The organism is Kitasatospora sp. NPDC091276 (assembly GCF_040684355.1).
Taxonomy (GTDB): Bacteria; Actinomycetota; Actinomycetes; order Streptomycetales; family Streptomycetaceae; genus Kitasatospora.
Genome location: NZ_JBFBFU010000001.1, coordinates 169,395 through 282,233, shown reverse-complemented (window position 1 = coordinate 282,233; position 112,839 = coordinate 169,395). Strand labels below are relative to the sequence as shown.

101 protein-coding genes, 1 pseudogene and 1 riboswitch (2 of these 103 running past the window's edge) are annotated in these 112,839 nt (G+C 73.5%); of the genes and pseudogenes, 45 read left to right on the top strand and 57 right to left on the bottom strand.

The genetic code is table 11. The features are described from left to right. From alc to AB0O19_RS01210, 5 genes are all read right to left on the bottom strand, one after another. Positions 1–86: the beginning of an allantoicase gene (gene alc, locus AB0O19_RS01230; protein ID WP_363616759.1), read on the bottom strand. 1,174 nt of this gene lie to the left of the window's left edge; only the first 86 of its 1,260 coding nucleotides appear in the window; its start codon is at positions 84–86; the stop codon falls past the left edge of the window. A 9-nt stretch (positions 87–95) separates the two neighbouring features. Beyond that, positions 96–1,493 carry an allantoinase AllB gene (gene allB / locus AB0O19_RS01225; protein ID WP_363616757.1) on the bottom strand — a complete coding sequence of 466 codons (1,398 nt, stop codon included), beginning with the start codon at positions 1,491–1,493 and terminating at the stop codon, positions 96–98. A 197-nt stretch (positions 1,494–1,690) separates the two neighbouring features. Beyond that, complete coding sequence (locus AB0O19_RS01220) at positions 1,691–2,833, bottom strand: glycerate kinase (RefSeq protein ID WP_363616755.1); 1,143 nt, start codon at positions 2,831–2,833, stop codon at positions 1,691–1,693. A 424-nt stretch (positions 2,834–3,257) separates the two neighbouring features. After that, positions 3,258–4,145 carry a 2-hydroxy-3-oxopropionate reductase gene (locus AB0O19_RS01215; protein WP_363616753.1) on the bottom strand — a complete coding sequence of 296 codons (888 nt, stop codon included), beginning with the start codon at positions 4,143–4,145 and terminating at the stop codon, positions 3,258–3,260. 131 nt (positions 4,146–4,276) lie between these two features. Further along, entirely contained in the window at positions 4,277–5,122 is an 846-nt protein-coding gene (locus AB0O19_RS01210) for a TIM barrel protein (RefSeq protein WP_363579252.1), read from the bottom strand. 224 nt (positions 5,123–5,346) lie between these two features. Between AB0O19_RS01210 and AB0O19_RS01205 the strand changes: the two genes are divergently transcribed. From AB0O19_RS01205 to AB0O19_RS01175, 7 genes are all read left to right on the top strand, one after another. Beyond that, complete coding sequence (locus tag AB0O19_RS01205; protein WP_079136014.1) at positions 5,347–5,592, top strand: thiamine-binding protein; 246 nt, start codon at positions 5,347–5,349, stop codon at positions 5,590–5,592. Then, positions 5,589–5,969, top strand: a complete 381-nt coding sequence (locus AB0O19_RS01200; RefSeq protein WP_363579254.1) for a helix-turn-helix domain-containing protein — start codon at positions 5,589–5,591, stop codon at positions 5,967–5,969. Before AB0O19_RS01205 ends, AB0O19_RS01200 begins: the two co-directional genes overlap by 4 nt. A gap of 250 nt (positions 5,970–6,219) precedes the next feature. Beyond that, complete coding sequence (uraD, locus tag AB0O19_RS01195) at positions 6,220–6,723, top strand: 2-oxo-4-hydroxy-4-carboxy-5-ureidoimidazoline decarboxylase (RefSeq protein WP_363616751.1); 504 nt, start codon at positions 6,220–6,222, stop codon at positions 6,721–6,723. 104 nt (positions 6,724–6,827) lie between these two features. Continuing rightward, on the top strand, positions 6,828–7,163 hold the full coding sequence (uraH, locus tag AB0O19_RS01190; RefSeq protein WP_363579258.1) for a hydroxyisourate hydrolase: 336 nt from the start codon (positions 6,828–6,830) through the stop codon (positions 7,161–7,163). 32 nt (positions 7,164–7,195) lie between these two features. Then, on the top strand, positions 7,196–8,116 hold the full coding sequence (pucL, locus tag AB0O19_RS01185; protein ID WP_350875324.1) for a factor-independent urate hydroxylase: 921 nt from the start codon (positions 7,196–7,198) through the stop codon (positions 8,114–8,116). A 274-nt stretch (positions 8,117–8,390) separates the two neighbouring features. After that, complete coding sequence (locus AB0O19_RS01180; RefSeq protein ID WP_363579260.1) at positions 8,391–9,854, top strand: nucleobase:cation symporter-2 family protein; 1,464 nt, start codon at positions 8,391–8,393, stop codon at positions 9,852–9,854. A 68-nt stretch (positions 9,855–9,922) separates the two neighbouring features. Continuing rightward, positions 9,923–11,308, top strand: coding sequence for an 8-oxoguanine deaminase (locus AB0O19_RS01175; protein ID WP_363616749.1), 1,386 nt, complete (start codon positions 9,923–9,925; stop codon positions 11,306–11,308). A gap of 301 nt (positions 11,309–11,609) precedes the next feature. On the opposite strand, the gene AB0O19_RS01170 is transcribed toward AB0O19_RS01175, so the two are convergent. Both AB0O19_RS01170 and aceB read right to left on the bottom strand, forming a co-directional pair. Beyond that, positions 11,610–11,996 carry a gamma-glutamylcyclotransferase gene (locus AB0O19_RS01170; RefSeq protein ID WP_363579264.1) on the bottom strand — a complete coding sequence of 129 codons (387 nt, stop codon included), beginning with the start codon at positions 11,994–11,996 and terminating at the stop codon, positions 11,610–11,612. 154 nt (positions 11,997–12,150) lie between these two features. After that, complete coding sequence (gene aceB / locus AB0O19_RS01165; RefSeq protein ID WP_363616747.1) at positions 12,151–13,803, bottom strand: malate synthase A; 1,653 nt, start codon at positions 13,801–13,803, stop codon at positions 12,151–12,153. Positions 13,804–13,991: 188 nt separating this feature from the next. Here aceB and AB0O19_RS01160 point away from each other — a divergent pair, with 188 nt between their 5' ends. Both AB0O19_RS01160 and AB0O19_RS01155 read left to right on the top strand, forming a co-directional pair. Then, entirely contained in the window at positions 13,992–14,789 is a 798-nt protein-coding gene (locus tag AB0O19_RS01160) for an IclR family transcriptional regulator (RefSeq protein WP_363579268.1), read from the top strand. A gap of 184 nt (positions 14,790–14,973) precedes the next feature. Beyond that, the gene (locus AB0O19_RS01155) at positions 14,974–15,579 is read left to right on the top strand and encodes a hypothetical protein (RefSeq protein ID WP_363616745.1); all 606 of its coding nucleotides are present in this window, start codon (positions 14,974–14,976) and stop codon (positions 15,577–15,579) included. 19 nt (positions 15,580–15,598) lie between these two features. Here the strand turns inward: AB0O19_RS01155 and AB0O19_RS01150 are convergent, their stop codons facing one another. Both AB0O19_RS01150 and AB0O19_RS01145 read right to left on the bottom strand, forming a co-directional pair. Then, positions 15,599–16,957: a glycoside hydrolase family 16 protein gene (locus tag AB0O19_RS01150; RefSeq protein ID WP_363616743.1), complete on the bottom strand. Its 1,359-nt coding sequence runs from the start codon at positions 16,955–16,957 to the stop codon at positions 15,599–15,601. 2 nt (positions 16,958–16,959) lie between these two features. Further along, positions 16,960–17,126: riboswitch (cyclic di-AMP (ydaO/yuaA leader) on the bottom strand. Between the two features lie 265 nt (positions 17,127–17,391). After that, positions 17,392–18,729 (bottom strand): lipase, encoded by a 1,338-nt coding sequence (locus AB0O19_RS01145; protein WP_363616741.1) that lies wholly within the window; start codon positions 18,727–18,729, stop codon positions 17,392–17,394. Positions 18,730–18,938: 209 nt separating this feature from the next. Here AB0O19_RS01145 and AB0O19_RS01140 point away from each other — a divergent pair, with 209 nt between their 5' ends. Beyond that, entirely contained in the window at positions 18,939–19,268 is a 330-nt protein-coding gene (locus AB0O19_RS01140) for a MoaF N-terminal domain-containing protein (RefSeq protein WP_063349998.1), read from the top strand. Positions 19,269–19,374: 106 nt separating this feature from the next. On the opposite strand, the gene AB0O19_RS01135 is transcribed toward AB0O19_RS01140, so the two are convergent. Together AB0O19_RS01135 and AB0O19_RS01130 are read right to left on the bottom strand one after the other, a co-directional pair. Further along, on the bottom strand, positions 19,375–20,517 hold the full coding sequence (locus tag AB0O19_RS01135; RefSeq protein ID WP_363616739.1) for an alpha/beta hydrolase-fold protein: 1,143 nt from the start codon (positions 20,515–20,517) through the stop codon (positions 19,375–19,377). 211 nt (positions 20,518–20,728) lie between these two features. Then, the gene (locus AB0O19_RS01130; protein WP_363616737.1) at positions 20,729–21,349 is read right to left on the bottom strand and encodes a TetR family transcriptional regulator; all 621 of its coding nucleotides are present in this window, start codon (positions 21,347–21,349) and stop codon (positions 20,729–20,731) included. A gap of 142 nt (positions 21,350–21,491) precedes the next feature. Between AB0O19_RS01130 and AB0O19_RS01125 the strand changes: the two genes are divergently transcribed. Both AB0O19_RS01125 and AB0O19_RS01120 read left to right on the top strand, forming a co-directional pair. Beyond that, a complete protein-coding gene (locus AB0O19_RS01125; protein WP_363616735.1) occupies positions 21,492–22,256 on the top strand; it encodes an SDR family oxidoreductase in 765 nt (254 codons plus the stop codon). 95 nt (positions 22,257–22,351) lie between these two features. Beyond that, on the top strand, positions 22,352–22,600 hold the full coding sequence (locus tag AB0O19_RS01120; RefSeq protein WP_363616733.1) for a hypothetical protein: 249 nt from the start codon (positions 22,352–22,354) through the stop codon (positions 22,598–22,600). Between the two features lie 29 nt (positions 22,601–22,629). On the opposite strand, the pseudogene AB0O19_RS01115 reads toward AB0O19_RS01120, so the two are convergent. The 6 genes and pseudogenes from AB0O19_RS01115 to AB0O19_RS01090 all read right to left on the bottom strand — a co-directional run bounded on the left by AB0O19_RS01115 (position 22,630) and on the right by AB0O19_RS01090 (position 27,375). After that, a pseudogene (locus AB0O19_RS01115) lies at positions 22,630–23,140 on the bottom strand (GNAT family N-acetyltransferase). A 95-nt stretch (positions 23,141–23,235) separates the two neighbouring features. Beyond that, positions 23,236–24,210 carry a phosphotriesterase gene (locus tag AB0O19_RS01110; protein ID WP_363616731.1) on the bottom strand — a complete coding sequence of 325 codons (975 nt, stop codon included), beginning with the start codon at positions 24,208–24,210 and terminating at the stop codon, positions 23,236–23,238. Next, a complete protein-coding gene (locus AB0O19_RS01105; RefSeq protein WP_363616729.1) occupies positions 24,207–24,761 on the bottom strand; it encodes a carboxymuconolactone decarboxylase family protein in 555 nt (184 codons plus the stop codon). Before AB0O19_RS01105 ends, AB0O19_RS01110 begins: the two co-directional genes overlap by 4 nt. A 17-nt stretch (positions 24,762–24,778) precedes the next feature. Next, positions 24,779–25,423 carry a DUF4865 family protein gene (locus tag AB0O19_RS01100; RefSeq protein ID WP_363616727.1) on the bottom strand — a complete coding sequence of 215 codons (645 nt, stop codon included), beginning with the start codon at positions 25,421–25,423 and terminating at the stop codon, positions 24,779–24,781. Positions 25,424–25,549: 126 nt separating this feature from the next. Then, positions 25,550–26,116, bottom strand: coding sequence for a TetR/AcrR family transcriptional regulator (locus AB0O19_RS01095; RefSeq protein WP_363616725.1), 567 nt, complete (start codon positions 26,114–26,116; stop codon positions 25,550–25,552). Between the two features lie 239 nt (positions 26,117–26,355). Beyond that, complete coding sequence (locus tag AB0O19_RS01090) at positions 26,356–27,375, bottom strand: LLM class flavin-dependent oxidoreductase (RefSeq protein WP_363616723.1); 1,020 nt, start codon at positions 27,373–27,375, stop codon at positions 26,356–26,358. 383 nt (positions 27,376–27,758) lie between these two features. Between AB0O19_RS01090 and AB0O19_RS01085 the strand changes: the two genes are divergently transcribed. Further along, positions 27,759–28,748 carry an aldo/keto reductase gene (locus AB0O19_RS01085; protein WP_363616721.1) on the top strand — a complete coding sequence of 330 codons (990 nt, stop codon included), beginning with the start codon at positions 27,759–27,761 and terminating at the stop codon, positions 28,746–28,748. Between the two features lie 114 nt (positions 28,749–28,862). Here the strand turns inward: AB0O19_RS01085 and AB0O19_RS01080 are convergent, their stop codons facing one another. The 6 genes from AB0O19_RS01080 to AB0O19_RS01055 all read right to left on the bottom strand — a co-directional run bounded on the left by AB0O19_RS01080 (position 28,863) and on the right by AB0O19_RS01055 (position 34,702). Further along, the gene (locus AB0O19_RS01080; RefSeq protein WP_363616719.1) at positions 28,863–29,936 is read right to left on the bottom strand and encodes an LLM class flavin-dependent oxidoreductase; all 1,074 of its coding nucleotides are present in this window, start codon (positions 29,934–29,936) and stop codon (positions 28,863–28,865) included. A gap of 3 nt (positions 29,937–29,939) precedes the next feature. After that, the gene (locus tag AB0O19_RS01075) at positions 29,940–30,845 is read right to left on the bottom strand and encodes an ABC transporter substrate-binding protein (protein WP_363616717.1); all 906 of its coding nucleotides are present in this window, start codon (positions 30,843–30,845) and stop codon (positions 29,940–29,942) included. A 63-nt stretch (positions 30,846–30,908) separates the two neighbouring features. After that, a complete protein-coding gene (locus AB0O19_RS01070; RefSeq protein WP_363616715.1) occupies positions 30,909–31,667 on the bottom strand; it encodes an ABC transporter ATP-binding protein in 759 nt (252 codons plus the stop codon). Continuing rightward, the gene (locus AB0O19_RS01065; protein ID WP_363616713.1) at positions 31,664–32,530 is read right to left on the bottom strand and encodes an ABC transporter permease; all 867 of its coding nucleotides are present in this window, start codon (positions 32,528–32,530) and stop codon (positions 31,664–31,666) included. The genes AB0O19_RS01070 and AB0O19_RS01065 overlap by 4 nt, the downstream gene beginning before the upstream one ends. After that, on the bottom strand, positions 32,527–33,555 hold the full coding sequence (locus tag AB0O19_RS01060) for an NrtA/SsuA/CpmA family ABC transporter substrate-binding protein (RefSeq protein ID WP_363616711.1): 1,029 nt from the start codon (positions 33,553–33,555) through the stop codon (positions 32,527–32,529). Before AB0O19_RS01060 ends, AB0O19_RS01065 begins: the two co-directional genes overlap by 4 nt. Before the next feature lie 112 nt (positions 33,556–33,667). Continuing rightward, positions 33,668–34,702 (bottom strand): ABC transporter substrate-binding protein, encoded by a 1,035-nt coding sequence (locus tag AB0O19_RS01055; protein WP_363616709.1) that lies wholly within the window; start codon positions 34,700–34,702, stop codon positions 33,668–33,670. 485 nt (positions 34,703–35,187) lie between these two features. On the opposite strand from AB0O19_RS01055, the gene AB0O19_RS01050 reads away from it, so the two are divergent. Next, positions 35,188–35,970 carry an IclR family transcriptional regulator gene (locus tag AB0O19_RS01050; protein WP_363616707.1) on the top strand — a complete coding sequence of 261 codons (783 nt, stop codon included), beginning with the start codon at positions 35,188–35,190 and terminating at the stop codon, positions 35,968–35,970. Between the two features lie 81 nt (positions 35,971–36,051). On the opposite strand, the gene AB0O19_RS01045 is transcribed toward AB0O19_RS01050, so the two are convergent. From AB0O19_RS01045 to AB0O19_RS01025, 5 genes are all read right to left on the bottom strand, one after another. Next, positions 36,052–36,678 (bottom strand): winged helix-turn-helix domain-containing protein, encoded by a 627-nt coding sequence (locus AB0O19_RS01045; protein WP_363617019.1) that lies wholly within the window; start codon positions 36,676–36,678, stop codon positions 36,052–36,054. 1,079 nt (positions 36,679–37,757) lie between these two features. After that, positions 37,758–38,306, bottom strand: a complete 549-nt coding sequence (locus AB0O19_RS01040; RefSeq protein WP_350875683.1) for an ATP/GTP-binding protein — start codon at positions 38,304–38,306, stop codon at positions 37,758–37,760. A gap of 193 nt (positions 38,307–38,499) precedes the next feature. Next, the gene (locus AB0O19_RS01035; RefSeq protein WP_363616705.1) at positions 38,500–39,021 is read right to left on the bottom strand and encodes a DUF742 domain-containing protein; all 522 of its coding nucleotides are present in this window, start codon (positions 39,019–39,021) and stop codon (positions 38,500–38,502) included. Between the two features lie 8 nt (positions 39,022–39,029). Continuing rightward, positions 39,030–39,449, bottom strand: a complete 420-nt coding sequence (locus AB0O19_RS01030; RefSeq protein ID WP_063349983.1) for a roadblock/LC7 domain-containing protein — start codon at positions 39,447–39,449, stop codon at positions 39,030–39,032. Then, complete coding sequence (locus tag AB0O19_RS01025) at positions 39,446–42,355, bottom strand: nitrate- and nitrite sensing domain-containing protein (RefSeq protein ID WP_363616703.1); 2,910 nt, start codon at positions 42,353–42,355, stop codon at positions 39,446–39,448. Before AB0O19_RS01025 ends, AB0O19_RS01030 begins: the two co-directional genes overlap by 4 nt. Before the next feature lie 548 nt (positions 42,356–42,903). Between AB0O19_RS01025 and AB0O19_RS01020 the strand changes: the two genes are divergently transcribed. Continuing rightward, complete coding sequence (locus AB0O19_RS01020; RefSeq protein WP_363616701.1) at positions 42,904–44,790, top strand: AMP-dependent synthetase/ligase; 1,887 nt, start codon at positions 42,904–42,906, stop codon at positions 44,788–44,790. A gap of 258 nt (positions 44,791–45,048) precedes the next feature. Further along, positions 45,049–46,239, top strand: coding sequence for a polysaccharide deacetylase family protein (locus AB0O19_RS01015; protein ID WP_363617017.1), 1,191 nt, complete (start codon positions 45,049–45,051; stop codon positions 46,237–46,239). 82 nt (positions 46,240–46,321) lie between these two features. Here AB0O19_RS01015 and AB0O19_RS01010 read toward each other — a convergent pair whose 3' ends face one another. Beyond that, complete coding sequence (locus AB0O19_RS01010; protein ID WP_363616699.1) at positions 46,322–46,708, bottom strand: hypothetical protein; 387 nt, start codon at positions 46,706–46,708, stop codon at positions 46,322–46,324. A 288-nt stretch (positions 46,709–46,996) separates the two neighbouring features. Between AB0O19_RS01010 and AB0O19_RS01005 the strand changes: the two genes are divergently transcribed. After that, the gene (locus AB0O19_RS01005; protein WP_363616697.1) at positions 46,997–47,887 is read left to right on the top strand and encodes a nitroreductase/quinone reductase family protein; all 891 of its coding nucleotides are present in this window, start codon (positions 46,997–46,999) and stop codon (positions 47,885–47,887) included. Positions 47,888–47,995: 108 nt separating this feature from the next. On the opposite strand, the gene AB0O19_RS01000 is transcribed toward AB0O19_RS01005, so the two are convergent. From AB0O19_RS01000 to AB0O19_RS00990, 3 genes are all read right to left on the bottom strand, one after another. Beyond that, positions 47,996–48,772 (bottom strand): SGNH/GDSL hydrolase family protein, encoded by a 777-nt coding sequence (locus AB0O19_RS01000; RefSeq protein WP_363617015.1) that lies wholly within the window; start codon positions 48,770–48,772, stop codon positions 47,996–47,998. Between the two features lie 522 nt (positions 48,773–49,294). Beyond that, positions 49,295–49,993 (bottom strand): hypothetical protein, encoded by a 699-nt coding sequence (locus tag AB0O19_RS00995; protein WP_363616695.1) that lies wholly within the window; start codon positions 49,991–49,993, stop codon positions 49,295–49,297. Between the two features lie 205 nt (positions 49,994–50,198). Next, positions 50,199–51,083: a hypothetical protein gene (locus AB0O19_RS00990; RefSeq protein WP_363616693.1), complete on the bottom strand. Its 885-nt coding sequence runs from the start codon at positions 51,081–51,083 to the stop codon at positions 50,199–50,201. A gap of 494 nt (positions 51,084–51,577) precedes the next feature. On the opposite strand from AB0O19_RS00990, the gene AB0O19_RS00985 reads away from it, so the two are divergent. Together AB0O19_RS00985 and AB0O19_RS00980 are read left to right on the top strand one after the other, a co-directional pair. Then, a complete protein-coding gene (locus AB0O19_RS00985; protein ID WP_363616691.1) occupies positions 51,578–52,747 on the top strand; it encodes an exonuclease SbcCD subunit D in 1,170 nt (389 codons plus the stop codon). Next, complete coding sequence (locus AB0O19_RS00980; RefSeq protein WP_363616689.1) at positions 52,744–55,797, top strand: SMC family ATPase; 3,054 nt, start codon at positions 52,744–52,746, stop codon at positions 55,795–55,797. Before AB0O19_RS00985 ends, AB0O19_RS00980 begins: the two co-directional genes overlap by 4 nt. Positions 55,798–55,930: 133 nt before the next feature. On the opposite strand, the gene AB0O19_RS00975 is transcribed toward AB0O19_RS00980, so the two are convergent. Continuing rightward, positions 55,931–56,149 (bottom strand): hypothetical protein, encoded by a 219-nt coding sequence (locus AB0O19_RS00975; RefSeq protein ID WP_363616687.1) that lies wholly within the window; start codon positions 56,147–56,149, stop codon positions 55,931–55,933. 138 nt (positions 56,150–56,287) lie between these two features. Between AB0O19_RS00975 and AB0O19_RS00970 the strand changes: the two genes are divergently transcribed. Beyond that, entirely contained in the window at positions 56,288–56,878 is a 591-nt protein-coding gene (locus AB0O19_RS00970) for a DUF1990 domain-containing protein (protein WP_363616685.1), read from the top strand. 57 nt (positions 56,879–56,935) lie between these two features. On the opposite strand, the gene AB0O19_RS00965 is transcribed toward AB0O19_RS00970, so the two are convergent. Further along, positions 56,936–57,382 (bottom strand): YjbQ family protein, encoded by a 447-nt coding sequence (locus tag AB0O19_RS00965; protein ID WP_350875241.1) that lies wholly within the window; start codon positions 57,380–57,382, stop codon positions 56,936–56,938. A 241-nt stretch (positions 57,383–57,623) separates the two neighbouring features. Beyond that, positions 57,624–57,890, bottom strand: coding sequence for a hypothetical protein (locus tag AB0O19_RS00960; protein WP_063349971.1), 267 nt, complete (start codon positions 57,888–57,890; stop codon positions 57,624–57,626). A gap of 798 nt (positions 57,891–58,688) precedes the next feature. Here AB0O19_RS00960 and AB0O19_RS00955 point away from each other — a divergent pair. Beyond that, positions 58,689–60,899: a bifunctional glycosyltransferase family 2 protein/CDP-glycerol:glycerophosphate glycerophosphotransferase gene (locus tag AB0O19_RS00955; protein ID WP_363616683.1), complete on the top strand. Its 2,211-nt coding sequence runs from the start codon at positions 58,689–58,691 to the stop codon at positions 60,897–60,899. Between the two features lie 88 nt (positions 60,900–60,987). Here the strand turns inward: AB0O19_RS00955 and AB0O19_RS00950 are convergent, their stop codons facing one another. Further along, a complete protein-coding gene (locus AB0O19_RS00950; protein WP_363579329.1) occupies positions 60,988–61,200 on the bottom strand; it encodes an EF-hand domain-containing protein in 213 nt (70 codons plus the stop codon). Between the two features lie 174 nt (positions 61,201–61,374). Between AB0O19_RS00950 and AB0O19_RS00945 the strand changes: the two genes are divergently transcribed. Continuing rightward, entirely contained in the window at positions 61,375–62,043 is a 669-nt protein-coding gene (locus AB0O19_RS00945) for a lysophospholipid acyltransferase family protein (RefSeq protein WP_363579331.1), read from the top strand. 92 nt (positions 62,044–62,135) lie between these two features. Here AB0O19_RS00945 and AB0O19_RS00940 read toward each other — a convergent pair whose 3' ends face one another. Next, complete coding sequence (locus tag AB0O19_RS00940; RefSeq protein WP_363616681.1) at positions 62,136–63,977, bottom strand: ABC transporter ATP-binding protein; 1,842 nt, start codon at positions 63,975–63,977, stop codon at positions 62,136–62,138. 160 nt (positions 63,978–64,137) lie between these two features. Then, positions 64,138–64,911 carry an SDR family oxidoreductase gene (locus AB0O19_RS00935; RefSeq protein WP_363579335.1) on the bottom strand — a complete coding sequence of 258 codons (774 nt, stop codon included), beginning with the start codon at positions 64,909–64,911 and terminating at the stop codon, positions 64,138–64,140. 155 nt (positions 64,912–65,066) lie between these two features. On the opposite strand from AB0O19_RS00935, the gene AB0O19_RS00930 reads away from it, so the two are divergent. The 4 genes from AB0O19_RS00930 (at position 65,067) to AB0O19_RS00915 (ending at position 68,264) form a co-directional block, all read left to right on the top strand. Then, positions 65,067–65,294 (top strand): hypothetical protein, encoded by a 228-nt coding sequence (locus AB0O19_RS00930; RefSeq protein ID WP_363616679.1) that lies wholly within the window; start codon positions 65,067–65,069, stop codon positions 65,292–65,294. Between the two features lie 287 nt (positions 65,295–65,581). Continuing rightward, positions 65,582–66,325, top strand: a complete 744-nt coding sequence (locus tag AB0O19_RS00925; RefSeq protein WP_363616677.1) for a hypothetical protein — start codon at positions 65,582–65,584, stop codon at positions 66,323–66,325. Then, the gene (locus tag AB0O19_RS00920) at positions 66,322–67,254 is read left to right on the top strand and encodes a hypothetical protein (protein ID WP_363616675.1); all 933 of its coding nucleotides are present in this window, start codon (positions 66,322–66,324) and stop codon (positions 67,252–67,254) included. The genes AB0O19_RS00925 and AB0O19_RS00920 overlap by 4 nt, the downstream gene beginning before the upstream one ends. Beyond that, the gene (locus tag AB0O19_RS00915) at positions 67,251–68,264 is read left to right on the top strand and encodes a serine hydrolase domain-containing protein (RefSeq protein WP_363616673.1); all 1,014 of its coding nucleotides are present in this window, start codon (positions 67,251–67,253) and stop codon (positions 68,262–68,264) included. The genes AB0O19_RS00920 and AB0O19_RS00915 overlap by 4 nt, the downstream gene beginning before the upstream one ends. Positions 68,265–68,380: 116 nt before the next feature. Here the strand turns inward: AB0O19_RS00915 and AB0O19_RS00910 are convergent, their stop codons facing one another. Continuing rightward, positions 68,381–68,977, bottom strand: coding sequence for a LysE family translocator (locus AB0O19_RS00910; RefSeq protein WP_363617013.1), 597 nt, complete (start codon positions 68,975–68,977; stop codon positions 68,381–68,383). Positions 68,978–69,191: 214 nt separating this feature from the next. On the opposite strand from AB0O19_RS00910, the gene AB0O19_RS00905 reads away from it, so the two are divergent. Then, on the top strand, positions 69,192–70,646 hold the full coding sequence (locus AB0O19_RS00905; protein ID WP_363616671.1) for a PLP-dependent aminotransferase family protein: 1,455 nt from the start codon (positions 69,192–69,194) through the stop codon (positions 70,644–70,646). 174 nt (positions 70,647–70,820) lie between these two features. Here AB0O19_RS00905 and AB0O19_RS00900 read toward each other — a convergent pair whose 3' ends face one another. The 3 genes from AB0O19_RS00900 to AB0O19_RS00890 are packed head-to-tail and all read right to left on the bottom strand — an operon-like array spanning position 70,821 to position 74,301. After that, positions 70,821–71,726, bottom strand: coding sequence for an SDR family oxidoreductase (locus AB0O19_RS00900; protein WP_363579346.1), 906 nt, complete (start codon positions 71,724–71,726; stop codon positions 70,821–70,823). After that, entirely contained in the window at positions 71,723–72,742 is a 1,020-nt protein-coding gene (locus tag AB0O19_RS00895) for an alpha/beta hydrolase (RefSeq protein ID WP_363616669.1), read from the bottom strand. Before AB0O19_RS00895 ends, AB0O19_RS00900 begins: the two co-directional genes overlap by 4 nt. Further along, positions 72,739–74,301, bottom strand: a complete 1,563-nt coding sequence (locus AB0O19_RS00890; protein ID WP_363616667.1) for an NAD(P)/FAD-dependent oxidoreductase — start codon at positions 74,299–74,301, stop codon at positions 72,739–72,741. Before AB0O19_RS00890 ends, AB0O19_RS00895 begins: the two co-directional genes overlap by 4 nt. 357 nt (positions 74,302–74,658) lie before the next feature. On the opposite strand from AB0O19_RS00890, the gene AB0O19_RS00885 reads away from it, so the two are divergent. From AB0O19_RS00885 to AB0O19_RS00875, 3 genes are read left to right on the top strand one after another with little or no spacing between them, the layout of a single operon-like run. Next, positions 74,659–75,447 carry a MerR family transcriptional regulator gene (locus AB0O19_RS00885; RefSeq protein ID WP_363579352.1) on the top strand — a complete coding sequence of 263 codons (789 nt, stop codon included), beginning with the start codon at positions 74,659–74,661 and terminating at the stop codon, positions 75,445–75,447. A 59-nt stretch (positions 75,448–75,506) separates the two neighbouring features. Further along, positions 75,507–76,520 carry an iron-siderophore ABC transporter substrate-binding protein gene (locus AB0O19_RS00880; protein WP_363616665.1) on the top strand — a complete coding sequence of 338 codons (1,014 nt, stop codon included), beginning with the start codon at positions 75,507–75,509 and terminating at the stop codon, positions 76,518–76,520. A gap of 13 nt (positions 76,521–76,533) precedes the next feature. Continuing rightward, positions 76,534–77,016 carry a hypothetical protein gene (locus AB0O19_RS00875; protein WP_363616663.1) on the top strand — a complete coding sequence of 161 codons (483 nt, stop codon included), beginning with the start codon at positions 76,534–76,536 and terminating at the stop codon, positions 77,014–77,016. Between the two features lie 94 nt (positions 77,017–77,110). Here the strand turns inward: AB0O19_RS00875 and AB0O19_RS00870 are convergent, their stop codons facing one another. The 5 genes from AB0O19_RS00870 to AB0O19_RS00850 form a co-directional block, all read right to left on the bottom strand. Then, complete coding sequence (locus AB0O19_RS00870) at positions 77,111–78,748, bottom strand: M4 family metallopeptidase (RefSeq protein ID WP_363616661.1); 1,638 nt, start codon at positions 78,746–78,748, stop codon at positions 77,111–77,113. A gap of 852 nt (positions 78,749–79,600) precedes the next feature. Beyond that, complete coding sequence (locus tag AB0O19_RS00865; RefSeq protein WP_363616659.1) at positions 79,601–79,903, bottom strand: glutaredoxin domain-containing protein; 303 nt, start codon at positions 79,901–79,903, stop codon at positions 79,601–79,603. Continuing rightward, complete coding sequence (locus AB0O19_RS00860; RefSeq protein WP_363616657.1) at positions 79,900–82,029, bottom strand: serine/threonine protein kinase; 2,130 nt, start codon at positions 82,027–82,029, stop codon at positions 79,900–79,902. The genes AB0O19_RS00865 and AB0O19_RS00860 overlap by 4 nt, the downstream gene beginning before the upstream one ends. A gap of 115 nt (positions 82,030–82,144) precedes the next feature. Beyond that, a complete protein-coding gene (locus AB0O19_RS00855) occupies positions 82,145–83,023 on the bottom strand; it encodes an alpha/beta hydrolase (protein WP_363616655.1) in 879 nt (292 codons plus the stop codon). A 418-nt stretch (positions 83,024–83,441) separates the two neighbouring features. Beyond that, the gene (locus tag AB0O19_RS00850) at positions 83,442–84,200 is read right to left on the bottom strand and encodes a dienelactone hydrolase family protein (protein WP_363616653.1); all 759 of its coding nucleotides are present in this window, start codon (positions 84,198–84,200) and stop codon (positions 83,442–83,444) included. A gap of 105 nt (positions 84,201–84,305) precedes the next feature. Here AB0O19_RS00850 and AB0O19_RS00845 point away from each other — a divergent pair, with 105 nt between their 5' ends. Beyond that, positions 84,306–84,680: a DUF6191 domain-containing protein gene (locus AB0O19_RS00845; protein ID WP_363579368.1), complete on the top strand. Its 375-nt coding sequence runs from the start codon at positions 84,306–84,308 to the stop codon at positions 84,678–84,680. Here AB0O19_RS00845 and AB0O19_RS00840 read toward each other — a convergent pair. Both AB0O19_RS00840 and AB0O19_RS00835 read right to left on the bottom strand, forming a co-directional pair. Continuing rightward, positions 84,641–85,042 carry a VOC family protein gene (locus tag AB0O19_RS00840; RefSeq protein WP_363616651.1) on the bottom strand — a complete coding sequence of 134 codons (402 nt, stop codon included), beginning with the start codon at positions 85,040–85,042 and terminating at the stop codon, positions 84,641–84,643. The genes AB0O19_RS00845 and AB0O19_RS00840 overlap by 40 nt on opposite strands. A gap of 102 nt (positions 85,043–85,144) precedes the next feature. Further along, a complete protein-coding gene (locus tag AB0O19_RS00835) occupies positions 85,145–85,945 on the bottom strand; it encodes a (2Fe-2S)-binding protein (protein ID WP_363579372.1) in 801 nt (266 codons plus the stop codon). Between the two features lie 299 nt (positions 85,946–86,244). Between AB0O19_RS00835 and AB0O19_RS00830 the strand changes: the two genes are divergently transcribed. The 10 genes from AB0O19_RS00830 (at position 86,245) to AB0O19_RS00785 (ending at position 98,416) form a co-directional block, all read left to right on the top strand. Continuing rightward, positions 86,245–87,210, top strand: a complete 966-nt coding sequence (locus AB0O19_RS00830) for an iron ABC transporter permease (protein WP_363579658.1) — start codon at positions 86,245–86,247, stop codon at positions 87,208–87,210. A 65-nt stretch (positions 87,211–87,275) separates the two neighbouring features. Next, complete coding sequence (locus AB0O19_RS00825; protein ID WP_363617012.1) at positions 87,276–88,241, top strand: iron ABC transporter permease; 966 nt, start codon at positions 87,276–87,278, stop codon at positions 88,239–88,241. Then, positions 88,241–89,083 (top strand): ABC transporter ATP-binding protein, encoded by an 843-nt coding sequence (locus tag AB0O19_RS00820; RefSeq protein WP_363579374.1) that lies wholly within the window; start codon positions 88,241–88,243, stop codon positions 89,081–89,083. The genes AB0O19_RS00825 and AB0O19_RS00820 overlap by 1 nt, the downstream gene beginning before the upstream one ends. A gap of 86 nt (positions 89,084–89,169) precedes the next feature. Further along, a complete protein-coding gene (locus AB0O19_RS00815; protein ID WP_363616649.1) occupies positions 89,170–90,159 on the top strand; it encodes an iron-siderophore ABC transporter substrate-binding protein in 990 nt (329 codons plus the stop codon). Positions 90,160–90,262: 103 nt separating this feature from the next. Continuing rightward, the gene (locus tag AB0O19_RS00810) at positions 90,263–91,471 is read left to right on the top strand and encodes an ATP-grasp domain-containing protein (RefSeq protein WP_363616647.1); all 1,209 of its coding nucleotides are present in this window, start codon (positions 90,263–90,265) and stop codon (positions 91,469–91,471) included. Further along, a complete protein-coding gene (locus tag AB0O19_RS00805) occupies positions 91,468–93,183 on the top strand; it encodes an IucA/IucC family protein (RefSeq protein ID WP_363616645.1) in 1,716 nt (571 codons plus the stop codon). Before AB0O19_RS00810 ends, AB0O19_RS00805 begins: the two co-directional genes overlap by 4 nt. A gap of 2 nt (positions 93,184–93,185) precedes the next feature. Then, entirely contained in the window at positions 93,186–94,400 is a 1,215-nt protein-coding gene (locus AB0O19_RS00800) for an MFS transporter (protein ID WP_363617010.1), read from the top strand. Next, on the top strand, positions 94,397–96,151 hold the full coding sequence (locus tag AB0O19_RS00795) for an IucA/IucC family protein (RefSeq protein ID WP_363616643.1): 1,755 nt from the start codon (positions 94,397–94,399) through the stop codon (positions 96,149–96,151). The genes AB0O19_RS00800 and AB0O19_RS00795 overlap by 4 nt, the downstream gene beginning before the upstream one ends. Then, complete coding sequence (locus tag AB0O19_RS00790; protein ID WP_363616641.1) at positions 96,148–97,368, top strand: type III PLP-dependent enzyme; 1,221 nt, start codon at positions 96,148–96,150, stop codon at positions 97,366–97,368. Before AB0O19_RS00795 ends, AB0O19_RS00790 begins: the two co-directional genes overlap by 4 nt. A gap of 250 nt (positions 97,369–97,618) precedes the next feature. Next, positions 97,619–98,416, top strand: coding sequence for an inositol monophosphatase family protein (locus AB0O19_RS00785; RefSeq protein WP_363617008.1), 798 nt, complete (start codon positions 97,619–97,621; stop codon positions 98,414–98,416). 210 nt (positions 98,417–98,626) lie between these two features. On the opposite strand, the gene AB0O19_RS00780 is transcribed toward AB0O19_RS00785, so the two are convergent. The 4 genes from AB0O19_RS00780 to AB0O19_RS00765 all read right to left on the bottom strand — a co-directional run bounded on the left by AB0O19_RS00780 (position 98,627) and on the right by AB0O19_RS00765 (position 104,559). Beyond that, positions 98,627–100,090: a pyridoxal-dependent decarboxylase gene (locus AB0O19_RS00780; protein ID WP_363616639.1), complete on the bottom strand. Its 1,464-nt coding sequence runs from the start codon at positions 100,088–100,090 to the stop codon at positions 98,627–98,629. A 257-nt stretch (positions 100,091–100,347) separates the two neighbouring features. After that, entirely contained in the window at positions 100,348–101,835 is a 1,488-nt protein-coding gene (locus tag AB0O19_RS00775; protein ID WP_363616637.1) for a diaminobutyrate--2-oxoglutarate transaminase, read from the bottom strand. A gap of 142 nt (positions 101,836–101,977) precedes the next feature. Continuing rightward, complete coding sequence (locus AB0O19_RS00770; protein ID WP_363579387.1) at positions 101,978–102,718, bottom strand: response regulator; 741 nt, start codon at positions 102,716–102,718, stop codon at positions 101,978–101,980. Next, positions 102,715–104,559, bottom strand: a complete 1,845-nt coding sequence (locus AB0O19_RS00765; protein ID WP_363616635.1) for an ATP-binding protein — start codon at positions 104,557–104,559, stop codon at positions 102,715–102,717. Before AB0O19_RS00765 ends, AB0O19_RS00770 begins: the two co-directional genes overlap by 4 nt. Positions 104,560–104,788: 229 nt before the next feature. Between AB0O19_RS00765 and AB0O19_RS00760 the strand changes: the two genes are divergently transcribed. Beyond that, entirely contained in the window at positions 104,789–106,192 is a 1,404-nt protein-coding gene (locus AB0O19_RS00760; protein ID WP_363579391.1) for a cation:dicarboxylase symporter family transporter, read from the top strand. A gap of 180 nt (positions 106,193–106,372) precedes the next feature. Here AB0O19_RS00760 and AB0O19_RS00755 read toward each other — a convergent pair whose 3' ends face one another. Further along, the gene (locus AB0O19_RS00755) at positions 106,373–107,338 is read right to left on the bottom strand and encodes a hypothetical protein (RefSeq protein ID WP_363616633.1); all 966 of its coding nucleotides are present in this window, start codon (positions 107,336–107,338) and stop codon (positions 106,373–106,375) included. 45 nt (positions 107,339–107,383) lie between these two features. Beyond that, positions 107,384–108,253 carry an RNA polymerase sigma factor gene (locus AB0O19_RS00750; protein ID WP_363616631.1) on the bottom strand — a complete coding sequence of 290 codons (870 nt, stop codon included), beginning with the start codon at positions 108,251–108,253 and terminating at the stop codon, positions 107,384–107,386. Positions 108,254–108,366: 113 nt separating this feature from the next. Here AB0O19_RS00750 and AB0O19_RS00745 point away from each other — a divergent pair, with 113 nt between their 5' ends. Then, positions 108,367–108,747: a hypothetical protein gene (locus AB0O19_RS00745; protein ID WP_363616629.1), complete on the top strand. Its 381-nt coding sequence runs from the start codon at positions 108,367–108,369 to the stop codon at positions 108,745–108,747. A 203-nt stretch (positions 108,748–108,950) separates the two neighbouring features. Here the strand turns inward: AB0O19_RS00745 and AB0O19_RS00740 are convergent, their stop codons facing one another. Both AB0O19_RS00740 and AB0O19_RS00735 read right to left on the bottom strand, forming a co-directional pair. Further along, entirely contained in the window at positions 108,951–110,336 is a 1,386-nt protein-coding gene (locus AB0O19_RS00740; protein ID WP_363616627.1) for a cytochrome P450, read from the bottom strand. 108 nt (positions 110,337–110,444) lie between these two features. Next, positions 110,445–111,527: an RNA ligase (ATP) gene (locus AB0O19_RS00735; protein ID WP_363616625.1), complete on the bottom strand. Its 1,083-nt coding sequence runs from the start codon at positions 111,525–111,527 to the stop codon at positions 110,445–110,447. 360 nt (positions 111,528–111,887) lie between these two features. Between AB0O19_RS00735 and modA the strand changes: the two genes are divergently transcribed. Both modA and AB0O19_RS00725 read left to right on the top strand, forming a co-directional pair. Then, positions 111,888–112,742, top strand: a complete 855-nt coding sequence (gene modA, locus AB0O19_RS00730) for a molybdate ABC transporter substrate-binding protein (RefSeq protein WP_363616624.1) — start codon at positions 111,888–111,890, stop codon at positions 112,740–112,742. A gap of 89 nt (positions 112,743–112,831) precedes the next feature. Beyond that, positions 112,832–112,839: the start of an ABC transporter permease gene (locus AB0O19_RS00725; protein WP_363617006.1), read on the top strand. 814 nt of this gene lie beyond the right edge of the window; only the first 8 of its 822 coding nucleotides appear in the window; the start codon lies at positions 112,832–112,834; the stop codon falls past the right edge of the window.

Below are 112,839 nucleotides of genomic sequence, written 5' to 3'. Positions count from 1 at the left end.
GTGGCGACGACGCCCGCGCCGAGCAGCCGCGAGGCCAGGTTGACCAGCTCGGTGAAGGGAGCGCTCGGGGTGTCGGCAGTGGTCACGAAGTCTCCTCAGGACGGGCGATCGGACGGGGTGGCGGCGGCGGGCCGGGTGAGCCGGCGGCCGAAGGGCTCGGCCGAGACGTCCACCGCGCGGCCGCGCAGCCAGGTGGTGCGGACCGCGCCGGTCAGCGTCCGGCCCGCGTACGGGGTCACGGGGTTGCGGTGGTGCAACTCGCGGGGGTGGACGGCGAATTCGCCGTCGGGGTCGAAGGCGACCAGGTCGGCGTCGCAGCCCGCCGCGATGGCGCCCTTGACCCCGGTGAGGCCGACGAGTTCGGCCGGTCCGGCGGACATCCAGCGGACCACGTCGGCGAGGCCGTGGCCGCGGCGGCGGGCTTCGGTCCAGATCGCCGGCAGGCCCAGCTGCAGGGAGGCGATGCCGCCCCAGGCGGCCGCGAAGTCACCGCTGCCGCCGTACTCGGGCAGCAGCTTGAGGTCAGGGGTGGAGGGCGAGTGGTCGGAGACCACGGCGATGAACTCGCCGTCCGCCAGGGCCTGCCAGAGCAGGTCGCGGTTGGTCTCGTCGCGGATCGGCGGGCAGCACTTGAAGGCGGTGCCGCCGTCCGGCACCTGCTCGGCCGCCAGGGTCAGGTAGTGCGGGCAGGTCTCGGCGGTGACCTGGACGCCGTCCTCGCGGGCCTGGCGCAGCAGCGGCAGCACGGCGGCGGAGGAGACGTGCAGGATGTGGACGCGGGCGCCGGTGCGCCGGGCGGTGTCGAGCAGGACGGCGACGGCGACGGTCTCCGCGTCGGCGGGGCGGGAGGCGAGGAAGTCGCGGTAGTGGACGCCGGGTTGCTGCGGGGCGGCGGCCAGCACGGCCGGGTCCTCGGCGTGGATGATCGCCAGCGCCCCGAGCCGGGCCTGCTCGGCCAGCGCGGCCTCCAGGTCCGCGGCCTCGACGTGCGGGAACTCGTCGACGCCGGAGGGGGCGAGGAAGCTCTTGAAGCCGAACACGCCGGCCTCGTGCAGCGGCGCGAGGTCCGGGACGTTGCCGGGGACGGCGCCGCCCCAGAAACCGAGGTCGACCCAGGCCTGGCCGTCCGCGGTCTTCCGCTTGGCGGCCAGGCCCTCCAGCGTGGTGGTGGGCGGGACGGAGTTGAGCGGCATGTCGATGATCGTGGTGACGCCGCCGGCCGCGGCGGCCCGGGTGGCGGTGGCGAAGCCCTCCCACTCGGTGCGGCCGGGCTCGTTGACGTGCACGTGGGTGTCGACCAGGCCGGGCAGCAGGGCGGTGTCGCCGAGGTCGGCGAGGCCGCCGTCGCCGTCGGGCCGGTCGCCCGCGAGGAGCGAGCCGTACGCGGCGACCTGCTCGATCTTCCCGTCCCGGATCAGCACGTCGGCGGGGCGCTCACCGTCGGGCAGGACCACCCGTCGGGAGCGGATCACCGCTGGCTGGCTGAAAGGCATGGGAGACCTCCGAAACCTGGAAGTTGGGGGTGGGCGCCGGGCAGGAACCGGGAGGGGAACCGGGAGAGAGCCGGGCGGGGAAGCGAAGGATTGCCGGGAGCCTAGGCCCGCCTTCAACAAAACGTCAATGGAGGAACGTACGAGGGAAACGCACGGGGGATCCGCGCGCCCCGTCGGCACGGGGGATCAGCCCGAGATCAGCCGGACAGCAGCTCGCCCGCCAGCCGTTCCCCCGCGACCTCGGCCAGCTCGCCGGCCTTGGTCATGCTGTCCCCCGGCTGCTCCGCAAGGTCGGTGAGGGCGATCGCGGCGGCGAACCCGGCGGCCCGCCACTCGGGCTCGGACAGCTCCAGCCGCCCCGCCACGGCAGCCACCCGAACCCCCGCCCGGGCGGCCGCCGAGGCAACGCCGGCGGGGGCCTTGCCGTGGAGCGTCTGCGCGTCCAGACAGCCCTCGCCGGTCACGACGAGGCGTGCCCCACGCACGGCCTCGTCGAAACCCAGCAGTTCGAGCAGCAGCTCGATACCGGGTCGCATGGTGGCGCCGAGCAGCGCGAGGGCGGCGAAGCCCACCCCGCCGGCGGCCCCGGCGCCGGGGGCGTCGCGCACGTCCCGTCCGGTGGCCAGGGCGACCTGGTCGGCGAAGCGGGTCAGGCCCTCCTCCAGGATCACCAGGTCGTCGCCGTCGGCGCCCTTCTGCGGGCCGTAGACGGCGGTGGCGCCGCGCGGGCCGAGCAGCGGGTTGTCCACGTCGCAGGCCACGACGATCTCGACGCCTGCCAGTACGTCGGCCAGCGGGCCGAGCTCGATCCGGTCGAGCCTGCGCAACGCGGCTCCGCCGGGGGGCAGTTCGGCGCCATCCGCGTCGAGCAGGCGGGCCCCGAGGGCCTGGACCATGCCCGCGCCGCCGTCGGTGCAGGCGCTGCCGCCGAGGCCGAGCACGATCCGCTTGGCGCCGAGCGCCACGGCCCGGCCGATCAGCTGGCCGACGCCGTAGGAGCCGGCCGCGAGCGGGGCGGTGCGTCCGCCCGGGAGCCGGGCGAGACCGGAGGACTGCGCCAGCTCGACCACGGCGGTGTCGCCCCGCACGGCCAGCGCGGCGTCCACCGGCAGGCCGGTCGGGCCGGCCACCTTGGCCGGGACGCGGGTGAAGCCGGCCGCGAGCGCGGCGGCCAGGGTGCCCTCGCCGCCGTCGGCGACGGGCAGTTCGCGCACCTCGACGCCGGGCGCGGCGCGCCGGACGCCGGCGGCGATCCGGGCGGCGACCTCGGCACCCTCCAGGGTGCCCTTGAACTTGTCGGGAGCTACGACCACATGGCCCTGGTGGGGGGTGACGGGCATGGTGCGGTCCTCACTTCCGTACGGGGTCTGGCGATGTTTCGACAGCCTGTGCCAAGCATGGGCCCGGGTGCACCTGGGGTGCGACCCCCCGTCAGGAGAAACGCCCCCGGCCGGGAGATGCGCCTCCCGCCGGGAGGGTGCGACTCCCGCCGGGAGGTGCGGCCCCCTCCCCGCCGTTCCCCTCGTCCCGCTTCCGACGTACGAGAGGCTCCCCTCGGCGGGGAGGGGGCCAGGCGAGGCGTACCGGCACGACCGAAGTGCCCCCGGCAGGGGAGTACGCATCACCGGCTGGATCGACCGGCGGGCGGGCGGATGAGCCCCGGCCCGCCCGCCGGTCGGGTCTGGCCTCCTGGTGGCGCGGGCACGACCGGATGAGGTACACGCCACCAGGAGGAGTTCACGGGGGCCCGAGGAGCCCCGGGGCCTACTTGACCTCGCGGCCCGAGAGGCGCTCGACGCCGCGCAGCAGCGCCGAGTGGTCGAGCGAGCCGTCGCCGTTGGCGCGGGCGGAGGCGACCAGCTGGGCCACCACGGCGCCGACCGGCAGCGCGGCGCCCACGGCGCGGGCGGCCTCGGTGACGATGCCCATGTCCTTGTGGTGCAGGTCGATCCGGAAGCCGGGGGCGAACTCGCGGTCGACCATGTTCGCCTTCTTGCGGTTCAGCACGGTCGAACCGGCCAGGCCGCCACCGAGCACGTCCAGCGCGGCGGGCAGGTCGACGCCGGCGTTCTCCAGGAACACCACGGCCTCGGCGAGCACCTGGATGTTGACGGCGACGATCAGCTGGTTGGCGGCCTTGACGGTCTGGCCGGCGCCGGACGGCCCGACGTGGATGACCGTGGTGCCCAGGACGTCGAACAGCGGCTTGGCCTCGGCGAAGTCCTCGGCGGCACCGCCGACCATGATCGACAGCACCGCCTCGACGGCGCCGGCCTCACCACCGGAGACCGGGGCGTCCAGGGTGCGCACGCCCTTCTCCTTGGCGGCCGCCTCGACCTTCTGGGAGGTCTGCGGGGTGATCGAGGACATGTCGATCACGAGGGTGCCGGGCCTGGCGTTCTCCAGCACGCCGCCCTCGCCCAGGATGGCCTGCTCGACGTGCGGGCCGGCCGGGACCATGGTGATGACGACCTCGGCGTCCTTCACCGCGTCCGCGATGCTGGTGGCGCCGTGACCGCCGGCCGCGACCAGGGCGTCGATCGGCGGCTGGGTGAGGTTGTAGCCGGTGACGTGGTGGCCGGCCTTGACCAGGTTGGCGGCCATCGGGCTGCCCATGATGCCGAGGCCGATGAAGGCGATCTTGCGGCTCATCGCGTCGTTCCTTACGTCGTTCGTGGGGTGGGGGGTGGTGGGCCGGGCTTTGCTCGGCGGCGTGCGGCCCGCCTGCTCGGCGGCAGCGCAGGGCCCGCCTGCTCGGCGCCTGCCCAGCGCCTGCTCAGCGGCTACTCGGCGGCGCGGTGCTCGCGCGGCAGCCACCCGAAGCTGTCGGCGCTGACGCCGGTGGAGGGGCGGTACTCCAGGCCGATCGGGCCGGTGTAGCCGGCGGCGGTGAGCCGGGCGAAGAGGTCCTCGAAGTCCAGTCCACCGGTGCCGGGCTCGTTGCGGCCCGGGTTGTCGGCGATCTGCACGTGGCCGAACCGGTCGGCGTAGGCGTCGATGACGGCCGGCAGGTCCTCGCCGTTCCTGGCCAGGTGGTACAGGTCGCAGAGGAACTTCGCGTTGCCCAGGCCGGTGGCCGCGTTGACCTTGTCGACCACCTCGACCGCGGCGGCCGCGGAGACCAGCGGGTAGTCCGGGGACTCCGCCGCGTTGAGGGCCTCGATCAGCAGGATCGCGCCGATCTCGTGCGCGGCCCCGGCGGCGAGCACCAGGTTCTCCAGCGCGAGGGCGTCCTGCTCGGCGGCCTCGACGCCTTCGATCCGGTTGCCGTACAGCGCGTTGAGCGCCTTGGCACCGAGCGAGGCGGCGAGCCCCGCGGCGACCGGGACGTTGGCCCGGAAGCGGTCCTGCTCGGAGGGCACCGAGACGGTGCCGCGGGCCCCGAGGGTGAGGTCGTCCAGGAAGTTGAGGCCGGTGAGCCGTACGCCCGCGTCGCCGAAGGCCTTGCGGAGGGTGTCCAGCTCGGCCTCGGACGGGGTGGGCTCGGCGCCGAAGGGCCACCACAGCTCGGCGGCGGTGAAACCGGCGGCAGCGGCCGCGGCGGGACGCTCCAGCAGCGGCAGTTCGCCGAACAGGATCGACAGGTTGACCGTGAAGCTGTGCCGGGAAGCGGCCGTCACGTCACTCACCTCTCACTCTCTTCCGAGATCCGCAACTTCCACGATCCGGAAGAGGGATTCTGCGTGGTGGAAGCATCTCCGGCTCGGCGAGCGGGTGTCAAGACCGCCACAACGTTTTGTTGAAGAAGTCCGGGCGTGAACCCGGACCCCCCTCCCGCCGGCACCGCGACCGCCGGATCGACCGACCCCCGCCCGCCCGCCCCGGCGCTCGCTACAGTGAGCACGTGCGATTGATGGTGGAGTTCACGACAGAACCGTTCGAACTGGACACGTTCCCCGAGCACGCCGCGGCGGCCCGCCAGGTCGTCGACGAGGCCGGCCTGGCCGTCTCGGTCGGCCCCTTCGGGACCGGCGCCGAGGGCGAGGCCGACCAGGTGCTCGCCGCGGTGACCAAGCTGCTCCGGGAAACCCTGACCGCGGGTGCGACCCGGATCTCGGTCCAGGTCAGCGTGCTCGGCGAGGAGGGCGGCACGCCGTGACCGAGCACGTGGAACACCCGCTCGCCCTGGCGATCAAGCCGCTGCTGGACGCCGTCGGCGCGACGCCCGTCCGACTGGACGAGGCGAAGTCCGAGGACGTCGTCCTGGAGTGGGAGGGCACCCCGGCGCTCGCCGTCCGGCTGCCGCACCTGAGCAGCGCCCTGGACCGCCTGCTGGCCGAGATGGCCCGCCAGTTCGACGGCCGCCCGCTGGCCGAGCTGGACCGCGGGGAGAAGCAACGGGTCGTCGCCCTCCTGGAGGAGCGCGGCGCCTTCACCGTCCGCCACGGGGTCGAGACGGTCGCCTCGGCGCTCGGCGTCAGCCGGTTCACGGTGTACAACTACCTCAACCGCCAGGACGGCTCGAAGCCCTCCTGACCCCGGTCGATCCCCCGGTCGACTCCTCCAGGACCTCCTCCCTGCGAAAACCTTCCGGACGGGCGGACCCCGCCGGCGCGGCCAGTCCGAACCAGCCCCCGGCGGGGCGCACTTGGCGAATCGCACACGAATCGCGCCGGCAACGGCGGCCGGTTCAAAACGTAACCACCAACCGTTCAACAAAGTGTTGACGGCCGGGTGGGGCGGATCTAGCTTGTGCGGGTGGCACCACTCTTCAGGAGGTCCACCCGTGACCAACCACCCCCACACCCTTGACGCCCTGGCCGCGGCCGACACCGCGGACCTGGAAGCCGTTCTGCTGGAGGTCTGCTCCAGCCCCCACTGGGCCGCCGACGTCGCGCGGGCCAGGCCCTGGCCCGACCGGGAGTCCCTGCTCACCGCCAACGCGGCGGCCGTGGCCGGGCTGACGGTCGCCGACCTGCACGACGCGATGGCCGGCCACGCCCGGATCGGCAAGCCCAGGACCGGCGACACCACCTCGCAGCGGGAGCAGGCCGGCATCCGGGGCGTGGACCAAGCCCTCCTCGACGAACTGCACGAGGCCAACGCCGCCTACGAGGCCAAGTTCGGCCACGTGTTCCTGATCTGCGCGACCGGCCGCACCGCGGCCACCATGCTCGCCGCCCTGCGCGAGCGCCACCCCAACGACGCCGCCACCGAGGCGGAGATCGTCCGGGGCGAACTGCGCAAGATCAACGACATTCGGCTCAATCGTCTGCTCGACGCGTCCTGACAGGCCCTGGCGGGTCCTGGCGGGCCCCGACGGGCAGATCCTGACGGATCGTTAGCATATGTTGACGAATGATCACTTCTGCCATCAGTAAGGTCACTTCACCCATGACTGGCATCTCCACCCACGTGCTCGACACCAGCCTCGGCCGCCCGGCCGAGGGCGTCCCGGTCGAGCTCGCACTGCACACCGAGGGTGGCTGGCAGGTGCTCGGCACCTCCGCCACGGACTCCGACGGCCGGGTCAAGGACCTGCCGGCCGTGGAGGCGGGCTCGGTCGTCCGGCTGCTCTTCGACACCCGCGCCTACCACGCGCTCAAGTCCGCGGAGCCGCCGTTCTTCCCCGAGGTCTCGATCGTCTTCACGGTCGCGCCCGCGCAGCACCACTACCACGTGCCGCTGCTGCTCAACCCGTTCGGATACTCGGTCTACCGCGGAAGCTAGTAGACCGACCTGGAAGCCCTAGGAGCCACGTCATGGCCCACGTGCTCGGTCAGAACCAGTACGGCAAGGCGGAGAACCGCATCGTGCGGGTCTACCGCGACTCCACCCGGCACGAGATCAAGGACCTGAACGTCTCGGTCTCCCTCCGGGGCGAGTTCGAGGACGTCCACCTCACCGGGTCGAACGCCAACTGCCTCCCCACCGACACCACCAAGAACACCGTGTACGCCTTCGCCAAGGAGCACGGGATCGAGTCGGCCGAGGCCTTCGGCATCATCCTGGCCCGCCACTTCGTCGACGACACCGAGCGCGGCGTCGTGCACAGCGCCCGGATCCGGATCGAGGAGTACGCCTGGGACCGGATCAAGACGCCGGACAACTCGGCCCGCTTCATCGGCTCGGAGGAGGTCGGCCACTCCTTCGTCCGCAACGGCCAGGAGACCCGCACCACCGAGATCGTCTACGACGGCGAGACCGTCCAGGTCATCTCCGGCCTCAAGGACCTCGTCGTCATGAACTCCACCAACTCGGAGTTCTGGGGCTACATCAAGGACAAGTACACCACCCTGCAAGAGGCGTACGACCGCATCCTCGCCACCCAGGTCACCGCCCGCTGGAAGTACGGCTACGACGGCCGGGACGGCGAGGCCCAGCCCAACTGGAACCGCTCCTACACCCACGTGCGGCGGCACCTGCTGGAGGCCTTCGCCGAGACCTACTCCTACTCGCTGCAGCAGACCCTGCACTCGATGGGCACCCGGGTCCTCAACAACCGCGCCGAGGTGGACGAAGTCCGCCTGGAGCTGCCCAACAAGCACCACTTCCTCGTCGACCTGGAGCCCTTCGGCCTCAAGAACGACAACGAGGTCTACTACGCCGCCGACCGGATGTACGGCCTCATCGAGGGCACCGTGCACCGCGAGGGCGTCGTCCCGGTCATCCCCGTCGCCTGACCGCCCCACCCCAATGGGCACCGCCCGGAGTCGCCGCACCCGCCGGCCCCCGAACGCCGGCCGCGTCCGGGCGGACAGCAGTACCCGCACCACCAGCACCACCGGTTCCACCAGTTTCTCCACCCCCACCCACCGGAGTTCGTGTCTGCCTCGCGGCGGCCGGCCCGGGGCACTGGAGAAGCGCCCCGAGGGACTCCTGCACCGCCGTCCCGCCCTCGGGGCACCTCCAGCGCCGCGGGCGCGCCGGGAGTCACGGGCACAAGAGGGGCTCGACATGGCACCCAGCGACACCAGCAGTAAAGACGGCGGTTCCACCCCGGAAAGAACCTCTGGCCCGGACGGCACGTCGGCGCACCTCCCCGGTGAGCCGTCCGGGCCCGGAACCCACCCCGTGGACGAGTTGCTGCCCCCGGTGAAGCTCTTCTCCACCGGACTCCAGCACGTCGCCGCTATGTACGCGGGAGTCGTCGCACCCCCGCTCATCGTCGGCGCCGGCGTCGGGCTCTCCCCCGCCGAACTCGCCCTGCTCATCTCGGCCAGCCTGTTCACCGCCGGACTGGCCACCCTGCTCCAGACCCTCGGCATCTGGAAGATCGGCGCGCGACTGCCGTTCGTCAACGGCGTCTCCTTCGCGGGAGTCGCGCCCATGATCGCCATAGCCAAGGAGCACGGCCCGAAGGACGCCCTCCCGGTGATCTTCGGAGCGGTGATCGTCGCGGGGATCCTGTGCTTCCTCGCGGCACCGTACTTCTGCAAGCTCATCCGGTTCTTCCCCCCGGTCGTCCAGGGCACCGTGATCACCCTCATCGGGGTGTCCCTGCTTCCGGTGGCGGTCAACTGGGCGCGCGGCGGCTCGCCGGGCGCCCCCGGATACGGCTCCATGCGGGCCGTCGGGCTCGCCGCGATCACCCTCGTCGCGGTGGTGCTCTGCAACCGGCTGCTGCGCGGCTTCTGGCAGCAGCTCTCGTTGCTCATCGGCCTGGCGCTCGGCACCCTGATCGCCTTCCCGCTGGGCCTGGCCGACTTCGGCGCGGTCAAGGACGCGAAGGTCTTCGCGCTCCCCTCCCCGTTCCACTTCGGCGCGCCCGTCTTCGACGCCGCCGCGATCGTCTCGATGTGCATCGTCATGGTGGTCGCCATGACCGAGTCCACCGCCGACATGCTCGCCCTGGGCAAGATCGTCGAGCGCGAGGCCGACGAACCCACGCTCGCCGCCGGCCTGCGGGCCGACGGACTGGCCACCGCGCTCAGCCCCGTCTTCAACGGCTTCGCCGCCAGCGCCTTCGCCCAGAACATCGGGCTGGTGGCGCTGACCAAGATCCGCAGCCGCTTCGTGGTCGCGGCCGGCGGCGGCATCCTGATCCTGCTCGGGCTCTTCCCCGTGCTCGGGTCGCTCGTCTCCCTGGTACCGCAGCCCGTCCTGGGCGGCGCCGGGATCGTGCTCTTCGGCACCGTCGCGGCGAGTGGCATCCGCACCCTCGCGGAGGCTGGGATGGAGTCCAGCTCGAACACCATCCTGGTGTCCGTGTCGCTCGGCGTCGGCATCATCCCCATCGCGGTACCGACCTTCTACGACTCCTTCCCGGAGGCCGTCCGGACCCTGATGCACTCCGGGATATCGGTCGGCTGCGTGATGGCCGTCCTGCTCAACCTGCTCTTCCACCACGCCGGAGCCGCCCGCCGGACCAGGTCCGGCAAGACCTCCGGCGCGACGGTGCCGACGGCGACACCGTCCTGACCGGCCCGGGAGGGGCACACGCCGCGCGGCGCACGCCCCTCCCGGCCCTCCCCCATAGGAGTGACACCATGGCAGTCCAGCCCCCACCCGCCGACCAGCGGATCGTCATCGAGAACGTCGCGATCGCCACCGTCGACGCCGACGACACCGAGTACGCCCGCGGCCACGTGGTCGTCCTCGGCAACACGATCGAGTCGGTCGGCGACGGACCCGCCCCGCAGTGGCTGGACAACGTGGTGCGCCGGATCAACGGCGAGGGCCACCTGATCACCCCCGGCCTGGTCAACACCCACCACCACTTCTACCAGTGGATCACCCGCGGCCTCGCCCAGAACGACATCCTGTTCGACTGGCTCGTCGCCCTCTACCCGACCTGGGCCCGGATCGACGAGAAGCTCGTCCACGCCGCCAGCCAGGGCTCCGCCGCCGCCCTCCTCAAGTCCGGCTGCACCACCGCCTCCGACCACCACTACGTCTTCCCCGAGGACGGCGGCGACGTCCTCGGCGCCTCCATCGAGGCCGTCCGGGAGCTCGGCCTGCGGTTCACGGCGCTGCGCGGCTCCATGGACCGCGGCAAGAAGGACGGCGGCCTCCCGCCGGACCACGCGGTCGAGGCGCTCGACGACATCCTCACCGCCTCCGAGGCCGCCGTGGACACCTACCACGACTCCTCCTTCGGCTCGATGCTGCACATCGCCATCGCGCCCTGCTCGCCGTTCTCGGTCTCCACCGACCTGCTCCGCCAGTCCGCCGAACTCGCCCGCCGCAAGGGCGTCCGGCTGCACACCCACGGCTCGGAGACCGCCGAGGAGGAGCAGTTCTGCAAGGAACTGTTCGGCATGGGCCCGACCGACTACTTCGAGTCCGTCGGCTGGCTCGGCGAGGACGTCTGGATGGCGCACTGCGTCCACATGAACGACTCCGACATCGCCAAGTTCGCCGAGACCGGCACCGGCGTGGCCCACTGCCCCTCCTCCAACGCCCGGCTGGCCGCCGGGATCGCCCGCGTCCCCGACATGCTCAGGGCCGGCGTCCCGGTCGGCCTCGGCGTCGACGGCACCGCCTCCAACGAGTCCGGCGAACTCGGCACCGAGCTGCGCAACGCCCTGCTGATCAACCGTCTGCACGGGTCCCCGGCCGCCCTCACCGGCCGCCAGGCGCTGCGGCTGGGCACCATGGGCGGCGCCCGGGTACTCGGCCGCCAGGACGAGATCGGCTCGATCGAGGTCGGCAAGCTCGCCGACCTCGCGCTGTGGAAGATCGACGGCGTCCTGCACTCCTCCATCGCCGACCCGGTCGCCGCCCTCACCTTCGGCGCCCTGCCGCCGCTGGCCGTGCTGTTCGTCAACGGCAACGCCGTCGTCGAGAAGGGCCAGCTGACCACCGTCGACGAGGACCGGATCGCCCGCGCCTGCGCCCGCGCCGCCAAGGAGCTCGCCGCCCGGCCGCTCTGACGCGCCGCTCCTCCTCCACCCCTGAACTCCGGGCCGCCCAGGGACGGTGCGTGACCCGGACTCCGCAACCCGGCCTTCCCGGCCGGCGCGCGGACCGCAGCCCCGGACCCACGGCGAGGGTCCGGGGCTGCGGCGTGCCCGGGGGCGGGTGACGAGTGACGGATAACAGCGAACAGATAACAGCTGACGAAAGTTGTCATCTGTTATCTGTTCGCTGAAATCTGTTCGCTGAAATCTGTTCGCCGTGATTCGCTTGCTGTGATCCGTTCGCCGTGGTGCGTCCGCCGCTACGCGCCCGGTCTCAGGCGGTGCGCCCGAGCGAGCCGAGGTAGGCGCGCCAGCCCCCGTGGTGGGTGATCTCGCGGTGCACCCCCCGCTCCACCTCGCCGCGGGCGAGCAGCATCGACAGGCAGGCGGAGCCGTCGTCGAGCTTGATGACGCCGAGCTCCAACTCCCGCGGCTCGCCGGGGAGGATGACGTCGCGCAGGTGCTCCAGGGTGATCTCGTAGAGCTCGCCCTCGATGGCGGTGTCGACCGCCGGATCGGCGAGCAGGCCCGGGCAGACGTCGTCGATCGAGAAGAAGCGGTAGCCGGGGGCCGTCCGGGCCGGGCCGACCAGCGAGTCGGCGACCTTGGCGTGGAACGGTCCGCCGACCATGGCCTGGCCGTTGAAGAAGATGCGGGGCACGGTTGAACTCCTTACCGGGTACCGGGAAAAAGCCGTTCCGCACGGCGACGGGAGGACAGGTGGAATCGTCGCCGCACGGAACGGAGCAATGGGCCGGCGGGACCGCTACAGCCTGGCAGGCGGCAGCGGCGGCGCCGGCGGATGGATTGGGGGCTCAGCCCAGCAGGGGAAGCGCGGGGAGGGTCAGGAAGTCCGCGAACTCCTCGGCCAGGGCGACCTGTTCGAAGAGCTGGGCGGCCTCGCGCCAGCGGCCGCCGGCGTACGCGTCCGCACCCAGCTCGGCCAGGAGTTCGGCCAACTCCGCGGCGACCAGGGCGCGGACGAGGTCCGCGGTGGCCTTCTCGCCGGTGTCGGACAGGACGACGCCGTTGTGGATCCACTGCCAGATCTGCGAGCGGGAGATCTCCGCGGTGGCGGCGTCCTCCATCATGTTGAAGATGCCGACCGCACCGAGGCCGCGCAGCCAGGCCTCGATGTAGCGGATGCCGACCTGGACGGCGTTGTGCAGCCCCGCGTGGGTGCAACTGCCGCCCGCGCCGGCGATGTCGAGCAACTGGGTCGCGGTGACCGGCTCGGAGGGCCCGGGGTGGTCCTTCTGGTGGGGGCGCCCGCCGAGCACCGCGTCGAAGGAGGCGCGGGCGACCGGCACCAGGTCCGGGTGGGCGACCCAGGAGCCGTCGAAGCCGTTGCCGGCCTCGCGGTCCTTGTCCGCCTTGACCTTCTCCAGGGCGGCGGCGTTGACCTCCGGGTCCCTGCGGCTGGGGATGAACGCGGCCATGCCGCCGATCGCGTGGGCGCCGCGCCTGTGGCAGGTCTGCACCAGCAGGCGGGTGTAGGCGGCCATGAACGGCGAGGCCATGGTGACGCTGTTGCGGTCCGGCAGGACGTACTGCTCGCCGGCGTCGCGGAAGTTCTTGACGATCGAGAACAGGTAGTCCCAGCGCCCGGCGTTGAGGCCGGCCGCGTGGTCGCGCAGCTCGTAGAGGATCTCGTCCATCTCGAACGCGGCGGTGATGGTCTCGATCAGCACGGTGGCGCGGACGGTGCCGTGCGGGATGCCGAGCGCGGCCTGGGCGTGGGTGAACACGTCGTTCCAGAGCCGGGCTTCGAGGTGGCTCTCGGTCTTCGGCAGGTAGAAGTACGGGCCGGAGTTGGGGTCCTCGGCGCCCTTGGCGAGCAGCCGGGCGGCGTTGTGGAAGAAGTACAGGCCGAAGTCGAGGAAGGCTCCGGCGACCGGGGTGCCGTCGACGAGCAGGTGGTTCTCGTCCAGGTGCCAGCCGCGCGGGCGGACCACGACGGTGGCGAGTTCGGCGGCGGGCTTGAGGGCGTACGCCTTTCCGGCGGAGGTGGTGAAGTCGATCCGGCCCTCGAAGGCGTCGATCAGGTTGATCTGGCCGCTGACCACGTTCTCCCAGGTCGGGGAGGTGGCGTCCTCGAAGTCGGCGAGCCAGATCCGTGCGCCGGAGTTGAGGGCGTTGATGACCATCTTGCGGTCGGTGGGGCCGGTGATCTCGACCCGGCGGTCCTGGAGCGCGCGGGGCGCCTCGGCGACCTTCCAGTCGCCGGCCCGGACGTCGGCGGTGTCGGGGAGGAAGTCCAGCGTGCCGGCTCTGGCGATCTCCGCCCGGCGGGCCTTCCGCCCGGCCAGGAGCTCCTGTCGGCGCCCTTCGAAAGCGCGATGGAGGCCGACGACGAAGGCGACCGCCTCCGGAGTGAGCACCTCCTCCGCCCGGTGAACGCGCGGACCGGCGACAGTGACGACCGGAGCAGCGGGGGAGGCGCCGACGGGTCCCTGTTCTGTAGCCATGGGCAGGACACTCCTAAGCGGTTGAGCCTGGCGAAGGGAGCTCCGGTGGGAACTTCCTTGATCGGAACCCGTCTGCCGGCGGATTCGATTCTGTAAGGTGGAGACTAGTTTCCGCGATACAGAATTTCAACGGTTTGTTGATGTGATCGCCGGGACTCTACTCCTCCCCGACAGCGAAGGGAACGCCGGTGGTTTCGACCCCCGACACAGCATCGACGACCAGCCCGGACCGCGCGACCGGCGGCGTGCAATCCGTCGAGCGCGCCTTCCAACTCCTGGAGGCGCTGGCCGACTCCGGCGGCGTGGCCACCCTCAGCGAGCTCTCCGCCAGCTCCGGCCTGCCGATGCCGACCATCCACCGCCTGGTTCGTACCCTCGTCCAGCAGGGCTATGTACGCCAGGACACCGCACGTCGCTACACCCTCGGCCCCCGGCTGATCCGCCTCGGCGAGACGGCCGGCCGGCTGCTCGGCAGCTGGGCCCGCCCCTACCTGGCCGAACTCATGGAGGCCACCGGCGAGACCGCCAACCTGGCGGTGCTGGAGGGCGGCGAGGTGGTGTACGTCGGGCAGGTGCAGTCGCGGCGCTCGATGCGGATGTTCACCGAGGTCGGCCGACGGGTGCAGCCGCACTGCACGGGCGTCGGCAAGGCGCTGCTGGCCCAGCTCCCCGAGGACGAGGCGCGCGCCGTCCTGGGCCCCAACCCGCTGCCCGCGCACACCGAGTACACCGTCACCGACCCGCAGGAACTGCTGCACCAGCTCGCCGAGGCGCGCGAGCGCGGCTACGTGGTCGACGACCAGGAGCAGGAGATCGGCGTCCGCTGCATCGCGCTCGCCGTACCGGGCGCGCCGACGCCCACCGCCCTGTCGGTGTCCGGCCCGGAGGCCCGCATCCGGGCCCTGGAGGAGCAGGCCGGCACGTCCTCGCTGGTGCCGGTGATGCACCACATCGCGACCCGGCTGGGGCAGGTCCTCGCCCCCTGACCCATCGTCACTGCCCGCTTCACGTACGGGAAGTCGACCGGATCGACTTCCCGCACGTGCGCTCCCCCGTTCGGGCGGACGCCGAGCGGGTTGTACCGGCCCCCGGCGCAGGCTCCGCCACCCTGGTGCGGACGCGGCCCGCAACGGCGCGGGCGGCCGGGGCCCCGGGACAGGGTGGACGACGATGACGTACAGGCGTTCGACAATGCGGGGCGGGTCCGGGCAGGGCAGGTCCGGGCAGGCCAGCAGGCTCTGCGGATTCCGCGCGGCCTCGCTCGTCGCCGCGATGGCGGCCGGCTGTTCGGTGGCGACGCTTACCGCCGGCCCGTCCTGGGCGCTGCGGCGGCCCGATCCCCGGCCGGCGGTGGACACGGCAGCCACCACGGCGTCCCGCTCCGATCTGGAGATGGTCCGGCTCGACCCGGACGCCGCCCCGCCCGGCGGCACCACCACCGTCCACGCCTTCATCGCCAACCGAGGCCCGGACACCACCGCCGCACCGTTCACCGTGCTGGTGACGCTGCCTCCCGGGGTCTCCCCGGAGGGCCCGTACTTCCCCGAGGACTGCGAGGTGCGGCTCAACGGCCGGCAGGTGCGCTGTGCCTTCCCGGCCGGACTGCCCCCGCTGCGCAGCGCGACCGCGCTGGTGCCGGTGCGCCTCTCCCCGGACCTGCGGATCGGCAAGCTCACCGGCGGCTCGGTCGCGGTGCGCGGCGCGGACGACCCGGACGAGGGGAACAACCGGCAGCCGTTCGACATCACGGTGGTCGAGACGGCTCCCGGTTCCTGACCCGGAAGCCCCGAAGGCCCTACCGGTACACGCGGACGTAGTCGGCGGCGAAGGTGATCGGGGCGGTGCCCTGCGGCGCCGGGTGGTACTTCCCCGCGCCGACCGACAGGTTGAGGATCAGGTACGCCGACCAGTTGGCGCCGACACCCTTGCCGTCCGAGAACACCTTGGCGCCGTTGACGTACCAGTCCACCGAGGTGGCGCCGTAATAGGTGCCGATGGTCACCCACTGGTCTTTCGCGACGGCGCCGGCGTCGGTGTAGTACTTGGGGTTGCCGGGGTTGACGTGGTTGGTCAGCTCCAGCAGGTTCGGGTTGTCGGGGTGGTACTCGAAGGAGTCGACCTCCCCGTTGCCGTTCTTCCAGGTCCAGAAGGCCGGCCAGGCGCCGGAGCCGGACGGCAGCTTGACCCGGGTCTCGGCGTAGTCGCCGGTCCTGACCTGGAAGCCCTCGCTGGAGCCCTCGGTGGTCAGGAAGCCGGTGTTCCAGGCCTGCTTGCCGTTCTCCAGCGTGGTGGTGCCGGGCGCGGCGGTGAAGGTGGCAACCCCGTTCGCGACGCTGACGTTGTTCTTGTTCAGCAGGTCGAGCTTGTTGTCGTCCGGGTTGTGGTTGCCGTACTTGTACGCGGTGCTCTTGTCGCCGACCCAGCGCGAGCCCCAGCTGATCGGGCCGTTGAACTCGTCGGACCAGGTCAGCGACTTGCCGGCGACCGGGGATGCGGGGGTGCCGGCCGACGGGCTGGCGGTGGCGCTCGGGCTCGGGATGCTCGGGCTGCTCGGGCTACTCGGGCTACTCGTCGGGGTCGGCTTCGCGGTGGGGGTCGCCGTCGCGGTGGGGGTCGGGGTCGCCGTCGGGGTCGGGGCGGGAGTCGGCTTCGTGGTGGGCGCCGGGGTCGGGGGCGGAGTCGGCGCCGGAGTGCTGGAGACCACCAGCTGCTGCGAGGCCAGGTTGTGCCAGGCCCCGCCGAGGTCCTGCCAGAAGCCGAACTGGGTGTACGTCCCGGCCGGCAGGGCGCGTGCGCCGCTGGTGAAGGACAGGCCGCTCGGGCAGATCTGCACGTTGGAGGCGTTGCCCGGGAAGTCGAGGTTCGCACCGCCCGCGTTCCGGACGCCCACGCCGACGGTCTTCGCGGTGAAGCAGGCCGAGGAGTGGAGGGTCAGCGAGGCGGTGGCGGCCTGGTTGGCGACCATGGTCGCCGGGGCGAGCCGGTCCTGGGTGACGGTCGGGGCGGTGGCGGCCTGGGCGCCGGAGACGGCCGGCAGGCCGAGCAGTCCGGCGCCGGTGACGGCGAGCGCTCCGGTGACGGCGAGGGTGGCGTTGCGGCCCCGGTGGGAGGGGCGGGCGTGGCGCGGCGCGCGGCGCCGGGCAGGCTGGTGCATGGCAGTGTCCTCTGCGACGCCTGCGAGGTGAGCTGTCGGATTCGGGCTGAGGCAGCCCGGCCGCCGGTGGAAGCGGCTTCACCCCTAGCCACGGCCCGCACGCGGGAGCGTACGGGCCGGGCGCTGACCTTGGTTCCCCCGCTCCCGTCCGCTGTGGTGCTCGGTTGCCGGCCGGCGGGTGGACAGGACTCGGCGTCCCGGCGGCGGGGGTCCGCGAGGGCGGACGACGGTTGCAGGCTAGGCGGGCCGTCCGTGAACGGACAACCTGCCCGGGCCGGTTGTCGCACAGGTCACAGTGGTGTCGATCAACGACGCTGCGTGGTGGATCAGTTGGGACGGATCAGCGGAGCCGTCGAGCTGCCGAACGACGGATCGGCGAATCGACGGGTCACGGGTCCACGGGTCACGGGTCCACGGGTCCACGGGTCCACGGGTCAAGCGAGCCAGTTGTCGACCTGGCTCTCGGCCTCCGGCGCCCAGGCGAGTTCCAGGTGGTTGAGGCCGGTGAGCAGCCGGGTGCCGCCGATCGTCGCGATGCCGGTGGTGTCCAGGGCGCTCGCGGTGAACACGATGCCGTCGCTGGGCCCCCGGTTCTCGTTGAGCACGCCCGGGATGTCGGCGGACCCGCCCGCGAGCAGATAGGTGCGCACCGACGCGGGGACGCCCGCCTGTTGCAGCGGCGCGATCAGCGAACCGGCGTCGATCGCCGCCTGGATGCCCTGGCCGGAGGTGTAGAAGCCCTGGCCGCCGTAGTAGGTGGTCCACCAGTCCTGGGCGGTGCCGTCCACCCCGTACCGGCCGTCCCAGCGGGCGAGCAGCTGGCGCTGGCCCGGGTAGCAGTCGTAACCGCCGGTGGGCAGCACGCCGAGGCAGGGCTGCGCCGTGTAGGTGCCGTAGCAGGTCATGTAGAGGTGCGGGGACGGCGCGTTGGCGGTGCCGCCGCAGGCCGGCCAGCTCGCGAGGTCGAACGACCAGCCGTGCGCGTACACGTAGTCGAGCCCGCCGTTCGGGCCCCCGAGGGTGATCAGGCGGCGCACGTCGCCCGCGTAGGCCCGCCCCCAGGACGGGCGCACCGAGGACACGTACGCCCGGGCGGCGACCTCGCCCTTGCTCCAGGCCACCACGTCCACCTGGGGGACGCCGAGGCGGGCCCGGATCAGCGCGACGGCGTCGCCGACGGCCTGCGCCTGGAGCAGGTTGTCGCCCTGCTTGTGGGCGAAGCCGATGGCGAACACCCGGTGGCCGGTGCCGGCGAGGTACTGGGCGAGGCCGGTGGACGGGCAGGCGGAGGCACCGCAGGTGCCGCTCTCCCCCGGGTTCGCCCAGGCGCGGTCGGCGTTGTCGTTGGCGCCGTGGACCAGCAGCACGGGGGTCGGACGGCTGCCGGTGTCCCAGCCGGTCGCCGAGTACAGCAGGAAGCGGCTGGAGGAGGGCTGGCCGGTGCCGCCGAAGTACGTCCGGCGGGCGCCGTCCTGGTCGCCGCGGCCGTCGGCCGGGTACTGCTCGGTGCGGAAGCCGGGGGTGGTGTCGAGGTAGCGCTCGACCTTGGCCCAGCCGTTGCCGGGGGCGGGGAAGGCGGCTTCGAGGGCGAGCGGGGCGGTGGCCGCCTCGGCGGCGGTCTGGGCAGTGGCGGTCTGGGCGACGGTGGCCTGGGCGGGAGTGGGGGTGCCGAGGAGCAGCGCGGCGAGGGTGAGCAGGAGGGCGGACAACGCGGTGGGGGTGCGTCTGACGGCGGTGGGGGTGTGCCGCACGGGAGTGGGGGTGCGTCTCATGGGGGTGGACGGTAGGACCGGCCGCCGGCGGGCGCCCAGGTGCCCGCCGCACACCGCGCCGGCCTGCGCGGTGGCGGCCGGTGCCGTGGCGCACCGTCCACGGGTGCGCCCACCCGGCTCACCGGGTCGGATAAATTGGAGGTCCGACATCTTCCGCAGTGCACAAGACCGCCGTGCACGGCCCCACAGGAACGAGGTACCGCCCCACCATGACCGCGCCCCTGCCCGCCTTCGCCGGCCGCACCTACCTCTTCCGGGCCGACAACGGCGCGGCCTTCCGCAACACCTACTCGGCCGACGGCAGGCGGCTGCGCTGGGAGGGCCTCGGCGAGTCGGCGGGCCAGTGGGAGGACGTGCGGCTGCACGTCGCCGAGGTGGCGCCGGAGATCTACTTCATCAGCTGGACCGAGGAGAGCGGGATCACCGTCAGCCACGTGATGGACCTCGGCCGGCTGACGGTGCGCGCCTTCTGGACGTACGAGGGCGAGGGCGGCCGGGTCGGCGAGCTGCACACCGGGACGCTGGAGCGGGTGGCCTGAGCCTCACCGCTCCCGCGCCCCCTCGCTGTCCGTCGGCTTACTCAGACCGTCTGAGCAGACTGCCTGCTCAGACAGTCTGCTCGGGCGGCCTGCTCGGGCGGCCTGCTCAGGCAGCCTGGTTCGGGACCTTGAGGTGCTGGGACAGCCACTCCAGCGAGGACGGCAGCAGCGCGCTCCAGGTCTCGAAGTTGTGGCCGCCGTTCTCCAACATGCTGTAGGAGACCTTCATCGGGGACTGCACGGCGTCGACGAAGGCCTCGGTGTCGCGCCGGTAGTCGCCGTCGCCCTTCTTGGTGCCGGCCAGCAGCACGGACACCTTGGGCTGCGGCAGGTTCTTCAACCGCCACATCAGGTTGGCCTCGTCACGACGCTGCTTGCTGCCGCCGAACAGGTCGCCCGTGGTCGGGTCGTCGGCGGCGTCGTAGTAGGCGGAGAGCGCGACGGCGGTCGGAAAGACGTCCGGGTGGCGCATGGCCAGCTTGAGGGCGCAGTAGCCGCCGGTCGAGTTGCCCATGAAGGCCCAGGCCTGCGGGTCGGAGGAGACCCGGAAGCTCGCCTGGATCGCTGAGGGGACGTCCTTGGTGAAGTACGTGTCGGACTGCGCGCCGCCCGGGATGTCCTCGCACTCGGTGTCCTGCGGCAGGGCCGGCGAGGGGCGCATCAGCACCATGACGGTCGGCTGCATCTTGCCGTCCTGGAGCAACTTGAGCGCTGCGCCCGGGTAGTTGAACCGGGTGATCAGGTTCTCGGCGATCCCGGGGAAGCCGGTGCTGACGATCACCGCCGGGAACTGCCGCTGCGCGTACTCCGGTTGGAAGTACTGCGGCGGCAGGAAGACGTACCCCTCGGTGGACAGCCGGCTGGCCGCGCCGTCGATCCGCACCTTGCGGATCTCACCGGACTGGCTGGGCTCGCGGCCCATCGCGCCGCCGCCCTTGACGGAGGCGTGGCCGATCGTCTCCACGAGCAGCCGGCCGGACGCGTCCGCCTTGTTGTGGATCACCACCGGGCCGGTGTCACCGGTGCCCAGCAGGTCGTCCCAACTGCTGTAGAAGGCGAAGTAGTTGTTCGCCACCAGGCCGAGCGCGGCCAGCACCGCGAGCTGGGTGGCGAGCAGGGAGCCGATCCGGCCGAGCACCGCCTGCCAGGTCTGCTTGGCGAGTCTTGGCCACAGCCAGACCGTGCCGGCCGTCATCACGACGGCGATCAATACGGCCAGCGCCAACACCTTGTGGCTCGTCAGACCCATGTCCTACTTGCTCCCACGCCTCGAACTCCCCGCCCCCTCCGTCCAGGACATCCGAGGTGGTCACCCCGGTTCCCCCACCGGGGCGCGCGATCACCCACCCTAACGGGGCCGGGGAGGAGGAACAGGTGACAGATGACAGCCGACAGATAACAGATAACAGATAACAGATAACGAAATCTGTCAGCTGTTATCTGTTCGCGGCCGGGCGGGCTCAGCCCTCCCGCCCGTAGAGCCGCAGCCCCGCCGTGAGTTCGCGCATGCAGCGCGCACCGAGCTCCCGCGGGGAGCCCGGGCCGGTCGTGGGCGCGTCCGAGGCGGCCCATTCCTCCAGCGCGACCCGGATCGCGGCCGTCGCCGCAGCGGCGGCCAGTCGGATCTCCAGCGGGCTGGTGCCGCCCGGGCAACGCGCCGCGAGGACCGCCCGCAGCCGCTCCTCGGAGTCGGCGTGGACGCGCTGCCACGTGCCGTCGAGGCGCGGGTCGCGCAGCAGGCTTCGCGTCCACTCCATCGCCTCGACCGCCTCCTCGTCGGGCGGGGTCAGCGAGGCGACCGCCGAGCGCTCCAGCGCCTCGCGCAGCGGCAGGTCGGCCGGGGCCTCGGCGAACTGGTCGACCCAGCGACGCCCGCCGGCCGCCAGCAGCGGCGCGACGGCGTCCTCCTTGACGGAGAAGTACCGGTAGAAGGTGCGCAGCGAGATGCCGGCCGCGAGGGCGATCTCCTCGGCGGTGGTCGCCTCGGCCCCGCGCTCGGCGAAGAGTGCGGCGGCGGTACGGGCGATGTCCAGCCGGGTGGCGTCGCGGCGGCGCTGATTCAGGGTGGGGCGTCCGGTCACAGGGTCAGCGTACGCGGGCCGGTGCCAATGTGGCGTGTTGCGCCGAAGTGACACACAGAGGACTTATTGGCACGTTATGCCATGAGGGCGTACCGTGCCTCTTGAGGTCGAGAGGCCACGCACGAACGAACGGAGTACCACCATGGAGCGCTTCAGCGGACGGAACGTCCTGATCACCGGCGGCGGCTCTGGCATCGGCCAGGCCACCGTGCACCGGATCCTCGCCGAGGGAGGGAAGGTCGTCGCCGTCGACGTCGACGAGGACGGCCTGAAGACGACCCTGGACCGCGCGACCGCCGACGGCACCGCGGACCGCCTGGCCATCCAGGTCCTGGACATCTCGGACGAGGCGGCCGTCGTCACCGGCGTCGCGGCGGCGATCACGGACCTCGGCGGGCTGGACGCCCTGGTCAACGCGGCCGGCATCCTCCGCTCCTCGCACACCCACGAGACCAGCCTGGAGTTCTGGAACAAGCTCCTCGCGGTCAACCTGACCGGCACCTTCCTGATGACCCGCGAGGCGCTCCCCGCGCTGCTCGCGGGCGGCAGGGGCGTGGTGGTCAACTTCAGCTCCACCTCGGCGAGCTTCGCCCACCCCTACATGGCCGCGTACGCCGCGACCAAGGGCGGCATCCAGTCCTTCACCCACGCCATCGCCTCCGAGTACGCGAAGCAGGGCCTGCGTGCGGTCTGCGTCGCGCCGGGCAGCATCGACAGCGGCATGACCCACAACCCCGGGCTGCCCGCCGACGCCGACTTCAGCCTGCTCGCCAAGCTCGCCCCGGCCCTCGGCCAGGGCTTCGCGGGTCCGGAGACGGTGGCCGGGGTGATCGCGATGCTGGCCTCCGACGACGGCGCGTTCGTCACCGGCACCGAGCTCCGCATCGACGGCGGCACTCACATGTGAGCCGCCGGACGGCCGTACGACGGCGGGGCCCCGGTCACTCCCCCCCCCGGTGACACGGGCCTCGCCGTCGCGTCGCGGACGGCGGGGCCGGGCTCGTGGCGGCGGGCCGGGCTCACGAAGGGCCGCCCGGGTCAGCCGAGGCCGCCGTTGCGGGCCGCGGCGAGAACGGCGGCGGCCCGGTCGGCGGTGTCGCCGTCCACCCGCTCGGCCGTGATCAGGACCCGGAAGTACAGCGGCGCGGCGAGGTTCTTGATGACCTCGGCCGGGTCGGTGCCGGGTGGCAGCTGCTCGCCTTCGGCGCGTTCGCGGCCGTCGAGCGGGTGGCGGGGTGGATCGGCGGGTGACCGGTCCGTCCGGCCGTCAGCTGCAACCGTCAGCGCAGCGGCTTCGCCATCACGAGCTCCCGGGAGACCCCGCCGGCGAGCGGCCCGCCGGGCCCGCCGGGCTCGGTGAGCGCGGTGAAGCCGTGCCGGCGGTAGAGCGTGATCGCGGGTTCGTTGCCTGGGAGCACCGCGAGGCGCAGCGTGCTGCCGCCGGATGCGCGGGCCCAGCGCTCGACCTCCTCCAGCAGGCGGTCGGCGACGCCCCTGCCGCGTGCCTTCGGTCCGACCCACACCGAGCGCAACTCCCGTACGCCGCCGGCTCCGGGGAGACCGTCAGCGAGGCCGACGGGGCGTGGCGTCCGGACCGTCCGGACCGTCCAGCAGCGCCGCGACGTGGTGGGCGCCCGGAAGGTGCAACCGGGCGCGCCACCGTTCCTCGCCGCCGTGGTGCCAGTCCGCCAGGCGGGCCTTGAAGGCGTGCGGCGCGTCGGAGAGGGCGGCGAGGCGCAGGTCGCGCCAGAGCGGCCAGTCGTCGGTCGTGAGGATGCGCAGGGTCACCATGGCCGTCACGGTAGGGCGTGGGCGGCGGGCCTTCACCGAGGACCCGGGTTCGGCCTGCGGCCGGTCGAGACCGGGGCGGGCCGAGCGGGGACGGCTCAGGGCGTGCGCCACTCGGTGGCGAAGGCGGCGGCCGGGTTGGCGGTGAGGAGGAGGCCGGGCAGTTCGGGGCCGAAGGTGCGGGCGAGCCGTGGGGCGAGGTCGTTGAGCAGTGCGGTCGGGCCGTCGGCCCGACGGGCGGTGCGGGTGGTGGTGTCGGCGCCGAGGAGGAGTCGGGAGGCGTGGCCGGCCTCGACGAGGTCGGCGATGACGTCGAAGGCCTGGTGGTCGGCCGGGTGGCCGGCCCGGGAGGGGCTGTCCAGCGCGAAGTAGACGCCTTCCGCAGCGAGTTCGCGGTGCACCCGCACATCCGGCAGCCGGGTGAGGTGACCGAGGATGATCCGGTGGGGCGGGACGCCGTGTCGAACGTGCAGCCGGTTCAGGACGAGGTGCGGGTCGGCTCGGGGTTCGAGGTGGACGGCGATCGGGGCACCGGTGGCGTGGTGCGCGTCGGCGGCCGCGGCCATCACCCGGCGGGTGTGCGCCGTGGTGGCCCCGGGGTCGCAGGCGATCTTGATCAGGCCCGCCCGGACGGCCTCGGGCGACGCGGGTGCTTCGGGGGCCTCGGCGGCTACGGGCGGTCCAGGCAGCTCGGTGGCCGGTTCGGCCGTCAGCCCGGTGGTGAGTTCGGCGGTGAAGCGCTCGGCCAGCCCGTCGTACACGGCAGGGAGGGTGTCCGGGTCGTAGTGGGCCGCCTGGTGCAGGCCGGTGGCGGCGACGACGTGGACTCCGGTCGCACGGGAGAGCTTCGCGAGGGAGTCCGCTCCGCGACCCATGCCGTACGGGGTCCACTGGACGAACGACCGTCCGCCGGCCGCCGCGAAGGCGCGCAGGACACCCTCGGCGGCGGCCGGGTCGTCCAGTTCCTCGCCGGGGAGCAGGGGGCTACGGATGAAGAGGTGGTCGTGGGAGTCGGTGGCACCGAGTTCCGCGGGGTCGAGGTCACCGAGGACGGTACGGATCGCGGGGGTCATGCCCGGTCCGCCTCGGTCGGGGATGCGGGGGTCGGGGTCGCGGGGGTCGGGGACGTCTCGGTCGGGGATACCTCGGTCGGGGATACCTCGGCGAAGGTGGCGGTGGCGACCCGCAGACCGGCCAAAGCCTTGGGGACGCCGACGTAGGGGGCGAGGTGGACGATGACCTCGGTGATCTCCTCCCTGGTCAGGCCAATCCGCAGACTGTTGCGGACGTGGTCGGCGAGCTGCGGCTCCACGCCGCCGAGGGCGGTGAGCGCGGCCAGGTTGGCCACCTGCCGGTCGCGCAGGGCGAGACCGGGGCGCTGGTAGGTGCCGCCGAAGAGACTGGTGACGATCCAGTCGGGGAAACCGGGTGCGAGCCCGTCCAGGCCGCCGAGGGTCGCGGCGGCGACCGGGCCGGCGAGGTCGGCGAGCAGGGCGTAGCCGGCTTCGCGGTCGAGCGGCGCGGGGGTCAGGTCGGCCGGTGTCATCGGGGCGGGGGCCGGGACGGCGGGGGCGGTCGCGGGGGTGACGGGGGCGGTCGCGGAGGCGGGCGTGGGGCTGGTCATGGGAGTGGCGAAACCTTTCACCAGTGCCGGCCGCCAGGCAGCCGGTCGAGTTCGGGACGGGACAGGTGCAGCACCTGGTAGCGGCTGCCCGGCACGTCGTCCGGGGCCGGGCCGTGCCAGAGGGCGAAGCGGACCAGCTCCCAGCGGCTCGGGTCCACCGCGACGGCGGCGGTGTGCAGAGCGGGGTGCGCGGGGAACTCGGCGAGGGCCCGTTCGACCGCCTCGGCGGGATCGTCGGACTCGGGGAGCCTGACGGTGTGGCGGGTAGCCGTGGTCGTGGTCGTGGTCGTGGTCGTGGTCGTGGTCACGATCGAGGTCGAAGTCGAAGTCGAAGTCGAAGTCGCCGGAGCGTCCGGCACGGCGCCGTGGGCCAGACCGGCGCCGAGCCAGTGACGGACGACCGGGCGGCCGAAGTCGGCGCTCAGGCCGCGGAAGCCCGGTCCCCAGAGGAAGCTGTTCATGCCCTCGACGGTGCGCCAGAGGTAGAACGGCGCGTACTGGTTGACGGGCGACCCGTCGCGGCCCCGCTCACGGACCAGGTACGCCTTGAGCCCGAGGCCCGGGTGTGCATCGAGCAGATGGCCCTTGTCGGCGACGCGCTTGCGGATGATCCCCAGGTCGTAGTCGGCGGGGAGGGTGATCTCGTACTGCATGGCGTGCACGGCGGGTCTCCTCGGTCGGATCGTCGAGCGGGCGTCGCTCGGCCACGCGGTCACGCGCTCGGTCACGCGGTCACACGGTCACTCGGTCAGTCGGTCACGCGGCCGCTCAGCCGTGCGCGGCGCGGGTCAGGCGGCGCGTTGGGCGGCGAGCAGGCCGAGGGCGCCGCGTACGGCCTGATCAAAGGGCTCGGCCCGGCCGGCCGCGCGGGCCAGAACGTAGCCGCCCTGGACGACGGCGACCACGGCAGCGGCGGTGTCGGCCGGGTCGACACCGGGGGCGAGCTCGCCCGCCGCCTGGCCCTCGGCCACCAACTCGGCGATCCGGGCGCGCAGCCAGTCGAAGGTCTCCTCGACGGGGGCGCGCAGTTCGGGGTCGGCGATGACGTCCGGGTCCTGGGCCATCCGGCCGATCCGGCAGCCGCGCAGCACGTCGCGGTCGCGGCGCAGGTAGGCGGCGATGCGGTCGTACGCGCTGCCGGGGGCGGACAGGTCGGCGGCGGCGACTCCCCGCAGCTGCTCGGCACTGCGGCGGAGTGCGGCGGCGGCGAGGTCGGGCTTGCCGGCGAAGTGGTGGTACATGCTGCCCTGGCCGACTCCGGCGTGCTGCTGGATGGCCTTGGGGCTGGTGCCGACGTAGCCGCGCTCCCAGAGGAGTGCCTGGGTGCTCTCGATGAGGCGGTCCTGGGTGGTCATGCGAACCACTGTACATACCAGTAGGTACAGAAGCCAGGGATTGCCCGGCCCGACGCGGACGCGAGACGGACCGACGCGGTCCGCGCCGGGGACGAGGCGGGCGGACGGGTCCGCGCCGGGGACGACTGAGGGCCGTGCGCCGCCCCCCGGCGGCCACGGCCCCTCGCCCGCTCGTCTCCCCCTCCCCGACCGGCGGCACTCCACCGCGGCCGGTGGCGCGCGTCACGTCGGGCGGGCGCTCACGGAAGCTCGCGCCTGACCACCGGGGCTACCTCCGCCGCGAACAGCTCCAACTGCTCCCGCTGCGCCCCTTCCGTCAGAGCGTCGACTCCGATCCCGACCACCTCGTTGCCGAAGGCCTCGTGATAGCGGTGGATCTTCTCGATCACCTGCTGCGGGCTTCCGACCAGGGCCGAACCGTGCTCCAGCGCGTCCTCCAGCGAGGTGAACGGCGACTTGTTGTGCCGGCCGGCCGCCGAACCGAACATCGCGTCCCAGTACGGACGGAAACCCTCTACCGCGTCCTGCGAGCGCTTGGCGACGTACAGCCCGCCGAAGCTCGCGCCCACCCTGGCCTCCCTCGGGTCGCGCCCGTAGTGCGCCCAGCGCTCGCGGTAGTGCTCCACCAGGGAGCGGTACTTGGCCAGCGGGTGGAAGGAGTTGGCGGAGAAGAGCGGATCACCGTAGCGGGCGGCCAGGTCGGTGGACTGGGTGCTGGTCGCGCTGCCGTGCCACACCGGGATCGGGTCCTGCAACGGGCGCGGCGCGACGGCCGCGTCCTTGAGCGGCGGGCGGGTCGAGCCCTCCCAGGTCACCGTCTCCTCGCGCCAGAGCCGGCGCAACAGGTCGTAGTTCTCGGCGAGCGCGTCCCACTGGCGCTCCTCGGGCAGGCCGAACAGGTCGAAGTGCCGCGGGTCGTTGCCCTTGCCGATGATCAACTCGACCCTGCCTCCGGAGAGCTGGTCGAGCAGGGCGTAGTCCTCGGCGACCCGGACCGGATCCAGGATGCTCAGCACCGTCACCGTGGTGAACAGCCGGATGGTGGAGGTGCGGGCCGCTATCGCGCTGAGCAACACCGGCGGCGCCGGGGAGAGGAACGGTTCACCGTGCCGCTCCCCCACGCCGTAGCCGTCGTAACCGAGTTGCTCGGCCACGACCGCCTGGTCGATGACGTTCCACAGCTTCTCCTGCGGGGTGCGCTGGACGCCGGTCACGGGATCGGGTCCGTTGGCGACGAGGGACGAGACGGTGAACCGCACGGCGGTCTCCTTGGGGGCGCTCGATGGGGCCTCGGCGCGACGCCCTGACCCGAGGCGCGGGCAGGGCTGCCGAGGAGGGGTGGCGGCGGCCCGCGCGGAACGCCCCGGTACGGGCTGCGCTCACGCGGGCGGCACCGGGAGGGGATCGCGGCGGAGCGGCTCTGGGGCGGCGTCAGCGCGAGGTGCGGCGGCGGCGACGACAACAGCGGGGCGCGGCGGTCACGGGTGCGGTCGCGGTTGGGGTCGCGGGTGCGGTCACAGCCTGGACGGTCATCGCGACTCCCCCTTCGCCTCGCACGCGTACGATCCTCCGCGAGCATAAGCACCGGTCAGAAACGGGGCAAGGGCTTGATCCGCCCGCGGCGACTGGCAAGATGTCCGGCATGAGCTACCTCGCCGCGGATGACCGCTATGCCTCGATGACCTACCGCAAGGCCGGACGCAGCGGCGTTCAGCTGCCGGCCGTCTCCCTCGGCCTCTGGCACAACTTCGGTGACGCCCAGCCGCTGGAGGTCCAGCGGGCGGTACTGCGCCGCGCCTTCGACCGGGGGATCACCCACTTCGACCTCGCGAACAACTACGGTCCGCCGTACGGCAGCGCCGAGCGCAACTTCGGCTACCTGTTCGCCCAGGACTTCCGCCCGTACCGCGACGAGCTGTTCATCGCCAGCAAGGCCGGCTGGGACATGTGGCCCGGCCCGTACGGCAACGGCGGCAGCCGCAAGTACCTGCTGGCCAGCCTGGACCAGTCGCTGGGCCGGATGGGGCTGGACTACGTCGACGTCTTCTACTCCCACCGCTACGACCCGGACACCCCGCTCGAGGAGACGATGGGCGCGCTGGACAGCGCGGTGCGCTCGGGCAAGGCTCTGTACGCGTCGATCTCCAACTACCCGGCGGAGCAGCACCGGGAGGCGGTGGCGATCCTGCGCGAGCTGGGCACGCCGGTGCTGCTGAACCAGTCGGCGTACTCGATCCTCAACCGGTACGTGGAGGAGGGCGTGCTGGACGCGGTGGGCGAGACCCGGACCAGCCTCATCGCCTACTCGCCGCTCGCCCAGGGCCTGCTGACGGATCGCTACCTGTCGGGTGAGGTGCCGGCCGGTTCGCGGATGTCGGTCGGGCGGTTCCTGACCGAGGAGGCGCTCAGCGGGCCGAAGCTGGAGCAGCTGCGGGCACTCAACAAGGTCGCCGAGCGGCGCGGGCAGACGCTGGCGCAGCTCGCGCTGTGCTGGGTCCTGCGGGACCCGCGGGTGGTCTCGGTGATCATCGGGGCGAGCAGCGTCGCCCAGCTGGACCAGAACATCGACGCGCTCGCGGGCGGTCCGCTGACCGCGGAGGAGCTGGCGGAGATCGACCGACTCAGCCTCTGAGCGGGGAGGGGGCGGGCGGGGCTTGCCGGCGGAACGGGCGAACAACTGACAGCTGACAGATTTCATCATCTGTCAGCTGTCAGTTGTCGACTGTCAGCTGTCAGCTGTCAGCTGTCAGCGGCGGATGCCCAAGGCGGGCAGTACCGTTTCTGCAACCCGGTGGGCCTCCTCCAGCAGGGGGTTGCCGGAGAGGATGAAGGTGTCGACGCCCAACGACTCGAACTCCTGCAACCGCTCGACCACCTGAGCAGTCGAGCCGACCACCGCCGTACCGGGGCCGGGGCGGAACAGGCTCATTCCCGGCCAGAGGTTCGGGTAGGCCTCCAACTCCCGGGCCCGTGCGGGCACCTTGCCGCCGTGCTGGCGGAACTGCCGCTGCCAGCCGACCCCGTCCTCCCCCTTGGCGCCGCCCAGTTGACGGGCGTACGTGGCCTCGCTGGTGACGTCGAGCAGGCGGTCGGCGGCCGCCCAGGCCTCATCCTCGGTGTCGCGGACGATCAGGTGCAGCCGCAGCCCGATCCGCAGGGTCCGGCCGTGGGCGGCGGCCCGCGCCCGGACCAGGTCCAGCTTCTCCTTGAGCAGGTGCGGCGGCTCGCCCCAGGTCAGGTAGACGTCCACGTGCTCGGCCGCCATCTCGATGCCGGCCGCCGAACTGCCGCCGAACCAGAGCGGGATGCCGCCGGGCTGGACCGGCGCCAGCTCCCTCAGGCTCGCGCCCGCGTTCTTCAGATCGTAGAACTCGCCCTTGTGGTCGAAGACTTCGCCGGCCGTCAGGCGCTTGACGATCGACCAGTACTCGGCGCTGAGCCGGTAGCGGTCGTCGTGCTCGACGTCCAGTCCGTACTCGCGCAGTTGCGCGGTCGAGCCGTTGACCACGTTGAACCGCAGTCGGCCGCCGTGCATCCGGTCGAAGCTGAGCGCCATCTTGGCCAGCAGGGTGGGCGAGACCAGCCCCGGGTGGACGGCCAGCAGCGGCTTGAACGCCGGGGTGGTGGCGGCCGCGAGCGCGCTGCCGAGCGTCCACACGTCGTAGAGGTCGGTCGCGAGCAGGGCGCCGGTGTAGCCCAACCGCTCGACGCTTCCCGCCAGTTGCTGCAGGTAGCGGAGATCCACCGGGCGGCGTCCGGCCGGCTCCCACGGGTAGTGGCCCTCGCGCGGGATGATGTACCAGAGGACTTCGGAGGCCATGGTTCAGGCCGCCTTGGCGAGCGCGGCGGCCACCGGGGCCTCCAGCTCGGGCAGATGGGCGTCGGAGACGGTCAGTGCCCGGTCGATGAACCCGACCCCGTGGAAGATGTCCGCGGCCTCCTGCTGCTCGGCGATGAACCCGGCGGTGGCGGGCTCCAGTTGCCACGGCAGTGCGGCCAGCGCCGCCTGCCAGTCGACGGCCGAGCCGCCCAGTTGCTCCGCCGCGATCGCAGCCGCCTCGGCCGGGTGGGCGGCCACCCAGGCGTCGGCCCGGCGCAGCGCGGCGGCGATCGCGGCGACCACCTCGGGGCGCTCGGCCGCGAAGTCCCGGCGGGTGAAGAACACCGAGCGGTCGGTGATGACGTCGCCGGTGCGGACCAGCTCCCGGAAGCCCCCGCTCCGGCGGGCGGCGGCCAGTTCGGCGCCCTGGGCGATCCACCCCGCGATCTCGCCGTCGCGCAGCCGCTGGGCCTGGTCCTCGCCGGCCGCCGGGCGCACCGGGGTGACGTCCTCGGCATACGAAAGTCCCTGCGCGTGCAGGGCCTTGGCGAGCAGATGGGTCTGCCAGGATCCGATGCCCAGCACGACGGTGCCGCCCTTGAGGTCCGCCACCGCCTGGACCGGGCCGCCGTCCAGCACCAGCAGAGCGCCGTGGTCGGGCCGGGGTGCGGAGACCGCCGCGTACACCAGGTCGTGGCCGGCCGCCTGGGCGGTGACCGGCGGGGTCGAGCCCGTCCCGCCGAAGTCGATGGTGCCGTCGGCGAGCAGCGCACCGGTGCGGGTGCCGTCGGCGTAGTGGTGGAAGGCGCCGGTCTCGCCGAGCGGGGCCAGTTCCTCGTCCAGGTAGGGCAGTCGGGCGAGGTAGTAGAGCGAGGGGTTGCTGGCGTGGACGCCGAGGGTCACGGTCATCTGTTCAACTCCGGTGGTGCGGGCTGGCGTTATCGAGGACGGTTCGGTGGGGCCGATTACGGGTCAGTGGACGCCGAGGTCGGCCAGCAGTCGGCGGCGCAGGTCGGCGAAGGCCGGGTCTGCGGGGTCGCGGGGGTGGTCGACGGCGACCGGCTCGTCGCGCACGAGCAGGCCGTCGCGCAGGACGGCGACGCGGTCGGCGAGCCGGACGGCCTCCTCCACGTCGTGGGTGACCAGCAGCACGGCGGGGCGGTGGCGGCGGACGAGGTCACCGACCAGGTCCTGCATGCGCAGTCGGGTGAGCGCGTCCAGTGCGGCGAACGGCTCGTCGAGCAGCAGCAGTTGGGGTTCACGGACGAGGGCCCTGGCGAGGGCGACGCGCTGCGCCTCGCCGCCCGAGAGGGTGGCCGGCCAGGCGTCGGCGTGCTTGTCCAGGCCGACCTCGGCGAGCGCCTTGAGTCCGGTCTCCCGCGTGGCGGCGCCGCGTGGCAGGCCGACCGTGACGTTGGCCAACACCCGCTTGGACGGCACGAGTCGGGGCTCCTGGAAGACCACCGTACGCACCGGCGGGACGAGTACGGTGCCCTCGTCGGCCCGGTCGAGCGCGCCGAGGATGCGCAGCAGGGTGGTCTTGCCGGTGCCGCTGGCGCCCAGCAGCGCGACGAACTCGCCCCGGGCGATGGAGAGGTCGACGCCGTCGAGGACGGCCCGGGTGCCGAACACCCGCCGCAGGCCCCGCAGGTGGACGGCCGGAGCGGCGGTCGCGGGCGCGGCAGTCGCAGGCGCGGAGGTCTCGGAGGTAGCGGAGGTAGCGGTGCTCATCGGGCTGCCCCCTGGACGGCCTGGCGCCACGGCATCAGGAGGCGTTCCAGGACCCGGACGACCGCGTCGGCGGTGAGGCCGAGCAACCCGTAGATCAGGATGCAGACGGCGAGGATGTCGGTGCGCGAGTAGTTCTGTGCCTGGGCCATCAAGTATCCGATCCCCTCGGTGGAGTTGATCTCCTCGGCGGCGATCAGGGCGATCACGCTGAGCGTCATCGACAGCCGCAGGCCGGACAGCAGGGCGGGCAGCGCGCCGGGCAGGACGACGGTGCGCACGATGGCCCAGCGGCCGAGCCCGAAGCTTCGCATCGCCTCGACCAGCTTGCGGTCGGTGTTGCGGACGCCGCCGGAGGCGGACACGTACATCGGGAAGCTGGTGGCGACGCCGATCAGGGCGACCTTCGCGGTCTCGGTGATGCCGAACCACACCATGAACAGCGGGACCAGCGCCAGGAACGGGACGGTGCGCAGCACCTGGATCGCGGAGTCGAGCAGTTCCTCGCCGAGCCGGGTGAAGCCGGTGACCACGCCGAGCACCAGACCGGTGGTCGCGCCGAAGAACAGGCCGAGGCCGGCCCGGGTGAGGGAGACCCCGAGGGCATCGGCGAGCTGGCCGTTGCCCCACAACTCGCCGACGGCTTCGGCGACCTGGGCGGGTGAGGCGAGGACGTCCTGGGTGAGGGCGCCGGTGGCGGAGGCGAGCGCCCAGCCGCCGAGCAGGGCGAGCGGGCCCAGGGTGCGCAGGATCACGGCCAGGGCGCGCGGGCGGGGTCGCTGCCGCCTGGTGTGCGGGGTGACGAGTCCGGAGTCGAGGGCGGTTCGGGTCTCGTCGGTGGCGCGTTCGGGGGCGGCGGTGGTCACTTGGCACCGTCCCCGAGCTTGTTGATGTCGATCAGGTACGGCTTGACGTCCACGAGTTGCTTGGTGACCTTCTGGTCGGCGAAGAACCGGGCGACGGTGCCGAAGCGGGCGGTGTCGGCGTCGGAGATGGCCTCCGCGGCGGCGCCCTGCCCGCTGACGTTCACCGCGATGTCCTTCTCGGCGGGGGTGACAGCGGTCGGGCCGGAGTCGGTGAAGACGTTGAGGTAGGCGGCCGGGTCCGCCTTCTCCTTGAGGCCGTTCTCGCGCAGGTAGGTGTAGAAGGTCTTGACCACCTCGGGGTGCTTGTCGGCGAAGCCGTTGCGGACGGCCCAGACGGCGTAGTTGTCGGAGCCGACCTCCTTGCCGTTGGCCAGGAAGTGCGCCCCGGCGTTGGCGATGGTGGGCGTGGAGAAGGTGTTCCAGGTCGCCCAGGCGTCCACCTGGCCGGAGTTGAAGACACCTGCCGTCTGGTCGGCGCGCAGGTAGACCCGTTCGACCTTGTCGGCCGGGACGCCGTTCTTCTCCAGCGCCTTGAGCAGCAGGTACTCACTGGTGCCGCCCTGGGAGACGGCGACCTTGCGGCCGACCAGGTCCTGGACGGACTTGATGGGCGAGTCGTTCTTCACCAGGATCCCTTCGCCGACGCCGTCGGGCGCGGTCTGGGCGAACAGCTTGAAGCCTGGCTTCTGGGCGAGCGCGGCGACGGCCGAGGTGATCGAGCCCTGGGCGACGTCCAGTTGGTCGGCGGACAGGGCCTGTGCGGCCGGGGCGAACGGGCCCGCGCTGCCGGTCCAGGCGACCTTGGCGTGGACGGCGGCCAGAGCCTTGTCCAGCGAGCCGTCCTTCTTGCCGCGGGCGAGGAACCCGTTGTTTCCGGGGTCGGGCAGGCGGAGCACCACGTCGGCCTTTCCACCGGCCCCGCCGTCGGCGGAGGCCTTGGCCCCGTCGGCGGACGAGCCGCAGGCGGCCAGTGCGGTGGAGGCGAGCAGCGCGGTGGCGGCGAGGGCGAGGCGGGGGGTCTTCACGGGGTCTCCAAGCGAAGGACAGCTGACAAGTGACAACTTTCGAAATCTGTTATCTGAAATCTGTCTGCTGAAATCTGTTAGTTGTGATCTGTCAGCCGGCGGCCGACGGCGCTCAGCCGCCCACCGCGGCGCGGCGGCGTTCGCGCAGCAGCTCGTGGGCGGCGCGCAGTGGTTCCGGGTCGGCCCAGCCGGGGATGTCGACCGGGGAGGCGAGGAATCCCCGTTCCCCGAGGAAACGTTCCTGCTGCGCCAGCAGCTCCAGGCGCTCCGCCGAGAGGTCCAGGTGCAGGGTGCGGTGGCTGCCCGGCGCGTACGCCCCGGCCACGCCCTCGGCGCCCGCGCCGGTCTCGGCCCGCAGGATCCGCACCACCTCCGCCGGGTGCTCGGCCGCCCAGTCGGCGGCCTCCAGCAGAACGGCGAGGAAGCGGGCGACCAGCTCCGGCTGCTCGTCCAGCAGTTGCTGGTGGACGGTGACCGGCCGGGGCGTCCCGTTGTTGACCCGGGCCCGGCGGTCCGGCACCGCGTCCAGCTCCACGGCCACCTCCGCCCCGACCCGGCGGGCCGCCTCGACGGCGAGCGCCCCCTTCACGTACACGGCGTCCACCACCCCGTCCCGCAGCGCGGCCAGCTCGCCGGCCCACTGCCCGCCGGCGGGCAGGCCCGGGACGTCGACCAGCTCGGCGTCGTCCAGCGTGAGCCCGGCGAGGCCGAGGGCGCCACGGAAGCCGGCCAGGGCCATCGCCCGCCAGAAGTCGATGCCGATGTCATGATGTGGGACCGCCAGCCGCAACCCGCGCAGGTCGCCGGGGCCGGTGATGCCGCTGCCGGCCCGGACCAGGACCACCTGGCGCTCCTCGATCCAGGTGAGGCCGACCAGCCGGGTCCGCTCGCCGCGCGAACGGGCCCACAGCGCCGGGACGTTGCCGCCCTCGCGGAACAGTCCGGTGAGCGCGTGGGTGTAGTGGTGGTCCGCGGCCACCTCCGGCGGGGCGTCCTGGAGCGAGCGGACGGCGATCCCGTCGGCTGCGAACTCGCGGGCGAGCCAACCCTGGTCGGCGGCGATCCCGGTGGCGGTGGGCACCGGACAGCGGGTGAACCAGAGGGTGTCGGGGGCACTGGGGGAAAGGCTGGGGGAAAGGCTGGGCACGGGGTGTGGTCCTCTGCGGAGGGGCGGGTTCGGCGGGCGCCGGAAGGCTACGGGTCTGGGCACGCCGCGAGGGTCACGGAGCCCACGACGTCGGGGAGTTGCGCGAGATGGCGAGTCGGGCGAGGCGGGCGGGTCGGGCGAGGCCGTGAGTCGCGCGAGGCGGGGAACGCCGGACGGTGCGGCGCGAGGGAAGCGTCAGCGACAACACGCGCAGGAGGCGGGGCACCGGTGGATCGTCACGGCGTCGCTCCTTCCTGCGGGTCGGGGTTGCGGGTGGTGCGCCGGGCGGCGGGCGTCCGGCGCGATGTGAGGAGCGTTCCACGACGATCGAGCCGGAGGCAAGGTTTTGCCACATGGTGGGATCACTTGTTCATCAACGCCATTCCATTGCAACGTCGTCGACACAATCCCGCAGCACTCGCTGCCCTACGCTGAGACTCCTCCCGGCGATCCAGCCGGATTCCCGAACCGAAACGCGAGGTGCCATGGCCGAGGCCGCCACCGCCGTCCAGGGCCCGCCGGCCGGTGCGCAGGCCGTCCAGCGTGCGCTGGGGCTGCTGCACTGCTTCCACGACAACGGCCCCGACCTGAGCGCCTCCGACCTGGCCCGCCGGATGGACCTCTCGGTCTCCACCGCGCACCGGCTGGCCCGGACGCTGGTCAGCGCCGGCTTCCTGGAGCAGGACGAGCAGACCGCGCGCTACCGGCTCGGCCCGGCGGTCGCCGAACTCGGCCAGCTCACCTTCCACCAGCGCGGACTGCACCTGGCCGCACCCGAGTTGGACAGGCTGTCCCGACGCACCGGTGCGACCGCGGACCTCGCGATCCGCAGCGGTCCGCACGCGGTCATCCTGGTGGGGGCCTCCGTCCGCCCGGACACCGGCCTCGGGCTGCGCCGGCCGCTGCACTCCACGGCGCTCGGCAAGGTGCTGCTGGCCTGGCCGCGCCCGGGCGAGCCGGCGGTGTCGGCGCTCGGCCCGCTGCCGTCGTTCACCGACCGGACGATCACCGAACCGGCGCTGCTCGACGAGGAGTTGGCGAAGGTCCGGAGCTCCGGGTACGCGCTCAACGACGGCGAGTCGGCCGCCGGGGTGCGGACGGTGGCCGCGCCCGTCCTGGACGGCACCGGGCAGGCCCGGTTCGCGCTGGCCGTCCGCTCGACCCCGGCGCACCTGACCGACGACCGCCTGGACTGGTTCCTGGGCCACGCCCGCACCTGCGCCGACGCGCTCGCCGTCCTGCTGCTGCCGCCCGACCAGCGTGCCTGACGTCACGTCACAATGCCTCAGCGGGCTGCCCGTTCCACGAGGTCACGGGCAACCCGCCGCGGCAGGAGGTTCAGTGGCCGATCAGCCGGCCGGGGTGTACTTGTAGCCGACCCGACGGACCGTCACGATCGTGTCGCGGTAGCCCGGTCCGAGCTTGCGGCGCAGCCGGGCGACGTGCACGTCGACCGTGCGGCCGTCGCCGACGTGGCCGTAACCCCAGACCGCCGAGACCAGGTGGTCCCGGGTGTGCACCCGCTGCGGGTGCTCGGTGAGGTGGGCGAGCAGCTCGAACTCCAGGTAGGTGAGGTCGAGCAGCCGCCCGTCGACGTAGGCGTTGCGCCGCTCGGCGTCGACGGCGATGCCGCGCCCGGCCGGACGGACCGGACGGACACCGGCCTGTGCGGGCACACTGACGGGCGCACCGACGTGCTGCGCAGCCGAGGGCCCGCCGAGGGACGCGCCGGGCACCGCCGCCACCGGACTGTCAGCCGGCACGAGCACCAGGTACCCGACCATCGGGTTCCCGGTACCGGCGCCGAACTGCGTGCCGTACTGGGCGAGCAGACCCTGCGGCAGCGCGCCCTGCGGCAGGGCCGCGACGACGGTCGCGCCCTCGGGCAGCGCGGCGAGCAGGGCAGCCGGCGCGGCCGGGAGGACCGCGCCCGGCTGGGGTGCGGCGCCCGCGCCCGCCGGACGGGACGGGGCCACGTGGGAGGACCGGACCGCTCCCCCGGGCCATCGCTCGGCGGCCGGCGAGCCGTGCGACAGCGGGGAGGCGGAGGAACCCGGCGCGCCGGAGAGGCCGGACCCGGCCGGGACGACGCCGGGGACGGAGCGGACCGCGCGCAGGTGCGGGGTCGCGGAAGGCAGGGGCAGGGTGGCCGTGGATGAAGAAGACATGGTGTGCCGCTCATTTCGCGCGTGACGGACGGGGTGGAGTCGTCTGCGCGTCGACCGGGCGTACTGCCGGGCTGATCCGGAATCAGCCTGCGGAGGGCCGGGACGCGCTGGGCGAGCCCGGACACGTCTGATCGAACAGGTGCGGCTGCCGGGACGGCCAGAACGGCTCAAGGTCGAGGCGACCCTGGTGGCTGTCCCCGGCGCGGTTCGCACGCCCGTTCCACCGCCTGGCCGGTCCACCGTCGCACAGCGCGGAGGCCGCCCCGGTCGAACGGGGACGGCCGGCGATGCCGGGGGCTGGGCTGGTGCAGGCGATGTTCACTGGTGGTCTCTCCGCGAGGCGGGTCCGGATCGGCGGTCGCGGGCACACCGGATGGGGCGGGTCCGCTACGGCCTGGTCGACGGGATTGGCGGTGCGTCAGACGGCGGCCGGGTGGGCCGGGATCGTCGGGGACGTACCGGGAAGGGGCCGGCCGGTCACCGACAACAGGCGCTGCAGATCAGCGCCTGGTCGATGTAGCGGCGGACGGTGAGCACCGGCGTGACGGGGGCGGGATCGGTCGTGGCGCGTCGCTGGCCGACGGTCATCCTGCTGCCCTCCCCCTTGCTCTGCACAATGGCGCGTCGTCGTCGATGCGCGCCTTCGTGAACGGAACGTTTCCGGCCCTCCCGACGGCATGGCCGGGCGGCTTTCGTGCCCAGAGCCTTCCACGCCGGGCCGGTCTAGGCAACCTTCGGCACACCGAACGTCCGGGATGCGGACAACCGAATGAGACGTCGGGTGGCTCGGAGGCTCTGTGAAGCCTCTGTGCGGGTGCAGTGCCGAACCGGGGGCACGGTGTCGTCAGACCGGGTCGCGGCGGCGCCGGGCCCGGGGTACGGCGGCGTCAGGTCCGGGCCGGGGCGCGGTGGCGACGGGCGGCGGCGTGCTCGACGAGCGCGACCAGGAGTTCCTTCCCGTCCTCCCGCAGGCGTGCGTCACACAGCAGCACGGGAATGTCCGGGTCGAGGTCGAGCGCGTCGCGGACCTCGTCCGGGGAGAACCGCTCGGTGCCGTCGAAGCAGTTCACCGCGACCACGAACGGGATGCCGCGCTGCTCGAAGAAGTCGACCGAGGGGAAGCAGTCGGCCAGCCGCCGGGTGTCCGCGAGCACCAGTGCGCCGAGCGCGCCGCGGGCCAACTCGTCCCAGACGAACCAGAACCGGTCCTGCCCGGGCGTGCCGAACAGGTACAGCGCGAGTCCGGGCCGCAGGTCGATCCGGCCGAAGTCCATCGCCACGGTGGTGGTGCGTTTCGCCTCCACGCCCGAGGTGTCGTCCACCGGGCGGCCCAGCTCGCTGAGCTCCTCCTCGGTGCGCAGCGGCCGGATCTCGCTCACCGAGCCGACCAGCGTGGTCTTGCCCGCGCCGAAGCCGCCCGCGACGAGGATCTTCACCGCGACGGCCGGGCCGCCGCGCCAGCGCGGGTCGTTGGCGCGACCGCCGGAGCCGTGGCCGACGGGGGTGCCGGGAGTGCCGGGAGTGCCGGGAGTGCCGGGAGTGCCGGGAGTGCCGGGAGTGCCGGGAGTGCCGGGAGTGCCGGGAGTGCCGCCACCAGAGGTACCGCCGGCGGCGGCGCGGCCGTCGTGGTCAGAGCGCACGGAGTCCATTGATCACGTCTCGCAGCAGGCGCTCGTCCGGCAGCTCGGCGAGCGGAACGGGTCGGGTGACGCTGATCAGCTCGGCGTCGTAGAGGTCGCCGAGCAGCACCCGGACGACGCTGACCGGCAGGTCGGTGTAGGAGCCGAGTTCGGCGACGGACAGCGGCTCGCGGCGGCACCAGGCCAGGAGGGTCTGGTGCTCCGGGTCGAGGACGTGCGCCGGCACGGCCCCCGCGTTCGGCCCGGGCTCGGCGGCGGTGATCAGCGAGATCAGGTCGAACAGGCCGTCCTCGACCGGCCGGGTGCGGCCGCGGGTCATCGAGTAGAGCCGCACGACCGGGCCGGCCTCGTCGTCGAACCAGCGGTCGTCGGCAGGGGCACGCGGGTGGAGCAGGTCGGACTCGGCCCCGTCCTGGCCCATCTGCTCCGCCACCTCCCCTCCCGTCCCGGCCGTCCCGGCCGAGCCGCCCGGCCCGGGCCGCCCCGCCGCCTCAGCCTTCGGATCCGCCATCGGACCGCTCATCTCCCCGGCGGCGCGGCTTCGGTGCGCGGCTCGGCGGCCAGGTGCTCGCCGACCCGCTTGACCAGCAGCGCCATCTCGTAGGCGATCTGGCCGATGTCGGCCTCGGCCTCGCTCAGCACGGCCAGGCAGCTGCCGTCACCGGCCGCCGTGATGAACAGGAACGCCTCGTCCAGTTCCACCATCGTCTGGCGGACCCCGCCGACCTTGAAGTGCCCGCCGGCGCCCTTGGCCAGGCTGTGGAATCCGGCCGCGACGGCCGCCAGGTGCTCGGCGTCCTCGCGGTCGAGGTCGCGGGAGGCGCCGGTGGCCAGGCCGTCGCTGGAGAGGATCACGGCGTGCCGCAGGGCCGCGACGCGCCCCACCAGGTCGTCCAGGAGCCAGTTGAGGTCCCCGGACGGCTGCGTCGAAGTGGTCATGAATCAGTTCCTTCCGATGGAGCGGGTGGTGCAGGTGGTGCAGGTGGTGCTGTTGGTACAGGTGCTGCCGATGGTGCAGGTATTGCCCATGGTTCAGGTGTTGCCCATGGTTCAGGTGTTGCCCTTGATGCAGGTGGCACGGGTCGTGCCGTGGGTGCGGGCGCCGGGTTCCGCCGGACGGGCGGGCCGGACGGCACCCGACGGGCGAGCGGCGCCCGGGCACCGTCCGACGGCGCGGACAGCGCCGCCGGGGCGGGTGCCGGACTGATCGCCCGCCGGGTGGAGTCCGGCGGCTGCCAGACGGGTACGGCGGCGGGTCGGGCATTCGCCGGGGCCGACCCGGACGTGGCGGCGCCGCGCCCCCGGGTGAAGCCGCGCTGGAACGAGGCGAAGGTGGCCCGCGCCTCCTCGGGCGAGCGCTCACGCGCCCGCTCGGCCTCCTGGGCCTCCCGGGCCCGGCGGGCGGCGATCGCGGGCTCGTCCTCGGGCCCGTGGTCGGTCCGGTCCCGGAGGCGCTCCTTCAGCTGTTCCTTGAGCTGCGGCGCGAGGTTCGCCTGCCGGACCCGCCGGGGCAGCCCGCCCTCGGTCCGCGGGCCTGCGACCAACGGCGGGTCCGCGGGCGCGTCGAGGACGGGAGCGGCCGTGGTCGGCTCGTCCCGACGGTGGCGCCCCGTCCCCGCACCGTCCTCGGTGTCCCTGGGCGGCGCGGGCACCAGCACCGGCCCGCCCTTGGCCCGCGAGGCCCGTCGCGGCAGCCCGCCCGGCGTCCGGGCCGGCTCGGACGTGGACGGCCGGGGACCGCCGCTGCCCCGGTGTCGCTCGTCCTCCCCCGCAACGGAACCGGCCCCGGCCCCGGCAGCGGCAGCGGCCCGAGCCGAGCCCTCCGCCGTACCGCCACCGCCACCGCCACCGCCACCGCCACCGAGCGCGGGCACGGCGACCAGGTCGCGCTGTCCGCGCCGGACCGGGGCGGAGCGCCGACCGGTGGGCGGCGGCTCGGGCAGGCCGTCCGGCGCCTCGGCGAGCAGTTCGCGCGGGATCAGCACGACCGCCGTCGTCCCGCCGTACGGGGACGGGCGCAGGTGGACCCGGATGCCGTGCCGCCGGGCCAGCCGGCTGACCACGAACAGGCCCAGCCGGTCGGTGTCGGCGAGGTCGAACTCCTGCTCCACGGCTAGGCGTTCGTTGATGTCGGCGAGGAGTTGATCGCTCAGCCCGAGCCCGCGGTCGTCGATCTCCAGCGCGAATCCGTGTGCCACCACCTCACCCTGGACGGTGACTTGGGTGGTCGGCGGGGAGAAAACCGCGGCGTTCTCGACGAGTTCGGCGATCAGGTGGGTGACGTCCGCGACGGCGCTGCCGAGCAGGCCGGTGCCGGGGAACGGCCGGACGATCACCCGGGCGTAGTCCTCGACCTCGCCGACCGCCGCACGGACCACGTCCACCATCCGGACCGGCTTGCGCCAGGCGCGCCCGGGCGAGCCGCCGGCGAGGATGATCAGGCCCTCGGCGTGCCGCCGCATGCGCGTGGTGAGGTGGTCGACCTTGAAGAGGTCGGCCAACTCGGTCGGGTTCTCGGTGCGGCGCTCCATGGTGTCGAGCAGGGTGAGCTGGCGGTGCAGCAGCACCTGACTGCGCCGGGCCAGGTTGACGAACACCGCCGAGACGCCGCGCCGCAGTTCGGCCTGTTCGACGGCCGCCTCGACGGCGGCCCGCTGGACGGCGTTGAAGGCCTGGCCGACCTGGCCTATCTCGGCTGCCCCGAAGCTTAGTTCGGGCGCCTCGGCCGCGACGTCCACCGCCTCGCCCCGGCGCAGCCGCAGCATGACGGAGGGCAGCCGGGCGCCGGCCAGTTCGTTGGCCGCGTTGCGCAGCCCGATCAGTTCGCGGGCGAGGCCTCGCCCGATCCGGAAGGAGATCAGCACCGACAGGACGACCGCGACCAGGCCGATCGCGCCGGCGATGCCGCCCCGCCAGAGCATCCCGATCGCGGCGGACCGTTCGCGCTCGCCGATCCCGTTGGCGATCCGGGTGTTGATCGAGGTGAGGTCGCCGAGCGCCCGGTCGGCGGTCTCCCGCCAGGAGTCGCCGTTGATCGCCTGGGCGACCCGCTCGGGGCCGCCGGCGCCGACGAAGTCCGCTTCGGCGCGGGCCAGCGCGGCCCAGGCCTCGCCACCGCGCAGGGCGATGTAGTCGGACTGGTCGGCGGGTTCGAGTTCGGCGATGTAGACGGTGAACAGGGCCTGCTGGTTGTGCAGGGCGTCCAGGGCGATCTGGTACTGCTCGGCGGTGGGCTTGGCGGCGCCGCCGCGCAGGCCCTCCATCGCCGCGTCCTCCTGCGCCAGGTACTCGCGGGCGCGCACCAGCTCGATCAGGATGGTTCCCTGGCGCGGGAGTTGGCCGGTCTGCCGGGCGACGTAGGCGGACCGGAAGCCGAACACCGGCTTGACCAGGTCGCTGTACTGCCCCAGCGCGAACTCCCAGTTGAGCGCGGAGCGGCCGACCTGCGCGCGCAGCGGTCCGATCTGGTCGGCGGCGGCGATGATCTGCAGGAAGCGGCCGCGCTGGGAGCTGGAGAGCTTGCCGCCCGCGTGGTCCTTCTTCTGCCGCAGGACGTCGAGGCTGCGATCGGTGGCGGCCTTGGCGTGTTCGTAGGCGTCCGTGGCGACCTGCGAGTTCGGGACGGCCAGTCGCTGGACGGCCGCGCGGCGCTCGTTCTGCAGATCGTCGGCGTACTGGTCGACCGGGGTCCCGAACTCCTTGTACGTACGGCTGATCTCCAGCTGGCCCCAGACGTCTCCGGTGGTGGCGAAGGTCGCGTACACCCACAGCGCGGTGAGCGCGACGATGGGCACCAGGAGCAGCGCGATGATCTTCGCGCGGATCGAGCTGCTGCGCAGACGCATGGAGTCCTCGGTCGGGAAGTGCCAGGCGCGGACGGGGAGCGGTTCGGAGGAGCCGCGGGGCTCGGCCGGAAAAGGCTTGGGTAAGGGCTTCGGAAAGGGCTTCGGGTGCGGGCTTCGGAGATCGGCTTCGGGGCTGGTCGGCGTGGATGGTGCGTCGTCGGATCGGGCCTGGCCGGGAGGCCCCCGGTCGCAGGTCTGCGAGAGCCTACTACGCCCTGACCACTCGTTCGAGGGTCGAACCAGTCCACTTCCCCGGCTTGCCCCGCACACGTCAGGATCGGGCCCCGGTCACTGCGGGCTCGCGTCCGGATCATCCGCCGCCGCCCGGTTTGCCCGATCACCGAACGCACGCGGTTCCTCCCCGGCGGCGACACCTTCCGCAGGGACCGGTGCCGATCTCGTCGCGTCACGGTCACAACCCTGGGCAGTGACAGGCCGATCCGATAGTTTCGCTCCACCTGCGCGGCCCGGCACCGCCGCCACGGCCTCCGGCGCCGACACCGGTTCCGGCGCGGGCAGTGCCGCCGCGAGACGCCAACGGGGGGAATGTGCGCGAGTTCACCACCCCCGCCGTGGCCGGGCCCGAGGCCACCGGAGGACTCGCCGACTCGCTGTACGACACCGCCGAACGCACACCGGACCTGGTGCAGCTGGCCCGCCGCGTCGGCCCGCCGGGCCCCGCTGACTCCGCCGGCCCCGCTGGACCCGCCGAGCACCGGGACGGGCACCGGGACGAGTGGCGGGGCGTCACCGCACGGGAGTTCCGCGACGAGGTGCTCGCCCTCGCCAAGGGCCTGCTCACCCGGGGCGTGCGCTACGGCGACCGGGTCGCCCTGATGTCCCGCACCCGCTACGAGTGGACGCTGTTCGACTACGCGCTCTGGTCGATCGGCGCGATCACCGTCCCGGTCTACCCCACCGCGGCGGCCGAGCAGGTGCGCTGGATCCTCGCCGAGACCCAGGCGGTGGCCTGCCTGGTCGAGGACGAGGACGCCGCGATGACGGTCGGCGCGGTCTGCGACGCGCTGCCCGACCTCACCGGCATCTGGCAGCTGGACCGCGACTGCGTCGCCGCGATCACCGAGGACGGCCGTGACGTGCCCGACTCGCTCGTCCACCGCCAGCGGCTCGGCGTCACGGCCGGGAACGTCGCCACCGTCGTCTACACCTCGGGCACCACCGGCCGCCCCAAGGGCTGCCTGATCACCCACGCCAACCTGGCCGCCGAGGCCGACGCACTGCTCGGCGGCTGGCGGGAGGCCTTCCACGACACCGGCGGCGGACAGCCGTCCACCCTGCTGTTCCTGCCGCTGGCACACGTCTACGGGCGGGCCGTGCAGGTCGCGGCGTTCCGCGGCGGCTTCCGGATCGGACACGTCCCCGAGGTCTCCACCGACGCCCTGCTGCCCGCGATGGAGTCCTTCCGGCCGACCTTCCTGCACGTCGTCCCGTACGTCTTCGAGAAGGTCTTCCAGCAGGCCCGGCGGGCCGCCGAGGACGCCGGGCGCGGCGAACTCTTCGAACAGGCCCGGCAGGTGGCCGTCGACTGGGCCGCCGCCCGGGAGCAGAAGGCGTTCGGGCGCGGACCCGGGCCCAGCCCCAAGCTGCGGCTGCGGCACCTCGCCTACGAGCGGACCGTCTACCAGCGGCTGCGGGCCGTACTCGGCGGCCGGGTGCGCAGCGTGATGTGCGGCGGCTCCGCGCTGCGCCGCGAACTCGGCCTCTTCTTCACCGGCGCCGGCCTGCACCTGTACGAGGGCTACGGGCTGACCGAGACGTCCGCCGCGATCACCGCCAACCCGATCGGGCGGCAGAAGCTGGGCACGGTCGGGCACCCGCTGCCGGGCTCGTCGGTGGCCCTCGCCGACGACGGCGAGGTCTGGGTGCGCGGCGGCTCGGTCTTCGGCGGCTACCTCAACCACCCGCAGTGCACGGCGGAGTCCCTGATCGACGGCTGGTTCGGGACGGGCGACCTGGGCCGGCTGGACGAGGACGGCTACCTGACCATCACCGGCCGCAAGAAGGACCTGATCGTCACCAGCAGCGGCAAGAACCTGGCCCCGTCGGCGCTGGAGGAGCGGGTGGCCGCGCATCCGCTGGTATCCCAGTGCCTGGTGGTGGGCGACGACCGCCCGTACGTGGCCGCGCTGATCACGCTCGACCCGGCGGCGCTGGCGCACTGGTTGAAGACGCACGGGCTGGAGCAGCTGGACCCGTGGGCGGTGCTCGCGGACGAGCAGCTGCACACCGAGGTCCAGCGCGCGGTGGCGGCGGCGAACACGGCGGTGTCGCGGGCCGAGTCGATCCGCGCGTTCCGGCTGCTGCCCCGCGAGTTCAGCCAGGACCAGGGGCTGCTGACACCCTCCCTGAAGCTTCGCCGGGCGGCGATCGTCGAGTACTACGCCGATGACATCGCGGAGTTGTACGTCCCCTGACGGGTCGTCTTGTCCCTTTTGTGGCAGGTACGGTGGGCTTCGGTTCACCGGCCGTTCCCTTGACGGGCCGATTGGTCCAGTCCATTGTTTCTCCTCGGTCCGAGTGCGGCGCACCATCCGCTCCCGCCCCTCCGGGAGCACCCAGGTCCCGCGAGCCCGGTTCCAGGGGCCCGACCCAAGGCCCCGGTTCCAGGGTTCCGATTCCGCCACGCCCTCCCCACGGGCGTGTCCCCCACCTGCAGGAGTCCTCTCGTGTCGATGTCCACGCGCCTGTCCGCGCGCCAGTTCACGCGCCCGTCCACGCGCCTGTCCGCGCTGGCCGCCTCCGTCGCGCTGCTCGCCGCCTTCGCCGCCCCGGCGGCCTCCGCCACCCCCGGGCCCGCCCCGGCCGGCGCCCCGAGCGGTCCGAGCACCCCGAGCGGCCCGACCGTCAACCTGGCCACCAACCCCGGCTTCGAACTGCCCGCCCCCGACCTCTCCGACTGGGGCGCCGTCCCCGGCTGGAAGTGCACCGGCGGCCCGGCCGAGGCCGCCGTCACCGCCACCGCCGCGCACTCCGGCGCCTCCGCGCTCACCGTCACGCCGGCCACCGCCGACTCCACCGGCGAGTGCGCGCAGACCGTGGCCGTCCAGCCCAACACCACCTACACCGCCTCGGCCTGGGTCCGCGGCGCCTTCGTCTACCTGGGCGCCACCGGCACCGGCCGGGACGTCGCCCCGGCCTGGACCGAGACCACCGGCGGCGGCTGGCAGCAGCTCACCACCCGGTTCACCACCGGCCCGAACGCGCACAGCGTCCGGCTCTACGTCCACGGCTGGTACCAGCAGGGCCCGTTCTCGGTCGACGACGTCCGGGTGGACGGCCCCGCGCCCGCCCCGGCCGTGGCCGCCGGATCCGTGCCCACCAGCGACAAGGTCGTCTTCTTCACTGTCGACGACGGCTGGCAGCGCACCCCCGAGGCGGAGAAGTTCATCGCCGACCACCGGCTGCCGATCACCGCCTTCCCGCTGCCGATGCCGGCCGGCACCGACCCCGACTTCTTCCGGCGCGTCACGGCCGTGCCCGGCTCCTCCCTCCAGGACCACAGCGTCTCCCACTCCGACCTCAGCAAACTGCCACTGGAGCAGCAGCAGATCGAGATCTGCGACGCCCGCGACGCCATGACCCGCCAGTTCGGCACCACGCCGGTGGCCTTCCGCCCGCCGTACTTCGCCTGGAACGCCGACACCCTCCAGGCCGCCGCCAACTGCGGCATCCGCACCGTGCTCACCGCCGACGCGGACTTCAGCTGGGGCGCGTCCAACATCTGGCACCCGGGCCTGTTGCAGCCGGGCGACGTCGTCCTGATGCACTGGACCGACACCCTCGCCGCCGACCTCCAGCGAGCCCTCGCCGCCGCTGACGCGGCCGGGCTCAAGCCGGCCGGCCTGGTCGACTACCTGCGCTGACGCGTCGCCGTCGGCGGGCTCCCCAGGGCGCCCGCCGACGGGGGCAGCCACTCACCGGGCTCCCGTCCACCGGCGGCCGGGATCAGCCGAAGACGTGCGCCATCCAGCCGCGCAGGCGCTCGTCGAAGTCGGCGGCGCCGGTGAAGTCGTTAGCCGGGATCACTCCGCCCTCGGCGTCTTCCTGCTCCTCCCAGCCAGCGGCGAGGTACTCGACGTCGGCCCAGCCGCCCCGGAACAGCACCACGTGCAGCTCGCCGCCGGACAGCGGGTCCACGACCTGGACGCCGACGGAGTCCGGGTCCGTGACGCGGGCGCGGTCCGTCTCCAGCGGCTGCGGCCACGGGGCCAGGGCGTCGCGCCAGGTGAGCGCGCCGACCGTCAGGCCGGCGGCCCGCCAGCGTACGGCCCGGGCGGCGATCCGCTCGGCGGCGTGGTCGAGGTCGACGATGCGCTCCACGACGGCGTTCACTCCCCTTTCGTCGACGATCCCGGTCAGGGAACTTTCGTCGGCGATCTTGCTCGTTGACAGGGCGTCCGCGGCGTGGCCCTAATGGGGGCGTGCAGCGTGGCGCCGGCCACAGAGTAGTGGGCCGGCCGGCCGCCGGGCGAGCACCTTTTATCCGAGGGACGATGCGCGATGAGTACTTTCTCCGCTGCCCTGATCTGACGTAGGCGGTCACCGCGGTGTCCGCGTGCGCGCCCATGCACCGCGTGTGGCCGTGACTCCCAATCCCTGCAGGAGACTTCACCCACACCCATGTCCACGAACCATGTCAACCAGTTCAACCAGAGCGTCATCGAGGAGTTCCGCGCCAACGGCGGGCGGGTGGGCGGCCCGTTCGAGGGCGGCGACCTGCTGCTGCTCACCACGGCCGGGGCCGGCTCGGGCAAGCCGCACACCGTGCCGCTCGGGTACGTCCGGGCCGAGGGGCTGCTCCTGGTCGTCGCCTCCGCCGCCGGGGCGCCGGACCACCCGCAGTGGTACCGCAACCTACTCGCCCGACCGGTGGTCCGGGTAGAACTCGGCTCCGAGGCGTTCGACGTGATCGCCGTACCCGCCGAAGGCGCCCGACGGGAGCGGCTGTTCGCAGCCGTCGTCCGGCAGGCGCCCGGGTACGGCGACTACCAGGCGAACACCGACCGGGAACTACCGGTGGTCGTCCTGGAGCGGCCCGAGACACCCGCGCGCGAGGTGCGCAGCCTCGCCGACAAGCTGTTGGAGGCGCACACCTGGCTGCGTGCGCAGCTGCGCCACGTCCGGGAGGAGGCACACTCGCACGTCGCGGGCCGACCGGCCGGCCTCGGGCTCCAACTGCGCCAGCACTGCCTCGCCTTCTGCGAGGGGCTGACGCACCACCACACCGGCGAGGGCGCCGCGATCTTCCCCGCGCTCGCGCGCAACCACCCGGAACTGGCCGGGGTGCTGGAACAGCTGGGCGAACAGCACCTGGTGATCGGGCGGATCAGGGAGGAGCTAGTGGCGCTGCTGGCCGGGATCGAGGTCACCGAACCGGACCGGCTCCGGGCCGAGTTGGACCGGCTGTCGGCCGAGCTGGAGGCGCACCTCGACTACGAGGAAGCGGAACTGCTGCCGACGCTCGCCGGGATCCCGTTCCCGCCGCTGCGGCCCGGTCCGGCCCGGGACTGAGACGCACGAATGCCGTCGGCCCCTCTCCCCGCGCTCGGGGAGAGGGGCCGACGGCCCGTGTGCCGGTTCGGCGGCGCCCTGAAGCGACGGCCTACCGGCGCGAAGCCGTTACGACTGGGTGAAGACCGGGAGGTAGCCACCGGACTGGCCGGCGGCCTTCGGGTGGTAGCTCTCGTCGACCGGCAGGGTGGCGCTGTTCAGCCAGGTGGTCTGCGAGCCGCAGATCTCGTGCTCGGTGAAGATGCTGCGCACGTCGCCGAAGCTGAAGCCGGCGTTGGCGACCCGCTTGGCGATGACCTCGTCCAGCGTGTCGGCGGCGCCGTTGATCGCGGCGCGCTTGGTGTCACTGATGCCGAGGATGCAGCTGCCGCCGATCTTGTAGAGGTGCGGGTAACCCAGCACCACCACGTGGGCGTTCGGCGCCTTGGCGTGGATCGTCGAGTACACCTTGTCCAGCTGGGCGGGCAGGGTGTTGCGGGCGTAGTTCTGGGCCGTGCTGACGGCGCTGAGGCAGGTGCTGTCCGACTCCAGCACGCAGGTCTTCATGGTGTCGGCGAAGCCGGCGTCGTTGCCGCCGACCGACAGGCTGACCAGCGTGGTGCTGGAGCTCAGCGCGGAGATCTGGTTGCTGAGGACGTCTCCGGTTCTGGCGCCGGAACACGCGACGAACGAGAAGGACGACGGCGAGTGCGCGTTCTTCCACAGGTACGGGTAGGCGTTGGTGCTTCGCTTGCAGTTGCCGCTGTCGCTCAGGTAGCTGCCGGCACCGACACCGGCGGAGTAGGAGTCCCCGAGAGCGACGTAGTTGACGCTCGCCGCGTTCGCGGATGACGCGGTGAACAACGTGGTCAGAGTGAGCAGAGCCGCTATCGCGGCAACGGACATGGCGCGAGCTGGACGGAGCATGGCACCTCCTGGTGTGGTATGGGTCACAGAAGTGATACCAGGCAGTAGGTGAACCGGGAAGCGGTCATGCCAAGGACATTGACGGGCTGTCCGACAACGCAGAAGTGAACCACCGGCCACAGGGCGTGAGTTGGCGCTGGTCAGCGCCGGTGTACGCCGACCGGCGTCGGTCATCGCGCGTAGACAGTGGTCGGTGAAAAAGTCAGCGAGTGGTCAGTTGGTAGTCAGGGCACGGCCAGGACACCGTTACGACCCGGCCACCGACGGGCCACCTCGCCGTACGACGCGTCGCGGGGTGCCGGGGCTCGCCACAGCACAGCGTGCCGAGAACCGGCGCGAACCGGCGCGACACGACCCGACCCCGCACGAACCGACCCCGGGCGAACCGACCCCGGGCGCAAGGGCGTCAGCGCACGCGGACTCCGACGCACGCGACTCCGGCTCGAAACCCTGACCACGGATCAGACGGACGGCGCCGGCACCCGGCAGCCCCTCCTCGGACTACGCGAGGCCCGGGTGAGGCTCGCTCGGGCACACCGCATCCGGGTGGACGGCATCCGAGTAACCGGCGTCCGAACACACCGCATCCGGATAGACGGCGCCGGGGAAGACCACGCAGCCCTCCACCGGCAGCTCCTCGATCGCCTCGTTCGCGGCGACCGGCACGCCGAGCCGGCGGGCAGCGGTGGCGACCGCCACCCGGGCCTGGCGCAGCCCGGGCGCGCCCCAGCCGAGCAGTTCGACGGCGAGTCCGGGCGCGACCAGCAGCCGCCGGTAGTGCCGGCCGGAGGCCGGGTCGGCCGCGCTCGGACCGACCGCGCGCAGCGCCGCCGCCATCCGGACCCGCGCGCACTCGTGCCCGCCGTTGGCCGAGCCGACCCGGTCGTAGAGGTAACCGAGGTAGTACGGTCGGCCGATCACGGCCTGGGCCTCCTCGGCCGCCTCCCGGGCCAGCGCGGAGGCCGGATCCCCGACGTCCTCCGGCTCCAGCGATCCGCCGGGGAGCGAGCAGATCCCGTCCCTGGGGTTGACCAGGGTCAGCACCCGCCCGTCCGGAGCGAACAGCCACCCCCAGGACTGCTTCACCGGCAGCCCCTCGGGCACCTGCTCGCCCGGCCGCCACGGCCACCCCGCCGTGGGACGCCGGCGCACCCTGCCGAGCAGCTCGGCGATCTCCGCGCTGTACTCGATCCGGCTCATGCGTCCCCCTCTCGCTGTCGGGCTCGCCGGACCGGCAGTGCGCGGGACGGACCTGCGGAGCACGGTACGGAGCGGAGCGGCCGGAGCGGCGGCGTGGGGCACCGCGCGCTCCTGCTGTTGATCTTCTCCGAATCTTCCCCGAACAGGCGGTCGATGAACAGTCCCCAGCGCCGCATGGTGGATGGCAGGGGTGGAAACCCCCTGATCACCCCAGCGGCCCACCCCCCTCCCCCGGCCCAGCCGAGCCGGGCTCCGGGAAGCCCGGCAGCGGGAAGCCCGGTCGCGGGACCACCCCGGGCGGGAACGGCAGCCCGCGCGCCGCGTCGTCGGCCAGCTCGTCGAACACCTCGTGCACCGTCATCGGCCGCAACCGCCCGCCGGCCAGCGCCCAACCGCGCACCCACGGCCCGTCCGAGGCCGGGGCCCCGGGCGCCGGGACGCCCGGATCGCCGTGCAGCAGCAACGCCCCCGCCCCACCACCGGCGACCCCCGCCGCCAGCGTGACGCAGAACGCCTCGGTGTCCCGCCCGGCGGGGTGGAGGCCGCCCGCCTCCACACAGACCTCCACCGCCGAGCTGAGCTGCTCGCCGTCCTCCGGGCCGTGGCAGCGCAGCGTCAGCAGGTGGCAGCCCTCCCCCGCGCCCTCGGCCAGCGCGAGGTAGGCCGACGTCACGTACCCCATCACCGCCGCCAGCCGCCGCTGCCCGTCCCGGTCGTCGCCGACCGCCTCCAGCAGGGCCACGCCCGCGACGGACATCCGCACCCGCGCCCGGTGGTCGTCCAGCAGGACCGGGAGCAGTTCGGCCAGCCGCTCCCCCGCGTAGACGAAGGGCTCCCCGGCCAGCTCCGGATCGCCCGCGTACGCGACCCGGGCGGCGGGCGTCCGGGGGTCGAGGCCGAGCGCCGTGCAGTAGTCCTCGTAGTCACCCGCCTCCAGGACCCGCAAGTGCACCTCCAGGCCCTGCGCGTGCAGGGCCCTCAGCTGCTCCTCCGAGCGCCGCAGGTACTCCTGGTGGGCGAGCCGGCCGAACAACCCGTACCGCGCGAGGCCGGCGAAGTCGGCCGCAGCCGCCGCCAGCGCGACCGCCACCGGCTGCGGCGGCGGAGCACCCCGGGCCCGCCCGCCCCGGCGCCCCCGCACACCTGCCCCGCCCGCACGCCCTCCCGGCGGGCGGTCACCACCGGACGGCCGGGCCCCACCGGGAGCACCCGGACCACCGTCCGCCCCGGCCCGCCGCCCGGCGCGCAGCAGCACCCGCCGGCGGACCCGCGACCGCCCGAAGACATCCACGGCCCCGGAACACCCGGAACACTCGGAACCCCTGGGGCCACCACAACGCCCCGCACAACGCTCCGCAACCCCGGAGCCCTCACGACCCGACGACCACACCCGCATGGTTCCTCCCACCGACTAGCCCAGCACCGGACACCGCCGACGGCCCCGACCCCGGAACCGCCGACGTCGAGGAACATACACAGAGCCACTGACAATCCACCCCGAGTAATCGAACGCGCATGTCCCGAGACCCTCGGGTCTCCTGATCCGGACGGGACTGTCAGTACCGGACGTTAAGGTCGGGAACCATGCGACTGCTGCATACCTCCGACTGGCATCTGGGCCGCTCCTTCCACCGGGAGAGCCTGCACGACGCCCAGCGCGCGTTCCTGGACCACCTGGTGGACGTGGTCCGGGCCGAGCGCGTGGACGCCGTGCTCGTCGCCGGGGACGTGTACGACCGGGCGCTGCCGGGCCTGGACGCGGTCGCCCTGTTCGACGACGTGCTGCACCGGCTGGCCGGGCTGGGCGTGCCGACGGTGTTCATCAGCGGCAACCACGACTCGGCCCGCCGCCTCGGCGTCGGCGCCGGGCTGATCGGCCGGGCGGGCATCCACCTGCGCACCGACCCGGGCGAGTGCGCCGCCCCGGTGCTGCTGGCGGACGAGCACGGGCCGGTGGCGGTCTACGGGCTGCCGTACCTGGAGCCGACGCTGGTGCGCGAGCGGTTCGGGCTGGAGCGCGGCGGGCACGCGGCGGTGCTCGGCGCGGCGATGGACCAGGTCCGGGCCGATCTCGCGGCCCGTCCGGCCGGCACCCGCGCGGTGGTGCTGGCGCACGCCTTCGTCACCGGCGGCACGGCGAGCGACAGCGAGCGGGACATCGCGGTCGGCGGCGTCGCCTCGGTGCCCGCCTCCGTCTTCGACGGCGTGCACTACGCCGCGCTCGGCCACCTGCACGGCTGCCAGACCCTGGCCCCGCACCTGCGCTACAGCGGCTCGCCGCTCGCCTACTCCTTCTCCGAGGTGGACCAGCGCAAGACCATGTGGCTGGTCGACCTCGCGGCCGACGGCTCGGTCGCCGCCGAGCGCGTCGACTGCCCGCGCCCGCGCCCGCTCGCCACCCTGCGCGACAGCCTCGACGCGCTGCTCACCAAGGACGAGTACGCGCCGTACGAGCAGGCCTGGGTGCAGGCGACGCTCACCGACGCGGCCCGCCCGAGCGAGCCGATGGAGAAGCTGCGCCGCCGCTTCCCGCACACCCTCCAGCTGCTCTTCGACCCCGAGGAGAGCGAGGCCGAGCCCTCCCGGTCGTACGCGGCCCGGGTCAGCGGCCGGGCCGACCTGGAGATCGCGGAGGGCTTCCTGCGGCACGTGCGCCCGGGTGCCGAGCCGGAACCGGACGAGCTGGGCTGGCTGCGCGCCGGGTTCGAGAGCGTCCGGGAGACCACCGACCGGAAGGCGGACCTGCCCCGATGAGGCTGCACCGGCTCACCGTCAGCGCGTTCGGCCCGTTCGCGGGCAGCGAGAGCGTCGACTTCGACGCGCTCGCCGCCGGCGGCCTGTTCCTGCTGCGCGGCGCCACGGGCGCGGGCAAGAGCAGCGTGCTGGACGCGGTCTGCTTCGCCCTCTACGGCGACGTCCCCGGCACCCGGCGGGCCAACCGGCTGCGCAGCGACCACGCCGAGGCGCGCAGGCTGACCGAGGTCCGGCTGGAGCTGACGCTCGGCGGGCGGCGGCTGCAGATCACCCGGCTGCCGGAGCAGCGGCGGCCGAAGAAGGTCGGCACCGGCACCACCGTCGAGCGGCCGCAGACCCTGCTGCGCGAGTGGGCCGCCGACGCGGGGGACGGCACGCCCGGCTGGCGGGCGGTGAGCAAGTCGCACCAGGAGGCCGGGGAGGAGATCCACCGGCTGATCGGCATGAACCGGGAGCAGTTCTGCCAGGTGGTGCTGCTGCCGCAGGGCGACTTCGCCCGCTTCCTCAAGGGCGACTCGGAGGAGCGCGGCAAGCTGCTGCGGCGCCTGTTCGACACCGAGCGGTTCCAGCACGTCGAGGGGTGGCTCGCGGAGCAGCGGCGCGTCCAGGAGGCCGCCGTCCAGGCCGGCCGGCGCCGCCTGCGGGATCTCGCCAGCAAGGCCGAGCAGGCGGCCGGCCCCGGCGCCGAGCCCGCCGAGGGCTGGGTGCCGGCCGAGGAGGACGCCGCCGACCTGACCGCCGGGGTGCTCGGCTGGGCGGCGATCCTGCGCAGCGGCGCAGCCGAACAGTTCACCGTCGCCGGGGAGGCGCTGGCGGGCGCCGAGGAGGCGCAACGCGCCGCCCAGGGCGAGCGCGCGGCCGCCGAGGAGCTGGCCGGGCGGCAGCACCGCCACCGGCAGGCGCTGCTCCAGGCCGACCGGCTGGCCGCGTTCGAGCCCGAGGCGGCCCGGGACGGCCGGCGGCTGGCGGCGGCGCAGGCGGCCGTCGGGGTGGAGTCCGCGCTGCGGCTGCACGAGGGCGCGGCCGAGGCGCACCGGCGGGCCCGGGAGGCCGAGCGCCGGCACCGCGAGGTGCTGGCCGGCGACGGCGGCGCGGGCAGCGCGGCCGCCGGGGGCCCGGCGTTGGCCGAAGCGGGGGCCGCCGAGCTGGCCGAGGCCGAACGGGGCCTGCGGGCCGGGCTGGTCCGGCTGGAGGCCGCCGGGGCGGAGGAGCGGCGCTGCGCCGAACTCGCCCGCGAGCAGCGGAGCCTGGACGAGGAGCGCCGGCGGGCCGACGAGCTCGCCGAGGAGGCCGAGGACTGGCTGGCCGAGTATGACGAGCGGCTCGGCGGCCTCCAGGAGGAGCAGAACCGGGCCCGGTCTGCGGGCGCGCTGGTCGAGCAACTCGACGGACGACGGGTCGAGTTGAGCACCCGCCTGGACGCCGCCCGGGAGCGCGACGGCCTGCGGGCCGAGATCGCCGCCGCCGAGCCGCGCGCTGCCGCCCTGCGCACCGCCGCGCTGGACGCCCGCGAGTACGGCCTCGGCCTGCGCGAGCGGCGGCTGGCGGGCATGGCCGCCGAGCTGGCCGAGCAACTGCGCGCGGGCGAGGCGTGCCGGGTCTGCGGCTCGCCCGAACACCCGGCACCCGCCGAGACCGCCGACGGCCGAGTCGGCGCCGACGACGAGGAGCGTGCCCGCCGGGCCCAGGCCGTCGCCGAACAGGCCTGGACGGCAGCGGACCAGGCCCTCACCGCGCTGCGGGTCCGCGAGGCGACCGCCACCGGCGCGGCCGGGCCGGAGGGTGCCGACGCGCTCGCGCAGGCCCTCGCCGAGCTGGACCGCGAGCACCGCGAGGCGCTGCACTCGGCGGAGGCGCTCGGCCGGGTCGAGCAGGAGATCGCCCGCTTGTCGGCCGACCAGGACCGCCGGCTCGCCGAGCTGCGCGAGGCCCGGGAGCGCGCCGCCGTCCGTACCGACCGGCTCCAGGCGCTCCAGCACGAGCAGCACGAACTCGCCGCGCGGGTGGCCGCGGCCCGGGGCGAGGCGGCCTCCGTCGCCGCGCGGGCGGCCGCGCTGGAGCGGCTGGTCGAGCGGGTCGCCGCCGTGGCCGAGGCCTCGCGGGCCTGCGCGCAGACGCTGGCCCGGCTCTTGGACGCCGAGGGCGAGCTCGCCGAGGCCGCCGCCGCAGCGGGCTTCCCGAGCCCCGAGGAGGCCTTGGCCGTACTGCTCCCCCGCGCGGAGCGCGAGCGGCTGGCGGCCCGGCTGGAGCGGCACCGAACGGAGTCCGCCGCCGTCCGGCACGAACTCGCGCTTCCCGATCTGGCCGAGGCCGCGGCCCGTCCGCCGGTCGACCTGTCCGCCGCCGCGGCCGCGCTCGACGCCGCCACCGACCGGCTGGGCCGGGCCCACGCCGCCCGTTCGGCGGCCGCCGAACGGTGCGCGGCACTGGCCTCGATCGGTCGGCAACTGGCGGACCTCGCAGCCGAGCTGGCCCCGGCGCTGGCCCGGTACGGGCGGATCAACCGGCTCGCGGCGCTGGCCGCCGGCACCTCCACCGAGAACCGGCTCCGGATGCGCCTGGAGTCCTACGTCCTGGCGGCCCGCCTGGAGCAGGTCGCGGCGGCGGCCAGCGACCGGCTGGTCCGGATGTCCGGCGGTCGCTACACCCTGGTGCACAGCGACGACCGGGGCACCGGCAACAAGCGCTCGGGCCTGGCCCTGCGGGTGGTCGACGCCTGGACGGGCACCGAGCGGGACACCGCGACGCTCTCCGGGGGCGAGAGCTTCTTCGCCTCCCTCGCCCTGGCCCTGGGCCTGGCCGACGTGGTCACCGACGAGGCCGGCGGCATGCCGCTGGACACCCTGTTCATCGACGAGGGCTTCGGCACGCTCGACGAGCAGTCCCTGGAGGAGGTGATGGACGTCCTCGACGGCCTGCGCGAACGCGACCGGGCGGTCGGCATCGTCAGCCACGTCGCCGACCTGCGCACCCGCATCCCCGCCCAGCTCCTGGTCCGCAAGGGGCGACGCGGCTCGACCCTGGCCCTGGCCGGGCGGGAGGACGCCTAGGGACCGCTCAGGGGCACTGCCAGCGGTCCTGAGGCGGCCTTCCGGTACCTTCTGGGCCCAGCATCGCCGCAGGTCAACGGCTTGCGGGCACTGTCAAGCCGGTGGCATCACGGCTAGGGCACGATGCGTCGCATCAGCCCGAACAGGCCACCCGCTGGGCCTGCTGCCAGGTGCAGACCGGGCAGAGCGTGCTGCCCGGGTGGTCGGCGGGCAGTTCGGTCGGCTCCCCGCACAGGACGCAGTCGGCCCGTGGCCCGGTCGACGCCGGATCGCGCACCAGCGCCGCCTGCACCCCGCCGTCGGGGGCGAACTCGCAGACCGCCGTGTCCTCGCTCCTCGCGCTGTCGCTCATGCCGCCTTCCTACTCCGCCCCCGGCCCCCGCCGCAAGGCGCCGCCGGCCCGAGCCCGACCCGAGCGCCAGGCCGCCCCGCCCCCGCCCCCGGGCGACCCGCCGGCGGCGGGCCCGCGACGCCCGGCTACGGTGACCGCATGGCCACCGACCTCCAGCGGCGCCTGCTCGCCGCCCGCGCCACCGCGCCCTCCTACCCCGAGGTCGGCGCCACCCGCGGCGGCCCGCTGCCGGACGGCTACGCGCACCTGCGGCGGCGGGTGCACCTGGGCCGCGGGCCGCAGGTGCTGGCCCGGGCCGGGCGGTACGTGCTCGGCTGGGGAAGCCAGCTGGGCACCGGCTTCGCCGTGTACCCGCACGCGCCGGCCGAGCCGGGATCGACGGTGCTGCTGCGGCTGAGCCTGCCGGGCGGCCGGTGGCCCCGGCTGGTGATCCCGTGCCGGGTGGTGTGGACGGTCGAGGAGCCGGACCGGATCGGCTTCGCGTACGGCACGCTCCCCGGGCACCCGGAGTGCGGCGAAGAGGCGTTCCTGGTGTCCATGGACGCCGCCGGCGAGGTGTGGTTCGAGGTGTCGGCGTTCTCCCGGCTGACCGCCTGGTACGCGCGGCTGGGCCGGCCGGTCGCGCTGCTCTGCCAGCACCTGGCGATCGAGCGCTACCTGGCCGCGGTGGCCGCCGCCGTGGCCGAGCCGGCCGGGCCCGCGGGCCCGGCCGGTCCCGCCGTCGAGTAGGGCGTCGAGTCAGCCGAAGAAGTCCTGGCCGAAGGAGTGTCGGCCGAGGGAGCCGGATCAGCCGAAGAAGGAGAGCCGCACGGTCCGGCGTGGATTGTCACCGTTGGTGTCGATCAGCACCACGGACTGCCAGATGCCGAGCGCCAGCTGGCCGCCGATCACCGGCAGGGTGGCGTGCGGGGCGACCAGGCCGGGTACCACGTGGTCCCGGCCGTGGCCGGGGCTGCCGTGCCGGTGGCGCCAGCGGTCGTCGGCGGGGAGCAGTTCGCGCAGGGTGGCGAGGAAGTCGTCGTCGCTGCCGGATCCGGTCTCCAGGACGGCGATTCCGGCGGTGGCGTGCGGGACGAAGACGTTGAGCAGGCCGTCGCGGCCGGCGGCCCGTTCGGTGAGGAACGCGGCACAGCGGTCGGTGATGTCGAGCGCGACCTCTCGGCTGCCGGTGGTGATCTCGAAGGTGGTGGTCTGGAAGAGGCCCTGGTGGGTGGAGTGGATGTTGTCCGCCATGGCGCCATCCTGACCCACCTCGGCGGGCCTCGCGCAGCACCTCGCCGACTCCGCCTGTGGGGGCGGCGAGGTGCACTAGGGTGAAAGGTTTAGACCACACCGGCCCAGCCGAGGCGGTCCCGGAGCCGGGTACGCCGAAGACCCGACGGTCCGTGTGGTCCGCCGGGTCGGGGTCCCGATCCGCATCGGGTGGCCCGGGAGGCCCCGGGCCGCGGAGCCGTGGGCCCCGAGCCGACGGGTGCTAGCCGCGCCCGCCGAAGAGGCTTCGCCGCAGCCGGCGCAGTGGCGTCAGCAGCGAGATCCGCGCGTGACGACGCTTGGCCGTCGGGGCGTCCGCGCCGCGCGGCGTCAGCTCCCTTATCAACCCGAGCGCCTCGGCGGTGTCCACCGCCGGGAGCGCGGGCGCGCCGAGCACGGCCAGGTGTCGGTCGATCCGACGGCCGGTCGTGCCGACACCGCACTGGATCGCCGGCACGCGGGGCCGAGTCCGCACTTGCATGTGTTCCATCAGTTTTCCCACCCCTACGAGGCGCCAGGGCCGTGAGGCGAAGACTATCCGCGATGGACGGCCTTCGCGCAACCGTCCTTGGTGTTGTGCCACCGTATCGTGCGGCGTCAACTGACGATGCACCAGGGGCCACCAGGCCGATCACGACTAGGCATCAATGATGGTGCACGACCGGCCATCTGTCAGCAGTACCCGGGGCATGGGCCCGGCGCCCGGCCCCGCGGCGCACGCCGGGCGCACGCGACCCCGCACGCGTCCGTGCGGACGGTCCTGCCGGCGGTCCCGCGGGCGGCCCGCCGGACCGCCCGAGAGCCATGAGGGATGCGGCGGTGGACACGACGCGGATGCTGCGGTGGATATAGGGGACAGCCGGGGCCGTCGACAAAGCGACCGGTCGACACCTCCAGGCTTCATGAAGTGAACACATTCGAGGGATTGACTCCCGGCAATCCTCCAAGCAATATCTGTGAGAACACGTGCGCGCCCGCATCGCACCCGGGTGCGTGTTCGAGTGATGAAGAACTCCGGCTCCCGCGAGCCACTGCCCGGCCGCCTCGACGCTGCGGTGGCCAGGCTCGCGAGGTGCCCGGAAAGGCGGCCGGCCGTAGAGGGTCGGCCGGGTCGCCGCCAGGCTGCCGGTGCCGCCCCGTTCAGGGCCCGGCACCGGCGGTTCCGGGCCCAGGGCCGACCGTGGCCACGGCTCCACGGCACCGGTCAGCCCGGCCGGTCACCTCGGCCGATCACTCCGGCCGGACGTCCCCGCAGGTCGCACCCGGTGGATCGGTAGACTCGGCCAGCGTGCCCCTCCTCCTCAGCATCGTGCTCCCGGTCCACGGCGTGGAGCGGTTCCTGCCGCGCTGCCTCGACTCGATCCTCGGCGACACCCCCGCCACGGAGTCCCGTTTCGAGGTGATCGCGGTCGACGACCTCTCCCCCGACGGCTCCGGCGCGATCCTGGACGCCTACGCGGCCCGCGACCCCCGACTTCGGGTCCTGCACCTCACCGAGAACCAGGGCCTCGGCGGCGCCCGCACCGCCGCCTTGGCGCAGGTGCGCGGCGAGTACGTCTGGTTCGTGGACAGCGACGACTGGCTGCCCGAGCGGACGGTGGGCGCGATCCTGGACGAACTGGAGCGGGAGCAGGAGCGGCAGCGCGGGACCGGGGCGCCCGCCGACGTCCTGCTCACCGGCTTCACCCACGTCTACCCGGACGGCGGGACCGAGCCGAACCCCTGGCGCCACGTGCTGGCCGACTCCCCGCTGGTCGAGGGGTGCACGCTGGCCGAGCACCCGGCGCTGTTCCAGACCGTGATGTCGGTCTGGAACAAGGTGTTCCGCCGCGCCTTCCTGGAGGGCCTCGGCGTCTCCTTCGGCCGCGGCTACTACGAGGACATCTCGGTCACCTACCCCGCGCTACTGGCCGCCGAGCGGCTGCGCTACCTCGACCGCCCCTGCTACTTCTACCGGCGCGGCCGGGACGGCGCGATCACCGCCACCGCCTCCCCCAAGCACGCCGACGTGTTCGCCCAGTACGACGCGATCTTCGCCTTCCTGGACCGCCCGGACCGCCCCGGCCGGCCCGTCCCCGACGCGCTGCGCACCCTGGTCTTCGACCGGACCGTCCGGCAGGCGCTGAACGTCTACGACACCCCCGGACTGGTCCCCGCCGACCGGCACAAGGACTTCTTCCGCCAGATCGCCCGGCACTTCGCCCGGCACCGCCCGACCGGCTACCGTTACCCCGGCGGCGTGCGCGGCGTGCAGTACCGGCTGGCCGCGCGCGGCGCCCGGATCGCGTACGCGGAGCTGCGCCGCACCGGGCAGCTGCCGCGCGAACTCAAGCGCGGGGCACGGGCGGTGGCCCCGGCCGTGAAGAAGGGCGTGCGCAGCGGCGCCCGGTTCACCGCGTACAACGCCTTCCGCCGACTGCCGCTGGACGAGCACCTGGCGGTCTACGCGGCGTACTGGCACCGGGGTTACGCGTGCAGCCCGGCGGCGATCTACGAGAAGGCCAGGGAGCTGGCGCCGCAGATCCGGGGCGTGTGGGTGGTGGAGAACCGCAAGCAGGCCGCGGCCATGCCGCCCGGCGTGCCGTACGTGATCGTCAACACCCCGGCCTACCTCAAGGCGATGGCGACCGCCAAGTACTTCGTCAACAACGTCAACTTCCCGCGCACGATGGCGAAGCGGGCGGGCACCGTGCACGTGCAGACCCAACACGGCACCCCGCTCAAGGCGATGGGCATGGACCTGCGCGAACGCCCCGAAGCCGCCGAGGGGATGGACTTCGACCGGCTCCAGGAGGCCGTCGACCGCTGGGACTTCCTGGTGTCCTCCAACCCGCACACCAGCGAGCACTTCACCCGCGCCTTCCCCGGCCGGTACGAGATGCTGGACACCGGCTACCCGCGCAACGACCGGCTGGCCAACACCACACCGGACGAAGTGCGGGCCGTGCGCGAGCGGTTCGGGCTGCGGCCGGACACCACGGCCGTGCTGTACGCCCCGACCCACCGCGGCGACCAGGGCGGCTACGTGCCGCTGCTGGACGTCCGGGAGCTGGCCCGGCGGCTGGGCCCGGACTTCACCCTGCTGGTGCGCACGCACTACTTCCACACCGGCGGCCCGGGCGACCTGGCGGCGGGCGAGGGTTCGGCCGCGATCGTCGACGTCTCGGCCCACCCGACCGTGGAGGACCTCTACCTCGCGGCGGACGCGCTGGTGACGGACTACTCCTCGATGATGTTCGACTACGCGGTGCTGGACCGGCCGGTCGTGATCTTCGCGCCGGACTGGGAGGAGTACCAGCGGGTGCGCGGCGTCTACTTCGACCTGTTCGAGCAGCCGCCGGGGGCCGTCACGGTGGACCCGGACGGGCTGGCGAAGGCGCTGCTGGCGGGCGATCCGGAGCCGGCCGCGCGGGCGCGCTTCCGGGCGCGGTTCTGCCCGTGGGACGACGGCGGGGCGGCGGAGCGGGTGGTGCGCCGGGTGTTCCCGGTGGAGTCCTGAGGCGTTCCGCGGCGCTCCCGTAGCCCTGAGGAGCCGTGTCGCACCGGGCCCGGCGCCGCCGGTACGGCGACCGGACCCGTCGGCACGCTCAGCGCTGGCGGGCGGCCAGGAACTCGTCGAAGGTCAGGAAGCCCTGGTGGTGGGTGTCCATGGCGTGGATCAGGGCCTCGGCCATCGACAGCGTCACGTCGTGGTCGCCCATCTCGTTCGCGACCAGCGCGTATTCGGCCGGAGTGATCTTGCCGTCGCCGTTCTTGTCGAAACGGTCGAACATGGCCTTGATCGCCTCGGTGGTCTCCATCGTGCCCTCCTGGTACTGCGGGGTCGTGCTCTGTTCGGACGGGCGTACCCTACCCGGCCGTGGTGCGCGCCACGGTCGCCGGGAGTGGACGGCCGCGGGGGTGGTTGTCGTAGTCTGCGGATCTGATTGCAGGCCCGGGCTCCTCCCGGGCGATCGTTCGTCCAGGGAGGGACCATGCTCGATCTCGCCACCAGGCTGGTGCTGAAACCCGTCTCACGCGGCATCTGGCGGCCGACCATCGAGGGCATCGAGAACGTGCCGCGCAAGGGCGGGGTCATCCTGGCCAGCAACCACCTGTCCTTCATCGACAGCGTGGTGATCCCGCTCACCGCCCCGCGCCGGGTCCACTTCCTCGCCAAGGCCGAGTACTTCACCGGAACGGGGCTCAAGGGCCGGCTCTCCAAGGACTTCTTCGAGGCGATCGGCGCGGTGCCGGTCGAGCGCGGCACCTACCGTTCCGCTCAGGCCTCGCTGGAGTCGGCGCTGGAGATCCTGGAGGACGGCAAGGCCTTCGGCATCTACCCCGAGGGCACCCGGTCGCTGGACGGCCGGCTCTACCGGGGCAAGACGGGCGTCGCCTGGCTGGCGCTGACCGCGGGCGTACCGGTGGTGCCGGTGGCGCTGGAGGGGCCGGAGCAGATCCTGCCGGTCGGCAAGCGGGTGCCGCGGATCAAGAAGGTGACCGTCCGGTTCGGCGAGCCGCTGCACTTCGACGAGCTGCACGGGCAGGCCCGCTCGCTGAAGGCCCGTCGGCAGGTGACCGACGAGGTGATGGCGGCGATCCAGCGGCTCTCCGGCCAGGAGGTCGCGGAGAGCTACAACGAGGCGCCGAAGGCCGCGTAGGCCCCGGCCGCGCGCCGCGCCGCATCACACCCCGCCACACCTCGCTACGTCACACCCCGCCACATCACGTCGCGCCGCACCCGCTCGGGCGCTCACACGTGTCCGAGCGCGGCCGGCCCCGGTACGACGGCGGCCGGCTCCGGCGCCTCCCGGCGCAGCAGTGCCGCGTAGCGGCCGTCCAGCTCCACCAGTTCGTCATGGGTGCCGAGTTCGACCACCTCACCGTGGTCGAGGACGGCGATCTGGTCGGCGCCCCGGACGGTGGAGAGCCGGTGCGCGATGGTGATGGTGGTGCGGCCGGCGGCCAGGGTGTCCACGGCCTGCTGGACGGCCTGTTCGGTGCGGTTGTCGAGCGCGCTGGTGGCCTCGTCGAGGATCAGCACCGGCGGGTTGCGCAGGATCGTCCGGGCGAGCGCGAGGCGCTGCTTCTCGCCGCCGGAGAAGCGGTAGCCGCGCTCGCCGACCAGGGTGTCGTAGCCGTCCGGCAGGGCGGCGATGGTCTCGTGGACCTGCGCGGCCCGGGCGGCTTCGACCAGTTCGGCGTCGGTGGCCTCCGGCTTGGCGAAGCGCAGGTTCTCGGCGACCGAGGCGTGGAAGAGGTAGGTCTCCTGGGAGACCACGCCGACCGCGCGGGCCAGCGTGTCGAAGGACAGTTCGCGCACGTCCACGCCGTCGATGGTGACCCGGCCGCCGGTGACGTCGTACAGACGCGGGACGAGGTAGCTGAGCGTGGTCTTGCCGGAGCCCGTCTCACCGACCACGGCCAGCGAGCTCCCGGCCGGGACCTTGAGTTCGACCCCGGAGAGCGTCGGCCGCTCCTGCGCGGGGTCGTAGCGGAAGTCGACGTCCTCGAAGCGGACCTCGCCGCAGATGTCGGTCAGGCTCCGCGGCTTCGGCGGCTCGGCGATCTCCACCGGCAGGTCGAGGTACTCGAAGATGCGCTGGAAGAGCGCGAGCGAGGTCTGCACGTCCACGCCGGTGGAGAGCAGGCTGACGGTCGGGCGGAACAGGCCCTGCTGGAGGGTGACGAAGGCGACCAGGGTGCCGACCGAGACGATCGGCGCGCCGCCCGCCGCGGACAGCCCCGCCGCCCAGTAGATGACCGCGGGCATCGCGGCCATGACGATCTGGATGGTGTTCATCCGCCAGCGCCCGGCCATGCTGGCCCGCACTTCGAGGTCGGCCAACTGGTCGGACTGCCCGGTGAACTCACGGGCGAGCGAGTCGGAACGGCCCATCGTGCGGCCGAGCAGGATGCCGCTGACCGACAGCGACTCCTGGACCGCCGAACTCATCGCGGCCAGCTGCTTCTGCCGCTCGGTGGTGATCTTCTTGCGCTCGTTGCCGACCCGCCGGCTGATCCAGACGAACAGCGGGAGCAGCAGCAGCGAGACGACGGTGAGCCGCCAGTCGAGCGCGACCATGGCGACCACGGAGGCGATCACCGCGGTGAAGTTGGAGACCAGGCTGGTCGCGGTGGACGTCACGGTGGACTGCATGCCGCCGATGTCGTTGGCGATCCGGGACTGCACCTCGCCGGTGCGGGTGCGGGTGAAGAACGCCAGCGACTGCCGTTGCAGGTGGCTGTAGACGGCGGTGCGCAGGTCGTGCATGACGCGCTGGCCGACGGTGGTGGAGATCAGCGTCTGGAGGACGTTGAAGATGCTGTTCACCACGGCCGCGAGAACCATGCCGAGCGCGAGCAGGCTGAGCAGCCCGGTGCGGCCCTGCGGGATCGCGGTGTCCAGGACCGCCTTGAGCAGGAACGGCGAGACCACCGACACCACGGCGGAGGCGGCCACCAGCAGCCCGACGACGGTGAGGCGGCCCGTGTACGGGCGGAAGAGGCCGAGGATGCGCCGCCACTGGGCCGGCGGGCGGGGCTCGCCCTGGGCGCGTTCGGGCGGGGTCCAGTTGATGGTGGTGGGTCTCAAGGGCAAACCTCCGTGGGTGGGGCGGTCGGACGGCCGCCAGCATAGAGAGAATAGCTCATAGTTAGACTAGCTAATAGTGAGGCTGGATCTATTCCCACGGCGCCGCGACCGCCCGGCCTACCGTCCGACCGCTCCGAATGCTCCGGCCGCCCCGACCGCGTCAGTTCGTCCGGTAGCTGCGCGCCGCCTTCGAGGACAGGCCGCCCAACCGACCGGAGGGCAACAGGCGGGCGAGGGCCACCACCGCCTTGTAGCGCTTGCCCGGCACGGACAACGAGCGGCCCCGGGCCAGGTCGCGCATCGCCTCCGCCACCACCCGCTCGGCCGAGAGCCAGGACCAGGCCGGGATGTTGCCGGTGCCCATGCCGGCCCGCTGGTGGAACTCGGTGCGGGTGAAGCCCGGGCAGAGCGCCATCATCCGCACCCCGGTGCCACCGAGGTCGCGCAGCACGCCCTGGGTGAAACTCACCACCCACGCCTTGCTCGCCCCGTACGTGCCGCGCGGCAGGAACGCCGCCACCGAGGCGACGTTCACGACCGCGCCGCGACCGCGCTCGCGCATCCCCGGCAGGGCCGCCGTGGTCAGCCGCAGGATCGCCTCGATGTGCACCTTCAGCATGTCCAGCTCGTCCTGGAGCGGGACGGTCCCGAACGCGCCCTTGTTGCCGAAACCGGCGTTGTTGACGAGCAGGTCCACCGGGCGGGCGGAGTCGGCGAGCCGGGCCTCGACGGCCGCGATGCCCTCGTCGGTGGCGAGGTCGGCGGTCAGCACCTCCACCTCGATTCCGTGCTCGGCGTGCAGGTCGGCGCTCGCACGCTCCAGGCGCCCGGTGTCCCGGGCCACCAGGACGAGCTGGTAGCCGCTGCGGGCGAGCCGGCGGGCGAACGCGGCTCCGATGCCGGCGGTCGCGCCGGTGATCAAGGCTGTGGTCATGCCCCCGACGGTACCGACTCACCGCGGCCGCGCCCACTCCGAACGGACTATCCCTGCCGGCCATCTGCGGATGCAGGTACCGGGCCGCGCCCGTACCGTTCGGACGGGGGCATCGCCCGAACGGGCGGTGACGCTCAACTGAGGAGGCACTTCTGATGCTTACTCACTGCCGGACCCACAAGGCCACGACCACGCCGACCGCCACGACCACGCCGACCGCGACGACCGCGACGCGCGCCGAGACGGACACACTCGCGAGCCTGATGGTGGAGGACGAGGCCGTCGTGTCCGACGCGCCCACGTACTCGCCCGAAGCCCTCGGACTTCTGCTGCTGGCGCTGTTGCTGTCGCCGAAGCCGCCGAAGGAGAAGTCGACCCGCTAGCAGCCGGGCGACCCGATCACCGACCCGGTAGCCGGGCGGCCCGATCGCGGGGCCGGTCCACCGACGTGGACCGGCCCACCCCTTCCCCGGCTCCTCGGCGGGCCTGACGAGGGCTCGTGAGCCCGAGTTCGTGAACCGTCCGCGCGAACCCGCGCTCGTGAGCCCACGCTCGTGAGCCCACGCTCGTGAGTCCGTCCGCGTGAACTCGCGCCCGTGAGCCCTTCCGCGCGAACCCACGCCCGCGAGGCCGCCCGCCGGGGGCTCCCCGACCAGGAGGAACACCACCGATGCCCTTCGCCGAGACGCCACTGCGCGACGAGTACGCCGCAGCCGTCGAACGGGTGGCGCGCCGGACCCTCGACGCCCTCCGGGGCGACGGAGGCACAGCCGCGCTCGCGGACCCGGACGGCGCCGTACCGCGCCCGACCCTGGCCGCGCTGCGGGTGCTCGGCGCGGACCTCTTCGCCCCGCAACTACTCGCCGGGGCCGCGCCCGACGGGCCCACCTCCGTACTGCTGGCCGAGGCGCGGCAGGCCTTTCCGGCACCGGACTCGGCAGCGGCCTCGGCCGACGCCGCGCTGGTGATCGCATGGCAGGACTGGGCGGCCGGGCAGGTGCTCGCCCGCACGCCGTACGGAACCGGTGCCCCGCCGCCCGTGCCGCCTCCGGGCCCGGAGGCCGTCGGCTGGCAGACCTGGTCGGTACGGATGGCCCAGCTGTCCGTCCTGGCACTGCCCGGGCTCGACGGCCCGGTGCACGACACCGCCCGCGCGCACACCCTGGCCCTTGCCCGCGGCACCGTCCGCTCCATGCTGCGCCGCGACCTCCCCACCGCCGCCCGGCTCACCCGCTGGCTCGCCTGGGCCGGTGCCGAGGGCCGGCCGCTGCGGCTGGAGGTCGAACCCGTCCTGGAACGCATCCGGCTGGCCGGCAACGGCAGCGCCCGCACCGGACTCGAGCTGGCCGTCGCCCGTCGACTGCTCGACCGCTCCTCCCGTCCGCCGACCGACCGACGGAGCCGGGTCCGATGACCGACACCCACGTCCTCGCCACCGCGCAGCGGCTCGCCTCCCGCGCGCTGGCCTGGCTGCACGCCTCCCACGCCGACGGCCTCGGCCGGATCCCGGACAACACCGTGGTCGACCTCTCCGACCCCGACGACGCCTACAAGCCGCTCGGCGAGATCGCGCTGGCCGCTTCGCTGATCCTGCGCGACGGCGTCACCGGGCCCACCGAGGCCCGCACCGCACGCGAGCTGCTCGACCACGCCTGGGCGCAACTGCGCGAGGGCGACCTGCTGTACGAGCGGCAGCTGCGCCACTTCACCATGACCGACCCGCTGGAGACCTACGCCCACTTCGCCCGGGCCGGCTACCGCCACCCGGCGCTGGAGGAACTGCTCGATTCGCTCAGCCGGTTGCGGGCCGCGCACGCCGAGGAGATCCACCCCAACCGGCGCCTGGGGGTCGCCAACGCCCGACGGGTCATCGGGCTCGCCCACCAGCCGGACTGGGCCGCACTCGCCGCCGGCACCTGGCTGGGCGCCACGCCCGAGCCGTGGGCCGTCAACTGGACGACCGGCTACGACATCACCCACACCGTCTTCCACCTCACGGACTGGGGCGCCCGCCCGGACGGCCTGCCGGAGCCGATGCGCGACCACGTGCGCGACTGGCTGCCGGCCTGGCTCGACATCTGGCTGGAGATCGGCCAGTGGGACCTCGCCGCCGAACTCCTCGCGGTCGACGCGTGCATCGGTGAGCCGGCCACCGGGCGGCAGGGCTGGGACGCGCTGGCCGCCGTCCAGCACGAGGACGGCCTGCTGCCGCGCGACGCCGACCCGGTCTGCGAGGACCGCGAGCAGGCGTTCCAGGACCACCAGCACACCGCCGTCGTCGCGGTGGTGGCCGGTGGCATCACGCTCGCCCGGGCGCTCGGGGCCACCACGGCGGTCGCGTGAACGGGCTTGGCCCGGCGGTCGCGGAGGTGGTGCGCGCGGCCGGGCCGTACGCCAGCGCCGTCACGGTCGCCGTCGCGCGCGGGGACGCGGAGGAGGTGCGCTGCCACGGGCGGCTCGGGCACGGGCGGACGGCCGCGTGCTCGCCGGACACCGTCTTCGAACTCGGTTCGGTCAGCAAGACCTTCACCGCGCTGCTGCTGGCACAGATGGCCGCGCGCGGAGACGTCTCCCTGGACGACACGGTGGAACGCCGTCTGCCGGACTGCTGGCGCCCGGTGACCGTCCGCTCCCCCGAGCCGATCCGGCTGCTGCACCTGGCCACCCACACCTCGGGCCTGCCCCGGCTGCCGCCCGGACTGGCCGCGCGCGCCGTGCCGACCTGGTTCACCAATCCGTACGTCGCGTTCGGGGACGAGCAGTTGAGGGCCGGGGTGGCCCGAACCACCGTACGGTGCAGGCCCGGCAGCCGGTACCGGTACTCCAACTACGGCGTCGCGCTGCTCGGTCGGGTGCTCGCCGAGACGGGCGGCTCGCCCTATGGGGAACTGCTCGCCGAACGGGTCCTCCGACCGCTGGGCCTCGGTGCCACCACCTGTACGGCGGACCCGCCGGGGCGGGCGGTCGGGTACCGGCGCGGGCAGGAACTGCCGCCGTGGCACATCCCCGGACTGCCGGGGGCCGGCGCGCTCCGGGCGAGCGGGGCCGACCTGTTGCGCTACCTGAGGGCGCATCTCGGCGGTGGCCACGGCGAGCTGGCGGCCGCGCTGCGCGAGGTCCAGCGGCCGCGGCTGCGGCTGCCGCGCTCGACGGACGAGCTGTGCCTGGTGTGGAACCACCGCCGCCCGGGCGGGCGCGACCTGTACTTCCACGCCGGGGCGACCCGGGGGTTCACCGCCTTCGTCGGGTTCTCGCCCCAGGCGTCGGCCGCGGTGGCGGCCCTGGCCAACACCGGGCCGGCGCTGGACGGGCGTTTCCTACAGGCGGCGTACGAGGTGCTGCGGGCGGCTTAGGACCCGATCTGGGGAGTGCGGCGCTGCGGCATTGCGGCGCTGCGGCATCGCGGCACTGCGGCATCGCGGCACTGCGGCATCGCGGCATCGCGGCACTGCGGGCCGAGGCGACGGGCCTAGGCTGCCACGGCTTTGGCGCGGTCGGCGGCGATGTGGACGGCGAGGCCGCCGAGGACCGTCCCCATCGCGTAGCGCTGGATCCGCAGCCAGGCGGGACGGCGGTTGAGGAAGGACGCGATGCCTCCCGCGCTCACCGCGATCAGCCCGTTGACGGTGACCGCCACCACGATCTGGGTCAGCCCCAGCACCAGGCTCTGCGCCGCGACGTGACCGCGCTCGGGCGCCACGAACTGGGGCAGCAGCGAGATGTACATGATGGCGATCTTGGGGTTGAGCAGGCAGGTCAGAAAGCCCATCGCGAACAGCCGGCGCGGCGGATCCGGCGGCAGCTGCTGCGGGGCGAACACCGCCGTACCGCCCGGACGGACGGCCTTCCAGGCCAGCCACAGCAGGTAGCCGGCGCCGGCCAGCTTGATCGCGGTGTAGAGAGCGGGCACCACCGAGAACACGGCGGCCACGCCCGCCGTCACCGCGGCCAGGTAGACCAGGAAGCCGGCCGCCACCCCGATCAGCGACAGCAGCCCGGCGCGGCGGCCCTGGGCGATCGACCGGGAGACCAGGTAGATCATGTTGGGCCCCGGTGTCAGCACCATCCCGAGCGCCACGGCGGCGATCCCGAGTACGGCGTGCCCGCCCACAGCGGACAGGGCGGATGCGGCGGGAGCGGTGGAGGTCAGTGCTTCCATGCGAGGAGGCTAGGCCCGGCGTCGATCTCAATGCAATGATGACTTTGCACTCGGTGCAATACCGGTGCAATACCGGTGCGATGCCATGCAATGCCGTCAACTCGTGTGGAGGGGTCCCCCGATGGACGACTACCGCCGGATCGCCGACGAGATCGCCGGCGCCATCACCGACGGGCGGCTGCGACCGGGCCGGCAACTGCCCACCCAGCGTGCCTTCGCCCGCAGCCGGGGCATCGCCAACTCCACGGCCGGGCGCGTCTACCGGGAACTGACCCGGCGCGGACTGACCACCGGGGAGGTCGGGCGCGGCACCTTCGTCCGGGCCGGGCAGGGGGCCGGCGGCGGGGCAACCGGCGGGCAGGTGGCACTCGCCGAACCGGCCGGCGCACCGGTGGACCTGGAACTCAACTACCCCGCCGCCCCCGAGCAGGCCGGACTGCTGGCCACCGGACTGGCGCCGCTGCTCCGGGCCGACGCGCTGGGTGCCGCGCTCGCACCGGTGGGCGCGGCCGGGACGGGCGCGGCCCGGCAGGCGTTCGCGGCACTACTGTCGGACGAACGCCGGACGGGTGGGGATCGGATGGACGGTGTCCGGTCGGGCGGTGTCCGGTCGGGTGGTGTCCGGTCGGGCGGGGACCCTTCGGGCGGGGATCAGGAGGTCAATCCGGAGATCGCCGGGGAGGAGTTGCTGTTCGCGGGCAACGGCCGGCAGGCCATCGCCGCGACGCTGTCCGCGCTGGTGCCGCCCGGCTACCGGCTGGGGGTGGAGGCGCTGACCTACCCGGTGGTCAAGGCCGTCGCCCAGCGGCTGGGCATCACACTCGTGCCACTGGCCGTCGACGAGCACGGGCTGCTGCCCGACGCCGTGGCCACCGCCCACCGGGCCGCGCCGCTGCGCGCCGTCTACGTCCAGCCGAGGCTGCAGAACCCGCTCGGCGGGAGCCTGCCGTACGAGCGGACGGCCGCCCTCGCCGAGGAGCTGCGCCGCCTCGACCTGCCGGTCGTCGAGGACGCGATCTGGTCCTTCCTCCGCCCGGAGCTGACCGCCCTCGCCAGCCTCGCACCGGAACGCACCGTCCTCGTCGACAGCCTCTCCAAGCGGCTCGCGCCCGGGCTGACCACCGGGTTCGCGGTCGTCCCCGCCGCGCTGCGCGAGCGGATCGCGGGCGCACTGCGCTCGGGTGGCTGGACGCCCAGCGGGTTCGCCCTGGAGGCGGCCGTGCGCTGGATCGGGGACGGCACCGTGGCCGAGGTCGCGGCAGCCAAGCGCGCCGACGCCGTCGCGCGTCAGCTGCTGGCGCGCGAGGTGCTGGCGGGGCAGGACATCCGGGCCGACCCCTGCTCGTACTACCTGTGGTGGGAACTGCCGGCGGCCTGGCGGGCGGAGACGTTCGTCGCGGCGGCGGCGCGGGCGGGCATCGCCGTCACACCCGCGGCGGCGTTCGCCGCCGACCCCCGGCGTTCCCCGTCCGCCGTCCGGGTCGCCCTGGCCTCGCCGCCGCTGCCCGTGCTGACGCGAGCGCTGGAGACGCTGGCGCGGATCGCGCGGGGGACGGCGGAGGAGTGGATGGAGTGACGGGCGGCCGGGCGGCCGGGCGGCCAGGCGGCCAGGCGGCCAGGCGGCCAGGCGGCCAGGCGGCCAGGCGGCCAGGCGGACCGACGGACAACTGACGGATAACAGATAACAGCTGTTGAAATCTGTTATCTGTTATCCGTCAGTTGAAATCTGTCAGTTGTCAGTTGTCAGTTGTCAGTCGACGGCGCCGCTCCGGCCGCCCCGCACCGCCGTGTCCGCAGCTCCGCCGGCGCCGACGGCACGCAACCGGGAGGCAGCGGTGGCGGCGAGCTGGGGCGCGATCCGGGCGACGTCGCGGGAGCCGACCGCCGCGATCAGGCTCGGCAGCAGCCAGCGGACCGGCTGCATGCCGCGCAGCCAGGCCTGCGCGTAGACGTGGGCGGACCTCCGGGCGATGCCGGCGACGATCCGCTCCACTGCGGGCTCCAGCGGGTAGGTCTTGTTGGCCGGCCACGGCAGCCTGGTGCGCATCTGCTTGAGCACGGCGTCCTCGTCGGCGCCGCGCACCATGTCGGTGTCGGTCCAACTCAGGTATCCCACGCCGACCTTGACCCCCTGGTAGGCGACCTCGGCGCGGAGCGAGTGGGCGAAGGCCTCCACCCCGGACTTGCTGGCGCAGTACGCGCTCATCAGCGGCGCGGGAGTGAGCGCGGCGAGCGAGGCGATCTGCAGCAGGTAGCCCCGGCTCTCGGCGAGGGCGGGCAGGAAGGCCCTGGCCGTGGCGACGCTGCCGAGCAGGTTGACCTCGATCACCCGGCTGAACGCCCGGTGATCGCTGTCCACCACCGGCCCGCCGATGGCGATGCCGGCGTTGGCGACCACGGTGTCGATCCGGCCGTAGTGCTCCTTGATCCGACGGGCGGCGTCGCCGAGCGCGTCGAGGTCGGTGACGTCCACCTCCCAACTGGTCGCGGCCGCGCCGCACTGCGCCGCGACGGCCTTGAGCTCGTCCGGCTCCAGCCCCAGGAGGGCGACCTTGGCCCCGCGCCGGGCGAGCGTGCGGGCGAGCGAAGCCCCGACCCCGCGGGCGGCCCCGGTGACGACGACGACCTGCGCGGACAACGGCGGGATGGCGTTCATGCGGCGGCGGTCCTCTCGGAGACGGGCGCAGAGGCGGAGGAGGCGGAGGTGGAGGGGGAGGGGGTAGGAGCGGAGTCGGCAGGAGCGGAGACGGAAGCGGGCGCGGCGGACAGGTACGCGGCGGCCAAGCGGTGGATCTCGGCCGCGACCTCCACCGGCCGCTCCAGCGGCGCCATGTGCCCGACCCCAGGAAGCAGCAACAGCCCTTGTGGGTCTACGAGTTCGGCGACGATCCGGTGCGCGTGCACCGGTGGGGTCAACCGGTCCGCGGTGCCGACCACGACCGCGGTCGGTACGGCGAGCCGGGCGAGTCCGGCGTGGACGTCCAGGCGGTCGAGGACGCCCGCCCAGTTGGCGCGTACGGCGGTCGGGCAGGCGTGCACGATCCGGGCCGTCGCCTCCACCTGCCCGGCGGACGAACCCGGACCCATGGTCGCGTACTTGAGCGCGACACGGGTGACCGGCGAGACCGGCCCGAGCGGCAGCCGGGAGCGCAGCAGCAGGCGGTTCAGGAAGCGGCGCAGCCCCGGGGAACGCACCGCCTCGGGCAGCACGGCGAGCTCGGCCACCAGCTCCCCCGGCCCGGTGGAGACCAGGACGGCGGCGGCGGTCCGGTCGGCGATCTCGGGGCGGCCACCGGCGGCCATGATGGTCATCCCACCCATGCTGTGCCCGGCGAGCACGGCCTTCTCCCCCGCCGGGACGGTCCGGGCGAGGACGGCGGAGAGGTCCTCGGCCAGTGCCCGGGTGGAGTAGCGGACCCGGCTCGGCGGGATCTCGCTGTGCCCGTGGCCGCGCTGGTCGTAGGCCACCACTCGGTAGCGGTCGGCGAGTTGGCGAATCACCGGAGCCCAGAAGGCGGTTGAGCAGGTCCAGCCGTGGGCGAGCACGACGGTCGGCGCCCCGGGTTGGCCGTGGACCTCGACGTGCAGCCGGATCCCGTCCGCCGATCGGATGCTCAACTCCTCGACGGGAACGGGCGGGACGTACTCGGCGGGCAGCTCGGCGGCGTTCATGCGGACACCTCCTGCGCGGTACGGGCGGCGTCCTGGCCGGCGCGCATGATCAGTTCGTACTCGCCGAGGTCGACCTTGCGGGTGGCGCGGCGGAACGCGGTGGTGGAGCCGGGCCAGAGCACGGTGTTCTTGCCGTTCGGATCCAGGTACCAGCTGCGGCAGCCGCCGGTGGTCCAGACGGTGCGGTCCATCCGGTGCTGGAGTTCGAGGTTCCACTGCCGCTGGGCCCGGGCGGTGGGCTGCATCGCGGTGGCACCGATCGACTCGAGCGTGGTCAACGCGTCGATCAGGTAGTTCAGTTGGGACTCGATCATCAGGATCATCGAGCTGTTGCCGAGGCCGGTGTTGGGGCCGATCACGAAGAACAGGTTCGGGAAGCCGTGCACGGCCGAGCCGCGCAGCGCCTCCATGCCGTCCTTCCACTCCTCCGCCAGGCTGGTGCCGTTGGCGCCGAACACCCGGGCCCCGATGGGCATGTCGGTGACGTGGAAGCCGGTGCCGAAGACGATGGCGTCGACCTCGTGCTCGCTGCCGTCGGCGGCGACCAGGGTGGAGCCGCGCAGTTCGCGCAGGCCGGAGGCGACGACCTCGGTGTTGGCCGCGGCGAGCGCCGGGTAGTAGGTGTTGCTGAGCAGGATGCGCTTGCAGCCGATCCGGTAGTCCGGGGTCAGCTTGGCGCGCAGGGCCGGGTCGGGAACGCCCTGGGCGAGGTGGCGTTCGGCGAGTTGCTGGACCACGCGCAGCATGCCCGGGCGGCGCACGAAGGCGTCCACCTGGAGCTCTCGGAGGGCGAACAGGGTGCCGCGGCGGATCTTCCCGGTGACCGGCACGCGGTCGTGCAGCCACTTCTCCAGCTGGCTGATCTCGCGGTCCCGGCGCGGCAGGACCCAGGCGGGCGTGCGCTGGAAGACCGTCAACCTGCCGACCTTCGGCTGGATCGACGGGATGATCTGGGCGGCGGAGGCTCCGGTGCCGACGATCGCGACCCGCTTGCCGGTCAGGTCGTAGTCGTGGTCCCAGCGGGAGGAGTGGAACACCTTGCCGGGGAAGGCGCCGAGCCCCGGCAGGTCGGGGATCTGCGGGTCCGCCAGTGGTCCGGCGGCGGAGACCACCGCGTCCGCGGTCCACTGACCGGCCGAGGTGGTGATCCGCCAGCGGACCTGCTCGGCCTCCCAACGCGCCTCCAGCACTTCGGTGTTGAACCGAAGGTGCGGGCGGAGGCCGAAGACGGCGGCGACCTTCTCCAGGTAGGCGCGGATGTCCGGCTGGCCGGAGAAGCTGCGCGGCCACGCGGGGTTGGGCGCGAAGGAGAAGGAGTAGAGGTGCGAGGGCACGTCGCAGGCGCAGCCGGGGTAGCTGTTGTCGCGCCAGGTGCCGCCGACCGAGTCCGCGCGCTCCAGGACGACGAAGTCGGTGATCCCGGCGCGGCGCAGCCGGACCGCGGCGCCGAGACCGCCGAAGCCGGAGCCGATCACCGCCACCCGCACGTGCGGGACGGCCTCGTCCGCCGCGGGGGCACCGGACGTGCCGGAGCGGGGGCGCTTGCTGCTGGATGCCATGCGGCCTCCTCCTGAGGGTGGGGCGATGATCTTCGCGCTGCCGTACCGTGGCGCCCGCTCGTGCCGCGCCTCCTGGCGCGCCGACGACGCCGTGCTCGTGCCGTGCTCGACTGCTCTCGTACCGCCCTGGCGCTGCCCTGATGTTGCCCTGATGCGCCCGGGTGAAGCCGCGGTGTCGCTCTGGTGCTGCTCCGCATGGTGCTGTGCGCACTGCCTCGGGCTCCCCGACGACCGGCGTCGGAGCCCCGCTAATCGCGCCAGTAATTACTGGCATGATTGGCAGGGTAGCCCTTGCTGACACCGGATGGAAGAAGCGCGGCCACCCGGATTCCGGGAGCCTTCGGAGGTGACGGACCTATGCTGATCGCCGTGGACAAGGTCAGAGCTGCTGCGGGTGACGGAAAACGCGAGTACCGGGTGGAGGAACTGGCCGAGGCGGCCGGCATCACCAGCCGGACGCTGCGCTTCTACCGCGAGCGCAAACTGCTCCAGCCGCCCCGCAAGGAGGGCCGGATCGCCTGGTACGGCGAGGAGCACCTGGCCCGACTGCGGATGATCGGCGAACTGCTGGACCGCGGCCACACCCTGGGCGGCATCGCCGAACTGATCGGCGCCGGCGAGAGCGGGCGGGACGTCGCCGAGCTGATCGGGCTGGAGGCCGCGATCGTCGCCCCCTGGTCGGACGAGACCCCGGTGCGCCTGGACTGGGACGAACTCAGGACCGTCTTCAACGACCAGCTCACCGAGGAGAACACCGCCGAGTCGATCGCCCAGGGCTACATCACGATCGACGACGACGGGATCACCCACATCAGCCGCCGCCTGATGGACGCCACCACCGCACTCGTCGCCGAGGGCGTACCGCTCTCCGTGGTGCTGGACGCCAGCCGGCGCACCCAGGAGCACGTGGAAGCCATCGCCGAGATCTTCATCGACGTGGTCGGCGAGCACCTGCTCGGCGCCCTCGCCGCCGACGCCCCGCTGCCGCCCGGCGAGGCGGCCCGGCTCACCGAACGCATCCTGCGGGTGCGGCCGCTGGCCCGTACGGTCGTCGACGCGCAGTTCGCCCTCGCGATGGACCGGCGGGTGCCCGCCGAGTACGACGAACTGCTGCGCCAGCGACGGGAGAACGACACCGAGGCGTAACCCCTCCGACGGGAGGGCAGGGATTCCCGCGCCCTGCCCACCCGTTGGAGGAACCGCCGATGCCCAGACCCCTCAGTCGCCGCGCCGCGCTCGGCCTCGCCGCCGGGCTCACCCCGGGCCTCGCGCTCGCCGCCTGCGGACCGAACTCCCCGGCACCGTCCGCTGGTTCGACCGGCGCGACCGGTGAGCCCGGCGCGCCGAGCGGTTCCGGCGGGTCCAGCGGGGCCGGCCCCCGGACCGTCCGGCACGCTCGCGGCGAGAGCACCGTACCGGCCCGGGCCACCCGGGTGGTGGCGCTCGACACCGACGCGCTGGACTCGGTGGTCACCCTCGGGCTCACGCCGGTCGGCGCGACCACCGTCACCGAGGGCGCTCCCTTCCCCTCCTACCTGCCCGCCGAACGGCTGGCCACGACGAAGGCCGTCGGCGCCATCGGGCAGCCCAACCTGGAGGCGATCGCGGCGCTGCGGCCGGACCTCATCCTGAGCAACCAGGTGCGCGACGACAAGCGGTACGACGAACTGGCGAAGATCGCGCCGACCGTGCTGTCCAAGACCACCGGGCCCACCTGGAAGGAGAACGTCCGGTTGCACGCCGAGGCGACGGGCCGGCAGGCCGAAGCCAAAGCGGCCGACATGGCGTACCGGGCGAAGGCGCGGGACCTCGTCACCGCACTCGGCGGCCCGGCCAAGGCCGCCGCCACCCGGGTCGAGATGGCTCGTTTCCTCGCCGGCGCACCGACCAGGCTGTACCTCAACGACACCTTCGTCGGCTCGCTGTTCAAGGACCTCGGGCTCGGCCGGCCCGCCAACCAGGACAAGCCCGGGTTCTCGGTCGAGATCAGCCCCGAGCAGGTGGACCAGGCGGCGGCCAACGTCATCTTCTACTCGGTCTACGGGGACGCGGCCAAGTCCGACCAGGGCAGGATCACCGATGGCGCGCTGTGGAAGAGCCTGGACGCCGTCCGCACCGGCCGGGTGTTCCGGGTCGACGACAGCCTGTGGATGCTCGGGATCGGCTACACCGGAGCCGGCCTGATCCTGGACCAGATCCGGAAGGACCTCGCGCCCTGAGCGGCTGCTCACCGTGCCCTCCGTCCTGCTGCTGGCCGGGATGGCACTGCTGTTCGCCGCCTCCAGCGTCCTGCTCGTCTCCACCGGGAGCCTGTGGAGCCCGACCGTTGCCGTGGGCCTCCTCGGGGTGGCGGTCGCACCGCAGATGATCACGATGTTCGGCCCGGCCGAGCGGACGGTGCCGGCCGTCCGGCTGGGCGAGGCGATGGCGGCGCTGGTCAGCGCGCCGATCCTGGCGCAATCGGCCGGCACCTTCCTGGGCGGCTGGGCGACCACGCACTTCGCGCCCGCCGTGCCGTTCGCGATCACCGCGGCCGCGGCGGCGGCCTTGCTGCTCGCCGCGTGCACCGCGACCGAACAGCGCTACCGCCGCCGCACTCCGACAGCTCCGACCGCTCCGACCGCTCCGACCGTCGGTGGGACTGACGGTGGGACTGACGGTTCCGGCGTCCAACCCCGCATCGCTGCGCCCGCGCGCCACGCCACGCGCACATGACGGCGGGGGCGACGGTGGTCCGCACACCGTCGCCCCCGCCGTGCGGCCCCGCCCGCCGGCACCCACGGTTCGGCAGGGCCCACTCAGGCGGTCGTCAGTTGACGTTGACCGCCGTCCAGGTGGCCGCGACCGCGTTGTACTCGGCGCTGCCGTTGCCGTACAGGTCCGCCGCCGCGCTGAGGGTGCCCGCCCGGGCGCCCGCGTAGTCGGTGGTGGAGGTGAAGTAGACGGTCAGCGCGCGGTACCAGATCTGCGCGGCCTTGTCCCGGCCGATGCCCGCGAGCGAGGAGCCGTCGGCCGTCGGACTGTTGTAGTCGAACCCGTTGATGCTCTTCGCGCCGCTGCCCTCCGACAGCAGGTAGAAGAAGTGGTTGGCCACGCCCGACGAGTAGTGCACGTCGAGGTTGCCCACGCCGGCGGACCAGGAGTCGGCGGACTGGCCGTCCTTGCTGGGCTGGTCCATGTAGCGCAGCGGGGTGCCGTTGCCGTTCAGGTTGATCAGCTCGCCGATCCAGTAGTTCGGCGGGTTGGAGGGCAGGTTGGCGTACCACTCGACCATCGTGCCCATGATGTCGGAGGTGGCCTCGTTGAGGCCGCCGGACTCACCTGAGTAGTTGAGGTTCGCCGTGGCGGCGGTGACGCCGTGGCTCATCTCGTGGCCGGCCACGTCGATCTCGGTGAGCGGGGCGGCGTCGCCGTTGCCGTCGCCGTAGGACATGCAGAAGCAGCTGTCGTCCCAGAAGGCGTTGACGTAGTTGGAGCCGTAGTGGACGCGGCTCGCGGCGCCGACACCGTCGTTGCGGATGCCGTTGCGGCCGAAGGTGCTCTTGTAGAAGTCCCACGTGGTGGCCGCGCCGAACTGGGCGTCCACGGCGGCGGATTCGCGGTTGGAGGCGGTGCCGTCGCCGAAGTTGTTGGAGGTGTTGGCGAACAGCGAGCCGTTGCCGGCGGTTCCGTTGCTCATGTCGCTGGTGGACTGGCCGCCGCGGCTGTCGTCCTTCAGCGAGTAGCTGGAGCCGCTCTGCGCGGTGGTGAGCGGCACCTGGCCGACGAAGACGCCCTTGCCGGTGCCGGCGGCGGTCTGAATCTTCTCGTGGGTGGACAGCACCTTGCCGGTGGCGGCGTCGGTGACGAGCACCTGGTTGCTCGGGGTGCCGTCGGCGCGCACGCCCTCGACGGTGGTCCGGTAGGCCAGGCGCGGGTTGCCGTCGGTCGCCCAGACGACCAGCTCGGCCTTGCCGGTCTGGTGCACGTCGGCCAGCGGGGACTCGTCGGCGTCGAGGGTGACCCCGACGGTGGCCTTGACCGCACCGGTGGCCTGCGTGGCGGCCTGGTCGGCCGGGATCTGCGGGGTCAGGCTCGGCAGCGCGAGCTTGGCGGAGACCGCCTTGTCGACCGACTTGACCGAGCCGTTGGCCTTCTGGTGGACGACCAGGTCGCCGCCGAGCACCGGCAGGCCGGCGTAGGTGCGCTCGAAGCGCAGGTGCCGGGTGCCGTCCTTGTCCACCACGGCGTCCTTGGCGACGAGCCGCTCCTTCTCGCCGAGGGCGAGGGCCTTGGCGAGCGGGCCGGACTGGCCGCCGGCCAGCGCGAGCACAGCCGCGTGCTGGTGGTCGGCCTGGGCCTGGAGGCCGGCGACGGGGCTGGCCTGGGCGGCGGTGCTCACCTGGATCACACCGGTCAGCAGGGCGGTGGCCGACAGTACGGCGACAGCTGCGATCTTTCGCTTCACGTGCGAGTCCTTCCGGGAAACCGCGTGTGGACGCGGTCGCGCCGCGTTCCGGGGGCCGGGGTCGGCACCTGTGGGGCGGAAATGGGCGCTGACGTGCTGAAACCCCGGGCGGTCGAGCGGCGAGCCACCAAGGGGTGGGGGTGGGGGCTACCGCCGGGGCTGTCCAGAAGCATGACAATCCAGCAGGTGAATTGACAGGTCTACTTCAGCGATTGGCCAGGTCCCGCCAGCTCGCCAGAGCCCTCAAGTGGTGGGCAAAACAGGGCAATTCACCGCGCCTTGCAGTGGGTTCCCACCCGAACCACGCCTGACCGCCTGCACCGATGTCCGATCGACCGTCGAACGCCGATTCGGCGCGCGAAGCCGAGCGGGCCGGAATCGACTTTTACATCCCTGTAGAACTTCCAATACGGAATCTTGACATCCGCTTGGCGAGGTCCCGCCACCTGCCGCCCTTGCCCGCCGCCGGGTCATCTGCTAGCGCCACCGGACCTCGTGTTCGCCCGACTCCTCAACGCAGTCGGCGAGTTGGGCGCGACACCTGGGGGCGCACCGGAGCCGGGGAGACCCCGCGCCCCACAACGGACCCTCCTCCACCGGCATCTGTGATGACGCCCGGTTCCCGCCGCGCCCCGCTCGCCCGCCCCGACCCCCGGGCGACCTGCCCGTACGGACACCCGGGCCGGGTCGGCACTTGCGCTCAACCGCCGCCCGCGCCGGGCCCGTCCGGTCGCAGAAGCGGCAGCGACAGCGACAGCGACAGCGACAGCGACAGCGACAGCGGAAACGGAAACGGCGGGATCGGGATCTGGAGCGGGAGAGCGAAGGGGTACCACTCCTCGCCCGGACCGGTCAGCGAGGCCTCCCCGGGAGCACGTCCGGCGCGTACTCCCGCACTGCGGCGAGCAGTTGGCGGATCGACGGGTTCACCATCGGTCGCCCGGCCACCGTGACGGTCGGCACGGTCTCGTTGCCGTCCGCGACCGAGCGGACGAAGGCGGCGGCGTCCGGGTCCTTCCAGATGTTCACCATGGTGAACCGCCGGCTGTAGCGCAGGCGGGTGAAGAGCAGCGCCAGGCGCAGGTTCATGCAGAACGTGCACAGCGGCCGCCAGTAGAGGACCACACCGTCGTCGGCTCCGCCGGTCGCTGTCACTGGAACCGCCATTCCTGGGCCGTGTTGCCGGGGGTGCAGGTCACCATGGTGACCGCGTTCCCGGGGCCGTTGTCGGTCATGCAGCGCTGGTTCTGGTAGTCGGCCAGCGTGTAGGAGCCCTGGGAGGACCCGCTGCGCACCGTCCAGTTGGTCAGGAAACTCAAGCCTCCGCTCAGGGTGACCTTGCCGTCCATGGTCTGGACGAGCAGCGGCCCGCCGCTGTTGCAGGCGTTGAGACTGATCCAGGAGCCGGGGTTGGTCGCCCGCACCCAGCCGTACTGGGACGCGCCGCCGACCACGATCGGGTTGTCGCCGCTCAGTTCGTCGCGGGCCATCCCGATCGGGCGACCGTCCTTCACGTTGACGATGGTGGTCCAAGACGTGCCGCCGCACGACGGCGGCCGGGTGGGGGTCTGCGGAGCCGGCGGGTTGCCGCCGCCCGAGGGCGAACCGCCGCCGGACGGGGAGCCGCCCCCGGCGGGGGAGCCACCGGCCGCGTTCTGGGCCGGGGGCTGCGGGTTGGGATTGGGATTGGGGTTGGCGGGCTGGTTGGCGGTGCCGCCCCCGCCGCCGGACTGGTTGGACTGGCCGCCCGAAGCCCCGCCGCCGGAGCCGCCCGCGGAACCGCCCGAAGCGCCGCCGCCACCGGCCGCGTTGCCGCCCCGGCCAGCCGCGCCTCCGTTGCCGCCCGGCGCGGGGGCCGGGACGGGCGCGCCCGGCTGGTTCGGGGTGTTTGGCTGCTGGTCGGCGGCCGGGGCCGCGACCGGGGTGTCGGAGGGTGTCGGCGTGGCGGGCGGAGTCGTGGCCGGGGCCGCCGGGGTGCCCGTACCCGGGGTCACCGGGGCCGTCACGACGACGGTCGGCTGGGCGGCGGGCGGCTCGGCCGCGTCCGACCGGCCGGGGCCGCGGTCCACCAGCAGGACGGTCGCCGTGCCCATCGAGATGACCACGGGGACGATCACCGGCACCAGTAGTGCGCGCCGCGACCGGCGCTTGCCCGGCTCGGTCACCGGCTGCGGCCCCACCTTGGCGACCTCGTCCTCGTCCGGCACGGGGCCACCCGACGCCGGGCGCTCGCCCGACGCGGGCTGGTCGGCACCGTCCGCGACCGGCACCAGGGCACCGGCCTTCGCCACGCCGGCACCCCCGGCCACCCCACCCCCGGCCCCTTCACCCGCAGCCGCTCCCCCGGCCGCCGCCCTGAGGTCGACCGTCCCGGTGTCGGCCGGGGCGCCGGCCGCACCCGCCGCAGCGCCCGCGTCCTTCGCACCGATCGCCGCCCGGGCCGCGGCCGCCATCTCGGCGGCGTCGGCGAACCGGTCCTCCGGCTTCTTCTCCAGCGCCTTCGCGACCAGCTCGCGGACCGCCGCGGGGAAGGCCCCCGGCAGCTCCGGCGCCGGCTGGCGGACGTGCTTGAGCGCGACCTCCAACACGCTCTCGCCGACGAACGGCGGCTTCCCGGTGAGCAGTTCGAAGCAGACCACGCCGATCGAGTAGAGGTCGGAGGCCGGCCCGGTGCCCGTGCCCTCGGCCTGTTCGGGGGCCATGTAGAGGGCGGTGCCGACGATCGCGTGCGAGGCGGTGATCTTGGTACTGGCGATCGCCCGGGCGATGCCGAAGTCGGTGATGGTCACCCGGCCGTCCGTGCGCACCATCAGGTTGGACGGCTTGATGTCCCGGTGCACGATCTCCCGGCGGTGGGCGGCGTGCAGGCCGTCCAGCGCGGCGGCGACCAGACCGAGGGCGCGCTCGGGAGGCATCGGGCCCTCCTCTGCGAGCACCCGGTCCAACGGCCGGCCGTCGACCAGCTCCATGACGATGTAGGCGCAGCGGTCCCCGGCGTCACCGCCCTCGCCGCCCTCCCGGCCCTCGGCACCGCCGCCGCTCTCACCGTAGTCGTGGACGTCCACGACGGCCGGGTGGTCGATCGCGGCGACCAGCTGGGCCTCCCGGCGGAAGCGCTGGATGAAGGTGTCGTCCTCGAACAGCGCCGAGTGCAGGATCTTGACGGCCACCGGCCGCGCCAGCACCGTGTCGTCGGCCCGCCAGACCGTACCCATCCCCCCGCCGCCGATCCGCTCGACCAGCGTGTACCGCCCGCCGAGCACGGCGCCCGGACCCCTCATACTCCCGCCCCCATGTGTCATGACCCTCCCCAGCGGGCCGTTCGGCCCCCAGTGTGCCAGAGGGGGTCGAACGGTCAGCAGGCGCTGTCCGGCCAGGCGTTGAGGGCCGCCGCCGTCAGCTGTCCCGGCCCTGCCGGGCGTGCTCGACCACCTCCAGAACGGCGGCGGCGACGGCCTGCGGGTGGTCGGCGTGGACGTGGTGGCCGGCGCCGCGCACCACGATGTGCGACCCCTTGGCCGCGCCGGCGACGACGTGTGACTGGAGGACGGTCCAGCGGGCGCGCATCGCCCCCGGCAGGCCGTCGGTCGCGCTCAGCACCGTCACCGGCACGTCGGGCAGCCGCGCGGCCGCGCGCCGCCGCCGGATCTCGGAGACCGCGAGGACCGTCAGCCGGTTCTCGTCGAGGATGGTCCGCCGCTGGTGGCGATGCGCCTCGACGGCCGCCTCGGCCCTCGCGACGGCTCCCCCGGCACGGCGTGCGGCGGGCGTCATGGCCGCCCGGAGCAGTCCCACCCGCAACAGGACGGCCTCGGCCGCGCGGATGGCCGGTGGCTGGAACTCCTCGTGCGCCGGATCCACCAGGACCAGGCCGGCCACCAGTTCCGGGTGCCGCCAGGCGAGGAGTTGGGCCAGCTGGCCGCCCCAGCTGTGCCCGACCAGGATGGCCGGGCCGGCGCCGAGGTGCTCCACCAGGGCAGCCAGGTCCCCGGTCGGGGACTCCAGCGAAGGACCGGAGACGCGAGCGGGGTCACTGGCACCGAGCCCGGCCCGGTCGTACGCCACGACCCGGCTGTGCGCGGCCAGTTCGGACAGCACCGGCGCCCAGGTCAGCGACGAGGTGCCGCAGCCCGCGAGCAGGACCACCGGCGGGCCGCCGTGCCCCGCCTCCACCCAGCGCAATGCCCGCCCGCCACGGTCGAGTTCGCCCTGCCGGACCCCGTCGGGGACGCTCTCGGCCAGCGCCTGCGCGATGGCGTCCTGCACGTCCCGCATGGCCCGCGTGCCCCGTACTACCTGTACGCCCCCCATGCCCCGTGCGCCCTGCGTGTCCCGCGTGCCCCACGGTTCCTGCGCGTTCTGCCTGTTCTCCGTCTTCTGCACGTTCGGTTCCCCCCTGGATCCGTCCGCCCGGTCCCGGCCTGTGGTACCGGGTGACGCGGGTTCGTTGCTCACCACTGCCACGAGTCCCGGGCGCCTCCCCGACGCCCGGCGGGTCGGCCCCCGGCCGGGCCCGGACTCGCTGTCAGGCACCAGACCATGACGGCCCGGCTCCACGCAAGCCCGAACACCTCGCGTCCGTTGTGTGACCGGAGGACGAAGAGGAGGTGCTGTGGCGTGAGGCCGTCACCGGCCCGCGCCCGCACGGCCCAGGCCGGGGCGGCGTCGCTGGCCGCCCCGGCCCTCCGGCGGCTCAGGCCGACAGGGTCCGCTTGAACAGGTCGAGCAGCGCCTCCCAGTGGCGCGCGTCGGCGACGGCGTCGTAGCGGGTGGTGTCGGCCTGGGTGTAGCCGTGCGGGGCGCCCTGGTAGACCTCCTCCCGGTGGCGGACACCGGCGGCGGCGAGGGCCCCGGCGAGCCGTTCGATCTGCTCGGCGGGCATGGACGGATCCTCGTCGGCGTGGCCGAAGTACACCTCGGCGGTGATCCGGGAGGCGCCCAGGTGCGGACTGTCCGGCGCCTCGGTGGCGAGGCTGCCGCCGTGGAAACCGGCCATGGCCGCGATCCGGTCGGGGTGGCTGGCGGCCGTCCGCAGGGCGAGCACCGCGCCGCGGCAGTAGCCGGTGAGGCCGACCGGGCCGTCCTCGACGAGCGGGGACTCGGCGAGCCAGCGCAGGTAGGCGTCCGCGTCGCGGGCGGTCACCTCGGGGGTGAGGGTGGCGAGCAGCGGGCCGATCTGCTTGAAGATCGCCGGGTCCTTCTCCAGGTCGATCAGCGGCGGCAGTTCGACGACCGGCGCGCGGCCGTTCCGGTAGTAGGCGTTGGGGACCAGCACGGCGTACCCGGCCCGGGCGAGCCGGTCGGCCATGTCCTTCAGCTGGGGTCGGAGCCCGAAGGCATCCATATAGAGGATGACGCCGGGGTGGGCCCGCCCGTCGTCGGGACGGGCGAGGTAGGCATCGGCGGTGCCGTCCGCCGTCGGGATGTCCACGGTGGTTCCGCGCACGGTCATGGTGAGAAGTCTCCTTCGGTTCGCGCGGCAGGGTAGCGGGTGGACGCCGCCACCGGCGCGGCGCCCTCGGGGAACGCGGGTGCGGCCGCCCGGCGTTGGGCGTACATGGGTGTGATCGTAGACGTGGCGTGCGTGGCGGCGGCGGTGATCGGGCTGATGCTCCTGATCGCGTGGCAGATCCGGGGCGAGTCGTCGGGGCGTTGGCGGCGCGGCGGCGGGAGCACCGGGGTGGGCCTGGGCGGCGGCCTGGAGGAGTTGCAGGCGCTGTTCAGCCCGGGCAAGCGGGTACAGGTCGAACAGCGGCGGGAACAACTGACGCTGCGGGACGACGCCCAGGTCGGAGCGCCGCCGCACTTCGGCGTGGACCTGGACCGGGGCGTGGCGGTGCTGCGCGGCAGGGACGGGGCGGGCGGCGAGACCGAACGGGGTCGGACAGGCGGTCAGGCTCCCCAGCCACGGGAGCAGAGCACCAGCCGGTAGCCGTCCGGGTCGGATATCGTCACGCCGAACTCCTCCCAGTAGGGATTGTGGGCCCGGACCGGGGTGCCGCCGGCGGCCTCCAGCCGGGCGACCAGGGCGTCGTCCACCGGCGCACCGAGGTAGACGACGAACAGGTCGTCGACCGTCGGGGTGGGCTCCAGCGGGTTCTCCGGGTCGTGGGTGAGTTCGAAGTGCCAGGATCCGCCGGGCGGACCGACCATCAGCAGGTCGTGCTCGCCGGACACCCGCTCGGTGGTGCGCCACAGCACGTCGAGGCCGAGGCCGCCGACGTAGAAGCGCTCGGCCGCCGCGAGGTCGCGCGAGGGCCGGGCGATGCGAACCCGCGTCGTCGAATCGATCATGGCCGCGACCCTAGCCGATGCCACTGACAGCGAACCGTCCCCGACGGTTCACCCGCACGATTCCCGTCGACGATCCCCGACGGCGATCCGCGGACGGACCCCTCAGAACCGGCGCAGCCGTTCCTCGTCGCCGGTGCGCGGGCAGGTCAGGCAGGCGGCGGCCTCGGGCTTGACGGCGTAGTAGAGGCAGCAGCCGAGCCGGGTACGGGTGTGGTGGCCGCGCCCGTCGGGGGTGTGCAGGCGGCGGAAGTCGGCGGCGCCGGGCAGCGGGAGGGTGCCGCCGGGCAGCACCGCCCCGGCGGCGACGACCGCGGCGTCCTCCTCGCCGAGCATCCGGCCGAGGTACCAGACGGCGGAGGCGAGGTCGTCCGTCACCATGCCCCAGAGCGCGCGGTCGCGGCGCCGGCTGGGGGCGGCGAAGGCAGCGAGCACCGGCTCGACGTGGGCGACCACGGCGGCCCGCAGTTCGGCGCGGAGTTCGTCGTCGCCGGGGAGGGTGACGTGGCCGCGCGGGCGCAGCGCGAGGTCCCCGGTGGGGGCGTGCAGCCAGAGGTCGGCGGGGTCGACGAGGGGGACTTTCCGGGCGAGGTGCCAGGGGCCCGCGATGAGCAGGCACGCGGACCAGACGTAGTGGTGCAGCAGTCTGGAGGCGGTGACGTGCGGGCGGGGGGCGCGGCCGTGTTCGGCGGCGATGCGCTCCTCCTCGCCGGCCAGAACGGCGGCCAGGGCCCGTTCGTCGGCGGCGAGTTCGGCCCCCGAGTACCAGCCGTCGGCGGCACGGGGGTCGGGTTCGTCGGCGCCGAGCAGGCGCAGCTCCAGCACCGGGCAGAGCTCGCGCAGGCGCCGGTAGTCGCCGGGCAGGGTGGACGTCGGCGCGACGGGCAGGGGTGTTCCGGGGATCATCGGCGCTCCGTGGATCGACTCCGCATGATCGAATAAGGTGAGGCTCACCTTACAATGCCCCAGGGAGTGCACCACCCGGGGCCGGGCCAGGTGGCGCGACACCCGCGACACGTGGGCGGGGCGACACCCGCGACACCTGGGCGGGGTGACGTTGCGGCGAACGGTCCGACATCGGATCAGACGACCCGAGATTGACGAACTTAGGCAAACCTAACCTAAGATGTCGACTCGTGTTGAGAACCGACCCGCCGGCCACCACGGCCCCGGCGACGCCTCGATCGTCTGCGGTCCAGCGGCCCCTGCTGCTGGTCGCCGGTGTGGGCGCGCTCGTGCTGTGCGCCGCGCTGAGCCTCGCGCTCGGCTCCCGATCCATCCCGCTGTCCACCGTGGCCGACGCGCTCACCGGGGCCGCCCACGGCGGCGACGCCGATGTGGTGACGGGCCTTCGCCTGCCGCGAACGGTGATCGGACTGGCCGTCGGGGCCGCGCTCGGCGTCGCCGGGGCGGTCGCCCAGGGCGTCACCCGCAACCCGCTCGCCTCCCCGGTCACCCTCGGCGTCAACGCCGGCGCGAGTCTCGCCGTGGTCGCCGCGATCTACGCGCTGGACCTCACCCGGCCCGTCGAGTACGTCTGGTTCGCCTTCGCCGGGGCGGCCGTCGCCGCGGTCGCCGCGTACGCGATGTCCCGGCGCGGCGGCGACCTCGACCCGGTCCGGCTCGCGCTCGGCGGCACCGTGCTCACCGTGGTGCTCACCTCCTGGACCTCCGCGCTGATGCTGGCCAGTCACCGCACCCTGGACGAGGCCCGGTTCTGGTTGGCCGGCTCGATCGGCGGGCGGCAGCTGGACACCCTCACCCCCGTGCTGCCGTTCCTGGTGCTCGGCCTGCTGGGCGCGTTCGCGATCTCGCCCGCCCTCAACGCGCTGGCCCTCGGCGACGAGACCGCCCAGTCGCTCGGCGTGCCGGTGGCCCGGATCCGACTGGCCGGAGGGCTGGCCGTCGTCCTGCTCGCGGGCAGTGCGGTGGCCGTCGCCGGGCCGGTGGCGTTCATCGGACTGGCCGCGCCGCACCTGGTCCGCCCGCTGCTCGGCAACGACCACCGCTGGCTGCTGCCGGGCTGCCTGATCGCCGGTCCGCTGCTGCTGCTCGCCGCCGACGTGCTCGGACGGCTCGTGGTGCGCCCCTCCGAGATCGAGGTCGGCATCGTGACCGCCTTCCTCGGCGCGCCGCTTCTCGCCGTACTGGCCCGGAAGGTGGCCCGGTGACCGCGCTCGCCGTACCCGTCGGCACGCTCGCCCGCCGCCGGGCCCGCACCGCCGCGTGGTCGGCGCTGGCCGCCGTCGTCCTGGTGGTGCTGACCGGCGTCGCGCTCGGCACCGGACAGGTGAGCCTGTCCGGATGGGACGCGCTGCGCGCCCTGGTCGGGCAGGGCGAACCCGGAAACGTCCTGGTGGTGCAGCAGTTCCGGGCGCCCAGGGTGGTGTCGGCGCTGATCGCCGGGGCCGGGCTGGCGATGGCCGGCTCGATGCTCCAGCGGCTCTTCCGCAACCCGCTGGCCTCCCCCGACACCATCGGTGTCACCGGCGGCGCGTCCTTCGGCGCGGTGCTGATGCTCGCCACCGGCGCCTCCCAGCAACTGATCCCGCTGGCCGCGCTCGGCGGCGGACTGCTGGCGGCGCTGCTGCTCGGCGGCCTCGCCTGGCGGTCGAAGATGGCCGTCACCCGGCTGGTGCTGGTCGGCCTGGCGGTGCAGCAGGGCCTCGCCGCCGCCGTGAACCTGATGATCGTACGGTTCCCGGCCGAGCTGGCCTCCTCCGCGATGCAGTGGACCACCGGCTCGCTCTACGGCCGCAACTGGACCGAGGTGTGGATCGGCGGCACCGCCATCACGCTGACCGCCCTGGCCGTACTGCTCTGCCAGCGGCGGATCGCGGTCCTCGACCTCGGCGACGACTCGGCCGGCGGCCTCGGCCTCAACCCCGGCCGGGACCGGCTCTGGCTGCTGCTGCTCGGCATCACCCTCGCCTCGCTGGCCGCCGCCCTCACCGGCCCGGTCGCGTTCGTCGCGCTCGCCGTACCGCACCTGGTCCGGCTGCTCGCCGGGCCGCCCACCCTCGGCACGCTCGGACTCACCGCGCTCACCGGCGCCGTCCTGCTGCTGTCCGCCGACCTCCTCGTGCTCCACGTGATCCCCGTCCACGGCCTGCCGGTCGGTGCCGTCACCGCCACGCTCGGCGCGCCCTGGCTCCTGGCGCTGATGATCCGCCAGGGCCGGCCTCCCCAGAGGAGCAACTGATGACGCCCACGACGACCGTCGAGTCCGTCACCACCACCGCCAACCGGCTCGCCGCGCACGGCCTCGACCTGCGCTACGGCGACCGCACGATCGTCGACGGGCTCGACCTCGAACTGCCCGGCGGCGCCGTCACCGCCATCGTCGGACCCAACGCCTGCGGCAAGTCGACCCTGCTGCGCGGACTGGTCCGGCTGCTCGACCCCGCCGCCGGCACCGTCACCCTGGACGGCTCCGACATCCACCGGATGTCCGCCCGGGCCCTCGCCAAGCGGATGGGCCTGCTGCCGCAGCAGCCGGTCACCCCCGAGGCGATCACCGTCGAGGCGCTGGTACGGCTCGGCCGGTACCCGCACCAGCGGATGCTCAGCCCGTGGTCCAAGACCGACCAGGCCGCCGTCGAGGACGCCCTCGCCCGGACCGGCACCGCCGAACTGCGCGAGCAGCAGGTCGACCGGCTCTCCGGCGGGCAGCGCCAACGCGCCTGGATCGCACTCGCACTCGCCCAGGACACCGAACTGCTGCTGCTCGACGAGCCGACCACCTTCCTCGACCTGCGCCACCAGCTCGACGTCCTCGACCTGGTCGCCGACCTGCACGCCGAGGCCGGACGCACCGTCGTCATGGTGCTGCACGACCTCGGGCAGGCCGCCCGGTACGCCGACCACCTGGTGGTGCTCAAGGACGGGCGGCTCGCCGCCGCCGGACCGCCCGCCGAGGTCCTCACCGCCGACCTGGTCGAGGCCGTGTTCCAGGTGCCGTGCCGGGTGGTGCCCGACCCGGAGACCGGCACGCCGCTGGTCGTCCCCCGGGCGCGGACCCGGCCGCGCGCCGCCGACCGCTGACCACTGCCCCCGTTCGTCACTCCCGACGCTCCTCACCCTCGACGCTCCGCAACCCGACGCCCGCTCGACCCGATCCAAGGACCCCCATGAACCGCCGCCTCCCCGTCGCCGTCCTCGCCGTCGCCCTGTCCACCACGCTGCTCGCCGCCTGCGGCAGCGACGGCGGGACCAAGCAGAGCGGGGACGCCTCCTCCGCGAGCGCCGGCGCGTCCGCCGGCTTCCCGCGCACCGTCACCCACGCCGCCGGAACCGCCCAGATCAAGGCCCAGCCCAAGCGCGTCGTGGTGCTGGACAGCGGCGAGCTGGACGACGTCACGCTGCTCGGCATCACGCCGGTCGGCGCGGTGTCGCCGCACATGAAGACCGAGGGCGGGTTCCCGAACTACCTCAAGGACAAGATCAAGGACACCAAGGACGTCGGCCCGATGAACGAGCCGAACCTGGAACTGATCGCCTCCCTGAAGCCCGACCTGATCCTCTCCTCCAAGGTCCGCCACGCCAAGGTCTACGACCAGCTGAACGCGATCGCGCCGACCGTGCTCGCCGAGACCACCGGGTTCCCGTGGAAGGAGAACCTCGCCCTCTACGCGCAGGCGCTCGGCAAGGAGGACGAGGCCAAGAAGGCGCTCGCCGACTACGAGGCGCGGGCCACCAAGCTCGGTGAGGCGATCAAGGCGAAGAACGGCGGCACCATGCCGACCGCCTCGGTGGTCCGCTTCGTGGCCGGACCGACCCGCCTCTACGCCAAGGCCTCCTACAGCGGCGTGGTGCTCAAGGACGTCGGCCTGGCCCGCCCGGCCGCCCAGGACGTCGACAAGAACATCGTCGAGGTGAGCGCCGAGCAGATCAACCAGGCCGACGCCGACCTGGTGTTCGTCACCACCGCCGACGACCCGTCCAAGACCAAGGAGAGCGAGGTCCAGCAGACCCCGGTCTGGCAGGGCCTGAACGCCGTCAAGAACAGCAAGGTCTTCAACGTCCCGGACGAGACCTGGATGTCCGGCATCGGCGTCCAGGCCGCCGACGCCATGCTCGGCGACATCGCCAAGGCCGCGGGCGTGGACGCGCCCAAGTAACCGCCGACGGACGACGGCGGGCGGAGGCGGCTGCCGCTGTGGCCGCCACCGCCACCGCCCGCCGTCACTCCCGTCCGCCACCACCCTCAAGGACCACCACCCCATGCGGCTCTACCTGCTCGCCCTCAACCCCACCGACTCGGTCACCGCCGGCTTCCTGCCCGCCGCCGCCCGGCTCGGGCTCGACGTCACCGTCCTGACCGACCACGCCGAACCCCACCAGAAGGCCTACGCCGACCTCCCGTTCACCGCACCCGCGGTGCTGGAGTGCGACGTCCGGGACTTCCGCGCCGTGATCAGCCTGGTCTCCCGCCACCACGCGCCCGACGCGGTGTTCAGCAACAGCGACCACCTGCAGACCCAGACCGCCCTGGCCGCCGAGTACTTCGGCCTCCCCGCCAAGGACTGGAAGGCCGCACTGCGGGCCAAGGACAAGGGCCAGCTGCGCCGCCACCTCGCCCTGACCGGCCAGGACGCCGTCTGGTCCGCCGAGTTGGCCCCCGGGCAGGACCCGGCCGAGCTGGAGCCGCCGTTCCCGTGCGTGGTCAAACCTCGTGAGGGAGTGGCCAGCGAGGACGTCACACTGGTCGCCGACGCCGCCGAACTCGCCCTCCGTTGCCGGGAGATCCAGCACCGCCGGGCCGGCGCGACGCTGGTCGTCGAGGAGTTCCTGGACGGCCGGCTGTGCACCCTGGAGACGCTCGGCGACGACCGCCGCCGGCACGTCCTCGGCGGCTTCCGCACGCAGCTCTCCCCGCCGCCGGACTTCATCGAGGAGGTGCTGGAGTTCGTCCCCGCGCACCCCGGCGAGGTGGTCGCGCAGGTGCTCGCCCAACTCGACGCGCTCGGGATCGGACTCGGCGCCTGCCACACCGAGTTCGTCGTGCAGCCCGACGGCCGCGCCCGGATCATCGAGGTCAACTACCGCGCCATCGGCGACCAGTGCGACCTGATGCTCGCCGAGGTCCTCGGCATCCCGCTCTTCGAGCACATCCTCGCCGCCCACCTCGGCCGGGAACTCCCCGCGGACCTCGGCGCGCAGTGCGCCGCGACCCCGCGCCGGGCCCGCAACGAGGTGGTCTGCGCCGACCGCGCCGGCCTCCTCACCGCCGCCCCCGGGCCGTACGACGAGGAGCGCGACGGCGTCCGGCTCGCCTACCGCCCGCTGCGCCCGCTCGGCGAGCGGCACGAGCACTACCGCACCAACCGCGACTACCTGGGCGTGATGTGGGCCATCGGCGCCGACCAGGAAGCCGTGGACGCCGCCGTCGCCCGGTTCCGCGCCGCCAACCGCTGGGAGATCACCCCGTGACCGCCGACGAGCAGCTCACCCTGCGGGTGCTTTCCGCCCTGCTGCGCGAGGACGTCCTCGGCCTGCGCACCCGCGGCGCCGTGGAGGACCGCGCGGACGGCGCCTGGTTCACCGTCGCGGACGCCGAACTCGCCCTGCCCGTCGCCGTCGAGGGCTTCCAGTGCGAGTACGCCGCCCGGCTGCCCCTACTGGAGCTGGCCGGGCGCCGGCTCACCGGCCTGGACGTCATCGTGGCAGCCCTGGCCGGCCTGGCCGAGGCCGAGGACCGGCCCGGCTGGGACGCTTTCGCCGAGGAGTGCCGCCAGACCCTCGCCACCATGGAACTGCACGAGCGCGCGCGGCCCGAGGTGCACGCCCGGCTCACCGACCTGTACGGCGAGGACCCGGCCGACTGGACCGGTCTGGCCGCCGCCCTCGGCCACGACACCCTGGCCGCCTACCTCGACCACCCCGTCTACCCGACCGCGCGCGGCCGGTCCGGCCTCACCGAACACCAGCTGAACTCCTACGCACCGGAGTTCCACCCCGCGTTCGAGCTGCGCTGGCTGGCCGTCCCGACCGACGCCCTCACCACACACGGCCGGCGCCCGCTCCCGAGCTGGTGGCCCACTCCGGCCTGGCTGGGCCTTGCGGACGCCTGCCCCGGCGACGGCTGGACCACCCTGCCGGTCCACCCCCTCACCGTCGGCGCCCCGCTGGACGAGGCACTGGAGGCGGCCGGCCTGGCCGACCGCGCGGTGCTGGCCGAACGGCCCTACCTGACCGTCGTGCCGACGCTCTCCATGCGCACCGTCGCCGTCGCCGACGACCCCGCCTGCCACCTCAAACTCCCGCTCGCCACCGCCACGCTGGGCCGGCTCAACCGCCGCACCATCAAGCCCGGCACGCTGCTCGACGGCGCCGCCGGCCAGCGCCTGATCGAGGCCGTGCTGGCCCGCGAGCCGCGCTTCGCCGGCCGCGTCCTGCACGCCGACGAGCAGACCTGGGCGCACGCCGGTCACGAACTGCTGGCCGTCCTGCTGCGCCGCTACCCCGCCGGGCTGGAGCGGGCCGTCACCGTCCCGCTGGCCGCCCTGCTGGCCCCCGCGCCCGGCGGCCGCCTGGTGCTCGACCACCTCGCCGACCGATTCCACGACGGCGACCAACTCGCCTTCTACGACGCCCTGCTGGAACTGCTGCTGGACTGGCAGACCACGCTGTTCGACTACGGCATAGCACTGGAGTCGCACCAGCAGAACACCTCCCTGGTGCTCGACGGCGACGGACTGCGCCTGCTCTACAAGGACGACGACGGCCCGCGCGTGCACACCGCCCGGATGACCGCCCGCCTCGGCGAACTCGCCCCCACCCGGGCCGACTTCGACGACGACCGGATCTTCGGCGACGACGACCGGGCGCTCACCGACCTGTTCACCACCATCACCGGCCACCTGTGCACCGGCGCGCTCGCGTTCGGCCTCGCCGAGCACCGTCGCGCCGAACTCACCGACGTGCTCGCACTGTTGCGAAAGCGCCTGGCCGAGGCGGTGGACCGGATCGGACCGGCCGGTGAGCCGCTGCGGACGGACCTGCTGGAGGCCGAACGCCTGCCGGTCAAGGCCATGGTCAGCGCCGGGACCCTGCTCAGCAAGCAGCGCTCGGGCGCCGCCGACATCAACAAGCACTACACCAGCGGCCCCAACTACCTGCTGGCGAACGGGATCACCCGGTGAGTGTGGAGACCGTTTCGCAGCGGTCCGGCCACGGGACCGACCACTCCGGCGGACTCGGCCGCCGCCAGGTGCACGCCGTCGCCGCCTGCTACTTCGTCGCCTCCTTCGCCGCGCTGGGCCTGCCGCCGTACCTGACCGCGATCCTGCCCACGCTCGGCGATCCGCAGGCCCGGTGGGCCGGCGTGCTCTACATCGTCCCGACGGTCTTCAGCGCGCTCGGCGCACCGCTGTGGGGCCGGCTCGCCGACCGCTTCGGCCGCAAGCGGCTGCTGCTGCGCGCCCAACTCGGGCTCACCGTCTCCTTCCTGCTGGCCGGGGCCGCCGGCAGCCTGCCCGCGTTCACCCTCGCGCTGGTCCTTCAGGGCTTCCTCGGCGGCACCTTCGCCGCCACCAACGGCTACCTCGCCGCCGCCCTCGACGGACCGCGACTGTCCCGCGCACTCACCCTGATGCAGGGCAGCGCCCGGGCGGCCCTGGTGGCCGCCCCGATCCTGGTCGGCGCGCTGTCCCCGTGGATCGACCCGCACCGCCAGTACCTGGTGATGGCCGTCCTCCCGCTCGCCGCCGCGCTGCTGCTGTCCCTGCTGCCCGAGCCGGACCGTCCGGCGGCCGCCCCCGCGTCGGAGGGCCGCGCCGAGCGGGCACCCGCCTCCCCGCTCCTCCCGCTCTACGTCTTCGAGTTCGTCTTCGTCTTCGCCACCGTCATCTCCTTCCCCTATCTCATCTCGCTCGCCGAGCAGCGGCTTCCCGGCGTCTCCGGCACCACCACCGGCGTGCTGTTCGCCCTGCCACACCTGTGCTACCTGGTGTTCGCCGCACGCGTCCACACGCTGTTCCAAGCCCGCCCGCACACCGGCATCGCACTCGGCTTCGGCCTCGTCGCGCTCGGCCTGGCCGGGCACGCCGTCGCGTACTCGCTCCCGGTCTTCGTCGCCGTCCGGCTGCTGCTCGGCGCCGGGCTCACGCTCGGCCTGGTCTGCCTCGCCGTGCTCGCCGCCGGAGCGGCCCAAGGGCGCGCGCCCGGGCGGATGTTCGGCACGCTCGAACTCGTCTCCAAGGGCGGCGCCGTCGCCGCCGGAGCCGTCGCAGCGCTGGCCAACGGGCAGTTCGGCGCCGCCGCGCCCGTGGTGGCCGGCACCGCCGCCGCCCTGCTGGCCGCCGTCGCGGCCACCGCATTCTCCCTCCCGTCCCTCCGCCAGCGCTGGAGTCGCCGATGACCCCCGAGCCGATCGCCCCCAAGTCGATCACCCACGAGCCGATCAGCCACGAACTGCCCACCGCCGACGACGCGGTGGCCCACACCCTGCTGAACTGCCTGCTGCGCGAGGTCTCCGCCCCCGAGCACCAGACCGCCGTGGCCGACGGCCGCCTGCTGCTGCGCCTGCCCCGGCGCGGTGCCCTGCTGCGGATCGCCCTGCGCCGCACCTCGCTGCTCGGCGCGCACCGCTTCACCGGCCCGGTCGAGATCGAACGAGGCGGCATCTGGGCGGAGTTGGACTGGCGAGAGCTGGCGGAACACGTGCAGGACGAACTGGAGCTGCGCACCGGCACGGTGAACGAGGAGTTCCTCGGCCAGGTCACCTCCAGCCACGACGGCCTCCGGCAGAGCCTGGCCGACCGCCCGGTCTCCGGACCGGATCGCTACCTGGAGTCCGAGCAGGCCCTGCTGTTCGGCCACCGCTTCCACCCGGCGCCCAAGTCCCGCTCCGCCGCTCGGGGGGACTGGCGCGGGTACGCCCCGGAGTCCCGTGCGGCGTTCCCGCTGCGCCACCTCGCCGTCCGCACCGAACTGCTCACCGAGCAGTCCCTGGACGACAGCGCGAGCGCCCTGCTGGACGGCCTCGGCGACGTCCCGGACGGATACCGCCTGCTGCCCGCCCACCCCTGGCAGTACCAACTCATCGGCGATCACCCGCTGTTGCGCGACGCCCTGGACCGCGGGGACGTCCTCGACCTCGGGCCGCGCGGCGAGGAGTTCGCCGCCACCGCCTCGGTGCGCACCCTCCACGGCGCGGACGCCTTCCTCAAGTTCAGCCTCAACGTGCGCATCACCAACTGCCTGCGCAAGAACGCCGCTTACGAGCTCACCGGCGCCGTCGAACTCACCCGGCTGCTCGCCCCCGCCCTCGCCGACCTCGCCCGGCGCTTCCCCGACGCGGCGATGCTGCGCGAGCCCGCGTTCCGCACCCTCGCCCTGCCCGGCGCCGACGGCCGACCCGACCAGGCACTGTACGAGGGCTTCGGCCTGATCGTCCGCGAGGGCTTCGGCGGCGTGCTGCGGCCCGGCGTCACCCCGCTGCTGGCCGCCGCCGTCGCCGACGAGCACCCGACCAGCTCCGCCCACATCTCCCGTCTACTGGAGGGGAGTTCGGACGCCTCCCGGGCCCTGGACTGGTGGCGGGCCTATCTGGGGCTGCTCATCCCGCCCGTGCTCGCCGCCTACTTCGACCACGGCGTGGTGCTGGAGCCGCACCTGCAGAACGTGCTCATCGGCGTCGACGCCACCGGGCGCCCCACCCAGGTGCTCTTCCGCGACCTGGAGGGCACCAAGCTCGTCCCCGAGCACAACGCCGACATCCTGGCCGCCCTCCCGCCCGAAGTCGCCGGGCCGATGACGTACGACGCCGAACGCGGCTGGGACCGGGTGGTCTACTGCCTGCTGGTCAACCACGTCGCCGAACTGCTGGCCGCCCTCGCCGACCGCCACCCCGAGCTGGAGGGCGCCCTGTGGCAGGCGGTCCGGGACACCCTGGAGCAGTACGCGGCAGGCCACGGCCGCCCGCCCCGGCTGCGGGCGCTGCTCGCGGGCGTGCCGCTGCCGGCCAAGGCCAACCTGCTCACCCGCTGGGAGCGCAAGGCCGACCGACAGGCCGGCTACGTCCGCCTGCCCTCGCCGCTCGCCGGATCCGTCCTCGCCCAGGCCGCCCGCACCGCTACCCCCCTCTCCCTCGGGAGCGCCGCCCGATGACCGAGATCGTCCGCCGGCACGTCGCCGCCCTCGCGTCCGACGCCCTGCCCGCCTACGTCTACGACCTGGCGGCGCTGCGCGCGCACGCCGCCGCCGTCCGGGCCGCGCTGCCCGCGCGGGTCGAGCTGTACTACGCCGCCAAGGCCAATCCGGAGGCACCGCTGCTGGCCGCGCTGCGCGACGCGGTCGACGGCTACGAGGTCTCCAGCGGAGGTGAGTTGGCGCACGTGCGGGCGGCCGTTCCGGACGCGCCGCTGGCCTTCGGCGGCCCTGGCAAGACGCCCGCCGAGATCGCCGCCGCCGTGGACGCCGGGGTGCACCGCTGGCACATCGAGAGCGAGCAGGAACTGCACCGGCTCGACGCCGTCCTCGCGGACCGGCCGGGCACGGTGGTCGACGTGCTGCTACGGGTCAACCTGCCGGTCGCCACCGGTGCGCTCGACGCGGTGGCACTCGCGATGGGTGGGCGACCGACGCCCTTCGGGCTCGACCCGGACCGCGCCGAGGAGTGCGTGCGCCAGCTCACCGGCGACGGCACCGGCAACGGCACCGGCCCGCTCGGACGGCGGCTGCGTCTGCGCGGCGTGCACGCCCATCTGGCCAGCGGGCTCGCGGCGGCGGAACAACTGGCCGTCGCCGAGCAGATCGTGGCCTGGTCGGCCGCGCTGGCCGAGCGGCACGGCTTCCCCCTGACGGAGGTCAACGTCGGCGGCGGAATGGCCGTGGACTACGACGACCCGGCGAACCACTTCGACTGGACGGCCTTCGGCGAAGGGCTGGCCAAGCTGCTGGACGCCCACCCCGGCCTGACCCTGCGGATCGAACCCGGCCGGGCCCTGACCGCCCACTGCGGCTGGTACGCGACCGAGGTGCTGGACGTGAAGCAGAGCCACGGCGAGGACTTCGCGGTGGTCCGTGGCGGCACCCACCACCTGCGCACCCCCGCCACCCGGGGGCACTCCCAGCCCTTCGAGGTGCTCCCGGTCGACGCCTGGCCGCACCCGTGGCCGCGCCCCGCCGTCGCCACCGGCCGCGCCACCCTGGCCGGCCAGCTCTGCACCCCGAAGGACGTCCTCGCCCGGGCCGCCGCCGACGCCGACGGCCTGCGGGCAGCCGACCGGGTGCTGTTCGCGATGGCGGGCGCGTACGCCTGGAACATCTCGCACCACGAGTTCCTGATGCACCCGCGCCCGGGGTTCCACTACCTGGGCGACTGAGGGCACCCCCGGGACGGCGGGCAGCAGGTAACAGATAACAGCCGACAGATAACAGCTGACAGATAACAGATTTCGAAATCTGTTATCTGTCAGCTGTTATCTGTTCGCCGTTCCCTGTTCGAGCCCCGCCGCCCGCCCGTCCGCGCGCCGGACCCCACCCGTGGGCCCCGCCCGCCCCAGGGGTCGCCGCAGGTCGCCTCCGCACACTCGTGCGACAGTGGTAGGCAGCGAAGGGAGCGCGAACGTGCTGATGGACAAGGTGGCGGAGATACTCGCCGAGGCGTCGGCCGAGGTGGTGGAGCCGCGCTTCCGGGCGCTGGCCGCCGGCGAGGTGATGGAGAAGGCGCCCGGCGAGATCGTGACGGTCGCCGACCGCGAGGCCGAGGTGATCATCGCCCGCCGCCTGCGCGAGCTGCTGCCCGTCCCCGTGGTCGGCGAGGAGGCGGTCTCCGCCGACCCCGAACTCGCCCAGGCTCTCCACGACGAGCCCGCCGCCTGGCTGGTCGACCCGGTCGACGGCACCGCCAACTTCGTCGCGGGCCGCCCCGAGTACGCCGTGATGTGCTCGCTCGTCCGCGGCGGAGAGACCGTCGCCTCCTGGATCTGGCAGCCCGCCACCGCCACCGCCTACTGTGCCGAACTGGGCTCCGGGGCCTGGCGCGACGGCGTGCGCCTGACCCGGCCGCCGGCACCGCGCGACGCCGCGAAGCTGCGCGGATCCGTGAAGAGCCGCTACCTCGACCCGGAACACCGCCGGCGTTTGCAGGCCAACGAGTCGGCCTTCGGCGAGGTCTCCCCCGGTCGGCACGCCGCCGGAATCGAGTACCCGGACGTCGTCGAGGGCCGCTTCGACTTCCTCCTCTACTGGCGCACCCTCCCCTGGGACCACGCCCCCGGCTCCCTGCTCGTCACCGAGGCCGGCGGCGTGTCCGCCCGGCTGGACGGGACCCCCTACCGCCCCGAGGCCCCCGGCTGCGAGAACGGCCTCCTGGTCGCCGCCGACCCGGAGACCTGGGAGCTCACCCGCACCACACTCCTGAGCGACTGACCGACCGCAACCACCGCCACACCACCGCTACCGCCACCGCCACCGCCACCGCCACCGCCACCGCCACCGCCACCGCGGCAACCATGGTCATCCGGTCGCGGTCATGAATCGGCGCCCTGGTCATCGGTCCCGAACGGGGCCTGCCCGGGCGCCGGTCGGCCGGCGATGACCGGCGGTGACCGGCGATGACCGACTCCCCGCAGCGCGCGCCTAGCCGGCCCGTTCCCCCTCGGCCTTCCGCCCGGCGCCCACCACCTCGCGCAGCAGTGCACGGACCTCCCCCGCCGTGGCGTGCGGGTTGAGCAGGGTGAGCTTGAGCCGTACCCGGCCCGGCCCCTCGCCCGGGAGTTCGGTCCGCCCGACCACCGCCCGCCCGGTGCGCAGCAGCAACCGGCGCAGGCTGCCGTTGAGTTCGTCGACGGCAGCCTCGTCGGTCAGGCCCGGCGGCCGGTAGCGGAACAGCACGACGGTCAGCGCGGGTTCGGCGTGGAGTTCGAGCGACGGTTCGGCGCGGACGGCCTCGGCGGCCGACCGGGCGAGTTCGTGGCAGGCGTCGACGAGTCGGCCGAGCCCGTCGCGGCCGAGGGTGCGCAAGGTGACGGCGAGTTTGAAGGCGTCGGCCCGCCGGGTGGTGCGCAGCGAGCGGCCGAGCAGGCTGGGGTAACCGGCCTGCTCGTCGTCCACGGGGTTGAGGTACTCGGCGCGGCGGGCGAGCGAGACGTAGGTCTCGGTGCGGCGGACCAGGAAGACGCCGGCGGCGGCGGGTTGCCAGCCGAGTTTGTGCCAGTCGAGGGAGACGGAGTCGGCGCGGTCGATGCCGTCGAGGAGCGGGGCGAGCCGGTCGGAGAGCAGCGCGCCGCCGCCGTACGCGGCGTCGACGTGCAGCCAGGCGCCGTAGCGGCCGGCCAGGTCGGCGGCGACGTGCAGCGGATCGATGCCGCCGGTGTCGGTGGTGCCGGCGGTGGCGACGATGGCGATCGGGGTACGTCCGGCCCAGCTGGCCTCGGCCAGGGTCCGCTCCAACTCCTTTGGTTCCATCCGGAGTTGCCGGTCGACGGGGACGGTGGTGACGGCGCGCTCGCCGAGCCCGAGCAGGGCGGCGGCGCGCTGGACGGAGAAGTGCGCGGCCTCGGAGGCGACGACGCACGCCCGGACTCCGGCCGGGATGCCGTCCAATTCGACGATGCCGTCCAGCTTCTGGTCCCGTGCCAGCATGAGTCCCATGAGGTTGGACTCGGTACCGCCGGAGGTGAGGACGCCGGCAGCGCGGGCCGGGTCGTAGCCGACGAGGGCGGCGAGTTCGGCGAGGAGGGCGGTCTCCAGGGCGGTGGCGGCGGGGGCCTGGTCCCAGGAGTCCTGGGAGGGGTTGAGGGCGCTGACCACGAGGTCTGCGGCGGCGGCCACGGCGAGCGGCGGGCAGTGCAGGTGGGCGGCGCAGGCCGGATCGGCGGGGTCGGCGGCGCCGTAGGCGAGGAGTTCGGTGAGGCGGGCGAGCGCGCCGGGCCCGTGGGCGCCGGCCAGACCGTCGGCGACCAGCGCACCGAGCTCGGCCGGACTGCCTGCGGGCAGCGGCCCGCCGCGCAGGGCGATGCCGTGGTCGAGCGCGTCGAGGACGGTGGCCAGCAGCGGTCCGAGCGCGCCGGGCCCGCCGACGCCGCCCGCGAGGGCGTCCAACGGGGCGGGCCCGCCGGGCAGTCCGGCTGCGGCGCCGGAACCCGAGCCGGAACCCGCATCGGAACCACCGCCGGCCCTCGAACCGCCTCCGACTCCCGAACCGCCTCCGACTCCAGAACCGCCCCCGACTCCAGAGCTGGCCCCGACTCCGGCCCCGGACCCGCCCTCGGCACCGGAGTCACCACCGGCCCCGGCTCGGGCGCCCGAGCCTCCTCCCGAACCTTCCCCTGAACCGCCATCGCCCCCTCGCCGCGCGCTCATTCGGCGCCCCGGGCCGCGAGAGCCGCGGCGCTCGCCGCAGCGACGGGTTCGACGGCCGCAGCGGCCGCGATCGCGTCGGCCAGCCGGTCGAGCACCGCGGCGACCTGCTCGTCGGTGATGGTCAGCGGCGGCAGCAGTCGCAGCACCGCGTCGTGGCGCCCGCCGAGCTCGACGATCAGCCCGCGTGCCAGGCAGGCCTCCCGCACCCGGCGGGCGAGCGCCGGGTCGGCCGGCCTGGCCCCGCAGGCGTCCGGTTCGGCGGCGGGGTCGACGAGTTCGACGCCGAGCATCAGGCCGCGCCCGCGCACGTCGCCGATCACCGGCAGTTCGGCGGCGAGCCCGCGCAGCCGGGCGGCCATCCGCTCGCCGACGACGGCGGCGCGCTCGGCCAGCCCGTGGGCGGCGACGTGGCGCAGGGTGGCGGCGCCGGCGGCCATGGCGAGGGTGTTGCCGCGGAAGGTGCCGGTGTGGGCGCCGGGGCGCCAGCCGTCGTAGTCCTCCCGGTAGACGACGACGGCGAGCGGCAGGCTGCCGCCGATGGCCTTGGAGAGCACCATGGCGTCCGGGACGATGCCGCTGTGCTCGACGGCCCACATCGCCCCGGTGCGCCCGACGCCGGTCTGCACCTCGTCGACGATCAGCGGGATGCCCCGTTCAGCCGTGATCCGGCGCATCTCGCGCAGCCAGCCGTCGGGCGCGGGGACGACGCCGCCCTCGCCCTGGACGGCTTCCAGGATCATCGCGGCGGGCGGGACGACCCCGCCCGAGGGGTCGTCGAGCAGCCGTTCGACGTAGGTCGCGGCGAGGTCGGCGCCGGCCTCGCCGCCGACGCCGAACGGGCAGCGGTAGCCGTACGGGTAGGGCAGCCGGACGACCTCGCCGCCGCTCGGCAGCGGTTCCTTGACGGCGACGTTTCCGGTGAGCGCGAGGGCTCCGGCGGTCATGCCGTGGTAGGCGCCGGTGAAGGCGAGCGCGCCGGACCGGCCGGTGGCGGTCTGCATCAGTTTGAGCGCGGCCTCGACGGCGTCGGTGCCGGCGGGCCCGCAGAAGTGGATCCGGGCACCGGCGGCGAAGTCGGCCGGCAGGCTCTCGAAGAGGGCGCTGGTGAAGTCGTCCTTCTCGGCGGTGGCGAGGTCGAGCAGGTGCAGCGGGGCGCCGCTGTCGAGGGTGCGACGGATCGCCTCCAGCACCACCGGGTGATTGTGCCCGAGGGCGAGCGTCCCGGCGCCGGAGAGGCAGTCCAGGTAGCGCCGCCCGTCGGCGCCCTCGACGGTCATGCCGTGGGCCCGTACCGGGACGATCGGGAAGGACCGGGCGTACGTACGGGCGGCGGACTCGCGTACGCGCTGGCGGCGCAGGATGGCCTCGCCGGAGGCCGGGGCACCGGCGGCTCCAGCGACACCGGCGGCTTCGACACCTCCGACGGCTCCGACAGTTCCGGAGGAGGAGGCCGGAACCTGGGCGGGAACGGCGGCGAGCGACAAGGCAAACCCCCAGAAGAAGTTAGGTAAGCCTAACTTTACCGCCACTGACCTGGCGGGATACCCCAGGGGCCCCCAGAACCACCCGAGTGAGTGAACCGCCCCCGGTCCTGCCAACGAGCCACCGGCGAAAAGGTCACGGCCCTCACCCCCGCCGACCCGGAGCCGCCCCGCCACCCTTCCACCGGTAGCAGAGCTCCGGCCGCCCCACGCTCCCGTACTGCGGTTCCCGCACCGCCCGCCCGGTGTCGACGAGGTGTTCGAGGTAGCGGCGCGCGGTGATCCGGGAGACCCCGGCGGCGACGCCCGCGGCGGCGGCGGACAGGCCCGTCGCCGTCTCGCGCAGTACGGCGGCGACGGTGTCCAGGGTGGGCGCGCTCAACCCCTTGGGGAGACTGCTGCGCTCGGGCGTGCGGAGCAGGGCGAACGCCTGGTCGACCTCGTCCTGCCCGGTCGCCTCGCCGGTGCGCCCGAGGCTGTCGCGGTAGCGGGCGTAGCGTTCCAGGCGATCGTGCAGGGCGGCGGCGCTGAACGGTTTCAGCAGGTACTGGACCACGCCCGCCGACACGGCCTGCCGCACCATCGCCAGGTCGCGGGCCGAGGTCACCGCGATGACGTCGGTGGTGTGGCCGGCGGCACGCAGCGAGCGACACAGGTGGAGGCCGTGGCCGTCCGGCAGGTAGAGGTCGAGCAGGGTCAGGTCGACGGGCCTCCCGGCAGCGCGGGCGCGGTCCAGGAAGCGCAGTGCGTCGGCGCAGCTGTGCACCGTCCCGGCGGCGTGGAAGCCGGGTTCGCGCTCGACGTAGAGGGTGTGCGCGGCGGCGGCCACGGGGTCGTCCTCGACGACCAGCACGGAGATCCCCGGCCCTGCGGTCACCTCGGTCATCGCGACACCCCTTCCCGTCGGCCCGGCTGCCCTGGCTGCCCTGGCTGCCCCGGCTGCCCCGGCCGGCCTGGCTGCCCCGGCTGGCCCGGCTGGCCAAGTTGCTCCGGGCTCCCGAGTTGTCCCGGGCTCCCGAGTTGTCCCGGCTGCCGCTCACCGGATCGTGCCGGCAGCCCGGCGAGCGGCAGCCGGACGGTGAGCACCGCACCCCGGTCGCGCCCGACCTCGACGCTGCCGCCGTTGCGCCGGGCGGCCTGGGAGACCAGCGCCAGCCCGAGACCGTGCCCGCGCACGTCCTGCTTGGTGCTCCAGCCGCGCCGGAACACGTCCTCGACGGCGGCCGGGTCGATCCCCGCCCCGGTGTCGGCGACGCGCAGCAGCAGGCAATCGCCGCCACCCGGAGCCGCGTCGCCGCCACCCACGCCACCGCCATCGATCCGCACGGTGACGGTGACCTCCGGCGGCACCGCACTCTGCGCGGCTCCGGCGATGGCGGCGTCCACGGCGTTGTCGATCAGGTTGCCGAGGACGGTGATCAGGTCCCGCGCGGAGAGCCCGGGCGGCAGCAGCCCGTCGTCGATCCGGCTGTCGTCGGTGAGGGTCAACTCCACTCCCCGTTCGGCCGCTTGGGCCGCCTTGCCGAGCAGTAGCGCGGCCAGTACTGGTTCGCCGACCGCCGCGACCACCCGGTCGGTGAGCTGCTGGGCGAGCGCGAGCTCGGCGGTGGCGAACTCCACCGCCTGTTCGTGGCGGCCGAGTTCGATCAGCGAGACGACGGCGTGCAGCCGGTTGGCCGCCTCGTGCGCCTGCGCCCCGAGGGCCTCGGTGAAGCCCCGCACGGAATCCAGCTCTCCGCTGAGCGACTGGAGTTCGGTGTGGTCGCGCAGGGTGACGACCCTGCCGAGGCCGGTGCCGATGGTGGAGGTGTTGAGCACCACCACCCGCTCGGCGGTCAGGTGCACCTCGTCCCGGACCGGCTCGTCGCCGAGCACGGCCGCGACCAGCGCCCGCGGCAGCCCCAGCTCCACGATCAGGCGTCCCTCCAAGTTGCCGCCCAGTCCGAGCAGTTCACGGGCCGCGTCGTTGCAGAGCACCACCCGGTGCGCGCGGTCCAGCAGGACCAGCCCCTCGCGCACCGAGCGCAGGGTCGCCTGGTGGTATTCGTAGAGGTGGCTGAGTTCGGCCGGCCCCATGCCGTGGGTGTGCCGCCGCAGCCGGGAGTTGGCGAGGTAGGTGCCCACGCCGCCGACCCCGAGCGCGGCCACCGCCACCCCGACCAGGGCGAGCAGCGGGCCGCTCAACTGCGCGGAGATGGATTCCACCGTGAGGCCCGCGCTGACCAGCGCGATCACCTGGTGCCGGTCGTCCAGCACCGGCGTCACCACCCGCACGGACGGCCCGAGCGTGCCGGTGTACGTCTCGCTGCGGGTCTCCCCCGCGAGTGCCCAGTCGATGTGCCCGAGGAAGCGCTTGCCGATCTGCTCGGGCAGCGGGTGGGTCCAGCGCACGCCCTCGGTGTCCATGACGGTGATGAAGGAGACGCCGGTGTCCACCCGCACCTGCTCGACGTACGGCTGGAGCACCGCGGTCGGGTCCGGCGTGGTGACGGCGGCCCGCACGGACGGCGAGTCGGCGACGGCGTGGGCGACAGTGGTGACCTGACGGCGGGCCGCGTCCTCGGCCCGGTCTGCGGTGAAGAGGTACGCGAGCACCGCACCGCCCGCCACCACGGCGGCGACGATGACCACCTGGACGACGAAGAGCTGCCCAGCCAGGCTGCGGACCAGCCCGCGGGGTGCCGGGAGCCGTCGGCGCGAGGGCGTGGGGGCGGTGCGCACGGACATGCCTGCCAGTGTGCACCACACTCCCGGGGTCACCCAGGGGCCCGCGACAGGTCGGCGGCCTGCCGACGACCTGTCGACGAACGCCCCCCAGCCCCGTCGCACCCCACGCCCAGCGGCACCCGGCCGTGAACTCTATGAACGCAAACGTGACCTCCGTCACGCCCAGGCCCGATAGTCAGAGCGGCCCACCACCCGGGGCCGCCAGGACCGCACGGCGAAGGAGCCGCAGATGTCGATCGATGGAGCCGCACCGGCGGGGGGATCCAGACGCAGGGACCGGACCCACTACCTCTACCTCGCCGTCATCGCCGCCGTGGTCGCGGGCATCGCGGTCGGGCTGGCCGCCCCCGGCTTCGCCGTGGAGTTGAAGCCGGTCGGCACCGGCTTCGTCAACCTGATCAAGATGATGATCAGCCCGGTGATCTTCTGCACCATCGTGCTGGGCATCGGCTCGGTGACCAAGGCCGCCAAGGTCGGCAAGGTCGGCGGCCTCGCCCTCGGCTACTTCCTCGTCATGTCGACCGTCGCGCTGGCCATCGGCCTGGCCATCGGCAACCTGCTGGAGCCCGGCGGCGGCCTGCACCTGACCGCCGCGCTCGCGAAGTCCGGCCACGCCCAGGCCGTCGCCGGCGGCGCCCAGTCGACGACCGACTTCCTGCTCGGGATGATCCCCACCACCACGTTCTCGGCCCTCACCGAGGGCAAGGTGCTGCAGACCCTGCTGGTCGCACTGCTCGCCGGCTTCGCCCTCCAGGCGATGGGCCCGGCCGGTGCCCCGGTACTGCGCGGGATCGAGCACGTGCAGCGGCTGGTCTTCCGGGTCATGTCGATGATCATGTGGGTCGCGCCGATCGGCGCCTTCGGGGCGATGGCCGCCGTCGTCGGGGCGACCGGCACGGCCGCGCTGAAGAGCCTCGCGGTCATCATGATCGGTTTCTACGCGACCTGCGTGCTGTTCGTCGTCGTCGTCCTGGGCGCGCTGCTGCGACTGGTCGCCGGGGTCAACGTGTTCGCCCTGCTGCGCTACCTGGGCCGCGAGTTCCTGCTGATCCTCTCCACCTCCTCCTCCGAGAGCGCGCTGCCCCGCCTGATCGCCAAGATGGAGCACCTCGGCGTGAGCCGCCCGGTCGTCGGCATCACCGTGCCGACCGGCTACAGCTTCAACCTCGACGGCACCGCGATCTACCTCACCATGTCGTCGATCTTCATCTCCGAGGCGATGGACAAGCCGATGTCGATCGGCGAGCAGCTCTCACTGCTGGTGTTCATGGTGATCGCGAGCAAGGGTGCGGCCGGGGTCACCGGCGCCGGGCTGGCCACCCTGGCCGGCGGACTGCAGTCGCACAAGCCCGCGCTGGTGGACGGGGTCGGCCTGATCGTCGGCATCGACCGCTTCATGTCCGAGGCCCGTGCGCTCACCAACTTCGCGGGCAACGCCGTCGCCACCGTCCTGATCGGGCACTGGACCGGCGAACTCGACGCGGACCGCGCCCAGCGGGTGCTGGCCGGCGAGGAGCCGTTCGACGAGCGGACCCTGGTCGACGCGCACGGCGGGCCGGTCGAGGCCCCCGAGGCCGTCCCGGCGACTCCGGAAGCCGTCCCCGTCCAGAGCGGTGCGGCTGCGGCCGCCTGAGCGGCCCCCTCATACGCCCCCGGTCCGGCGCCACCACCTCCCCCGGAAACGGCGCCGGACCGGGGGTTCCGCATGTCCGACGGGCCTTCGCCACAAGTACTCACCGGTCCTCACCGGTCCTCACCGGTCCTCACCGGTCCTCACCGGTCCTCGCGGGTCCCCACAGGTCCTCGCCGGTTCTCACAGGTCCTCGGAGCCGCTCACCGCCCAGGCCAGGCCACAGGCCGGGTCCTCCAGCGCGACGTGCAGATGGCGCAGCCCGGCGGCCGGCTCGTGCCAGATGAAGCAGCGCATCCGGGCCACCAGCGCGTCGACCTCCGCCCGGCCCGAACCGTCCGTACCCTTCGCGCCGGCCATCGCGACCAACGCCCGCCAGAGTGCCAGCCGTCCGTGCGCCGAGCCCCGCCCGCGGTCCACGACGGCGGCCTGTACCAGCGCCGGATAGACCAGCGCGAACGGCAGGTACCCGCCGGTGACCCGGGAACTACGGGCCAGTTGGGCGGCCGCCTGCGGCGCCGGGCCCCGGACGCAGACCACCTCCGCCCAGTCCGCCAGTGCGGCCAGCGCCCGGGTCGCCCGCTGCCCGCCCAGCCGTACGCCCGATGCGGGCAGCGTCACGTCACCCAGACCCTCCCGGCTGGCCGGCAGGGTCAGCAGCGCACTGCGCGCGCCCCCGCAGGGCAGGTACTGGCGCACCCGCGCCCCCTCGTCCCAGCCGGCCGCCTCCCACGGCGCCAGCAGCAGCGGCACGCCCTCCGGGTCGGGTTCGGCCCCGTACGAGAGGTCCTCGCCGAGCAGCACCCGGGTCTGCGCGACCAGTCGGCGCACCGGGGCCGGGACGAGCAGCGGGGCCAGCCGCAGCCAGGAATGCCGGGTCGCCAGCACCTCCCAGAGCGGACCGGCGTCATGGTCGGCGACCCCGGCGACCGTCCCCGGGCCGCCGTCCCGGTCGAACAGCCGGACGGCCAGCTCCGGCGGCGCCGAGTAGGCGATCAGGTGGCCGAGCGGCGCGGTCAGCGCCGCCGCGGGCTCCTCCCCGGCGCGCTCCACGGCTGCCGCCCGACCCTGCCGGTAGGCGGTCAGCAGTTCGGGCCAGCGGCCGTCGTCAGCAAGGGCGCGGAGGCGGTGGTCCTCGTACGTGATCACGATTTTCAGCGTACGGGCCGGGGCGGCGCATCAGCTGACTTAGCGTCAGCTCGGTGCGTCGGGTGCCGCTTCGGGCGCCGCCCCAGGGCCCGCGCCGGGCCCCGCATCGGACCCCGCATCGGACCCCGCGCCGGGCGCCGCTTCGAGGGCGGGCCCCGGCCGATGGTCCCGCTCGCCCTCCCGCCCGCCCTCCCGCTCGTGTTCCCGCTCGCGTTCCCGCTCCCGCGCGAGGACCGCGCGCAGCCTCCCGTGGGCGCGGCGACGGGTGACGGCCAGCGTGCTGCGATGCAGGCCCAGCAGTTCGGCGGCCTCGTCGACGGTGTAGCCGTCGAGGTCCACCAGCACCACCACGCGGGCCTGCTTCGCCGTCAGACAGCCCAGCAGCCGGAGCACCTCCCAGCGCGCCTGCAGCTCGGCCATCCCGCCCGACGGCGACTCGACCGGCGGCCGGTCCCGCTCCCGCTCGGCCGTCTCGCACGGATCGGGCAGCACGACCCTCCGCCGTTCCCGGCGCCACTGGTCGCGCAGGATGTTCGCCATCGTGGTGAACACGTAGGCGTAGGGCTGCGGATGGCTCAGGAACCGCTCCGGCCTGCGGGCGATCCGCAGATACGCGTCATGCACCACGTCCCCGGCGGCGAGCCCGCCGGTGAGCGACGCGGCCGCCCGGTGGAGCCTCGGCAGCATTTCCGTGAACACCCGGTTGAAATCGTCCGATTGACGATCGGCAGGCCTCGGACCGAAGTCCTTCCCACCGCCGCCCCCGCGTCCGCCGCCACACCTACCGTCGCATTCCGCCATGCCGCTCTCCCCGGAAATCGGCACTCCGAAAGCCCAGTTGGGCAGGTCACGACCCAAAGAAAAGGTTGTGACACAGCTCACATCATAGGCCGTCGTCTCACTGTCCGCAGTCATTCGTGCGCAATACGTCATCGGCCGGACGGGAAGCCGGAATTCACCCACCCCGTGGATCTGGACGGCCGGGGACGCACTGCCCGATCCGTACCGCTGAGCGAGGAGAAACCGCCATGCGAGGTCACATCGCCAGGAAGATCGCCACGTTCGGGGCGGCCGCCGCGGCCACCCTCGGCGTGCTCGGGACCACCACCCTGCCCGCCGCCGCCGCGCCCACCGTCGCCGCCGCCGACCAGACCATCACCGCCAATGCCGTCGGAGCCTCGCCCGAGGTGACCGCCGCCTCCTACCACTGCGTCATCACCGCGAACTACGGGTGGCGCTGGGAGGGCTACTGCAACGTCTACTCGGGCGAGTTGCGCACCATCACCTACTGTGCCAACGGCACGAGCACCACCGGCCTGTGGATCGGCGCCCGATCCCAGGCCTGGGACGTCTGGGGCAACTGCCCGGGCTCCACCTGGACCAGGATCGTGTTCCAGAGCCGGGGCTGAGGCACCGGCAGAGCCGATCGGGGGCGCCGTCCCGCCGGGGCGGCGCCCCCGCCGCGCACCCGCACCCCCCGGTGGGCGCCGGTCGGCCACACGCCCGGAGAAGCGGCGAACAGATGACAACAAACAGATGACAGATAACAGATTTCATCTTCTGTCATCTGAAATCTGAAACGCTGAAGGCTGAACGCTGAAGCTGTCAGCCGCTACCCGGCGAGCCCCTCGGCTCCCCGCGCCGTCACCCGGATCCGCATCGGGCTCGCCGCGCGGAGCGTGATGCCCTGGGCGAGCGCCACCCGCTCGTCCACCGCCTCCATCTCGAAGTCCCGCAGCAGCACGCCCAGGCTCAGCACCGATTCCAGCATCGCGAAGTGCTGCCCGATGCACGCCCGCGGACCACCACCGAACGGGTACCAGGCGTAGCGGTGCCGGTCCTTCTCCTGCTCGGGCAGGAAGCGGTCGGGGTCGAAGCGTTCCGGGTCCGGCCAGTGCCCCGGGTGCCGGTGGGTGACCAGTGGCGAGACGACGACCTGGGCACCCGCCGGAATCACGTACCCGTCGATGACCGTCTCGGCGACCGCCCGCCGCCCGACCAGGGCCGCCGCCGGGTAGAGCCGCATCGCCTCCTTCAGCACCCGGGTGATGTACGGCAGCGACTCCAGGTCCGCCGCGGTCGGTTCCCGACCGGCCAGCACGGTCTGCGCCTCCTGCTGGGCGAGCTTCCGCTGCTCGGGGTGCTTGGCGAGCAGGTGCAGCGCGAAGGCCAGCGAGGTGGCCGTGGTCTCGTGCCCGGCGAGCAGGAACACCAGTACCTGGTCCCGGAGTTCGGCCGGGTCGAGTTGCTCCCCGTCCTCGCCACGGGCCCGTCCGAGCAGTGTGAGCAGGTCGTCCGCGTCCTCGTCCAGGCCGCCGCGCGCGGCCCGCTCGGCGATGATCCGGTCGCAGACCGCGTACAGGGCGCGCTGGGCCTCGGCGCCGCGCCGGTTCGAGGGGGTCGGCCAGGCGCGCGGGATGCGGATCGCCGCGAAACCCCGGTCCCAGACGTACTCACCGAGCACCGGGAAGCTGCGGTCCACCACCGCCACCGCCTCCTCGACGTCCGCGCCGAACAGGATCCGGGCGACGGCTCGCAGCGCGAACCGGGACATCTCCTCCGCCGCGTCCACGACCCCGACCGGGATCGCGTTCCACCGCTCGGCGAGCGCCCGTGCCTCCCGGGCGACGGCGCCCGCGTAGCCGTCCACCCGGCGGCGGGTGAACAGCGGCTGGACCAGCCGGCGCTGGCGCTGGTAGTCGCCGTCCTGGCTGGTCAGCAGGCCGTTGCCGACGCTGGTCCGCAACTCGTCGTAGAAGGCGTTCTCCTTGCGGAAGTTGGCGGCCTCGCCGCCCAGCACCTGCTGGACGCCCTCCGGGGAGAACACCCCGTAGAACTCGACCCGCAGCCCGGGCGGCCCGACCCGGAACCGGACCACGTCCCCGTGGTCGCGGTGGGCGGCGAGGTAGGTGCGCAGCGGGCGGCGGGTGAGGTCGAACAGCGACCCGACCAGGGGGTTTCCGGCCGGCCCGGGGATGAGGGCGGTGGCGGCGGTCATCGGCACTCCATTCTCCACAGGCGACCCATCAACCTAGCTGACGAGCCATCAGCGCCGGAAGGCGCGAAAGCGCGCGGGAGGGCGCGAGAGGGCGCGACGGGGCGGGGATCACTCGTACTCGGTGCCGCCCCTGCGCGTCAGGTAGGCGTCACCGACCACCTTGGCGATCGCCCGTCCGCCCACCACCGGGCTCCAGCGCTCGGTCACCGGCCGGACCACCACGCCTTCGCGCAGGTGGAGTTCACGCCCGGAGACGGTCTCCTTGCCCTGGGCGAAGGCCAGCACGGTCTCCGGGTCGAACGGCCCCCGCCACAGTTCGGGCACCAGCGGCAGTTCGCCGTCGAGCAGTTCGGCAGCGAGCAGTTCGGCGGCGGAGTACCACCTCAGCTGCCCGTCCACCACGGCCGACACGTCGAACACGGCGTAGCCGGGCAGTTCGGCACGGCCGGAGGCCCCGTACGTCAGGTCCTGCACACCGGCGCCGAAGACCTCGCCGAAGACGCCGACCCGCTCGGCGCCCAGCCGCTCGGCCAGTCGGGCCGCCACGGCGGGGAGGTCGTACGCGCGCACGGCCCGCCAGTACAGGTTGCGCTCGTCCTCGACCAGTGAGAGCCCCTGCGCCCCGATGCCCTTGGACGACACCCGGACCTCGCCGGTGGCGGCGGTGTACGTCATCAGGCAGCAGCTGCCGTGCAGCTTCTCGGTCAGCACCACGGGCTCGCCGGGCTCGAAGACGTCGGGGTAGCGCTTGAGGTTCTCGATGTCCACCCAGGGCAGCAGGTCGGGCGCGCTCAGCACGTCGCCGCTCATGGAGGTCGGTACCGGGGGCTGCCACTTGACGACTCCGAGCAGCTCGGCGAAGTCCTCGCCGCGCCCGGCGGCGTCCGCCAGGTCGGTGCCGGCGAGCGCGGCCGGCAGGCAGACGATGCCCTGGGACAGCTCACCGCGCAGCCGGACGGCCCTCACCCGGTCGGACTTGCTGCCGGCCAGCTTGCCCGTCAGGCCCAGCTCCTCGATCAACTCCACCGGGAGGACCGACTGTTCGGGGATGTAGACGGCGTAGTCGCCGGTCCGGTACCTGCCCTTGGCGACCACCGCCCGATAGAGGCCGACCTGCGCGAGCTCCAGTGCGTCGGCGTTCGGGTGCTCCAGGACGACCAGCTTCTCCGCGGTGACGCGCAACGTGGACATGGACGGACCCCTCCTCCTCTTCTGGGCCGTTCGGCCCGGGTGGTGTGTACGGACTGCCGTACGAATCGCCCCCACTCTGTCCGCCCGGCCACCCCCTGCGCGACGTAATTTCCCCGGCAGCACGCTCACGCCGGCCCTCACGCAGGCCATCACGCCGACCCCCGCAGCACTCCCGCTCCGGCGCCGTCCGTGCACGTTTGAGCCTTCGCACAGCCGGGCGGAGAGCGCCGCCACACCCCGCCTGTGCGAAGCGACAGAGGACTTATCACTCGCATTTGCGGCACTATGATCACCGTAATGGCCGCACCTGCGGCCTCACTCCGCGCCCCTTCCGGCGCGCGCCCTGGAGGGGAAGCCCCGATGAGCACCCGTACGACCACCCGCAGACTCGCCGTCGCCGCCGCGGCGGCCCTCGTCCTCAGCCTCGGGGCCACCGCCTGCGGCAGCGACGGCGGTGGCAAGTCCGGCAGTTCCTCGGCCGCTTCGACGGCGGGTTCCTCGGCCTCGTCGGCGGCCGGTGGCGGCAGCGTCCCGAAGGCCACCGGCGACATCACCGTCTTCGCCGCCGCCTCGCTCAAGGAAACGTTCACCGACCTCGGCAAGAAGTTCGAGGCCGCGAACCCGGGCGCCAAGGTCAAGTTCAACTTCGGCGGCAGCTCCAGCCTCGCCACCAGCATCAACTCGGGCGCCCCGGCGGACGTGTTCGCCGCCGCCAGTCCGGCCACCATGAAGACCGTGACCGACGCGGGCGGCGCGAGCGGCGACCCGAAGACCTTCGTCAAGAACACGCTCACCATCGCCGTGCCCAAGGGCAACCCCAAGCACGTCGCGGGCCTGAACGAGCTCACCGCCTCCGGTGTGAAGGTCGCGCTGTGCGCAAAGGAGGTGCCGTGCGGCGCCGCCGCCCTGACCGCGCTCAAGGCCGCCAACGTCAACCTCACCCCGGTGACCCTGGAGCAGGACGTCAAGGGCGCGCTGACCAAGGTCGAGCTCGGCGAGGTCGACGCCTCGCTCGTGTACAAGACCGACGTGAAGGCGGACGCTGGGAAGATCGACAGCGTGGACTTCCCCGAGGCCGACAAGGCCGTGAACGACTACCCGATCGCCGCCCTGGCCAAGGCCCCGAACAAGGACGGCGCCGCCGCCTTCGTCGCGTACATCCAGTCGCCCGAGGCCAAGCAGGTGCTCACCGCGGCGGGCTTCCAGGCGCCGTGAGCGACCGCACCACCAAGCGCACCACCGGCACCGGGCGCACCACCGAACGCACCACCGGCACCGGGCGCACCACCGACACCGGGCCCGGCGTGGCAGG

Excerpts from the sequence above, each read along its gene's own strand:
- allB (WP_363616757.1), bottom strand. The coding sequence starts at position 1,493 with ATGCCTTTCAGCCAGCCAGCGGTGATCCGCTCCCGACGGGTGGTCCTG.
- AB0O19_RS01220 (WP_363616755.1), bottom strand. The coding sequence starts at position 2,833 with ATGCCCGTCACCCCCCACCAGGGCCATGTGGTCGTAGCTCCCGACAAG.
- AB0O19_RS01215 (WP_363616753.1), bottom strand. The coding sequence starts at position 4,145 with ATGAGCCGCAAGATCGCCTTCATCGGCCTCGGCATCATGGGCAGCCCG.
- AB0O19_RS01205 (WP_079136014.1), top strand. The coding sequence starts at position 5,347 with ATGGTGGAGTTCACGACAGAACCGTTCGAACTGGACACGTTCCCCGAG.
- uraH (WP_363579258.1), top strand. The coding sequence starts at position 6,828 with ATGACTGGCATCTCCACCCACGTGCTCGACACCAGCCTCGGCCGCCCG.
- pucL (WP_350875324.1), top strand. The coding sequence starts at position 7,196 with ATGGCCCACGTGCTCGGTCAGAACCAGTACGGCAAGGCGGAGAACCGC.
- AB0O19_RS01180 (WP_363579260.1), top strand. The coding sequence starts at position 8,391 with ATGGCACCCAGCGACACCAGCAGTAAAGACGGCGGTTCCACCCCGGAA.
- AB0O19_RS01175 (WP_363616749.1), top strand. The coding sequence starts at position 9,923 with ATGGCAGTCCAGCCCCCACCCGCCGACCAGCGGATCGTCATCGAGAAC.
- aceB (WP_363616747.1), bottom strand. The coding sequence starts at position 13,803 with ATGGCTACAGAACAGGGACCCGTCGGCGCCTCCCCCGCTGCTCCGGTC.
- AB0O19_RS01155 (WP_363616745.1), top strand. The coding sequence starts at position 14,974 with ATGACGTACAGGCGTTCGACAATGCGGGGCGGGTCCGGGCAGGGCAGG.
- AB0O19_RS01150 (WP_363616743.1), bottom strand. The coding sequence starts at position 16,957 with ATGCACCAGCCTGCCCGGCGCCGCGCGCCGCGCCACGCCCGCCCCTCC.
- AB0O19_RS01145 (WP_363616741.1), bottom strand. The coding sequence starts at position 18,729 with ATGAGACGCACCCCCACTCCCGTGCGGCACACCCCCACCGCCGTCAGA.
- AB0O19_RS01140 (WP_063349998.1), top strand. The coding sequence starts at position 18,939 with ATGACCGCGCCCCTGCCCGCCTTCGCCGGCCGCACCTACCTCTTCCGG.
- AB0O19_RS01135 (WP_363616739.1), bottom strand. The coding sequence starts at position 20,517 with ATGGGTCTGACGAGCCACAAGGTGTTGGCGCTGGCCGTATTGATCGCC.
- AB0O19_RS01125 (WP_363616735.1), top strand. The coding sequence starts at position 21,492 with ATGGAGCGCTTCAGCGGACGGAACGTCCTGATCACCGGCGGCGGCTCT.
- AB0O19_RS01110 (WP_363616731.1), bottom strand. The coding sequence starts at position 24,210 with ATGACCCCCGCGATCCGTACCGTCCTCGGTGACCTCGACCCCGCGGAA.
- AB0O19_RS01105 (WP_363616729.1), bottom strand. The coding sequence starts at position 24,761 with ATGACCAGCCCCACGCCCGCCTCCGCGACCGCCCCCGTCACCCCCGCG.
- AB0O19_RS01095 (WP_363616725.1), bottom strand. The coding sequence starts at position 26,116 with ATGACCACCCAGGACCGCCTCATCGAGAGCACCCAGGCACTCCTCTGG.
- AB0O19_RS01085 (WP_363616721.1), top strand. The coding sequence starts at position 27,759 with ATGAGCTACCTCGCCGCGGATGACCGCTATGCCTCGATGACCTACCGC.
- AB0O19_RS01080 (WP_363616719.1), bottom strand. The coding sequence starts at position 29,936 with ATGGCCTCCGAAGTCCTCTGGTACATCATCCCGCGCGAGGGCCACTAC.
- AB0O19_RS01075 (WP_363616717.1), bottom strand. The coding sequence starts at position 30,845 with ATGACCGTGACCCTCGGCGTCCACGCCAGCAACCCCTCGCTCTACTAC.
- AB0O19_RS01070 (WP_363616715.1), bottom strand. The coding sequence starts at position 31,667 with ATGAGCACCGCTACCTCCGCTACCTCCGAGACCTCCGCGCCTGCGACT.
- AB0O19_RS01050 (WP_363616707.1), top strand. The coding sequence starts at position 35,188 with ATGGCCGAGGCCGCCACCGCCGTCCAGGGCCCGCCGGCCGGTGCGCAG.
- AB0O19_RS01035 (WP_363616705.1), bottom strand. The coding sequence starts at position 39,021 with ATGGCGGATCCGAAGGCTGAGGCGGCGGGGCGGCCCGGGCCGGGCGGC.
- AB0O19_RS01030 (WP_063349983.1), bottom strand. The coding sequence starts at position 39,449 with ATGACCACTTCGACGCAGCCGTCCGGGGACCTCAACTGGCTCCTGGAC.
- AB0O19_RS01025 (WP_363616703.1), bottom strand. The coding sequence starts at position 42,355 with ATGCGTCTGCGCAGCAGCTCGATCCGCGCGAAGATCATCGCGCTGCTC.
- AB0O19_RS01015 (WP_363617017.1), top strand. The coding sequence starts at position 45,049 with ATGTCCACGCGCCTGTCCGCGCGCCAGTTCACGCGCCCGTCCACGCGC.
- AB0O19_RS01005 (WP_363616697.1), top strand. The coding sequence starts at position 46,997 with ATGTCCACGAACCATGTCAACCAGTTCAACCAGAGCGTCATCGAGGAG.
- AB0O19_RS01000 (WP_363617015.1), bottom strand. The coding sequence starts at position 48,772 with ATGTCCGTTGCCGCGATAGCGGCTCTGCTCACTCTGACCACGTTGTTC.
- AB0O19_RS00995 (WP_363616695.1), bottom strand. The coding sequence starts at position 49,993 with ATGAGCCGGATCGAGTACAGCGCGGAGATCGCCGAGCTGCTCGGCAGG.
- AB0O19_RS00985 (WP_363616691.1), top strand. The coding sequence starts at position 51,578 with ATGCGACTGCTGCATACCTCCGACTGGCATCTGGGCCGCTCCTTCCAC.
- AB0O19_RS00980 (WP_363616689.1), top strand. The coding sequence starts at position 52,744 with ATGAGGCTGCACCGGCTCACCGTCAGCGCGTTCGGCCCGTTCGCGGGC.
- AB0O19_RS00975 (WP_363616687.1), bottom strand. The coding sequence starts at position 56,149 with ATGAGCGACAGCGCGAGGAGCGAGGACACGGCGGTCTGCGAGTTCGCC.
- AB0O19_RS00970 (WP_363616685.1), top strand. The coding sequence starts at position 56,288 with ATGGCCACCGACCTCCAGCGGCGCCTGCTCGCCGCCCGCGCCACCGCG.
- AB0O19_RS00965 (WP_350875241.1), bottom strand. The coding sequence starts at position 57,382 with ATGGCGGACAACATCCACTCCACCCACCAGGGCCTCTTCCAGACCACC.
- AB0O19_RS00960 (WP_063349971.1), bottom strand. The coding sequence starts at position 57,890 with ATGGAACACATGCAAGTGCGGACTCGGCCCCGCGTGCCGGCGATCCAG.
- AB0O19_RS00950 (WP_363579329.1), bottom strand. The coding sequence starts at position 61,200 with ATGGAGACCACCGAGGCGATCAAGGCCATGTTCGACCGTTTCGACAAG.
- AB0O19_RS00945 (WP_363579331.1), top strand. The coding sequence starts at position 61,375 with ATGCTCGATCTCGCCACCAGGCTGGTGCTGAAACCCGTCTCACGCGGC.
- AB0O19_RS00935 (WP_363579335.1), bottom strand. The coding sequence starts at position 64,911 with ATGACCACAGCCTTGATCACCGGCGCGACCGCCGGCATCGGAGCCGCG.
- AB0O19_RS00930 (WP_363616679.1), top strand. The coding sequence starts at position 65,067 with ATGCTTACTCACTGCCGGACCCACAAGGCCACGACCACGCCGACCGCC.
- AB0O19_RS00925 (WP_363616677.1), top strand. The coding sequence starts at position 65,582 with ATGCCCTTCGCCGAGACGCCACTGCGCGACGAGTACGCCGCAGCCGTC.
- AB0O19_RS00920 (WP_363616675.1), top strand. The coding sequence starts at position 66,322 with ATGACCGACACCCACGTCCTCGCCACCGCGCAGCGGCTCGCCTCCCGC.
- AB0O19_RS00910 (WP_363617013.1), bottom strand. The coding sequence starts at position 68,977 with ATGGTGCTGACACCGGGGCCCAACATGATCTACCTGGTCTCCCGGTCG.
- AB0O19_RS00905 (WP_363616671.1), top strand. The coding sequence starts at position 69,192 with ATGGACGACTACCGCCGGATCGCCGACGAGATCGCCGGCGCCATCACC.
- AB0O19_RS00900 (WP_363579346.1), bottom strand. The coding sequence starts at position 71,726 with ATGAACGCCATCCCGCCGTTGTCCGCGCAGGTCGTCGTCGTCACCGGG.
- AB0O19_RS00895 (WP_363616669.1), bottom strand. The coding sequence starts at position 72,742 with ATGAACGCCGCCGAGCTGCCCGCCGAGTACGTCCCGCCCGTTCCCGTC.
- AB0O19_RS00890 (WP_363616667.1), bottom strand. The coding sequence starts at position 74,301 with ATGGCATCCAGCAGCAAGCGCCCCCGCTCCGGCACGTCCGGTGCCCCC.
- AB0O19_RS00885 (WP_363579352.1), top strand. The coding sequence starts at position 74,659 with ATGCTGATCGCCGTGGACAAGGTCAGAGCTGCTGCGGGTGACGGAAAA.
- AB0O19_RS00880 (WP_363616665.1), top strand. The coding sequence starts at position 75,507 with ATGCCCAGACCCCTCAGTCGCCGCGCCGCGCTCGGCCTCGCCGCCGGG.
- AB0O19_RS00860 (WP_363616657.1), bottom strand. The coding sequence starts at position 82,029 with ATGAGGGGTCCGGGCGCCGTGCTCGGCGGGCGGTACACGCTGGTCGAG.
- AB0O19_RS00855 (WP_363616655.1), bottom strand. The coding sequence starts at position 83,023 with ATGCGGGACGTGCAGGACGCCATCGCGCAGGCGCTGGCCGAGAGCGTC.
- AB0O19_RS00850 (WP_363616653.1), bottom strand. The coding sequence starts at position 84,200 with ATGACCGTGCGCGGAACCACCGTGGACATCCCGACGGCGGACGGCACC.
- AB0O19_RS00845 (WP_363579368.1), top strand. The coding sequence starts at position 84,306 with ATGGGTGTGATCGTAGACGTGGCGTGCGTGGCGGCGGCGGTGATCGGG.
- AB0O19_RS00840 (WP_363616651.1), bottom strand. The coding sequence starts at position 85,042 with ATGATCGATTCGACGACGCGGGTTCGCATCGCCCGGCCCTCGCGCGAC.
- AB0O19_RS00835 (WP_363579372.1), bottom strand. The coding sequence starts at position 85,945 with ATGATCCCCGGAACACCCCTGCCCGTCGCGCCGACGTCCACCCTGCCC.
- AB0O19_RS00820 (WP_363579374.1), top strand. The coding sequence starts at position 88,241 with ATGACGCCCACGACGACCGTCGAGTCCGTCACCACCACCGCCAACCGG.
- AB0O19_RS00815 (WP_363616649.1), top strand. The coding sequence starts at position 89,170 with ATGAACCGCCGCCTCCCCGTCGCCGTCCTCGCCGTCGCCCTGTCCACC.
- AB0O19_RS00810 (WP_363616647.1), top strand. The coding sequence starts at position 90,263 with ATGCGGCTCTACCTGCTCGCCCTCAACCCCACCGACTCGGTCACCGCC.
- AB0O19_RS00795 (WP_363616643.1), top strand. The coding sequence starts at position 94,397 with ATGACCCCCGAGCCGATCGCCCCCAAGTCGATCACCCACGAGCCGATC.
- AB0O19_RS00790 (WP_363616641.1), top strand. The coding sequence starts at position 96,148 with ATGACCGAGATCGTCCGCCGGCACGTCGCCGCCCTCGCGTCCGACGCC.
- AB0O19_RS00785 (WP_363617008.1), top strand. The coding sequence starts at position 97,619 with ATGGACAAGGTGGCGGAGATACTCGCCGAGGCGTCGGCCGAGGTGGTG.
- AB0O19_RS00770 (WP_363579387.1), bottom strand. The coding sequence starts at position 102,718 with ATGACCGAGGTGACCGCAGGGCCGGGGATCTCCGTGCTGGTCGTCGAG.
- AB0O19_RS00765 (WP_363616635.1), bottom strand. The coding sequence starts at position 104,559 with ATGTCCGTGCGCACCGCCCCCACGCCCTCGCGCCGACGGCTCCCGGCA.
- AB0O19_RS00760 (WP_363579391.1), top strand. The coding sequence starts at position 104,789 with ATGTCGATCGATGGAGCCGCACCGGCGGGGGGATCCAGACGCAGGGAC.
- AB0O19_RS00750 (WP_363616631.1), bottom strand. The coding sequence starts at position 108,253 with ATGACTGCGGACAGTGAGACGACGGCCTATGATGTGAGCTGTGTCACA.
- AB0O19_RS00745 (WP_363616629.1), top strand. The coding sequence starts at position 108,367 with ATGCGAGGTCACATCGCCAGGAAGATCGCCACGTTCGGGGCGGCCGCC.
- AB0O19_RS00740 (WP_363616627.1), bottom strand. The coding sequence starts at position 110,336 with ATGACCGCCGCCACCGCCCTCATCCCCGGGCCGGCCGGAAACCCCCTG.
- AB0O19_RS00735 (WP_363616625.1), bottom strand. The coding sequence starts at position 111,527 with ATGTCCACGTTGCGCGTCACCGCGGAGAAGCTGGTCGTCCTGGAGCAC.
- modA (WP_363616624.1), top strand. The coding sequence starts at position 111,888 with ATGAGCACCCGTACGACCACCCGCAGACTCGCCGTCGCCGCCGCGGCG.